Genomic DNA, 100,206 nt, shown 5'->3' with positions numbered 1-100,206 from the left:
CACCGACGACGCCGACAACGGAGCCTCGGGCGACTCACCCCAGTCGAGTTTGAGACCATCTACAAGGCCGCTCAGGCGGCTTGAGAACCATCAACCCCGAGTGTCAACCGAACCCGGGGCAGTCCCGTCGCTCACGCGCTAAACAACCGGCCACGAAAGGTCCTCGGGTGGAAGACACCTGCCGAAGTCTTCGAGGAGCAACTACGCTCGCTTCAACAAACCGGTGTTGCATCGACCAGTTGAACTCGCCCAATACACCTCAAGGCTGCTCCGCCCCGCGCTCGCCGGTCACCGCGTCCGACCGTCGGTGGGACGGACCGAGTCGTGCTTCGACAACGCGGTCGCGGAATCGTTCTTCGCCACCCTCAAAACCGAAATCGGCACCACCGTCTGGGACACCCACGACGACACCCGACGCGACGTCCTCGCATACCACGGCTACTACAACTACAACCGTCTATATTCGACACTCGACTACGCACCCCGCACGAAACCCGCATAGACCATCGTCAACGACTCACTCTCGTGGCACGAAATCCGGTGTCCGGTCATCGGGGACAACCTCAAACCGGGTCCACCCCATCGAGCCACAACGCGACCAAGCACCGGGCCGAGCCACGCACGCAGACGGACCGCAAACCAAACGCTAGCAACGCGACAAGGCATCGGTACCAGCAAGCGAGAAGGCCAGCCACGGCAAGCCCAGAACGCACCAGCGCGCCGGGGGCGCCGGTCGAGGACCGGCGCGCATCCCGGCGCGCTGTACGCCGCCAAGCTCGCGGCTCCAGCTGCTACCGCTACCGGCACGGAATGTGTCGGGGGACGTGTCGACGGGGAGTTCCTCGACCTGCGGTTGGTCGGCACCGGGAGGCGGTCGGTGCCGGGCAGGGGGTCGTCCCGGGGCGGGTTGTCGACTGCGGCCAGGCCGCATGTCCCTGGTTTCCGTGCGTGGTGCGGGAGACCGGAGCCTCCAGCGAACTCGGCTGGCTGCCTGTCCTCCGGGCGACACCTGGGGCGGGAGGTCGGTGTCGCTCGGTCGGACCGGCGGTGTGTGATCGGTCGAGCTCACCGGGCGGCGGTGGCTCGTCGACCACGGGTTGGTCGGTGGAGCTTGGTCAGTGGATCAGGTTGTACGTGGATCAGTTGGTGCGTGGATCAGTTGGTACCGCGTCAATCGGGGACTGCGTCGTGCGAGAACAGGGTCAAGCGGGCACTTCGTCAACTCCGAACCGCGGGGTACTACGCGCCGACGAGGTGGATCGGCGTGGTGGTCGTCGACTCGGCCATCGCGTCGAGCAGGGCGTCCTGGACGACCCGGGAGGACGGGATCTGCCACCCGCACACCTCGGGCTTGACTCGCCAGTGGACGACGCCGTGCTGGAACGGGCTGGGGGGCAAGGTGATCCAGTCGCCCGCGCCGTGCAGGGTGATGTCGGCGTCAGCGGCCAGAGCGGTGGCCAGCGGCTCGTCCGACCGGGTCAGGAAGAACCACCGGCTGTCCGGGGTCGCGATGATCGGCACCGGCAGCCCGATCGAGCGCAGCACCCGAGCCGCCGCGCGACCCAGGCCGTCGCCGACCTCGATCGCGTCGTACCCGAAACCGGTGGCCAGCAGGAGGCTGTACGGGTGGCCGGTCCACCAGGTGGCCACCTGCTCCGGCCGGGTGCCGACCCGCTCGCGCCAGTCGGCGTGCACGGGAACCGGGCCGGTGTCCTCGACGCCCTCGCGCCCGGCCCAGTGGCCCGCCACCGGGTAGGTGCCCGGGAGCACCGGCCAGCCGCGGAACGCCAGACCGATCGCCTCGGCCCGGAGCTCGACCCGGAACGCTCGGCGCCAGCTGTCCGACCTCTCGGTTTCCAACATCTCGGGCAAGGCCTCCTCAGTGTGGGCGTCGGGTTCGGCGCCCTGCACATGACTCAACGGCATGTGGTGTGTCGTGGGTAACCCGCTGTCGACCACTGGTCGGTCTGGCGAGGTAAATGACCGGTCATCCGAACGGCGGGGTGAACCGGTCACCGCTGTCGAATCGATCACCCCGTCGGGTAGCGCCGGGTAGCCGGTCACTGGCCGTCGCGAACCCCGTTCCGGGACCTCTACCAGCGTGAACACCGGATGACACCGTCCGTAACCCGCCATATGTCCGGTGTCGGACAGCCGGTCCACCCCTGCCGTTCACCGTATGGGGCCGACCGTTGAACCGCCGACAACCGGTCCGGCCCGAGCCTGGGACCACGCCCGCCCGGACAGCGGGACTGTCGCCGCCGGACGCACCGACACCCGGACCGTCGCCACCCAACCGTCCAGTCGGCACAGCGCGAGCTCGGCACCCATCCGCTGTGCCACCCACCGCGCCTTGGCACAGGCCCGTTCCTGTCCGGACACCGCGCTCGCCGCGGCGGCGAGCGCGCCGAGATCGGCCGCGGACTCCGCCCGGTGCCGAGCCACCGTCGCCGACCCGAGGGCCGCGACGAGCAGGACGACGCAGAGCAGTGCGGCCATGACTCCCGCCGTCCACACCGAGGCGAAACCTCCGTCCGCCCGGGTCTCAGCCATCGGCGCTCCCCGGCTCGACCACCGCGTGGGCGTCGCCGCGCGGGCGAACCCCGGGCAGCAGCCCACCGTCGGCGCTGACCACGACGGACACCGTGTCGCCGTCGGCGTGGATGTCGATCGCTGCTCCGCTCGGGGCGATCAACGCGGCCAGCGCCCGCCCGCGCTCGGTCTCGCCGCGCGCGACGAGCCGCGCGGCTTCGCGCGCTGCGTCGAGGCAGCGCACCTGGTCGGCCACGGCGGACAACCCGGCCACCGCGAGCCCGAAGACGAGCGTCAGCGCCCCGATGGCCGCGGCGGCCTCGACGGCGACCGCACCCCGGTCCCGCGCGGTCACGGGGACAGCGCTCGTTCGATGAGCGCGGACAGCGCGTCGCTGACCGCCGAGCTGTTCACGATCGCCAGCAAGATGCCGGTCAGGGCGGCGGCGACGATGAAGAGCAGTGCGTACTCGACGGTGCTCGTACCCGAGTCGTCGCCGAAGTCGAGTCGAGAGAACACGGTGACCTCCGATCTGCGAATCTGCATGACTGTCCAATGTGGAGTTTCTGGTGTGGATTGTTGTGGCGCCGGTCAAGGGTGGAACGACTGAGCGGCCGTGCCGATGAGGACAGGAACAACCCCAAGGCACAGGAACGCGGGCAGGAAGCACAGCCCCAGCGGCGCGGTGACCAGCACGGCCACGCGCTGCGCCCGCGCCTCGGCACGGTCGACCGCTTGGTCGCGCACCGTCGCCGCGAGCCCGTTGGCCACGGCCGCCAACGCCGCACCGGACCACGCCGACCGCCGCGCTCCCCTGGCCAACTCGGCGGTCTCCGGGCAGTCGAGGGCACCGGCCCAGGCCTGCACCGGGTCACCACCGAGCGCGAGTTGATCGGCGACATCCCGCAACACCGATCCCGCCCGACCGGGCAGGTCCGCGACCACCACCCGGATGGCGTCGGGCACCGGCATGCCAGACCGAAGGCAGGCCGCGAGCAGGTCCCAGGTCGCCGCGAGCACCGACTCGTCGACCACCGGCCGACGAGGCCGGACCCCCCGGTCGGCAGCCCACCAACAGCCGACACCGATCAAGACACCCGCGGTCACGCCGCCGACCATCCCGACGAACACCCCGACAGCAATGCCAACCACAGCGGGCAAGCCCCTACCAGGCCGCCACTCGGTGGGCGTCTTGACCGCCAAGCGCGGAAGACCGCGGGGATGCGGCACAGCGAGCAAGACAGCAAGTGCAGTCAGGAGGAGCGGCAAGGTCATGACGACACCTCCGGATGTGCGACTGCCACGGGTCCATCCCGACAACCACCCCACGGCGGCCAACCCCGCACGGCGAAACCACAGAGCCCACACACTCGACTCCGCCGAGGTGACACCGCCCGACGTCGAGTCCCACGCCGAGCCGTTGTCCACTGTGGACAAATTGGAACCTGCCGGCGACGCCGCGGCAGCAGTCGTGACCGCTGCCGCGGATTCCCCATCGACTCGATCACCGCCGATCGGCTGCTAGTCGAGGCCGTCATCTGCTCGCACTCCGGATCGAGAGTCACGGTGGAGGTGGCGGTCATCACGTCGGCAGCTGTCGCAGTCATGACCGCGACAACACCTTTTGCAAGGGTGGTAGCGGTAGCCGCCGTCGCGGTAGCGAGGGACATGGCCCGCGGTAGCGGCTTCCGATGGACCGGGGTTGCTGGTGGCCTTCTGGTCAGAACGCGGGGCACCGCTGACTCACGTGTCCACGACGGACATGCCGCAGTTCCGTGCCGCGTTGGCCAGTGAGTTGGTCGCACCCCATCGGCGATCGGCGGCCATTCCGAACGCACGGGGCGATCGGGCGTGCGAGCGATGCGGGCCAGGGTTGTCATCGCGGTACCGCCCGATCGGTGAGACGGGCTGTCCAGACGACTCCAGCGCAGATGAGCGTGACTCCCGCCGCCAGCAGGACTTGGCCCGCCGGTGTGCCCGCCAAGGTCGACAGCGGTCGGGCGCCCATGGCCTCGCCCAGCGCGACACCCAGCACCGGCATGGCTGCGAGTACGGCTCCGCTCGCCCTGGGCCCGGCCATCCGGGCCTGGACCTGCCTGCCGAAGCGCACTCGTTGGTCCAGGTCTCGACTGACCGCGTCGAGGACATCAGCGAGTGGCAGGCCGTGCCGGGTGGCCAACCGCCAGGCCTTCACCAGCTGTCGGCCGGCGGTGCCGGTGGAGGTGATCTCGGGCTCCCCACCCAGCCGGACGGCCGAGGCGATGGAGCGCAACAGCCGACCGCTGGTCGGGTCCGCGTCGGCGGCAACGCGCTCGGCGGCGTCGACCGGATGTGACCCTGCGGCCAGTTCTGCGACCAGGGAACGCAGTGCCTCGGCCAGGTTGGCCATCGAGGCGAGCGCGTCGCGCAGTCCGTACCGAGATCGATGGCGCAGGCACAACGTGGCTCCGGCCAGCGCACCCGCCACCGCTCCACCGGCGCCGATGGTCAACCAGCCTGCGACACCGGCGATCCCGGCGACCACGAGCACTGGCGGTGCCTGCGGCCGCCACCGGAGACGGGGGCGCGCTCGTGTCCGGAGCAGTCTCTTGGTGGTGACCGCGGGCGGCCAGATGATCAGTGCCGCCGCCACGGCCAGCGAGGTCAACACGGCTCGACTCCTCGGTCTGCCAACAGGTCGGACAGTTGATCTCGCGCGGGACCCCATTCGCCGTCGGCCCAGACCGGGCGAACGACCACGCCGTCCGCGGTGCGGGCCAGCAGGCCGATGTGGGTGAGCCTGCGCTCGGGGCGCCGCCGCATGTGCAGCACGACGTGGACCGCCGCCGCGAGTTGGCTGTGCAACGCCTCGCGGCCGAGCCCACCCACCGCCGCCAGGGCCTCGAGTCGGGCGGGGACCTCGGCGGGCGAGTTGGCGTGCACGGTGCCCGCGCCACCGTCGTGCCCGGTGTTCAAGGCCGCCAGCAGCTCGATCACCTCGGCACCCCGCACCTCACCGACGACGACGCGGTCGGGGCGCATGCGCAGTCCCTGGCGGACGAGGTCGCGCAAGGTCACCTCGCCCGCGCCCTCGATGTTCGGCGGCCGGGCGACGAGCCGGGCGAACTGCGGGTGGTGCGGCATGAGCTCGCCCGCGTCCTCCACGCAGACGATGCGCTCGCCAGGGGGAACCTGCCCGAGTAGGGCACTGAGGAGGGTCGTCTTCCCCGTTCCGGTACCGCCGGAGACGAGGAAGGCGAGTCGCGCGGTGACGATGGCGCAGAGCAGGTCGTGCACCTCGTCGCCGAACGTGCCGAGCGCACGCAGGTCTTGGAGACCGTGCGCCGCGGGCCGCAAGATCCGGAGCGACAAGCAGGTGTGCTCGGCGATGGGTGGGAGTACCGCATGCAGCCGCACGTGGGAGTCGGCGGCGGGTAGCCAACCATCCACATAGGGCTGTGCGTCGTCGAGACGTCGCCCGGCCGACATGGCCAGGCGTTGCGCGAGCCTGCGAACGGCGCCTTCATCGGGGAAGCGGACCTCGGTGCGCCGCAGACCCCCGGCGCCGTCGACCCAGACCTGGTGCGGGCCGGTGACCAGGACGTCAGTGGTCGCGGGATCGCGGAGCAGGGGGTCGAGCGGCCCCACACCGACGAACTCCTGACGGAGCAAGGTCAACGCGGACAACACATCCGCGTGCCCGACGACACCGCCCGCCTCCTCACGAACGGCGTTGGCGACGACAGCGGGACTGATGTCCACATCGCCACGCGCCAGGCGCTTGCGCACGCGTTCGACGAGATCGGTGGTCATGGCGGTTCCTGTGGGTGTGCGTACGAAGAGGAGTGAACTGGACACGGCATGCGCCTGCGGAGAGGTCGCGATCAGGGCGGCGGCGCCCGGGAGGGGCTCGGGCCAGAAGACAGCGACGACTCCGACGCGACCGGTGTACCGGGCCGGACGGGGGTTTCGGCGGCCCCCGGGCCGGGCGCGCCGGCCCGAGACGGGCTCTTCGGGCCACTCAGAACCGTTACGGGAGAACGGAATGGAACACCAGTGGCCGGGCCGGACGTGGGGGCATCGATGGGAATCGCAGCGACCCGCGGGAGGTGGGTGACACCTGAGCGGTTGGTGGTCTCGTCGTGGGTTGGAGTCGACGAATGGAGTGGAGCGGCGACAAGGGGTTGAGCCGAGTGGGCGGCCTCGGTAGCGGCGCGGATCTGGGTCGGGAAGCCGGATTGAGCTCCGACCTGGGCCGGGAAGCCGGTGAGGGCGGCATGGGTCGGGGTTGGGGCGTGCAAGACCTTGTGGGCCGCCCTGGCCAGTGGGGACCGGGGGCGCAGCTGGAAGGTGCCCTGGTCCAACGCGGTGGGGAGAGCGGGGTCGGGGCGGAAGGTGGCGAGCAGCGGGAGCTCCACGGCGGCGGCGATGTCGTGGGGGCGCAGGCGAGTGGGAGATCCAGTGCGAACGACCAGGGCGGGGCGGATCCCCCGGGTGGCCAGGTGGGCGGCGACCCGCTTGGTGGCGGCGGTGGCGCGGAGCTCGGCGGGGACGACGAGGACGGTCAGGTCGGCGCGGTCCAGGGCGGTGTTCGACGACGGGTCGGGACACCGGGGGATGTCGCAGATGACGGTCTCGCCCGCGCGGCGGCCCGCTTCCAGGATGGCGGCAACGGCGTCGGGGGCCGGGCCGTCGCCGTCGCGGGCACCGGAGAGCAGGGTCAGGTGCGCGCTTCCCTTGGTGCGGCCGGGGAGCGACGAGTGCAGGCTCGAGACCGGGACCCGGCCCGCCTTCAGGCGCAGGTCGGGCCAGCGCAGGCCGGGCTGGTCCTCGAAGCCCAGGACGAGGTCCAGGCCGCCGCCCATCGGGTCGCAGTCGATCAGCAGGGTGCTGGTGCCCTCGTCCAGGGCGGACAGCGCGAGCGCGGCGGCGAACACCGACGCACCCGCGCCACCGCGCCCGCCGAGGACGGCGATGACCCGGCCCGCGGTGCCGGCCGGGGCCTCGGTGGCGTCGGCCAGGGCGCCGACCAGCCAGGTCTCGTCGGCGGGCAGCGACAGCACCCGCTCGGCGCCCAGGGCGATCGCGGTCTCCCACAACGCGGTGGGCGGTGGGCCGGTGGACACCACGACCACCCCGGCACGCCGGGGGAGGGCCGCGGCCAGGCAGGCCAGCGCGGACTCGTGGTCCAGCAGGACCAGTGGTGCCGTGTGCCAGCGGGTGCGGACCTCGGTCACGTCGGCGGCGCGGTGCGGTTCGGTGCCCGCCGCCGCGGACAGCCGCAGGACGTCGTCGAGCAGTGCCTCGTCGCGCAGGCACACCGTCGGTCGGGTCATGGTCACCAGCTCCTGGGGGTCGAGAACGGGGTCTCGGTGGTTGCTGTGACCAGGATCTGGTGAAAGTGGGAACGGGTGGAAGAGGGCTGGTCAAACTGTGTACGGCTGGGACGACTGTGGACAGAACGGCGTTTTCGCGCGGCTGTCGAGCCGGAATTGTCGGTGCCGTAGGGCAAGCTGAAAGGGGCAGCCTTGTCCGGACATGGGACGACCCCCGCCAGGGGGGAGGGGCGGGGGTCGTCGAAGGGTTCAGCCCCGGGGGGTCGGACTGAACCGGCCCGGCTCGAGGCCGGGTAGCCATACTGTATCCCCTCCGCCCACTCCCTTGGCTACATACGGGAGAAGACACCCCCGCCGAGTTCACCCGTGCCGCGTACGCCGGCCCGCCTGGTGCGCCCGGCCGCGGACCCCCGCTCTTATGCTGACCGCGTGACCGACCCCGGCAGTACCGTCGAGCAGGCCGCGCCCGGACGGGTCGCCGCCTTCTTCGACCTGGACAAGACGGTCATCGCCAAGTCCAGCACGCTGGCCTTCAGCAGGCCGTTCTTCAACGGCGGCCTGATCAACCGCCGGGGCGTGCTCAAGAGCGCGTACGCGCAGTTCGTCTTCGCCTCCTCCGGCGCCGACGCCGACCAGGTCGAGCGGATGCGCGCGCACCTGACCTCGCTGTGCGAGGGCTGGGACGTCGAGCAGGTCCGCTCGATCGTCGAGGAGACGCTGCACGACATCGTCGACCCGCTGGTCTACGCCGAGGCCGCCGAGCTGGTCGCCGAGCACAAGGCCGACGGGCACGACGTGGTGGTGATCTCCGCCTCCGGCGAGGAGGTCGTCGCCCCGATCGCGGCGATGATCGGCGCGACGCACAGCGTGGGCACCCGGATGGTGTCGGTGGCGGGCCGCTACACCGGCGAGATCGACTTCTACTGCTACGGCCCGAACAAGGCGGTCGCGATCCGGGAGCTGGCCGAGCGGCACGGCTACGACCTCGCGGCCAGCCACGCCTACTCCGACTCGAGCACGGACCTGCCGATGCTGGAGGCCGTGGGGAAGCCGTCGGTGGTCAACCCGGACCGCGGCCTGCGCAAGCTCGCGGCGGAGCGGGAGTGGCCGGTGCTCACCTTCAGCAAGCCCGTGTCGCTGCGCTCCCGCTTCCACGCCCCCTCGGGCACCGCGGTCGCGGTGACCGCCATCGGGCTGGGGGCGGTCGCCACCGCGGGTGCGGCCTGGTACGGGCTGCACCGCCGCAGGCGTCGCTGACCGATTTCCCACCACCGCAAGGGGTTCCGGTGACCCGGGGTTGTCGAGCTTACGCGCGCGGGCTGTCCCGGTCGAGGCTTTCCACGGCCTTGACCGGTGCACTCGAAAGTGCCCTTGAAGTGACCTTGCTCACTCGGTAGAAAGGTGGTGCGGACCTCGAGTCGGCCAGGGACAGGGCGAAGAGAAGCCCCGATCCACCCCGAGCGGGCTCCGTGCGCGGACACCGAGCACCCACGCGCAGCGCGCCGCGGGAGGCATGTCGTCAAGGGACTGCGTACCGGGACGCCGGACGCCGAGTCCAGGTAGGTACGACTGAAGTTGCACGCTTGGTAACCCGAGTGATTCGCGCCGACGCGGTTTGGGCGGCTCCGCTTCTCGAAGCGGAGCCGCCCAATCGCGTTTCCGGCCCCGATGAGCGGTGAATCCGGCGCCTGGAGCGGGTAATAGGGGTGAAGAGGGATGGTGTGCACTCGTTGACCCACCGTCACAACAGTGGGTAACTTCCCCGTGTAATCCCCTTTCTGGTGAACAAATCACCGGACGACGAGGAGGCCTCGGTGCCACCGCCCCGCACGATCCCGCGGAAGCTGACCGCGACCGCGCTGGCCATCACCACCGTGGCCACCGCCGCGGTGGCCGCCCACGCCGTGCCAGAAGAGGACAACCGCACCCCCACCGGCTCGGAAATCGCGATGAACACCTGGACAGACGCCCTGCTGCGCCGGATGCCGCTGGAGCAGAAGGTGGGGCAGCTGTTCGTGGCCACCGTCTGGGGCAAGGCAGCTGACGAGGCGCACCCCGACAACCGCGCGCGTTATGGCGTCGACACGCCCGCCGAGGTCGTCCAGCGCTACCAGGTCGGCGGCGTCATCTACTTCAACAACGCGGGCACCGACAACGTCGACAACCCCGCCCAGCTGGCCAGGTTCTCCAACGGCCTGCAGCGCGCCGCGCTGGCCGCGGGGCCGCATCTGCCGCTGGTGGTCTCCATCGACCAGGAGGGCGGCAACGTCACCCGGATCGAGGCGCCCGCCACGGAGTTCCCCAGCAGCATGGCCATCGGCGCGGGCCGCAGTCCGGCGGACGCGCGGACCGTGGCCACCGTCAACGGGCACGAACTGCGCGCCATGGGGATCAACCAGGCTTTCGCGCCGGTGGCGGATGTGAACTCCAACCCGCTGAACCCGGTCATCGGGGCGCGGTCGTTCGCGGGCAGACCCGCGCTGGCCAGTGAGATGGTGGCCGCCGAGGTCCGCGGCTACCAGTCCAGCGGCAGGCCGACGGAGACCGTGTCGTCGTCGGCGAAGCACTTCCCCGGCCACGGCGACGCGGCCACCGACAGCCACACCGGTCTCCCCGCGATCACCAGGACGGCCGCCGAGTGGCGCGCGGTCGACCTGCCGCCGTTCCGGGCCGCCGTCGACGCGGGCATCGACTCGATCATGACCGCGCACATCCAGTTCCCCAGCCTGGACCCGTCCGGCGTGCCCGCCACGGTGTCCCGCCCGATCATCACCGGTCTGCTGCGCGGCGAGCTCGGCTACCGCGGCGTGGTCGTCACCGACTCGCTGGGCATGCAGGGCGTGCGGGAGATGTTCGGCGACGCCGAGATCCCGGTGCTGGCCCTCGAAGCCGGGGTCGACCAGTTGCTGATGCCGCCCGACCTGCGGCTGGCGGAGGACTCGGTGCTGGCCGCGGTCCGCAGCGGCCGGCTCACCGAGCAGCGCGTCGATGAGAGCGTCCGGCGGATCCTGGACCTCAAGTGGCGGCGCGGGATCCTGGCCCGCCCGATCGTCGACGAGTCCACCGTGGGCAGCCGGGTCGGTGGGCCCGCGCACAAGGCCGCGATCCAGCGGCTCACCGATCGCACGGTGACCGTTCTGCGCAACGCCACCAACACGTTGCCCCTGCGGCAGGCGCCGAAGAAGGTGCTGGTGGCAGGGGTCGGCGACACCGTCACACCCGCCAACTCGCCCAACACGCTGGCCGCGGCGATCGGCGCCAGGGGGTCGACGACCACCTCCCTGCCGACCGGGACCAAACCATCCGACACCGTAATCGGCGATGCGGTCCGCGCGGCCGAGGACGCCGATCTGGTGGTCTTGCTGACCAACAACCTCTCCGCCAACACAGCCCAACGATCACTTCTTACCGCGTTGCTGGGGACTGGCACCCCAGTAGTCGCGGTCGCGTCCCAGGTCCCTTACGACGCGGGCTTCGTGGACGCGCCCACTTGGGTGGCCACCTACTCGTGGCGGGGCGTTTCGCTGGAATCGCTGACCCGGGTGCTCTTCGGCGAAGTCGCACCGCGCGGCAAGCTCCCGGTCGACGTGCCGGTGGGCGCGAACCCCGCCGCGATCCGCTACCCCTTCGACCACGGCATCACCTGGTAGCGGGATGGACAGGCGACGGTTCCTCAGCGCGTCCGCGCTCGCCGCCCCTCTTATCACCGCGGCCGCCGCGCCGGCGTTGACGGAACCGGCTAAGAGGCTCTCGCCTGGAGCCGACGTCCTGGCCGCAGCAAACTGGCGCCGACTCATCGGCCGCAAGATCGGCGTGGTGTCGAACCCGACCGGGACAACCTGGGACGGGACGCACATCGTCGACGCCATGGTGTCCGCCGGGATCCGGCCACTGGCGGTGTTCGGCCCCGAGCACGGCTTCCGCGGCACCGCGCAGGCAGGCGGGTCCGAGGGCGACTACCTCGACCCGCGGACCGGCATCCCGGTCTACGACGCCTACGGCACCGCCGCGCCGAAGCTGGCGGCCCAGTTCACCAAGGCGGGTGTCGACACGGTGCTGTTCGACATCGCCGACGTCGGCGCCCGCTTCTACACCTACATCTGGACCCTCTACACCGCGATGCAGGCCGCCGTCCTCGCCGACGCCGCGTTCATCGTCTTGGACCGCCCGAACCCCGTCGGAGGTGACGCGCGTGGACCGCTCCTCGATCCCGCATACGCCTCGGCTGTAGGGCGCAAGCCGATAGCCCAGCAGCACGGGATGACCGTCGGCGAACTCGCCCGCCTCTTCGACGCCGAGTTCCTCCCCGCGGACACCGGCGGCAAGCGCTTGCGCAGCCTGGAGGTTGTCCAGGTCCAAGGTTGGTGGAGACACAGGGTCTACAGCGAGACCGGTCTTACCTTGATCCTCCCCAGCCCCAACATGCCGACAGCGTTAACAGCACTCTCTTACCCGGGAACTGGCCTCTTCGAGGGGACGGTGCTGTCCGAGGGACGCGGTACGACCCGCCCGTTCGAGATCGTCGGCGCCCCCGACATCGACTGGCACTGGGCTGAGGCTCTTAACAGCCTCTCGCTAAGAGGCGTCCGGTTCCGCGAGGTCTATTTCGCCCCCACCTTCGGCAAGTTCACCGGTCAGACCTGCGGCGGTGTGCAGGCACACCTCACCGACGAGCGCGCCTTCGACGCGATCGGCACTGCCGTGGCCATGATCGTCGCCGCCAAGCGGCTCTACCGGAGGGTCTTCGGCTGGCGGCCGGACAACTACGTCGACAACCTGTCCGGGTCCGACCGGCTGCGCCGCATGGTCGACGCGGGAGCGGACGCGGCCGAGGTCGTCGGCGCCTGGGACACCGAGTTGACCGACTTCCGCAGGCGGCGCGCGCCGTACCTGCTCTACCGGTGAGGCGGGGGCCATGGGGGCACGAGTCCGGTTGGCGGCCGTGCTGCTCGCGGTGGCGACGACAGTCGCGGGCAGTTCCCTGGCCTTGGCGCACGAGGTGAGGCCGCACGGTCGCTTCGACCTGCCGATGCCCGGATTCGCCCCACCGACCACGAGGTTGCACAACGGCTCGCCCGAGTCCGCGGGGCTCGACCCAGACCCGATCCGGGAGGCAGACGCCGCACTGGCCGAGTGGGCAAACCCGAGCACCGGTAGGCCCCTCTTCGCGGGAGCGGTCAGTCTGCTCGCGCACGACGGGGTGGTCGTGGATCGCCAGGCCGTTGGAGGCGCTCTGCGGTACGCCGACGGCGACGGCACCGAATTGCCCGCCGCCGAGCAGGTGCCCATGCGCGTGGACACCATCTTCGACGTGGCGTCGGTCAGCAAGCTGTTCACCTCGCTGGCGGTGATGTGCCTGGTCGAGGACGGCAAGATCGCCGTCGACGAGCGCGCGGTGCGCTACCTGCCGGAGTTCGGCGTCAACGGCAAGGAGTCGGTCACCGTCCGGCAGCTGCTGACGCACACCTCCGGACTCGAGCCCTTCATCCCCCTCTGGCGCGACTGGCCGGACAAGGCGGCGCGCGTCAAGGCGGTCATGGACCGCACCCCGGTCACCCGGCCGGGTACCGCCTACACCTACTCCGACCTCAACCTGATCACGCTCGGCGTGCTGGTCGAGCGGATCAGCGGTAAGCCGCTGGACCAGTTCGTGGCCGACCGGGTAACCGGCCCTCTTGGCCTCGTCGACACCGGCTACAACCCGCCAGCCGCCAAGCTGAGCCGGATAGCGGCTACCGAGTACCAGGTAGCGCCGCCGCGCGGGATGGTCCATGGACAGGTGCACGACGAAAACGCGTGGTCACTCGGCGGCGTCGCGGGTCACGCGGGCGTCTTCTCTACTGCGGCGGACCTAGCCGTGCTCGGACAGGCCATCCTCAACGGCGGCTCTTACGCGGGGAAACGTGTCTTACGCCCGGACACCGTGCAGAAGATGCTGACCAACTACAACGCCGCGTTCCCCGGCAACGCGCACGGCCTCGGCTTCGAACTGGACCAGCGCTGGTACATGGGCGGGCTCGGCGGTCCACGCACCGCGGGCCACACCGGATTCACAGGTACCTCTCTCGTGCTCGATCCGTCCTCTAGGTCTATCGCGATCCTCTTGACGAACCGCGTCCACCCGTCGCGCGGTTGGGGGTCGATCAACGCCGCCCGCGAGACGCTGGCCACCGCTCTCGCGAGAGCGCTGGCCGTCCCACCCAGGCACGGCCGGGCCCTCTGGTACGCGGCGCCGGGCAACGACACCACTGCGACCCTCACCACACCCCCTCTCCCCGGCACCCGTCCGCTCCGGATCAGCTTCGACGCCTTCGTCGACACCGACGGCGGTGACCAATTCGTGATGGAGGCCAGCGCCGACGGAGGCCCATGGCAGAGCGTGCCGGTCCGGGCGCGCGGCGTAGGTGCCCCCATGGGCGAAGTGACCGCTTTGTCGGGTTCGAGGCACCGTAGTTGGTGGACCGTCAACACGATTGCGCCGGTCGCGGACAAGATCACCCTGCGTTGGCGGTTCTCCACGGATAGTCGCTACACCGGGAGGGGGATCTCGATCGACGGGATCGTCGTAACCGATGGTAGTCGAACGCTGCTTAACGGTGAGAAAGAACCCCACTTGATACGTCCGCTCGGGTGGCGGCTCAGAACTCGTTGACGCTCAGACGCTAACAATCTGCGCCCGACCAGCGATTCGGTGGGCAAGCCCCCACCAGGGGCGACGGCGGTCGCGGACACATTTGGGTAGCGTTGCTGCCGGATGTCACGGATCACCTTGTACTACCACATGACTGTTAGTAAGTTTCCCACGTGAGTGCGAGTGACATGACAGCAGAACACAGCGAGTCAAGCCCGTTGGTCCGCATTCGCTCGCTCTTGCCCGGCCTGGCCCGTGCGGAGCAGCGGGTCGCCAAGGTCGTGCTCGAGAGCCCGTCCACGGTGGCGCGGCGCAGCATCACCGAGGTCGCCGAGGCCGCCGGTACCAGTGAGACGACCGTGACCCGGTTCTGCAAGGCGATCGGCGTCGGGGGCTACCCCGAGCTGCGGATCGCCCTTGCCGCCGACACGGCCCGCTCCGAGGCCCGGGCCGACCGGGACCTCGGCGGTGAGATCTCGCCGGACGACGACCTCAAGACCGTCGTCGGCAAGGTCACCTTCGCCGACGCGCGCGCCGTCGAGGAGACCGCCGACCAGCTCGACATCGACGTGCTGGCCAAGGTCGTCGCGGCCGTGGCCACCGCGGGCCGGGTCGACGTCTACGGCGTGGGCGCCAGCGCGTTCGTCGCCGCCGACCTGCAGCAGAAGCTGCACCGCATCGGCCGGGTCAGCTTCGCGTGGAACGACACGCACATCATGCTGACCTCCGCCGCGGTGCTCAGCCCCGGCGACGTCGCGGTCGGCATCTCGCACACCGGCGCCACGGCGGACACCGTCGAGGCGCTGCGCACCGCGCGCGAGCATGGCGCCGTCACGGTGGCGCTGACGAACTACCCCACCTCGCCGATCGCGGAGGTGGCCGACCTCGTGCTCACCACCGCGGCCAGGGAGACCACCTTCCGCTCGGGCGCCACGGCGAGCCGCATCGCCCAGCTCACGGTGGTGGACTGCCTGTTCATCGGGGTCGCCCAGCAGCACCTCGACCAGGCGATCCGGGCGCTGGACTCGACCCGCGACGCGGTCGGTCCGCACCGGCTGGAGACCAGGCACGACGGCAGGCGCAAGCCCCGGGAGACCGGGAAATGAACCGGGGTGCGCGGGTCCGCCACGCCGAGGAGGGGGTTCCCGGGATGACCGTGCCACGCCAGTCGGTGCACGTCGACTCCCCCACCGAGGGGCGAAACCCGCGCACCATGGACATCGACCAGATGTCCACCCTGGACATCCTGCGCACCATCAACACCGAGGACCAGCTCGTCCCCGGCGCGGTCGCCGCGGCCCTGCCGCAGCTCAGCCGCGCGGTGGACGCCGCGACGGAGGCGCTGCGCACCGGCCACCGCGTGCACTACGTCGGCGCGGGTACCTCGGGCAGGCTCGCCACGCTGGACGCGGCCGAGCTGGCTCCCACCTACAACGTCCCAGACGACTGGTTCCTGGTGCACCACGCGGGCGGGGCGGCGGCGTTGCGCGAGGCGGCAGAGGGGGCCGAGGACGACGAGCGGGCGGGTGCGGCGGAGATGACCCGCGACGCCCGCCCCGGTGACTTCGTGCTCGGGCTGACCGCCTCCGGCCGCACGCCCTACGTGCTCGGCGCGCTGGCCGCGGCGCACGACCTCGGCGCCACCACGGCCCTGGTCTCCAACAACCCCGACGCCGTCCGCGCCCCCGGGATCGACCTGGTGATCGCGGTCGACACCGGCCCGGAGGCCATCTCGGGCTCGACCAGGATGAAGGCGGGCACGGCGCAGAAGATCCTGCTGACCGGGTTCTCCACCGCGGTCATGGTGAAGATGGGCCGGACGTACTCCAACCTGATGGTCAGCATGCGCGCGACGAACGCGAAGCTGCGCGGCCGCAGTCTCCGGATACTGCGCGAGGCCACCGGGTCGGGCCAGCAGGAGTGCACGGCGGCGCTGATGGCCGCGCACGGCGACCTCAAGGTCGCACTCGTGCACCTCTTGTCCGGTGTGGACATCCGCGAGGCGGCCAAGGCACTGTCCGAGTCCAGCGGCCACGTGCGACGCGCGCTCGGCCTGCTCAACGCGCACGCGATCTCTTAGGCGCTGTCCGGTAAGGCTGCCACGTGGCTCCTGGCCGCGCGGGCGGGAAGCCGCTCGAACCTGGTTGTACTCGGGTTTCCGTCCGTGCGGTCAGGGGCCGCGCGGACGCGCACAGCGCGTGCCGGACCTACCGGACAGCGCTTACGCGGTGGCGGCGTCCGCGATGCTCTTGGCCTCACGGGCGCCCGCTTCCACTGCCTCGCAACAGAAGATGATCCACGCGCCCACGCCGTCGGGCTCGCCCGACGCGAACGCCTCCGCCGCGGCGCGGTAAGAGTCCTTGCGGCGCATGAACGACACCTCCGGCACGGCGAGCCCCTTGGGGTCGAGGCCCGTGCTGATCGAGGTGAGCCGGGCCGCGGCCCGGGCGACCACGCCGTCGGCCGTCCCGAAGGGAGCGAGGGCGAGGAGTTCACCGTGGACGATCGCGGCGAGCACCGGCCCCGGGGCCTTCGAGCCGCCCGCGACCAGTCCGGCCAGCAGGTCGAGCCTGCTGGTCACACCCAGCCCCGGACGCGGCCTGCCGAGCGTGTCGGTGAGGTCGGCGGCGGCCAGCAGGTGCAGCTTGGCCAACGCCTGCATCGGCGCGCGCTCCCAGGTCGGCAGCAGCGGGCCGAGCGCCTCGGCGACGCGCAGGGCGCCCGCCAGCACCGGGTCGCTGACCTCGCCCGCCGCGGGGATCTCCGGGTCGCCGCCGTCGAGCACGGCGGACGCCCGGGCCGCGCGCACGGACGCCTCGGCGGCGGTGGCGGGCCAGCCGCGGCGGTTGGTGGGGTGGCGGTGGACCTCGGCGACCGACTCGCGGGCGGCGGCCACGGCGGCGGTGACACCGGGCAGGTCGAGCAACGGGGCCAGGGCGTCGGTCACGGGCCGAGGCTACCGGTACCGGTCAGTAGCCACTTCGGACGGCCCAGGCGCCGGCTAGCTCGGGTCGAGCGTGCGCTCCCGCGCGGCCCGCGGGCCGGGCAGTGGCACCGACGGGCTCACCCGCACCTGGTTGCGGCCGCCGTCCTTGGCCTTGGCCAGCGCCTGGTCGGCGAACTCCTGCAGGGTGGCCAGGTCCGTGCCGTGCTCTGGGGACAGTGCGATGCCGCCGGAGATGGTGAAATCCCCCACCAGCTCGGTCCGGCCACCGGCCGCTTTGGTCAGTTCGACCGTCATCGACTCGACGGCGGCCCGGATCCGCTCGGCGATGGTCCAGGCGTCGGCCCTGGTGGTGCTCGGCAGCAGCACCGAGAACTCCTCGCCACCCCAGCGGCAGACCAGGTCGTCGCGCCGGACGCTGCCGCGCAGCACGACCGCGAGCGCCTTGAGCACCTCGTTGGCGCCCAGGTGCCCCAGCCGGGAGTTCACCTGCTTGAACCGGTCCAGGTCGAACATCATCACCGCCGTCGGCCGCCGCCGCGCCTGGTCGGCGACCAGGGCCAGCGCCGCGGCGGGGTTGAACCCGCGCTGGTTGGCCAGGCCGGTCAGCGGGTCGTGCAGGGCGTCGACCTCGAGCCGGTCGCGTTCCTGCTCCAGCTGCTCGATCCGCTGGGTGTGCCGGGTGTAGCCGACCACGACCACCGAGAGCGCCGCCAGCAGCAGTCCGTAGGCGACACCGGCGCCCCACGCCGCGATCAGGCCGAGGCAGAGCGTGATGGCCAGGTCGACGTTCTCCTTGCGGTTGCCCAGGATCGAGATCCACGACCAGTCGCCGCGCAGGCCGCGCGCGACGCCGATGACGACGGTCTGCGCGGCGTAGTAGATCGCGAAGGTGGCCGCCACGGCGAGCGCCGCGCTGAGCACCTGGTCGGACTGGACCGGGGTGCCGCGGATCCAGTTGTGCACCGGGGTCGCGGTGGCCAGGGCTTGCGCGGCCAGGGCCGACGACGTGATCGCGAATGTCGTGAAAACATACCGACCAGGCGGTTTGCGAGCGATGAAATACCTGCGGAGGCGGATGATGAGGACCAGCGCGACCACCAGCGGGATCGGCAGCACGAACGCCCCCGCGCAGGTCCACACACCAGTGTGGTCGATGTGCTCGCCGGAGAGGTGGGCCGCGCGGCGGCGTTCCTCGGCGGGCCGGGTCGCCTCCATGTGGAGGATCGCGAACCCGGTCAGCAGGGCGAACAGCCGCAGCGACAGCGAGTCCGGCCAGCCACCGGTGACGGTGCCCGCCACCGCCCAGACGAAGATCCCGACCTCGGATGCGACGATCCACAGGAAGCCGGACCGGGTCGTGTGCGCGAAAAGATCAAGATCCGCTATCCGGCGCGGTAGGGGTATACCGGCCAGGCGGAGATGTCGGGGACTTGTCAGACTGGGCATTGTCCCCCTTTGCGACAGACGGGACACTGAATGTGCCTCGCGGCGGGCGAGGCACGTCCGGTCCCCCCGGACCCGAGAGGGAGGTAATACCGTGCGGAACCGCGAGTACTGAGCCGAATGGCCGGGGCCATTGCGCCTGTTGTCGTTCCAGCAGTCCGCACCGTCGAGGAGGAAGCCACGATGCGCAACCGCGAGTACTGATCCTGAGTCATGCCACCGCCTCCCTCGGTACCGCCGACCTCCCCTGATGCCGGCGTGCGCCCGTTCTCGCGCAGCCTATGGTCCCGACCACACCGGTCGGTGCGATGGTCGGCGCGGCGGGACCCGATGGCGCGGCGCGCAGGGCGTCCACCAGCGCGAACACGCCCCGACCGGTTGCCGAACCGGCCCGGGACGAGCCCGTCACACGGCCGGTGGCCGCGGCGGGCGAGCACTCCACAGTGGTCGATCGAGCCGGGATCCGGTGGGCGGCACCGGATCCGGTGAGAACAGCCCGGAATGCCGCGCGCACGGGGTGTGAGCGAGCAGCCGAGGAGATCGACACACCCCGGCGGGTGGGCAGCGGCCGCCGCGCCGAATCGGTGCCGAAGAACTGACCGACGCCTGACACAAGATCGAACCGGACCGCGGACCGGTGGCCGATCGTCCAACGTGGAACGGCGGGCTCGCCCGCCGGGGCGGTGAAGCGCCCATCGAGCGCACCCGTTGAGCGGACGACCAACGGGAATGTGGCAACCGCACGACCTCGGCGGGCCGTAAGGAGTATTCCCGCAGCGGCAACGGAACCATTTCTTGCCGCCGGACGGGCGCTCGACGCGAATCCCGGCAATGCGGCGAGCGAACGGAATTCGACGGCTTCCAGGGCCCGTTCCGGCACCACGCCGACGCCGCGGCGGGCTACCCGCCGCCACTGGTCGGGAACGTGGTCAACGCCACCCTCGACCCCCGCGGCGGTCCACAGGGCACGCGCCCGCCGACCCGCCGTTGGTGAGTCCCCTCCCCCACGCCCCATCGTCCCCCCACGCGCTTTCGGCTGATCCCACCCGGTTCACCCGTCGACCACGGTACGTCTCCACCAGGCTACTTTCCGCAGATTCGGATGAGGACAGCCGAACGGAGCAGATGCCCCCCGATCGGACGAACCTCAAGACGGGCGCTACTGGTCTATACCTATGCGGTGTCGGACTGTCGGGTGGCGCGGGATCGCACTAGATTCCTCACCGACAGCCGGCCGCGCCCGCCGAGAAAGCCGGATATTCACCGAGGAGGTCAGGCCCATGGCCGAGCAGTCCGGTCAGAGCCCCACGCTGGACAACTTGTCGACGGAGAGTAGGGTTTTCGCGCCGTCCGACGAGTTCACCAGCGGGGCGAACGTGGGGGCGGGGGCGTACGAGAGCGGCAGCGCGGACCGGGAGGCGTTCTGGGCCGAGCAGGCGGAGCGGCTGAGCTGGGACACCCGCTGGGAGCGCGTGCTCGACTGGGACGACGCGCCGTTCGCGAAGTGGTTCGTCGGCGGCAAGCTCAACGTCGCGGTCAACTGTGTGGACCGTCACGTCGAGGCGGGACTGGGCGAGCGGGTCGCCATCCACTGGGTCGGTGAGCCCGGCGACTCCCGGACCATCACCTACGCCGACCTGCTCCGCGAGGTGAGCAAGACCGCCAACGCGCTCACCGAGCTGGGCCTGAACCCGGGCGACCGGGTGGCCATCCAGCTGCCGATGGTCCCCGAGGCCATCTACTCGATGCTCGCCTGCGCCCGGCTGGGCCTGGTGCACAGCGTGGTGTTCGGCGGGTTCTCCTCGACGGCGCTGCGCTCGCGCATCGACGACGCGCAGGCCCGCCTGCTGATCACCTCCGACGGCCAGTACCGCCGCGGCGCGCCCGCGCCGATGAAGGACAACACCGACGAGGCCACGGCGCACACGCCGTCCATCGAGCACGTGCTGGTCGTGCGCCGCACCGGCGGCGAGGTGGGCTGGACCGAGGGCCGCGACGTGTGGTGGCACGAGCTGGTCGACCGCCAGCCCGAGACGCACACCGCCGAGGCGTTCGACGCCGAGCACCCGCTGTTCATCCTTTACACGAGCGGCACCACGGGTAACCCGAAGGGCATCCTGCACACCTCCGGCGGGTACCTCACCCAGGCCTCCTACACCCACCACGCCGTCTTCGACCTCAAGCCGGAGACCGACGTCTACTGGTGCACCGCCGACATCGGCTGGATCACCGGGCACTCGTACATCGTCTACGGGCCGCTGTCCAACGGCGCCACCCAGGTCGTCTACGAGGGCACGCCGAACACCCCGCACGAGGGGCGGCACTGGGAGATCATCCAGCAGCACCGGGTGTCGATCTACTACACCGCGCCCACGCTGATCCGCACCTTCATGAAGTGGGGCGCGGACATCCCGGCCGGCTACGACCTGTCCAGCCTGCGGGTCCTGGGCAGCGTCGGCGAGCCGATCAACCCCGAGGCCTGGATCTGGTACCGGGAGCACATCGGCGCGAACAAGGCGCCGATCGTGGACACCTGGTGGCAGACCGAGACCGGCGCCATCATGATCAGCCCGCTGCCCGGCGTGACGCACACCAAGCCCGGCTCGGCGCAGCGCCCGCTGCCCGGTATCTCGGCCAAGGTGGTCGACGACCAGGGCGTCGAGGTGCCCGCCGGGGGCGGCGGCTACCTGGTGCTCGACCAGCCGTGGCCGTCGATGCTGCGCGGCATCTGGGGCGACGACGAGCGCTACCGCGACACGTACTGGTCCCGGTTCGCCGACCTGGGCTACTACTTCGCGGGCGACGGCGCCAAGTACGACGCCGACGGCGACATCTGGCTGCTCGGCCGGGTAGACGACGTCATGAACGTCTCCGGCCACCGGATCTCCACCACCGAGGTGGAGTCGGCGCTGGTGTCGCACCCGACGGTGGCCGAGGCCGCGGTCGTCGGCGCCACCGACGCGACCACCGGGCAGGGCATCGTGGCGTTCGTCATCCTGCGCGGGTCGGCGAAGGCCACCCCGGACACGGTGAAGACGCTGCGCGACCACGTCGCCGCGGAGATCGGCCCGATCGCCAAGCCGCGGCAGGTCCTCGTGGTGAACGAGCTGCCGAAGACCCGCAGCGGCAAGATCATGCGCAGGCTGCTGCGCGACGTCGCCGAGAACCGCGACGTGGGTGACACCACCACCCTCGCCGACTCGGCGGTGATGGACCTCATCAGCAGCGGTCTGAAGAGCAACACGACCAGCGAGGACTGAGCACGCGGAAGAGCCTCCCGCCCCTACCGGGCGGGGGGCTCTTCGCCGCGGAGGGTCGCCAACAGCTCGGTGACGGCGTGCATGATCCGTTTGGTCGCCTCTTCGATAGAGGCGCGGTCAGTGCCAGCGAGGTCGGATAGGTCTACCGGCTCTCCCGCGACGATGTCGACCGTCTTGCGCGGGAGTAGGCGGGGGAACTTCGCCGTAGCGGGCAGCAGCAGGTGCGTACCCCAGTTGACCACCGGGATCACCGGCGCACCGGTCTCTAGCGCTACCCGCGCCACACCGTTCTTGACCCGCCGCGACGGCCAGTGATCGCCGTCGTCGGAGAACCCGGCCTCCGGGAAGAACATCACGCACTCCCCCTTCTGGACCGCCCTGACCGCGCCCAGGTAGGCGTCACGCGCCTGCGCGGTGTTGCGCTCTACCGGGATGTGCCCACCGCCCTTGAGGACCTTGCCGACCACCGGCGTGCGCCAGAGCGACGCCTTGGCCAGGTAGCGCGGGATGCGACCGGCGGCCAGGGTGAACGCGGTCACCGTCACCGGGTCGGCGAAGGACAGGTGGTTGGACGCGAGCAGCACCCCCCGGTCCTTGGGGAGCGTGCCGCGGAACCGCAGCCGGGTGAAGACCGCCAGCAGCGGCCAGATCAGGTCGATGGCCAGGCTGAACCAGAAGCCCCGCCCGCGCCGGGGGACCCGGAACATCAGTGTGATGGCCCGCCACGTGCTCATCGGTCGTTCGTCCACACCACCATCTTCGGTCATCACGACCAGCGGTCTTGGTGCGACCACCCCGGTTGAGCGCAAAATGCGCGGGTGGACACCGAACGCGACATCCCGGGGACGCACTCAGGCGAGCCCCACCACGACGACCTGTCCGGCAAGCTCAACTGGCTGCGGGCCGGGGTGCTGGGCGCCAACGACGGCATCATCTCGACCGCGGGCCTGGTCGTCGGCGTCGCCGGTGCCACCGCCGAGCGCACCGCGATCCTCGCCGCCGGGGTGGCCGGGCTGGTCGCGGGCGCGCTGTCGATGGCCGGGGGCGAGTACGTCTCGGTGAGCACCCAGCGCGACACCGAGCGGGCCGCGCTGCGCAAGGAGGAGCGCGAGCTGCGGGAGATGCCCGAGGCCGAGGAGCGCGAGCTCGCGGGCATCTACCAGGACAAGGGCCTGTCCCCCGACCTGGCCGAACAGGTCGCGCACGAGCTGACCGAGAAGGACGCGCTGCACGCGCACGCCGACGCCGAGCTCGGGATCGACCCGGACAACCTGACCAGCCCGTGGCAGGCCGCGTGGGCGTCGTTCGTCTCGTTCGCCTTCGGCGCGCTGATCCCGCTGGTCGCCATCGCACTGCCGCCGGTGAACGCCCGGGTGTGGACGTGCGTGGTCGCCGTCCTGGCGGGCCTGGTGCTCACCGGCGCGGTCAGCGCACGGCTCGGCGGCGCCCCGGCCCGACGCGCGGTCGTGCGGAACGTGCTGGTCGGCGCCCTCGCGATGGTGGTCACGTACTTCGTCGGCGTGCTCTTCGGCGTCACGGTCGGGTGACCTCGGTGCGTTAGGGTTGCGCGGAGGTGCGCCGGGAAGTCTGGTCGGCAACGTTGTCGGCCTACCCAGGAGTAATCCTTGTCACACCGCCGTCGCCCCACCACCCCCCGGGCGCTCACCGAGTTCGCGCGGTTCCTGCGCACCGAGACCGTCGGCGGGATGGTGTTGCTCGCCGCGACCGCGCTCGCGCTGCTGGCGGCCAACTCGCCGCTGTCCGGCGTGTACGAATCAGTCCGCGACGCCCGGCTCGGGCCGCACTTGCTGCACCTCGACCTGACCGTCGGCGACTGGGCCAAGGACGGGTTGCTGGCGATCTTCTTCTTCGTCGCGGGCCTGGAGCTCAAGCGCGAACTGGTCTTGGGCGAGCTGGCGAGCTTCAAGGCCGCCCTGCTGCCGGTGATCGCCGCGCTCGGGGGGATGGTCGTCCCGGCGGTCATCGCCTTTTCAGTCGCGGCGGGTGATCCGCGCGCGGGGGACGTGTGGCCGATCCCAGTCGCTACCGACATCGCGTTCGCGTTGGGCGTGCTCGCGATAACCGGTTCCGGTATGCCCAGCAGCGCCAGGGTGTTCCTGCTCAGCCTCGCGGTGGTGGACGACCTCGGCGCCATCTTGCTCATCGCCATCCTCTTCACCAGCACGATCGATCTAGTCGCGTTCGGCGCTGCCCTGATCCTCTTGGCCCTCTACTGGTACCTGCAACGAAAGAGGATCACATCGCCGTGGATCTATGTCCCGTTGGCGATAGCGGTGTGGGTGGCGGTGCACTCCTCCGGCATCCACGCGACCATCGCGGGGGTGTCCCTCGCCCTGTTGACGCGGGTCAAGAAGGACCCGTACGAACGGGAGGCACCCGCACTGCGTCTTGAACACCGCCTCCAGCCTTGGTCCGCGGGCGTCGCCGTGCCGGTGTTCGCCTTCTTCGCCGCGGGCGTGCCGGTCAACGGCGAGGCGCTGGGCAAGCTGGTCGAGGACCGGATGGCGCTGGCGGTGATCATCGGCTTGGTGGTGGGCAAGCTCGTCGGCATCACCGGCGCCTCGCTCGCCGCGGTCAAGCTGAAGCTGGCAGTCCTACCGCCCGGGATGGGCAAACGGGACCTCTTCGCCGTCTCGATGCTCGGCGGCGTCGGCTTCACGGTCAGCCTCTTGATCGCTGATCTTGCCCTGGACGAGGCCGACGCCGAGCTGGCCAAGGCCGCGGTGCTGGTCGCCTCCGCGGTGGCCGCGCTGCTGGCCGCGGCGTTGCTGATCAAGCGGAGCCGGGCGCGCGCGGGCGACTGAGCCGCGACGAGCGCGAAACGCGGACTGTGCCGCCCGCACGGCCTCCGGCAGGCGAGCATGGCACGATGACGCAGGTGACCAGCGCGCACGGAAACGCAGACGGTTCGGGGCTGCCGCAAGTCCCCTCGATCCCCCTTGCTGACGACCGCGCCCTCGCGGCGGCGGGAGACCAGTCCATCGGAACCCTGGTCAAGGACGCCACGACCCACCTGTCCACGTTGGTCAGGGCCGAGGTCGAGCTGGCCAAGTCCGAGGTCACCGGGGAGATCAAGAAGGGCGTCAAGGGCAGCATCTTCTTCATCGTCGCCCTGGTCGTGCTGCTCTACAGCTCGTTCTTCCTGTTCTTCGCCCTCGCCGAGATGCTGGCCGACTTCGGCCTGTACCGGTCCATCGCCTTCGGCGCGGTGTTCGTCTTCATGCTGGTCGTGGCGGTGCTGTTCGCCCTGCTCGGCTACCGCAAGCTCAGGGCCATCCGCGCGCCGGAACGCACGATCAGCACCGTGAAGGACACCGCGGCCGCGCTGACCCACCGCGGCGAACACAAGTCCTGACGCCGGCCATGCCCCCGCCCGCGCCATCGAGCGTCCGCGTCGACGGTCCGTGGGCACACCGGGACGTGCACGCCAACGGCATCCGGCTGCACGTGGCCGAGACCGGCGAGGGTCCGCTGGTGCTGCTGCTGCACGGCTTCTCCGGGTTCTGGTGGACCTGGCGGCACCAGCTCACCGCGCTGGGCGACGCCGGGTTCCGCGCGGTGGCGGTCGACCTGCGCGGCTACGGCGACTCGGACAAGCCACCCCGCGGCTACGACGGCTGGACCCTCGCGGGCGACGTCGCCGGTTTGGTCAAGTCACTGGGCGAGCCCCGGGCGCACCTGGTCGGCCACGGCTGGGGCGGTTTGCTCGCGTGGACCGTGGCGGCGCTGCACCCGCGCGTCGTCCACTCGGTAAGCGCACTGTCGGCGCCGCACCCTCTCGCCCTGCGCGGACAGATCCGCCGCACGGCTCTTAGGCGCCCACCGCGCAATCAAGCGCGCGCTCTCGGCCACCTCTTCCACGCGCAGCTCCCGATGCTCCCCGAGCGGCAGCTCACCCGTGACAACGCCGCTGTCGTGGAGGCCAGGCTGCGCTCGTGGTCCGGTCAGTCTTGGCGCGAACTCGGTGACGCCGCCGAGCGCTACCGCGCCGCCCTGCTCGTCCCGGGTACCGCGCACAGCGCTCTTGAGTACTACCGCTGGGCCCTCCGCTCGCAGTTGCGCAGCGAAGGTAGGCGGTTCAGCGAGGCCCTCGCGCGGAAGGTGGACGTGCCGGTCTTGCAGCTCTACGGCGCTGACGACCCGTGCATGCTCCCCCGCACGCGCGAAGCGTCCGCGCCCTGGATCGGCGGCGTCAACGAGAAGCACGAACTAGCGCGGGTCGGGCACTTCCCACAGGAAGAGGCACCAGCGGCCACGAACGCGCTGATCACCGCGTTCATCAAGGGCTGACGCTCAGTTCGCGCAACGACCGGTGCCCACGGACTTGGTCAACGAGGGCGCGCGGCCGACCTCTTCGCGCACCTCCGCCGCCGTCAGCGCGAAGCCGGTCTCGGAGTTGTCCACGGCCGCGCCGAACACGACCCCGATGACCTCGCCCTCGGTGTTCACCAACGGCCCACCGGAGTTGCCGCTGAGCACCTCGGCGCGCAAGGTGAAGACGTCGCGGTTGACGGTGTTCGCGTCGTAGATGTCCGGACCGCGCAAGGGGATCCGGTCACGCACGCGCGCGGGGGAGGCGCGGAAAGGACCGTCGAGCGGGTAGCCCAACACGATCCCGTCCTGGCCGCTGACCGCGTCGCCCGGCGCGAACGGCAGCGGCTGGATCTTGAGGCCGGGCACGTCGAGGATCGCGATGTCGGTCTCCGGGTCGTAGAGCACGACCTGGGCCCGCAGCGTGCTGGTGCCGACCTCGACCGCGACCGTGTCGGTCCCGGCGACCACGTGCGCGTTGGTCATCACCCGCTGCGGCGCGATGACGAACCCGCTGCCCTCCAGCTCCCGACCGCACGAGCGCGCCTCGGCGTTGACCTTGAGCACGGCGGGCTCCACCCGCCGCACGACCGCGCTGCCCTGCAGGGCCGGGTCCGGCGGCGGGACCTCCTTGGTCGGGGTCCGGTTGAACGGGTCGACCGCGGCCGGGAAGCCGGAGACGTCCAGCAGCTCGCGCAGCTCGTTGGGGAGCCCCCGGGCGGCCTGCGGCATGACGTCGTTGACGCCGCCGAGCACCGCCGAGTTGTTGATCGCCGAGGCCAGCCCGGGCAGCCCGCCCACGCTGGTCAGCGGCAGCGCGATGAGCCAGGACACCACGAACACGACCGCGCCCTGCACGATCGCGCCCAGCGCGCTGTCCACCCCGGCCAGCTTCGGCGAGGAGATCTTCTGCCGGATGGTCCGGCCAATCCACACGCCGAGGGTCTCGCCCAGCGCGACCAGCAGCACGAAGATGGCCACCGCGAAGGCCACCCTGGTCGGCGTCGAGCTGATCTGCTCCACGACCAGCGGCGCGATCTTGATCCCGGCCACCGCGCCGAGCAGGACGCCGATGAACGCGGGTAGCGCCGTGATCACGCCCTGGCGCGCCCCCGAGACCGCCGCCAGCACCGCGAGCGCGACGACCAGCACGTCCACCCAGTTCACGCCCTAGACCTCCGCGCCTCGCGAGCCGATGGAGCGCCACGCTACGTCAAGGTCGCGCACATCGGCGGTGTCCCACGGCCGTTCCCAGCCGCCCACGGCGAGCACCATGGTCAGCAGCCCGGCCGTGAAGCCCCAGATGAGCATGCCCGGTGCCGCGAAGGCAGGCCCGACGTAACCACCGGGATGACTGACGCGGAACCGGTTGGCGGGATCGGCAAGGTGTGACAGGGGGATCCGTGCGACCGCCTGCGTCTCGGTAGCGCTAACGGCTCGGACAGGGCTAGGGGTGACCCAGTGCGCCAAGACGGGCGCGACATCGAAACCGGACACCGGGACGTGCAACCTCGGTAGCAACGCCACCGGGCGCACACCCGTCGGATCGACCCCGGTCTCCTCCACCGCTTCGCGAACCGCGGTGGCCACCGGGCCGTCGTCCTCCGGCTCGGTGCCCCCTCCGGGAAACGCCACCTGGCCGGAGTGGCTGCCGCCGGTGTCCGCCCGCAGCTGGAAGAGCAGGTCGGGGCCGTGGTCGGGATCCTCGCCAAGCAGGATCAGCACCGCTGCCTCGCGCGAACCCGGACCGGCCGCGGCGAACCGCCGCCACAGGCTCAGGTCGAGGTCCGCGGTGGCCGCGACCAGCGGCCGCAGCCACTCCGGCACCGTCTCCGGGTCCACCAGCGGTCCGTGCGTGCTCATCGGCCCCCTCCGAGGTAGCGGTCCACGGTCGATCGGATCTCCTCGACGCTGTGGAACAACCGCGGCTGCGCCACCATCGTCAGCACACCGTCCTTGACCAGGTACGACGCGGGCAGCGCGGGCGGCACCCGCAACCCCCGCTCCACCGACTCGTCCCGGTCGAGCAGGTTCGGGAACCGCACGCCCAGCGCGGTCAGCAGCTCCAGGGCGTCCTTCGTCGGGCTCTTGACCGCGACCCCGACGACCGGGACCGCCCCCGGCCCGGCCGCGTACTCCGCGAGCAGCGGGAGCTCGTCGCGGCACGGCAGGCACCACGTCGCCCACACGTTGACCAGGACGGCCTTGCCCCCCAGCGCGTTGCCCACCCCGACCACCGAACCGTCGGCCAGGCACTCCGCCCGCACGTCCGCCAGGGCCGCCACCGGACCGGTGCCCGCCGCGCACGGCTGCAACGCCGCAGCCGTCCGGGCGGCGGTCACGTCCGGCTCGGGCTGGACGGCCTGGGGTTGCGGGTCCGACCCGCGCGGCCACACCGCGACCACGCCCGCGACCAGCAGGATCACCGCGACGAGCGCCCAGCGCAGGCGTGGGTTCACGCGGTCGGCTTCCCCGGTCGGTAGCCCTCGCGGGTCTGCTCGGCGAGCGCGAGCAGGTGCGGCGCCTCCTCGCCCTTGACCAGCTTGGCCGCCTGTTCCGGCTCGGTCGGCCCGGCCCCGAAGGACGGGCAGTCGCGGTAGAGCAGGCAGGCGCCGCAGGCGGGCTTGCGGGCGTGGCAGACGCGGCGGCCGTGGAAGATCACCCAGTGCGAGAGCATCGTCCAGTCCTTGCGCGGGACCAGGGCGCCGATCGCGTGCTCGACCTTGACCGGGTCCTCCTCCGCGGTCCACCCCCAGCGCCGCACGAGCCTGCCGAAGTGGGTGTCCACGGTGATCCCGGGGACGCCGAAGGCGTTGCCGAGGATGACGTTGGCGGTCTTGCGCCCGATACCGGGCAGCTTCACCAGCTGGTCGAGCTTGCCGGGCAGCTCCCCGCCGAAGTCCTCGACCAGCGCGGACCCCAGGCCGATGAGCGAGGAGGTCTTGTTCCGGTAGAAGCCGGTCGGCCGGATCATCTCCTCCAGCTCGGCGCGGTCGGCACCGGCGTAGTCGGCGGCCGTGCGGTACTTCGCGAACAGCGCCGGGGTGGTCAGGTTGACCCGGACGTCGGTGCACTGGGCCGAGAGGATCGTGGCGACGGCCAGCTCGAGCGGGGTGGTGAAGTCCAGCTCGCAGTGCGCGTCCGGGTAGCCCTCGGCGAGCGCGCGCGTCATCCTGCGCACCCGCCGGGTCAGGGCGAGACTGGTCCCGCTGTCCGCGGCTGCCTGGGGCGGGCGTCGGGTGGTCGGAGGCACCTCGATAGCCTACGGGCCGTCGGACAACCCGAAATGTGCCCCAGACGTCAACCATGCTGACATCGACAACCGGGACCGGAGGCGGGTCCGGGTCGGCGAGGACGAGTAGCGAGGATCGGCGACACCATGGCTGTCTGGTTCGTGTTCGCGGTACCACTGGTCATCATGTTCTTCGCGCTGTTCATGGAGCGCGTGGAAGCCCGGCTCCGGCACGTCGCGGTCCAGGAGACCGACGTCGAGGAGTTCCTGGAGTCGGCGCGCCCGGACGAGGTCCGCGCGCTCTACGGCCACGGTATCGGCCGGGCGCTGGAGCTGTTCCGCCTGCGCAGGCTGGGCGGTCGCGCGGCCAAGCGCGGTCGCCGGGGCCGCGACTAGGCGATAGGGTCGTGCGGCTGGGGCGGCGGGAACCTACTCGCCGGTCATTCCACACCGGACTGACGGCGAGCCGCTGAGGCTTTTTCAGCTCACGCCCTACACTGTATGTAGTGATCGGCGGCGCGGCCAACGCGTCCGCCGGGTGGAAACAGGAGGACCGAGGTGGATGAGACCCTGGCCCGTGCGGGCATCTTCCAAGGGGTCGAGCCGGCCGCGGCGGAAGCGCTCGCTCAGACGCTCGAGGCCGTGGAGTTCCCGCGCGGGCACGTGATCTTCGCCGAGGGCGAGCCCGGTGACCGGCTGTACATCATCCAGTCCGGCAAGGTGAAACTCGGCCGCAAGTCCCCGGACGGGCGGGAGAACCTGCTCGGGATCTTCGGCCCCTCGGACATGTTCGGCGAGCTGTCGATCTTCGACCCGGGCCCGCGCACCTCGACCGCGACCACGGTCACCGAGGTCCGCGCGGTGACCATGGACCGGCCCGCGCTGCGGCAGTGGATCGCGACCCGCCCGGAGATCGCCGAGCAGTTGCTCCGCGTGATCGCGCGCCGGTTGCGGCGGACGAACGGCATGCTGGCGGACCTGATCTTCACCGATGTGCCCGGCCGGGTGGCCAAGGCGCTGCTGCAGCTCGCGCAGCGCTTCGGCAGCCAGGAGGCGGGCCTGCTGCGGGTCACGCACGACCTGACGCAGGAGGAGATCGCCCAGTACGTGGGTGCTTCCCGCGAGACCGTCAACAAGGCGCTCGCGGACTTCGCCCACCGCGGTTGGCTGCGGCTCGAGGGCAAGAGCGTGTTGATCCTCGACCCGGAGCGGCTCGCGCGGCGCGCCCGCTAGGAATCGAAAACGCCAAGAGGGCCCGGTCTATTCGACCGGGCCCTCTTGGCGTCGAACGCGACGGAAGGCCGGGCGCCACCCCCGACGTGGCGCACCGACCTCCCGCTTCGCGTGGACCATCCCCCGACGATCCACGCTCCCCGCCCTCCGGGCCAGGCCCCGACCTGTGTGCCGGAGGGAACTCGAAGTGCTGGGCCAACGATCGCACGGACCGCCGACCCCAGGTACTTCCACCCTCAAGGACTCATGGGCGACCGGGTTAGTTGCGCCCGCCAACCCGAAATCCGGATCACTGTTATCCAACCGAGACTTACCCCACACCAGGGTGGCCGAAACCACCACAAATTAGTGGTACGTCCGTACCAGAGTGCGGCATACTGGTACGCATGTCCCACTCTGCCGGTCTCGCCGACTACCGCGCCGCCCTCACCGCCCCGGGCGCGCGGGGGCCGGTGCTGGCCGCACTCCTGGGCAAGCTGCCGGTCGCCATGGTGGGCCTGTCCATGCTGCTCTACGTGCAGCGCAGCACCGGGTCCTTCGCCACCGCGGGCCTGGTGTCCGCCGGTGCGCTCATCGGTGTGGCGATCGGTTCGGTCAGCCAGGGTCGGTTGATGGACCGGATCGGCCCCTCTCGCCCGCTCTTGGCCACCTCGGTCCTCTTCGCGGTGATGGTCGTCTTGAGCGTCTTCGCCGTGGAGTCCGGCGCGGCCACCCCGGTGCTGATGGCGCTGGGGCTCGGCGTCGGCCTCTTCGAGCCGATGGTCGGCTCGGCCTCCCGGTCGATGTGGACCCGGCTCACCCCGCCCGGGCCCGCGCGCAACGCCGCGCTCGCCTACGAGGCGATCAGCATGGAGGTCTTCTTCATCCTCGGCCCGGCCATCTCCGGCCTGCTCGTCGCGGCCCCGTGGGCCGGGACCGGCGTCGTGGCGGGTGCGTCCTGCATGGTCGTCGGCGGCGTGTGGTTCGCGCTCACCCCGACGATCCGCCACCACCGGCCCGACGCGGTGGCGCGCACCGGCGGACTGCTCGGGCCGCTCGCCAGCCCTGGCATGCGCACGGTCGCGCTGGCCGCGATGGGGTTCGGCGTGACGATCGGGTTCGTCGAGGTCGCGGTCCCGGCGGCGGCAACGAACGCGGGCAACGCACCTGCGGGTGGCCTGCTGCTCGGGCTGTGGTCAATCAGCTCGGTGATCTTCGGCGTGCTCTACGGGGTGCGGCCGTGGCCGCGCCAGATGAACCTGCGGCTGCCGTTCCTGCTCGCCGGGTTCGCGCTGCTGGTGGCCCTGCTGGCGCTGCCGACCACGCTGCTGTGGCTGGCCCTGGCGCTGCTGCCCGCCGGGATGCTGGTGACGCCGCAGGCGACCACGCACTCGGCGGCGATCGAGCTGGTGGCACCGCAGAACACCGCCACCGAGGCGTTCGGCTGGGTGATCACCTCGGTCACGCTGGGGATCGCGCTCGGCCAGTCGGTCAGCGGACAGCTGGTGGAACGCGTGGGCGTGTGGTCGGCGTACCTGGTCGCCACGGTCGTCGGCGTCGGCTTCGCGCTGGTGGTCTACGCCCGCAGGCGCACCGTGCAGGGGGCGGACCAGCCTGCCGCCGACCTGCAGCCCGCGATGGCTGCCTGACCTGGTTGGTCGCCTGTCCTTGGCGCTGACTCGGTGCTGTCCTGGGTGCTTGTCAAGGGCCTGTGGACAACTTCCGCCGGCTGTCGGTCCACCGCGCTAGCTTTCGCGGCATGGACCTGACCGTCACCACGAACCACCTCGCCGCGGCGGCCGCCGACCTCGTGCGGCTGGTACCCGGCAAGCTCATCGACCCGGTGCTCGGCGGCGTGCTGATCACCGCCGACGCCGACGGGGTGGTGCTGGGCGCCAACGACCGCGAGCGAACAGCCCGCCGGTCGTGCGCGGCCCTGGTGCACGCCGACGGTCAGGTCCTGGTTCCCGGCAAGCCGCTGGCCGACACGCTCCGGGCGCTCACCCAGCCCCAGGTGCGGCTGGTGGTGGAGGGCAGCAGGCTCGCGATCCGAGCCGAGGGCGCCCGCTTCGCCCTGCCGCTGCTCGAGGTGTCCGCGCACCCCGGTGTGGGCGCCGCGGCAGGTGGCGGCGGCAGCGTTCCCGGTGCGCTGCTGGCCGCGGCCCTGGCCACCGTCGCCGCCTCGGCCTCTCGGGACGAGGCCCTGCCGATCTTCACCGGCGTCCGGGTCCGCTCGGAGGACTCGCGGCTGGTCCTGCGCGCCACCGACCGCTACCGGATGACGATCGCGAGCCTGCCGTGGGTGCCGGGCGAGCCCGTTGACGTGATGGTCCCCGCGACGCTGCTGGCGGAGGTGGGCAGGCAGGTGGCCGGCGTCGGCGACGTCCACCTGCTGGCGGCGGAGAACCAGCTCACCCTGTCCTGGCCGGACACCACCGTCACCACCGCGATCCTGGACGGCTCGTTCCTGAGCGAGACCAAGCTGGCGCTGTCCGCCGTCGACACCCACATCGAGCTCGACGCCGACACCCTGGCCGCCGCCACCCGCCGGGTGGCGCTCTACAGCGACTCCTGGGGCGTGATCCGCCTCGAGGTGGGCGACTCGGAGGTCCGCCTCCGCGCCGCCGACCAGCACTCCGGCGAGGCCGAGGAATCGCTCAAGGCCACGGTCACCGACGGCCGCACCAGCCCGTCGTACCGCGCCCGCTACCTGCTGGATGCCTTACGCCCCTTCGCGGGCACCCGGATCCGGCTGGCCATCCAACCCGGTATGCGGGCCACGGTGATCACCTCGGTCGAGCCCGGGGAGGTGGAGATCAGGTACATCCTCATGCCGATGCTCCCGCCTAAGTCCTAACGGGACACCGAGATCCTGTTGGGGCACAGTCAGTTCCGGCGTTGTGGCGTTCTGGACCGCTGTCCACTTTCTACTTTCCGCCGTCCGCTGACGCAGACGAGTTCGATCAACTCGGCCTGCCCTGCGGCCTGGGCTTTCGGGCGCCCGTGGTCGCCCGGCCATGAGCGTGGTCGACCTCCGTGTGGCTGACCAACTGTGGACGTGGGTCCGGGTTGTCAGGACCGCGCGCGCAGGTAGTCCAACTGGGCGCGGACCGACCACTCGGCGGGAGCCCAGAGGGACTGGTCGACGTCGGCGTAGACCACCTCGACGACCTGGCGCGCGGTGGCGTCCGGTCCGAGGTGGACGAGCGCCGCACGGATCTGGTCAAGGCGTTGCTCGCGGTGGGCGAGGTACTGCCGCGCGACCTCAGCGACGTCCGGCAGGTCCGGGCCGTGGCCGGGCAGGACCACCGCTCCGGCGGGTCGACCGGCCAGGGCGCGCAGGGAGTCGAGGTAGGCGCCCAGCGCTCCGTCGGGGGGTGCGATGACCGTCGTGCCGCGGCCGAGAACCGTGTCGCCGGTGAGGACCGCGTGTTGGCCCCCGTGGGCCAGGGCGAGGCAGATCGAGTCGGCCGTGTGGCCGGGGGTGTGCAGGACCTCGACGTCCAGCCCAGCGAGGGTGAGCACCGCGCCATCGGTCAGCGGTGCGCCATCGACGCAAAGCGCCGGGTCGAACGCGCGGACCGGCGCCCCGGTCCGCCGGGACAACCACGGCGCCCCCTGAACGTGGTCCGGGTGGTGGTGGGTGACCAAGATCGCCGCCACCCGCCCAGCCGCCGCGACGACCCGTTCGAGGTGCGGCTCGTCCTCGTAACCGGGGTCCACCACCACGCACGACGTCGCGCCCGGGGCGCGCAGCAGCCAGGTGTTGGTCCCGTCCAGGGTCATCGCCCCGGGGTTGTCCTCCAGCAGCACCCCCGCGAACGGGGTGACCGGACGAACGACGCCATAGGCCGGGTGAGTCATCGGCACTCCCGAAACAGGCCACGCCCGCGGCGCGCGGCAGCTGGATGGATCATCAGCGCTCCAAGCCCGAACACCGGAACCGCCCACCCAGGCCGCCGGACCTGCGGTCGCACCAGCGCGCGAGGCGCTTCCAGAAGCCACCGAATCGGCGGAACAGGCTGAGCAAGTTGGCCAAGCAGATGGCCAACTGGACTGGACGCGAGCGGGTCGTCAGAGCCGACCCGGTCCACCGGGCCCACCAAGTCGGCACGGCTCGACCGGAACAAGCCAAGCAGGTCGACGGGGCCCGACAGGTCAGCGGGGCCGAGCGGGTCAGCAGCAGCCCAGCGAGCGGGGCGGGCCGAGCCGCCGGTCATCGTGGGCCCAGGTCCAGGCTGTCGCCGGGGCGGGCGTCCAGGTGGTTGGCCGCGGTGGCGTAGGCCGGGTCGCCGGGTAGGACCACCCGCAGGTGGGGGCCGTCCCGGACGACCTTGGGGATGATCTTGTCCACGGTCCGGTCAACGGTCATCGCCGCCGTCGCGGTGCCGCACTCGTCGAGTTCGGCGAGGGCCATCCAGGTGGGTGGCAGGAGGCCGCGGCGGCCTTCGCGCCAGTCGGTGAGGGCCGCGGCGGGAGTTTGCCAGGCGACGTCCTGCGCCTCGGTCGTCGCGCCGTCAGCGCGTTGGCCGGTTGGCATGACCGCGAGGAAGAAACGCGTGTCGTAGCGCCGCGGCTCCTCCGCCGGGGTGACCCAGTTGGCCCACGGTCGCAACAGGTCGGCGCGCAACACCAACCCGTGGTCGGACAGGAACTGCGCGAAGGAGAACTCGCGGTCCACGAGCTGCTGCCGCGCCGCGTGGAACGGGCGGGTGTCGGAGACGACACTCGACCCGTCCGGCCCGGCCAACAAGACGCCCGACTCCTCGAACGTCTCGCGCACCGCCGCGCACACCAGGGCCCGCGCCAGTGGTTCCGCGCAGCCGAACCGCTCCGCCCACCACGCCGCAGGCGGACCGTGCCAGGCCACCGACGCGTCCGCGTCGCGGCGGTCCACGCCGCCGCCGGGGAACACCGTCATGCCACCCGCGAACGCCATCCCGACCACCCGGCGCAGCAGGAAGACCTCCAGGTCGTCCGCCCCGCCCCGGACCAGCACCACGGTCGCGGCATCCTTCGGCACGGCGGGGGGACTGGGCGCCACCGCGGGCACGAACCCCGCGGGCAACACCAGTTCCTCAGGCAGCTCCGGCACGCTCCGACCCTACGCGGCGGCCACCACCAGCAGCAGGTGCCACGCACCACACCGCCGACGACAAACACAGGCGGCAAGGCCGCGGCGGGTTACCGGCAGGATGTGCCCATGAGCGATGACGTGCTGCGGGTCGGGTTGGTCGGGGCTGGACCGTGGGCGCGCTCGGTGCACGCGCCTGGTCTCATCGCCCACCCGGGGACCGAGTTGACCGCTGTGTGGGCTCGGCGGCCGGAGGCGGCCGCCGAGTTGGGTGCGCCGGTCGTCGCGGACTTCGACGCGTTGTTGGCAGGCGTGGACGCGGTCGCGTTCGCTGTTCCGCCCGCCGTGCAGGCTGAGCTCGCGGTGCGGGCGGCCGCTGCGGGGAAGCACGTGCTGTTGGAGAAGCCGGTGGCGGCCACGTTGGCCGACGCCGAGCGGGTGGCCGACGCGGTGGAGCGGGCCGGGGTGGCCTCGATCGTGGTGTTCATCCGGCGGTTCGCCCCGGAGACCGTGGCCTGGCTCGACGGCGTCGCCGCGCACCCCGGCTGGGCCGGGGGCAGCGCCCGCTGGCTCTCAGGCGCGCTGCTGGGCGGCGCCTACTCCGGATCGGCCTGGCGGCACGAGGGCGGTGCGCTGGCCGACATCGGGCCGCACGTGCTCGACCTGCTCGACGCAGCCCTCGGCCCGATCACCGACGTGCTGTCCGCGCACAAGTCCGAACCGGACCTGTGGCACCTGGTGCTCGGCCACGACGGCGGCGCGACGAGCACGGCCACGCTGTCCATGCGCTTGCCGATGCGCCCGACCGTCACCGAGGTGTCCGTCTACGGCGACAGCGGCTACCGCGATCTCACCGGCCGCGCGACGCCCGCGGCCGACTCCTACGCGGTGCTGCTCGACGAGTTCACCGCGATGGTCCACTCCGGACAGACCGAGCACCGCGTCGACGTGCGGCGCGGGGTGCACGTCCAGCGGGTGCTGAACCAGGTGCTCAGGGCCGCTGTTCCGGTGGCGGCAGCGGGACGCCGTTGACCATGGTCGAGCTGTTCGCCTCCTGCCAGTCGAACGGCTGGCTGGTCAGGTCGCCCTGCCACCCCGGCTGAGCCGGGTCGGTGTGCTCACGGCGGGCGAGCTCCTCCTGGAGCTGGCGCAGCAGGCCGAGCTCGGAGTCGTTGAGCGACTCGTCGGTCGCCTTGTCCTCGGAGCGCCACGGCTCGACGACCTTGCTCACCACGACCGGTTCCCCTTTGGGCAGCTTGGGGGCGACCACGACCGGCGGCGTGCGCGGCACCTGGACCTCGGTGGCGTAGCGCATGGCGGTGTGGTGGTAGTCGGTCGGCTCGGTGCCGTCGCGCAGGACCTCGACCGAGGCGGTCAGGCCCGCGCGGCGCAGGGCGTGCTCGACGCGGTAGGCGGTGGCCGCCGCGGAGCCGGTGGGGCCGACCCCGATGAGGATCACCCGGTGCGGGACGGCGCCGGTGGCCGCGCCCGCGGGGGTGAGCCGCCAGACGGCCCAGACGGCGCGGATGTCGGGGAGGGCGTCGAGCACCCGGTTGGTGGCCTCGGCCACGCCCTGCTCGGCGCCGACGCCGTCGACCTTGCCGGAGGCGAACCGGTGCCGGGTGACCAGGTCGGGCTCGGCGGTGCGCACCCGCTCGACCACGGCCGGGTCGGCGTTGGCGGCGGTGAACAGCGCGAGCAGCTCCTCGCGCTCCTTCTTGCCGATGCCCACCGGGCCCGCGACCAGGCAGCCCGCGATGAGCTCGAGCGCCCGGTCGACCTCGGCGGAGGCCAGCAGCTCCCGCGCGTCGGCCAGGGCGTCGTCGTCCAGCCTGCCCGCGAGGGCGAGCAGGAGGTCGTGCACCCGGACCGGCACCGTCACCCCGGCCCACGACCCCTTGCCTGCGGCGACCTGCGTCACGATCTGTCCCCTCCCACTCGTCCTGCCTAGCTGGGAACCAGGTGCCCTTCGGCGACCAGTGGTTCCGAGGCCGCTAAGGCGGCCCGGTGGTACTGGGTGAGCTCCACGCCCCGCGGCAGCACCTCGACCGCGGGCTCGTAGGTGCCCAGGGCCCGCAGCACCCGCTGCAGCTCCCCGGTCAGCCTGGCCGCGCCGTCCCCGGTCGTGGTGACCAGGACGACCCGGGCGACCGCCCCGGCGGCCGTGCCGCCGCGCCGCCAGCTCGACCGCGCCTCGACGACCTCGGGGCGACCGCGCAGGATCGCGCCGAGCACCACCGCCACCGAGTCGCCCATGCTCACCCATTCGGGCGACTCTGCGGAGAAGGTGTAGTCCAATTCACCGATTTCGTCTACCCACGGCAGCGCGTTCAGCCGTTCGGCGTCGGCTCCGGCGCTCATCAGGGCGGTGACGGCGAGCCGGTACTCCTCGGGGGTGATGGCCACCCGCTCGCGGAGCAGGGTGAGCGGCAGCGACCGCGCGACGGCGTCGACCGCGTCGGCGGCCAGCCAGTCGCGGAACCGCCAGAGCTGCCGGTCGCTGAGCCTGCCCGCGAACCGGAGCAGCAGCTCGTGGGCGCTCACCCGACCTCCACGATGAGTTCCACCTCGACCGGGACGCCGAGCGGCAGCTCGGCCACGCCGACCGCGGATCGGGCGTGCTTGCCCTGCTCGCCGAACACCTCGGCGAACAGGTCGGAGGCGCCGTTGATCACCGCGGGCTGCCCGGTGAAGCCCTCGGCCGAGGCGACGAAGCCCACGACCTTGACCACCCGGACGACCGAGTCGATGCCCACGAGGCCGTCGACCGCGGCGAGCGCGTTGAGCGCGCACACCCGGGCCAGCCGCTGGCCCTCCTCGGGGCTGACCTCGGCGCCGACCTTGCCGGTGGCGGCGACGACGCCGTTGACGACCGGGACCTGGCCCGCGGTGTAGACCAGCGAGCCGGTGCGCACGGCCGGGACGTAGGAGCCCGCGGGGGTGGCCACGGGCGGCAGCTCGATGCCCAGCTCGGCGAGGCGGTCGCGCCAGCTCATGGTCAGGCTCCCTTGGGGCGCTTGAGGTAGGCGACCAGGTTCTCGCTGTTCGGGCCCGGCAGGACCGTCACCAGCTCCCAGCCGTCGTCGCCCCACTGGTCGAGGATCTGCTTGGTCGCATGGATGAGCAGCGGCACCGTGGCGTACTCCCACTTCGTCATGCGCGCAGCCTAGAACAGCCGCACCCGGCCGGTGGGTACGGTTTCGGATATGGAGACCTGGCGGGTGCTGGCCACCGCGCTGCTCGGCGCGGCGGGCCTGGTCCTGGTGCTGGTCACGATGGCCAAGGTCCGCGACCGGACCAGGTCCGGCGGCACGGTGGCCGTCTCCGGGGCCATCGCCCTCACCCTGCTGCTGTTGCTCTGCGTGCTCACGCTGACCGTCTTCCCACCCGCCCTCGCCTGGGGCGCGGTGGTGGTCACCGGGACGACCGTCACGGTGATGCTGGTCGCGGGCTAGTCCACTCGGGCGGCGGCGGGGGCAACCCGGCAATTACGCTGAAACGGTGACCACCCCCGTCGTCGGCTGGACCGAGCAGATCGCCCGGGCTCGGCTGCACGTGGTGACCGGCAAGGGCGGAACCGGCAAGTCCACGGTGGCGGGCGCGCTGGCGCTCGCGCTGGCCCACGGCGGCAGGCGCGTGCTGCTCATCGAGGTCGAGGGCAGGCAGGGCATCGCCCAGCTGTTCGACACCCCGCCGCTGCCCTACTCCGAGGAGAAGGTGGCCTCCGCGCCCGGTGGGGGCGAGGTGCGGGCGCTGCACGTCGACGTCGAGGCGGCGCTGCTGGAGTACCTGTCGATGTTCTACAACCTGGGCTTCGCGGGCCGCACGCTGCGCAAGATGGGGGCGATCGAGTTCGCCACCACGCTGGCGCCGGGCCTGCGCGACGTGCTGCTCACCGGCAAGATCAAGGAGTGCGTGACGCGCACCGACGACTCCGGGCGGCACGCCTACGACGCGGTGGTGGTCGACGCGCCGCCCACCGGGCGGATCGTGAAGTTCCTCGACGTCACCAAGGCGATGGCCGACCTGGCCAAGGTGGGCCCGATCAAGGGCCAGAGCGACGGCGTGGTGCGGCTGCTGCACTCCGGTGACACCGCGGTGCACCTGGTGACGCTGCTCGAGGAGATGCCGGTGCGCGAGACCGTGGAGGCCGTCGAGGAGCTCGACGGGGCCGACCTGCGCCCCGGGGCGATCCTGCTCAACCGGGTCCGCCCGCCGCGGCTGCCCGCGCGCTCGGTCACCGCCGCCGCCGACGGCCGGGTCGACGCCAGCCGGGTGCGCGCCGGGCTGGAGGCCGCGGGCCTCGCGCTGGCCGCCGACGACCTGGACGGGCTGGTCGAGGAGACCGTGGAGCACGCCATCCGGGTGCAGGCCGAGCAGCGCGCCCGGGTGCAGCTCGCCGAGGTCGACCTGCCCGCGGTGGAGCTGCCCGACCTGGTCGACGGGGTCGACACCGGCGCGCTCTACGAGTTGGCCGAGGTCCTGGTGGACCAGGGGGTCCGATGAGCACGCTCGACGTCGACGCGCTGATCGACGACCCGGCGACGCAGGTGATCGTCTGCTGCGGTTCCGGCGGCGTCGGCAAGACCACCACCGCGGCGGCGCTAGCGGTGCGCGCGGCCGAGCGCGGCCGCAAGACCGTGGTGCTGACCATCGACCCGGCGCGGCGGCTGGCCCAGGCGCTGGGGCTGGCCGAGCTGGGCAACGTGCCCAAGCAGGTCAGCGTCGAGGGCTTCGAGCCCAGCGGCGCGCTCAGCGCGATGATGCTGGACATGCGCCGCACCTTCGACGACATGGTGCTGGCGCACGCGGGCGAGAAGCGGGCCGCGGAGGTGCTGGCCAACCCGTTCTACCGGACGATCTCCTCCTCGTTCTCCGGCACCCAGGAGTACATGGCGATGGAGAAGCTGGGCCAGCTCGCCGCCGAGGGCAGCTGGGACCTGATCGTGGTGGACACCCCGCCCTCGCGCTCGGCGCTGGACTTCCTCGACGCCCCGCAGCGGCTCTCCACCGCGCTCGACGGCCGGATGATCAAGCTGCTGACCGGGCCCGCCCGGGCGGGCGGCTGGGGGCTGCGCAAGGTGGTCAGCGCCGGGTTCGGCCTGTTCGCCAAGGCCGTGTCGACGATCGTGGGCGGGCAGCTGCTGGCCGACGCCTCGGCGTTCGTGCAGGCCTTCGACGGGATGTTCGGCGGTTTCCGGGAGCGCGCGCGCAAGACCTACGAGCTGCTGCGCTCGGACGGCACGGCGTTCGTCGTGGTCGCCGCGCCGGAGCCGGACGCGCTGCGCGAGGCCAGCTACTTCGTCGAGCGGCTGGCCGCCGAGTCGATGCCGCTGTCCGGCCTGGTGGTCAACCGCACGCACCCGGTGCTGGCGAAGCTGCCCGCGGCCAAGGCGCTGGCGGCGGCCGACGCGCTCGAGACCGGGGGCGAGGCACCGCTGGCCGCGGCCGTGCTGCGGCTGCACGCCGACCGGGTGGCGCTGGCCCAGCGCGAGCGCAGGCTGGTCACCCGGTTCACCAAGGCGCACCCGGGCGTCGCGCTCGCGCACGTCCCGGCCATGGCCGCCGACGTGCACGACCTGGCCGGACTGCGCGAGATCGGCGACCGGCTCGCGGGCACATGACGGCCCACCCGCGCGTCGCAACGCCCACGCGGGTCGGCCGTGCGGTCGGTCAGCCGACGCGTTCTTCCACGTCGTCGTAGGTGTCGTAGGAGTGCCTGCGGCGGGCGTCGTCGAGCAGCTCGCGCCACGAGGCCACCTCGGGCCTGCGGCGCAGCAGCGCGCGGCGCTCCCGCTCGGTCATCCCGCCCCACACCCCGAACTCGATCCGGTTGTCCAAGGCCTCCGCGAGGCACTCGGTCCGGACCGGGCACGCGATGCAGACCATCTTGGCCTTGCGCTGCTCGGCACCCCGTACGAACAAGCCGTCCGGGTCCTCGTCCCGGCACGTCGCACGGACACGCCAGTCGGCCATCTGCGCTTCGAGTTGCATATCCCCCACCCCTGTCGTCGTCGCGACCCTGAACCCGGTACCCCCCGGTACCGGTTGCCTCTCAGCTCCACCCCGTGGACCGGTGTAGCTGTTCGGCGCTGTCGTGAGACGTTGACGAACGTTAGTAGGTCCAGGTTCCATCGAGTACCTCGGTGGACGCAGGTGTTACGGAAAGTCAATACGCCAGGTGGTGTCGTCGGAAAGGCACGAGGCGTGACGCTCTTGACAGTGGTCCGACCGGGTCGCGCGTAGGCTGGGCCCCGTGCGCGTGGGAGACAGCCTGCTGAAACTACTCGGACTGTGCCTGCTGGCCGGTGTTCTCGTGGCCGGGATGCTGTTCCCGATCGTGGGTGCGCTGGGGGTGGCGTCCAACCGGGCCAGTGACACGATCGACAGTGTCTCGGCCGACCTGGTGGCGACCCCGCCACCGCTGATCACCACGATCACCGACAGCGCGGGCGCCCCGATCGCCTCGCTGTTCGACCAGTACCGGCTCCCGGTGACCCCCGAGCAGATCTCGCCGACGATGAAGGCGGCGCTGATCTCGGTGGAGGACCGCCGGTTCTACGAGCACCACGGCGTGGACTGGAAGGGCACCATCCGCGCGGCGATCTCCAACCAGGGCGGCGGCGACACCCAGGGCGCCTCGACGCTCACCCAGCAGTACGTGAAGAACTACCTGATCAACGTGGTGAACCGGGGCAACAAGACCGAGCAGTCCAAGGCCCAGGAGCAGACCATCGCGCGCAAGCTGCGCGAGGCGCGGATCGCCATCCAGCTCGAGCAGAAGATGAGCAAGGAAGAGATCCTCACCGGCTACCTCAACGTGGTCGAGTTCGCCTACGAGGTCTACGGCATCGGGGCGGCGTCGAGCGCCTACTTCGGCACGACGCCGGACAAGCTGACCGTCGCCCAGGCGGCGCTGCTGGCGGGCGCGGTGAACAACCCCGTGCTCTACAACCCGTGGCGCAAGCCCACGGAGACGCTGGAGCGGCGCAACTTCGTGATCGAGAAGATGGTGGAGAACCAGAAGCTCTCCCGCGACGTCGCCGACGAGGCCAAGAAGGAACCGCTGGGCACCCTGCCCAAGCCGAGGAAGCCCGCCGCGAACTGCGTCGGCGCGGGCCCGCAGTCCGGCTTCTACTGCCAGTACGTGTTCGAGTACCTGGAGAAGCTGGGCTTCACCGAGGACCAGATCAAGACCGGCGGCTACACGATCAAGACCAGCTTCGACGCCCGGGCCACCGAGCTGGCCAAGCAGGCCGCCGAGGCCGAGGTGCCCAAGACCACCCCGGGCATCGCCAACACGATGGCCATCGTGACCCCGGGCAAGGAGCGCCACCAGGTGCTCGCCCTGGTCGCCAACCGCGACTACGGGCTGGACCCGGCGGCGGGCCAGACCACCTACGGCCTGCCCAGCCGGATCGCCAACAAGTTCGGCGCGGGCTCGATCTTCAAGATCTTCACCTCGGCCGCCTACCTGGAGAAGGGCGGCGGCATCAACAACATCATCGACACCCCGCCCACCTACAACTCCCAGGTGTTCGTCGGCGGCGGCAAGTCCTGCCAGCGCACGTCCAAGCCCAACGACGGCGACACCCGCTCGTACTGCGTGAGCAACGCGGGCACCTACCAGCCCAAGATGACGCTGCAGGACGCGCTGGCGCTCTCGCCGAACACCGGTTTCGTGGCGCTGGAGGAGCGCATCGGGATGGGCCCGGTGGTCGACATGGCCAGCAGGCTCGGCCTGCGCGAGACCATGGCCGCCAACAGCGTGGGCACCGACCCTGACCCTGCCGCGACCCGAGACGAGTACAAGCTCTCCCAGTCCGACTTCTTCAAGCCCACTGCCAACGGCCCGGGCAAGGCGTCGTTCACCCTGGGGCCGGGCCCGGTGAGCACCCTGGAGCTGGCCAACGTCGGCGCCACCCTGATGAGCGGCGGCGTGTGGTGCCCGCCGTCGCCGCTGCTGGAGGTGCTCGACCGCAACGGCAAGAAGGTCGACGTCAACGAGCAGCCGTGCGAGCAGGCCGTGGCCGAGCCGCTGGCCAACACGCTGGTCACCGGGCTGTCCAAGGACGACCAGATCTCGGGCGGCACGTCGCGGGCCGCGGCGACGTCGGTGGGCTGGACCCGGCCGCTGATGGGCAAGACCGGCACCACCCAGGAGCACAAGTCCGCGGGCTTCGTCGGCGCCACCCCGCAGTACTCCGCCGCGGTGCTGACCTTCAACGACAGCCCCAAGCCGCAGGGCATCTGCGTCCGGTCCGACCCGCCCCGGCTGTGCGCCAACGGCGACATCTACGGCGGCAAGGCCCCGGCCCAGACCTGGTTCTCGATGATGTCGAAGTACATGGCGGGCATGCCCGAGGTCCCGCTGCCACCGACCGACCCCCGCTACCTCGACGGCGGCGACGACGCCAAGGTGCCGGACGTGCTGTACCTGAGCCAGGAGGACGCGACCAACCGGTTGCAGCAGGCGGGCTACAAGGTGGTGGCCAAGGACCGCAGCGACGGGCACAAGCGGGGCACCGTGGTCGGCCAGTCCCCCCGTGGCTCCGCGCTGCAGGGCGAGACCGTGACGATCTTCGTGAGCACCGGGTACGTACCGCCGCCGCAGACCTCGAACGCGCCCACCACCGTGAACCCGGGGACCCCACCACCGGACGGTGGCGGCGGGGGAGGCAACGGCCCAGGCCCGGGAAACGGCGGCGGACCGGGCAGGCCCGGCGAGGAGCCGACGTTCACCATCGAACCGCCGATGCCGTAGCCGGCGGCTCCACCGAACGAGGAGAGGTCGCCGTCCCGTGGGACGGCGACCTCTCGTGGTCTTCGACCTAGTCGGCCAGTGCGGCCTTCACTGCGGCGGCGCCCCGGCCGCCCTCGGCGCGGCTCGCGACCTTGGCGCCCCTCATGACCTGCCCCAACTGCGCTGCCCAGGAAGCCGAGCCCAGCGCCGCAGTGACCTCCTCCACGGCCAGGGCGACCAAGCCGACGAGCTCGTCGTCGGCGAACTGCTTGGGCAGGTACTCGGTGAGCACCTCGTGGATTAACGGCCTGGGGGTTGGGCCGTACGGCGACGGCGATTTCCACGCCGGTGACCCCAGCTGCCGTTCTGCATCTGGCAGTCGGCGAGCGACGCCTGCCTGAGCCGGGAGACCTTGCAACCGAACCCGGTCGGGACGCCCGCCTGGGCGTCTTCAATCTCGACGGTGATCAGGTAGGTTCGACTGATATGGACGAGGTACCCGTGCGGTTCCGATCCCGTGGCCCGCACGGGTGCCTCATCCTGGTTGTGGTGGCTGTCGTGGTGGCAGGTGTGTTCATCGCCAAGGCGCGGGACTCGGACGCGGCGAGGGACAGCGCCGTGCAGAACCTGTGGCAGTCGGTCCACCGGGCCGAGGACCACCTCAGGACGGTGCCCCGACCCATCTCCGACACCGATCTGGCCCAAGCGGTCACCGAGCACGGTGGGCAGCGGGTCACGATCTCGCACCCGGCGGGGGCGACGGAGGCGCGCGCGTCCTACTGGGGTTCCGCGGGGTCGACCCTCGGCGGTGTCGACCTGTGGTTGTGCGTCGCCTTCACGCTAACTTCGGCGGGCGACAGGTGGACTGTGAGCAGCCGGGAAGTCCCCGACTGCTGAGGTCAGCCGACTAGTTTGGCCTTGACCGCGGCCGCGACCCGACCGCCGTCCGCGCGACCGGCGACCTTGGCGTTGGCGGCCTTCATGACCTGGCCCATCTGTCGCGGCCCGGGCGCCTCGCCCAGCGCCGCGGTGACCTCCTCGACGGCCTGGGTGACCAGGTCGGCGAGGGTGGCGTCGTCGAGCTGCTTGGGCAGGTACTCGTTGAGCACCTCCGCCTCGTCGAGCTCGAGCTGGGACTGCTCGGCGCGCCCCGCGTCGGCGAAGGCCTCGGCGGCCTCCTTGCGCTTCTTCACCTCGCGGGCGAGGACCTTGAGAACCTCGTCGTCGGCGAGCTCCCTGGCCTCGGTGCCAGCGACCTCGGCGTTGGTCAGCGCGGTGAGCGCCATCCGCAGGGTCGCCACCTTGGTCTTGTCCCGGGCCTTCATCGCGGTCGTGAGATCCGCCCGCAGCCGGTTCTTGAGCTCAGCCATGCGGAGAACCCTACTGACCGTTCAGTGGCCGCGCGCCGAACCCGTAGGCTCAGGGGCGTGAGTGACGCCGTGAGGACCCTCAGTCGCATCGCCATCGGCACGACCGCGCTCGGCGCGGCGACCATCGCCTACGCGGCGGGGTACGAACGAACGCGCTGGACTTTGCGGCAGGCAACGCTACCGGTACTGGCCGAGGGCGCCCGCCCCTTGCGCGTGCTGCACATCTCCGACCTGCACATGCTCCCCGGCCAGAAGTCCAAGCAGCGCTGGGTGGCCGCGCTCGACGAGCTGAACCCGGACCTGGTGGTCAACACCGGCGACAACCTCGCGCACAAGCAGGCTGTGCCCGCCGTGGTCCGCGCGCTCGGCCCGCTGCTCAACCGCCCGGGCGTGTTCGTCTTCGGCAGCAACGACTACTACGCCCCCAAGCCGAAAAACCCGATGCGGTACCTGTTCCCGTCGAACAAGCGCATCCACGGCATCCCGCTCCCCTGGCAGGACCTGCGCGCCGCCATGGTCGAACGCGGCTGGATCGACCTGACCCACAACCGCACCCTGTTCACCGTCGACGGCCGCACCATCGCCGCGGCGGGCGTCGACGACCCGCACCTCAAGCGGGACCGGTACGACGACGTGGCGGGCAAGCCGGACCGCCAGGCCACCCTGCGCCTGGGCGTGACGCACTCCCCCGAGCCCCGCGTCCTCGACCGCTTCGCCGAGGACGGTTACGACCTGGTGATGGCAGGCCACACCCACGGCGGCCAGCTCCGCATCCCCGGCTACGGCGCCCTGGTGACCAACTGCCAGCTGGACCGCGGCCGCGCCCGCGGCTCGTCCCGCTGGGGCGCCCACACCTGGCTGCACGTGTCCGCGGGCCTGGGCACCTCCCCCTACGCCCCGGTCCGCTTCGCCTGCCCCCCGGAGGCCAGCCTGCTGACCCTCGTACCCCGCACCACCAGCGGCGATCCCGTCCAGGAGGGCTCAAGGGGAGCCCGATTCGGTGCTGGGGCCCGCGTCCGATAGACTTCTCCCCGTTCCACCATCGGGGTGTGGCGCAGCTTGGTAGCGCGCTTCGTTCGGGACGAAGAGGTCGCAGGTTCAAATCCTGTCACCCCGACCAGGACCGCCTTACTTGAACCAACGTCCCCCAGGACGTCAGCAAGTGAGTCGGTCCAGGTCAGAACACTGGTAGCCCCGGTCTCCGCAAGGAGGCCGGGGCTACTTGCTGTCTGTGGCTCGTGCAGCCACGCGGGTAGGTCAGACTGCCGGGGGCTGCCCTCCAGTCCGGCAGCGGGACGGTGAGCCCCCTGCCGCCGGTAGATGGTGTAAGCCTCACAGATGATCTTGAACGGCCCGTTCAGGATGTGGTCTGTGACACGTTGCCCGTCCACGAACAGCCGCCCGAAGAAGGCGTTGTTCAGGACGGCTCGCACCGTCTCGTTTCCCCGGGCGTACAGCGCTGCTGGGGTGTCGAGCAGGTCAAGGGCCGTCAGGAATACCTGACGGCCGATCTCCAACTCGTTGGCTGCCTGGTCAAGCTGCCGGGAGATGTTGGCTCGTTCGTCGCGGATGGCATCGAGCCGGGCACGCAACTTGTCCTTGGGCCAACCCTCGTCAGCCGCCAAGTCCAGAAAGTAGTTCTCCTTGCTGTCGAGCTTGGCCAGCCGGTTGGTGAACTGTGCCCGCAGGTCGGTGCTTGGCTCGGTGCGGACAGCCACCGCTTTGTGGACTGCCGCGTGTACCCGCTGGCGCAACTCAGCGGGCAGCACCGGCAACGACTGGTAATGCTGTTCGACCAGCTCTTCCATGACGTCCACCGGCACGTAGGGGTGGTCACACCTTTTTTGCTGCCGTCCCCGACAGAGAAAGTAGAAATATTCTCCACCTCGACCGCGGCCTGGCATGAGGGTAAAGCGGTGACCACAGCGCCCACACCAGACCAACCCTTTGAGGTAGTGCTTGTGTTCGCGCTGCCGGGTGCCGCTACCGCTGTGCGCATTCATGATGCGCTGGACCCGCTCGAATAGCTCCACCGAGATGAGCGGCTCATGTCGCCCGGGGTATTCAAGGCCCTTGTAGGTAATAATCCCAATGTAGTACTTGTCCCGCAAAGCCTTGTGGAGTGTCTGCCGGACAATCGGACCACGCCGTCCAACGGCGGTCAGCCCCGCATCAATCACAATTTCTAGTACGGAGTCCAGCGTGTGCTGCCCCGTGCCGTACAGCTCAAACGCCTGGCGTATTAATGGACCACGCTTCGGGTCAATGACAATAGAGTTGACCTTGCGGTCGTCCTCGATAATGATTTGTCGGTTGAGGTAGCCGATTTTGGCAAGGGTGACCGTCCCGCCATTTTTCACTTTATTGTGCATCTTGACGGACACGTCTTGGCCCTGCATTTTGACCTGTACGTCATTCATGATGTCGGTGACGGCTTTCATGGCCCGTGCCATGTAGCCCTCACCAAAATCCTCACGAGCAGAGATGAGCTGTACGCCCATCTCGTTAAGCTGTCGTTCGGTCACGCCCGCATCCACGTAGTCACGGAAGGCCCGTGAGCGCATATAGATGAACACATATTTTACGTCGGGGTGCGCTTTGAGGTAGGCCAGCATCTCCTTGAATACCTTGCGCTTAGCGATGCCCTGCGCACTGGTACCCGGCTCGACAAACTCTTTTTGCAGTACCACGCGCATAGCGCGGGCTTTGTCCTGCGTGCTGCCCCGTTGGGTGTTGATCGAGTTACCCTCGGGATCAACGTCAGCGGCAGTGTTTAGTTGCTTTTTGGACGACACCCGTAGGTACGAGATGCCAATACCAATGTCAGTCTTAGTCGGTTCCATGGTAGTAGTCTCCTTACGCGGCTGTGCAATAGGTGACAGATTCAGGAGCGGCACGGAAGTAACGGACGACCGAACGATCGGGGAAGTGTCGCGGATGTGGACCAACAAGTCCTAAGTCACTCAAGCGGCGGGACATGGCCGCAGGCGAAACACGAAATCGTCGGGCTAGGTTGTCCACATCCTGTGTGCCGGTCGACCAGGCTTCTTTGACCCATGCACGCGGCATGAGCAGGCAGGCCGCGAAGTAGTCGCAGATATTTTCGACGTACGTCGGGTCAGTCCGGCCGTCACGGTCGGTGTAGAGTACGCGCATAAACGGATGGTCCAGTACATGCTTCAACTCGTGGGCCAGTGTGAATCGTCGCCGTGTGGCGCTGTCGTCCCTGTTAATAGCTATCCGCCATGCCCCTTTGTGCCATTCAGATAGTCCCGACAGTCCACCCATTTGTTTAGACGAACACACCATGACGTTGAGCCGGGGCAGCTCAATAATGCGGCCTATATCAACTGGCGCGACAGTGATGTCTAATAGTTCTAGTAGTTTCGCCGCCTGCCGTTCGGCGATACCCCGTGCTTGGTAATCAGCCAACGGATAGGCTGGCGTCAGACTCCGTACCTCGCGTACGACATTGCTTAGTGGACTACTCATGTTTCCTCCCTTCGCTTATCATTCTTTCTCTCGTTGGTCCAATATCTTCTGTATCGCGGCTTCCGCCGCCGCTTGTTCCTTATCGGTCATGTTGTAGGCTCGCCTAAAGTAGACTTTTGCCGGTGGCAATGGTGCGTCCACACCCACAAACCGCAGTAGGTCGGTCACGTCCAACTCCAACGCACGAGCGATATTTTGCAGCATCACACCGGTAGGCCGGGTCACGTCGCCAGCCTCAATCTTGGCCAGCACCGAATGGTGAGCGCCAACCATGGGCGCCAGTTGTCGTATTGACAAGCCCGCTTCTTGTCGCGCTTGGCGGATGGTACTGCCCAGTGTTGGCAAAGAGTTGTCTACCGAGTTTCGATCCATAACTTATCCTCCTAACACCATTTTACCACGATCGTCTCAATGATGAGACGTAGTTTTTGCAACGCTTTATGACGTCAGCTCCATGAATAAGGACCTCGCTGCGGTCGCCTCTGTCTCTACGATGAAGAGATCGAGATGTCCAGGGTTTGACTCGATCATTCGCTTCAGCGCATCGCGGCGACTGCCGTCGGGTGCCACAAAAAGTACTCGGGGCATTATGCCATGGGGACCGAGCTGCCCACGTCGATAGAAGTCGAGATAGACAGTCACCTTACGACTAATAGTTGATATATGCTCAGTGGCTCGATCGATCTCTACAAAGTAGTTGTCTTCTACGCCGCCGCCTACCAGTCGAATATAGGCATCGGGCTTGAGCCAGCCGCCTAGGCCGTCCGGCTGCCATGACCGAGGTTCAGCACGGTAGTCAGCTAGCTTTCCCGCACCTGTACGCGCCTGTTCCACTAGTCGCACGAACAGCTCGCTACCGGCCAGAATATGCCCCAAAAAGCGTTCACCTGGCAGCGCTGACCGACGCACCTGTTGGTGTGCTCCGATGCCATCCTGAAGCTGGATGAGCCGTAGTCCAACGCTATCGAGGGTGTAGGCCGCACCGGCTGAGCCTCGCTTGCTACCCCCAACGCGGCGGGATAGAGGTGAGATGACCCGCCAGTCGGTCAAACGCTTGAGTACCCGCCAACGCACCACCGAGCGCGAACGGTCGTGGAGGTCAGGGAAGTGGAGCCGTTCGAGCTGTGAGCCTGTCAGTAGGCGTAACCGATCAAGATCAGTCAGGATGGACCAGTCCCGCGGAGTGAGCCGTTCGACTACCCAGTCGACATGAGCTTGTCGCACGCGGCTGACGTCATGCCCGCCCGTCATGAGGATGCTCCTGGTGGAGGACAGACTTTCCATGTCGTTACTGCCGCTCGTAGTGCGATTACCAGCGAAAACGGCCAGTGCAGGTCGCTCCCGACCCCCACACCGATACCAACACCGAACCCAACACCGTTCACGCTGCACCCCCGGGCCAAGTGCGCCGTCCAGGCCGCACCGGGCCGGGTAGATCCAATCGAGCTTCTAAGCCTGCTTCGACCGTGTCCCGAGTTCTACCGTGACGCTGCTGACTGGCAGTGGCCAGCTCGTGCGCACCCCCGGTTGCCTCGCTCAGCGGCAGTGTCACGCCGGTTACCGGCATACCGGTCGCGCCGTTGGTGCTCAGCCGGGCGACGATTTCATAGGCAGATAGCCCTTGAAGGTCAGCGGCCACCAAGGGAGCAAACCGCCGCGCAAGGGCCACGGCGTCATTGTGGTCAGTCTGAAAGGCCACCGTGGAGCGCACCGTGCCAAGCACCGCTTGTTGCATGGTCGCTGAGAGCTGGTTGAGGTATTGATGCGCCAGTCCCAATCCCAGCCCGAGGCCGCGCGCTTGGGCGAGCATGTCAGCCAAATCTGAGGAAGTACCGAACCGCACAATATCCTGGAACTCGTCCAAATACGCGAACACTGGTGCGCGGCGCTCGGGGGGAAATTGTGTCCGTGACAACGTTGCCTGCCACAGTGCTCCAACAAATAGGGAGCCAAGCAGGTGTGCGGATTCGGAACCGAGCGCTCCTTTAGCGAGGGACACCAGCAAGACTGACTTGCGACGGAATTGCGCGTCAAGGCGGATACCATCACTCTGTCCGAGCATGAGCCGGATTGGTGTCCGCATAGTGAACGCCCGCAGCTTGTTGAGCACCGGAGCAATGGCGTTCAACCGTGCCTCTGTACTTTGCGCGTCAAACTGCTGCCAATAGGTCCGCAAGTGTGGCGGTAGAGAAGGCTGCCGCATAACGTATTGCCGCAGCCCGGGGTTAGTAAATAGGTCAGGGATCTCGATCAATGTAAAATCTGAGCCGTCCGGCGCCCGGGTATGGGTCAGCGAAAATAGCGCTGCCCGTAACAGGTCATCGGTCCGCGGTCCCCAAAACTCGCGGTAAATTGAGTGCAGGATAGTCAACACTCGATCGGCCACGAGTTCAGCATTACTACCCCGAGGAACTTGCAGTGGATTGAACCCGACTATACGCCCACTAACGTTACTGGGATCAATGATGACAACGTCATCATGGCGACCGTCCGGGATGCGCTCGGCAATGGAAGCGATCAGATCACCTTTGGGGTCTACCACGATTGTAGCGCGCCCTGCTGCGATATCCTGCAAAGCAAGGCTGGCAATAAGGGTGGATTTTCCGGTACCAGTTTGCCCGATAAGGTGAAGGTGCTGAAGCCGGTCGGTCGCACTAACCCGCAGTGGCATTTTCGTCAGTCCCGGGTAATTACTGTGCCCAATTGTCGCACCATGCAGTGGAGAAGAGGCAAGCGGCGGGAGCTGGCGCGCGGCCCCGGTCTGCACACCGGGCAATCGTGCTCCGTTTAATGGCAATGCCAGTAGTCCGGCGGCCTCGCTGACCGACAGCGTGAGTGGCCAGCGGGTCACCGGCATTGACCGCTCAGCCACTCGCCGTGTCACTATTCGTGAAGGCAGGAGCCGGCGCCGTAGCCTTACTCCAATGGCGTTCAAACCGTGCCAGTGATGCCAAGTCCGTCGCAGCAAGGCATACGCCTGTGCTGATTCCTTGGCCTCAATACCCATACGGGCTACTGCCATGAGCTGTGCACCCTGATGCTTGAGCCGGGCCGCACGCACCGCTTCAGCATCTGCGGGCGGGGTGTCTTCCCAGAACCATGAACCGTTCGGGTGGATATCACTGGGGACCGTGCGCATTGGCTCCGGTGTGCCTGCGCTGGTGAATATCCATTGCACCCGCACGGAGCTACCCGGCGGAACCGGTTGCAAGCTTGCTAGCAAAGCCGTGCTGACCTGGTCAGCTCGATCACTGGCTAGGGGCCGGACGTGACTGGTCATGGTCAGTTCTGCTGCTACCAAAAATCGTTTGCCACTATGTAGGTAATCAGAGGCTTCGGTCAACCGACTACCCGGCATGGCAGCTTGTATCCCTGATAGCAGGGAAGCCCGGTCGCTTCCAGCGACGAGAATGAAATACCGAATACCGTAGGCATCGCTGATAACCTCAAACACCACGGGTGAAACCGGCAGTAGTGTAAACCAACTGGGATGGGTGGCCGCAGCCACCGTAGACAGCCAGGAGGTCACAGCCTCATGAGTCAGCGAGCCTGGCGGAATGAGTTGATAGGCAACAAGCTTCCGTCGCCAACTGTCCGCTTCGAGTACACGAGCCCCCATCACCAACAACGGCATAGCCAGCCCCATACCAAGACACAACAACAGGAAAAGGGTTCCACTCATTTCTGAGCCTCCCTATGCGTACTGCCTTGCGTTGTAGTTGCAGTCTGCTGTTCAGCGGCAAACTGATCGCCAAGGGCAAGTAGTGCCGCGACTAGGAGGTCAAGTTGAGGGAAGTGGCGTCCCGCTTTTGTCACCCGAAAGATCCATTGTTGTCGTGCCATACTTCGTCCAAATGCCTCCCTGGGTAGTTAAGTGTCTCAACTGTGAGACGTACACTATTAGTTATACGTCTCACAGTTGAGACAATCAAGCGCTACAACTATTTCACAACACTACGCCGCAGGTGGACGGATGTGCTCGTTGTGGCAAGTACCGACACTTCTACGCGTTGACCGTTCTGTTCGTAGTGTTTCAGCCAGTTGGCCTAGCAACTTCTCCCGCTCCCGGCGTTCGTGATCTTCGACTTTCCCAACCAGTTGCTTCCGTGACTTTCGTGGCACATGGCGCCTCCTTATATAAGGCAATGAATCGAGAATTAGAACCGCCGTCCGAATACCGCTACCCACAGCCAAGCCACTAGCCCGATCCCAGCCAGGTAGGGCAGGACAGCAATGACAACATCAGCTACGGCGTCTTGCACTTGTCCGGCTGCCCGTGCTCCCGCCGCCAGCACTACTGGTGCGGCCACTAGAGCAGTGACCAGTAGTAGAGTGCGTGCCCGTCGGTTGCCTCGATAAGGGTTCACGGCCCAGCGTCCTGAACCTCGTCACGCTGGGCCTCAGCCTGCATAGCCCGCCGCGCGTGCAGGAACACTGAGCGCACCTGTCCGAGCCGCTCCAATTGCTTCCATTCCACATCGATGGCTTGGCGCTGGAATGCCAGCCGCTCACGCTCCGCAGACAACCGTACGTCCGCCAACATGAATCCCAACCTGAGCAGCGTCCAGACCATGAACACCGCCAGAGAGGCCACCCAACTGAACAGCAACCCGATGGCAAGCCAGCCCGCCAGTCCGAGCAGCACCATCCGCACCCGAGTCTCAATCACGACCGGCCTCCGATACAATATCCGCCAAGGCCATAGCGGCAAGGTCAGCAATGGCTTGGAAGCGGCCCGCTCCCTGCGGCGCGTGTCGCATCCAAAACGCCTCCGACTGGCTCAACCGTCCAGCCGCTTGCATGGCCTCTTCGGCGACATGCTCCACTGCCCGTGCACGAGCTGCCTGCACAATGGCACGGCCGTGCTCCACGGCAACGCCGTAGTTCACGGCTCGCACGACACGAGCTGGCACCGGGCGATATCCGAGTTCGTCTTGGTAGCCGTACTTGCTTAAAGCGCCGGAGAGGCGCTCGGGGAGAGAAGACATAACGATCCCCTTCTACGAATGGTATTGCGATATGAGAGGAGTGTGGTGGCCCTCCGAACCAACTTACCCAGAGAACATGTTCACGCGTCGTTGTCCTGCTGACCGCGGAGCTTGAACCGCAGGTTATCGACCTGTCGCTCTTGTTCGTTTAGGTCCCGCTGCTTTTTGTCCTGCCGCCGCCCACGCTTGTACTGAGCGTGAGTTGTCAGGCCATGGCCCAGGAGAACGCCAAGGGCCATGAAAAATGCAGAGGTAGAGAGGATGGTCTGGAGCATAGGTGCATCACCAATCCTGACCTGCGCCGGGAGGTGCGTAAATCGCAACGCGCCTTCTGCCGTTGTTGCTATGACAGAAATAGCACAACAGATGTGTCGGGAATTACCCAACTAGTGGCTAGTGGCCACGTTGTGGCCATGCCATATGCACAGGTCAGAAGGGCTATGTCCACCAACGTTTGTCCGCCTCTGTGCGCGGATCGGGGCGGCCAAGTAGCTCTTCAAGTGTGTAGTCGGTACCGTGGTGCGCGTTGAATTCCACTAAGGATTCATCGTGATATCGAGTAATGAGTTCCGGCTCATCAGGGTTTTCAAACCTATCACCCCAATACAGCATATAATTTCCCGGATCCTCATCAGAGAACTTAAGATCCGCCCATAATGAGAATTGCTCTCTTCTCATTTCTATGGGAACACTATCATCATGCGTCTGCTCAGGCGTTTCATCGCGTTCAGGTGGGATAGGAAAACCTTCTTGCATAAGAACCTATTAATGACACAAATATTGTGGCTAGTCAAGTCTAATTTCAGGTAAGATACATCAGAGACACAGAAGGGTAGGAAGCAATTGACTACGGAGATACGCGCACGACTACGCGAAGCACTGCATCTGCTTGCTCGTAATGAAGGCATTATGCGTACAGACTCAGACTTTAGGCAACTGCTTGATAATGAACTGGGGGAACTTTGCGCGCTTTTAGCAGTAGACCCCTCTGGTGATCTGCGCGACGTACGAAGGGCGCTGAGAAACATCATCAATGGGCATATCGCTCAATTGGCACCGCGGCCTGCACGGCAGGCGCTTACGGTCGCGCAACGCAAAATACAGTATGTACACATTGCGATGGTTGCTTTCAATTTTCATACTCCCACAGGAGTGCATATGAAACTTGGAGCGCGACGCAAATGGTTCAGCCAACGCTCGGAATACCCTTGCCCGATAAAGACGCAACAGCGCGACTTTGATCACGCAGTTGACCAATTATCCACAGCATTACTAGCCAACCGCAAAACAATTGCTACATCCGGCCAAGCTATAGAACCCGAAAACTCAAACAACTTAGTTGCGCGCGAGGAATACTTTCGCAAAATTACCGACTTTGTAAATCAAGGTGCAAGAATAATCTGGATATGGGGAGAGCCTGGAACAGGGAAATCAACACTGGCTGATCTCATGGCTGCTAAGATTAGCAACGGGAGACCGACCGCAAAGCTAAGACCCGCCAGCAGGAAAGCGCTCGAATCAGATACCATTGGTGCGTTAATTGCTGATGGTGTAGATCCGGCCTTATGGGAGTGCCATACACGTACCGCCATCCTTCGCAAACGGCTTGAAGCACCCAGTATGTTGAGCGCGGTAGTAGTCGACGATATTTTCAATGAAGATCAGCTCTCGACACTTCTTCCTGAGAATCCGGGAATTCCCATCCTCATCACGAGCCGAACGCGTCCCCAAGGAAACTTCGATGCACTTGAACTGATGGAGTTTACGCAGTCAGAGGCTGAGAAACTTATCGGGCGCATGTTGCCCGCTATAACTAAGGCAGACGTGCAGGCTCTTATATCTACCCTCGGGCGCCGCCCGCTCGCACTTGAGCTTGCGGCAAGATTCCTAAAGAAGTCATGGATTACTAGTGTCGCACAATTTGTAGAAAAACTTGTTGAAAATGCACCCGAAACAATCAGCTTCATAGAAACCCTGGCCGCACAAAAAGCTAGAATAGTGCAATTGTATGAGCTAATCCTGGAAGACATTCTACTCAACGAGATTGTCACTGCTGCCCTTGACAGTGTGCTGTCCTCTATGGGAATGGGTGCAATTTCAACAGTAGATACGGCAATCTTTGTCTTTTGGCAGATACTGCCGCAGGAAAAGAATCAAATGAGAATTGAGCTTGCGTACAATAAGCTCGAAGAATATGGATTGATCCGAAGAAACACTAGTAACACGTCGCCGTTTGCAAATATCACTATGCATCCACTCACGTGGCGGATAATGAGAGACTTGCGAAGTGAGGAGCGCCGTAAAACCGACATGAACTTCCTATTGGCGCTCCAAAACGAGGCAAAATATTTCGAGGTAGAGAGAGAACTAGGCCCCAGGAACACCATTAGGTATCTCCAGATCGAGGCCCTTTTGACATACGGGCATATTCCCGGTTGGGAGTGTATAGTCCTTGTGGATCAATCCATGTTCTTGGCCCTACGACGTAGCGTAAGTGTTGATGGTGTTTTGATTGATGACCTCCATGCTGTCTCATACGAAGTCTATCCAAGTAGGACATTTCGCAGAGACATCTTGTCCGGTAGTGTCAACGTTATACAGTTAGCAGAGGCGAAAGAGCTTTACCTATTAGTAAAGCTCTATGGTGTCTTGGTTGAAATGGCACTAAGTCTCGACATACGGCTCGTCCTACACGAAGACTACCGGGTCACTTTCCTAAAGGCACTGCTAGAGCAAGCGCAAGCGAGCGCGGGACGGGAGGACTGGCTTGCTTCTCCTATTCGATTCGCAGAGAACTGGCTCAATTCGGACATTGAAAGCCGGACTAGAGATGAGATATCATACCTGCTTGCCCGGGTCAAAAACCTACTTCCTGGTCCATAAGAATATCAAGCAGCTTCAGCCTCAAGGCGGGGCTGCGCCACTCATCGGGTCACGTGCAGGTTGATCTGCTCCCGGGTATATGACTTGCTTTCCAGCATCCCGATTTTGAGGAACACTGCAACATCGCCTACCCCAGTCTATTTCTCATTCCTCGGTGGCACGTCGAGGGCAGACCGTGCCTCCTCAATGAGGCGTGCCAGTGCCTCCAGTGCTCCCAGTGTACACGTAACATGCAGCGTCTCCCACGGTGCTCCAAAAACCAGGCGGGCCACCGTGAAGTCCAGCTCAAAGGACATCGGGGCGTCATCTGTAAGGTAGACCCAGGATTCCAGTCGAATCGAGCGGTCGTCTTGTTCCGCCTCGGGATTCACCGATAACCTGCCTTGCGTTCGGTGCTGCCAGCCCCCGGTGGCAGGTCACCATCTCGGACCCGCACAGCTACCCCCGCACGGCGCAGTTGCCGCACAAGCTCAGTCGCTACCTCTATACGTGAAGACAGGTGCCCGCTGTCCAGCATTACTACGGCTGTAGTCCGCGGCAGGATCACCGCGTCCAGTAGCCCACGGAAGCCAATGCGATTGTCCACGTCTAGCGGCGAACCAATGTCGGTGAAGACTGCCCCTAGATGCCAGCCCTCGCGGGCACACCAGGCTGCCAGTGCTTCACGGCAGGATCGCACAAACAGTGGGTCGTCCGTAACAACCCGGACGTAGCCGTAGACCAAGGGCGCGGGCACGATAGGACCTCCGATCATATTGAGGGGAAGGGGATTCAACGCACGACCGGTGGCAACTGGGGATGATGCAAGGCCGCTGCCCGGATCTTGCGAAGCGCTCGATCGGCGTTATTGATCACGACCTGTTCGGCGGTCGAAGTCACGACCACGGTGGTGCTGCTGAGCGCCGCGAGCTCTGGAATGGTGAGGGTGACTGTCAATGTCACCTGTTTAGCTCGCTTCTGTTTGCCGTCGGTCATGCCTGGCCTGCTCCACGGTCGCCGGAGAGTGGCGACACCCGGCACCGGGGCCGTCCCTGCACGCGGCGGGGGTGGACGCGGCTCTGGCGTCCCCACGTGTAGGTAGTGGTCTGCCCGGTGCCGGGTGTCTTAACTTTGACTGTCCTGTCCATGGAGCGCCCAGAACACGGCAGTTCCTGGTGGCAACCCGGCAGGAACTTGGCACTTAGCCTGTTGACCTGCGGCAACCGCCCGAACACAAGCCGTGAGCTGTCATGCAAGACTGTCCACATGACGGGCAGACGTACGGAGCTGGCGCGCAGGCGAAAGTCCCAGGGCCTCACCCAGGAACGACTGGCTGAGGCCCTGCACGTGGACCCCACCACGGTCAGCCGGTGGGAGACGGGCAAGTCGCAGCCCCAGCCCTACCTATGGCCAAAGCTGGGGCGGTTGCTGGGAATCGACCAGGCGGAACTGCGGGAACTGCTGGCTCCGTTAGAGCGCTCGCCTGATGCAGCGGGGGGCTGTCAGCATCGTCCGGCATCCGTACCCGTGTGGAGGTCACCGCTTGGTCAGTCCACCGGCCGTACAGTCGATGCGGTAAGCAGTCCACGGTCAGGAGGTCTGCCGATGCACGCTGAACTTCTGAGTCAGTACGAGGCTCTGACGAGCCACTATCGACAGATCGACTACCAGGCCGGGGCCCAGGCTGTCTACGGCGACACCGTCTCCCATCTCAACCGCCTGTGGACTGCGGCTGACCAGGTGCCCTCGACCCTCTACCAGCGCTACGTCAATCTGCTTGGCGACACTGCGCAGCTCGCTGCCTGGCTCGCCATTGACGGCCAGGACTACGCCACTGCAAGGCAGTTTTGCTCCGTTGCCCTGTCCAGTGCCCAGGAGGGCGAAAATCCTGGCGCCCATGCCTACGTGCTGGGCGTCATGAGCTATATCCACCTCCATGCCCAGCGCGGTCACGAAGCGCTCCGCTTGCTGGAGGCCGCGCTCCGGATCGCCAACACCCCACGGTTAGGCGTTAATCCGGCCGTGCGTTCCTGGCTCTACGAAGCGATGGGTGAGGCGTATGCCTTCGCCGGTGACCGTCCGGCCGGTGCCCGTGCCTTGGCGCAAGCCGAACAGCTCTTCGACCAAGTCGAGTCTGACACCGTTCCGGCATGGCTCGGATTCTTTAACGCCCCGGAACATGCGGCTCGCCTGAAAGGTCGCTGCCTGGTACGTCTCGGAGACGGACCGGGTGCTATTGCCGCGTTGCAGAGCGCCTGCGAACTGCTCCCTGAGCACTACGTTCGGGAACGTTCCGGCACCCTCATTGATTTGGCTCAAGCACACCTCATGGAAGCAAACCGGGTAACGAAAACGCCGGAACCAGAAACGGCGGCCTCCATCGCTGGAGACGCGTGGAAGCTGGCAGTACTTACCCAGTCTGGTCGCAACCAACGGCGCATTACCGAGCTACTTCCCAGTTTCGCTCCGTACGCCCACCTTGGGCAGGTCCAGGCATTGACGGCCTCCATTGGCTAAGACCTTCCACCTGCACCGCGGCGTCATTCCCGGCATAGTGCTCCTGTCCTTGTTGTGGGGTGGGGCTTATCTCGTCATCGATGTGGCGCTCCGAGGTTTTCCGCCTGTAGTGGTGGTTCTGGGCCGCGCCACCTTGGCATTTCTCTTCCTGTTGCCGTTCGCGCTACGGCGAAAGGTACTTTCCGGCCTCCGGCAGCAACCCGGTTGGTTGCTATTGACAGTATTCCTGCAAGCCACCGCGCCACTCTTATTGTTGACCCTGGGGCAAGAACTTTCATCTCCGGCGATGGCGGGCATCCTGATTGGGGCACAGCCCTTGTTTGTGGCCGTCTTAGCGCTCAAGTTCGATCCCGCTGAACGGCCGCAAGGAATCCGCGGGTTGTTAGGGCTGTTTCTCGGACTTGCGGGCCTCCTGTTACTGTTTGGCCTTGACCTCAGCGGCGGCAGCCGCGCACTACTTGGTGGTCTGTTCCTTGTAGCTGCGGCTTTCTGCTACGCCTGTGGCGCCCTCCTGATTCACAAGCGCCTGACGTTTGCTGAACCCTTGGGTATTGCCACCGTGGCCATGGGGGTATCCACAGCTGTGCTCCTGGCTCCCGGACTCCTAGCCCTCCCCGAAGCCCGACCCACCACTACTAGCACTGCCGCACTTCTGACCTTGGGCATTATATTTACCGGCGTTACCCTGAACCTGAATTACTGGCTCATCCAGAACGCTGGACCAGCCAGAGCCACCCTGGCGTTTTATTTGTCTCCAGGGGTGGCAGTCCTACTTAGTTGGCTACTCCTAGATGAATACATCTCCTGGAGTACCGTATTAGGTCTCCTGGCCATCGTCGCGGGTTCTGGGTTGGCGGCTCGCAGGGGTCAGCAGTAACCGATAGTCATTCGCGGAAAAGAAGCACTAAAACACTGGTCAAGCGGGAACTACTTTCTACGACTTTCCCGCAAAATCTTAGCCACGCTGCTACGCCCGATGCCGTAGCGCTCCGCAAGCTGCAACCGTGTGGCTTCGCCACCCTCGAACGCGGCCACCAACTCTCCGATCTGCTCAGCCGTAAGGCGCAGCCGCACCGAGCGGCGTTGAGGCTTGCGCGGTGTGGCCTTGACGCTGATGCGCGGGTCGTCTCGCTCCAGTGCTAGGTGCAACTGTCGCACCGCTTCCCGCAGGTCAACCAGCCAATCCGGCTTGTTCAAGTAGTCGGACAAGAGGTCGACGCAGGTCAGGCCCTGTCCACTTAGGTGTGGACAGGGCCTGACTTCGTCTCTGGAGTGACTACGGCGCTCAGAGCCTCCACAGGCCGCCCAGTGAGCGCACCAGGATAGGTTCGCGAGTCACTGGCCAGCCCCAGCAGGGCTGGCATCTCGCGGGCGACGTTCCAGACGCTGCTGCGATCGTGCCTCCAGACCGTGCCGGATAGTCGCTCGCGCGAGCGGGCGACCTACTACTTTTCCAGCCGGTACCGCACCCATTGACAAGCGGCGATGGTGGGTGCGGTCCCCGCGAACTTGCGTTCCCACAGACGGAGTACGGATGCCGAAAAGGCGGTAACACCTTCGGCGTCTGCTTGTCTGAAGCTCGGGATCTCGCCGGCCAACTCTTCCGCTTGTGATGGCGAGTGGCCAGCCGCGATGAATCGGATGATGGCGAAGGCGGGATCTATCCACGCAGCTCCGGTGCGCCACCATGCCCAGTCGATCACTCGCACCGAATCCGACACTAGAACGTTCGCTGGGTTCATGTCGGTGTGGATCAAGGCTGATCCGTCTATGTACTCCGGCGCCCGTGAGGCCCATCGGGTGAGGGTGGCCGCATTCTCGATGGACCACCCGGTTGAGCCATCAGAGGGGGCACTTTCGATCTCGGCACTCAGCGCGCGAGACCACTGAGTGGACATAGCGCGGCGCCCGGCCGAACTGGGCGGCGCTGGCAGCGAAGTCACGGTTCTAATCGCTGCCGTCACCGAGGGAATGTCAGGTGAGTTTGGCGAGAAGTCGGCATGCTGCCCGGGCACATACTCGAACCCGAGCAGCAGCCACCCCCCTTCTTCGACATGCCACAAGAGGCGGGGTGCGAGATCACTAGGCAAGAAGGGGCTCACACCAATCTCGTTGTGATGCATGACGGAAAGAGGCGATGCCGTTGTGACACCCTTGCAGAAGAGCGGTCCCTCTGCCGTCCACAAGGTGCTGGCCAGTTCCGAGTTTCGGCCAGATGTCGCGGATTCCGCCTTGAGGATGGGGCCGGTCCGATCTTCAACCGCACGCCTCACCTGTTCAGGCAGATCGCCCCACTCACGACGGGTCGTCATGCACATCCCTCGATCTAGCGGCAGAAGCTGCCGTCACCGTCGCCTTGGCCGCAGTTGGTGCATCCGGAGTGGCACTGCGAGCAGCTGCCCGCGTCCGTTGCCCATAGGTCGGCGTCCACCTCGAAGCCAGCGGCCGTCAATGTCTCCACCGTAGAGGCCAGCGCGGCGCGCATCGCGGTCCGGGTGGTGGACGGGCGGGTGAACTCGTCGGGAACGTGGTGGAGGAACCCGGCCCCCAGGTGTTCGCAGAACTCGGCGTAGTCGCGGGTGTTGAGGATGAACGTGTGCCAGCCGAGGTCCACCCGCTGGCTCGGGCGGAGGTTTCTCCCGGGGTTCTCCGCGCATACCGCGAGGAACGCGAGGGTGGCGTTGACGATCCGCACTGGCTCGTCCCCTGTCATTCCAGCGTGCTCGCGGATCAGTTGCCCAACCAGGCGGCCGTGCAGGCTCTGTGAGATCGAGTCAGCCGGATTCCGCACGATAGCGAGCGTCATGACTTCCCCTTTGCTTCCACTGTGCACTGGGATCTTCAGCTATACCGGGAGCCTTGCGCCCCAGGAGTAGCGTGACTGTCGCGGAATGTCATCGGTAGGGCTCGGGCGTCCACAACCAGGGGGAGCGGTCCGCGTGCACGAGACTGGGCGAGTGCTTCGAGCAGCGCGACTGAGTGCGGGGCTGAGCCTGGCAGCGCTCGCCGGCCGCGTTCACTACAGCAAGTCAACGCTCGGCATGGTCGAGACTGGGGAGCGCACAGCTACGCCGGACCTGATAGCCGCTTACGAACGAACGCTTGGCGTTCAGGGGTTGGGTGAAGACGTGAATCGACGGGAACTTCTTGCAGCAGCAGCGGCAGTCCTCGCGGGCACCCCAGGCTCGGACCCACTCGCTCGACTCTTGGATGGCTTGACGACAGCCGACCAACCCGGCCAGGTGGGCCGGTCGGAGGTTGCGGCCGTTCAGCAAGCCACAGCGGTCTACACGACGATGGACTTCCGCTTCGGTGGCGCCGTGGCCGCGGACTTGGCCGCAGGTGCCCTCAAATGGGCTGTGGGCCTTCTAGACGGCGACACGCGAGTGGCGCTCTGCGGGGCCGTGGGGGCGCTTGCGGACCGCACGGCGTGGACGCACTTGACGCAGATCGGACCTACTCCGCTCGCCAACTGTCGACCCTGGCACTCCGGACTGCTGACGCAGGTGCCGATGCCGATGCCGATGCCGATCTACGCGCTCATGTCCTGCTGAACATAGCGGCGCAGATCGGGGACGCATTGCCTGCCGCAGCCGTGAAGCTGGTCGAGGGGGAGCCCTCGATGACCGCCGTGTCTGTTCCCTTGAGCGTGCGAACCTGCACGCGGGCCTGGCGGGACACCTCGCTCGGTCTGGCGACCCAAGGCAGGCTTTACGGCACATAAGTGAGGCGGAAACGCTGGCAGCTCGTGGCGGCGACGTACCTGTTTGGGCGGGTTTCCTGACTCAAGACCACCTCAACTCGATCATCACTCAAGCGCTGGCGGCTGCCGGTGAACACGACGAGGCGATCAGGCGGTTCGAGGACTTATTGCCGCGCATAGGCGCCGACCGCCTTAGAGGCCGCGCCGGTCGGATGATCGACCTTGCCGAGGTGTACGCGGCAACCGGGGAACGAGAGCGAGCCAGCGATCTCGCAATGCAAGCAGGTCAGGCACTGCGAGATGTTCGCTCAACGCGGGTGACGGCTAGATTGACCCTGTTGCAGGAACGCGTAGGCGGATCTACCGCGTAGGTAGCCAGCCCTAGCTGGTACAGCTGTTGACGATCAGCGAGCTGCAACAGTGGGGGCGGCGCTGCCAGCGAGGTCCCTAGAACGAGCCGAGGTCAGCGTTCTACAAGGACTCTGACTAACAAGAGCGATAGGTTCCGCCCACTGGTTGCGAGCAGGACCTATCCTCCGGATTAGCTTGCTATACTCGGGAAGTTTCGGTCCATTGCTGTCGCTCCGTCTTCTACCACTGGATCAAGTGGCGCATCCGCCAACTAGCCGAGACCATCCGGTGCAAGATCTCGAGCGGCGTCACACTCGGTTCGTCGAGCAAATGACTGAAATGCACGATGACACCCCGTTCCAACTTGCGGCTTCCGAGCGAAGAGGTCGCAGGTAGGTGCCGCTGGCCACCTTTGCCTGTCCCTGCCCACGACTGCGGTGACATCCTGTTGACGTCGGGTCAGGTCAGCAGACTCGTGTTCTGTGACACTGAGCGGACGTATGGGACACGCGTTGCCCGCCCATCGGCACGCGTAGAGGTGGGAGGTTGTCAGTGGTTGAACAGCCAGACGTGGATCAGAAGCTTGTTGCGCGAGAACATCTGCGGGAGTTCACCAAGCTCGCCTGGCCGGGCGACTGGCCGGAGAACCTGACACCGGAGGAAGCGGAGTACTACGCGGGGATCGTGGTGAATCTGTGCACGATAGGTCGTGAAGTAGCGTCGACTCTCCGCGCTCGCCTGACGGTGCACTCCACTCTAGAAGGAGCTCACCGTGATTCTGAGGGACTCAATGTGCTTGCAGGCTGCGAAAGTGCGCTCGCAGAAGCTCTAACCAGGTCTGTACAGTTCAGGAACTCTCTCACGTAGGCAGGCTGCTCATGCCGTAACACCAGGCTCCCGAATGGCGTTGGCAAGCGGGAGTGGTGTGTCGTCGGCGAGAGGACGCTCGGCCCTAGCCGAGTTGACGGTGTCGGCATGACTCAAGTGGACACTCGACCAGAGAACGACGTCCTGGATGGCTTGTCGCGCCGCATCTTGGTGAGCCATGGGACCCGAGAAGGCAGGTGTGGCAAGGAAGTGCTCGATGGGGTGGAGTGGCTTTGTCTGGGGAGAAAAGAGGCGCTAGCCTGGTTGAGGCGTGGGTGATCCCTTTCCCACCCGCTTCACCCCGGCGCCTCTTTTCTTAGGGGCCCCAGGCAAAGCCGCTCCACCCCATCGAGCATCACCACGGCGCGGGCACCCTGCGGGTGCCGAAACTGCTCTCCCCGAGCAAGGCCCCACCGCAGGACCGAGCACTCGGCGATGGCCGGAGCGAGCGAAGGGTTAGCGGGAGCGGAACAGGTCGGCGGGGGCGGGGGCGGTCAGTACCAAGGCGGCGGCCAAGGCGCCTGCGGCTTCGGACAGGGCCTCTCGGAATCGGGTCCCCACTCCCACGAAGTTCACGTAGCCGTGGATCAGGTCGGACTGGCGGCTCAAGACCACCGGCACTCCTGCGGCGCGGAGTGCGTGGGCGTAGGCCTCGCCTTCGTCCCGCAAGGGATCGAACCCAGCCGTGGCAACGTAAGCGGGGGGAAGGCCGGATAGGTCCGTTGCGCGGAGTACCGAGAAGCGGGGGTCGGCGCGTTGGGTGAAGTCTGGGCAGTAGTGGTCGCAGAACCAGTCGATGTCCGCACTGGTTAGGAAGAAGCCGTCGGCGAATAGGTCGCGGGAGCGGCGGCGGACGGTGGCGTCGGTGCCGGGGTAGAACAGCAGTTGGAAGGCCGGGCGTGGGCCGCCCGCGCGGGTGGCCTGGTACGCCGTGACCGCCGCCAGGTTGCCGCCCGCGGAGTCGCCGCCGACGGCGATCAGGTCCGGGTTCACACCCAGGGACGCAGCGTGGGACGAGGCGTAGTTGAACGCCGTCAGAGCATCGTCGGCCGCTGCTGGGAAGGGGTGTTCGGGGGCCAGTCGGTAGTCGACGGAGAGGACCTTGACTCGGGCGTGGACGGCGAGGAAGCGGCAGGTCTGGTCGTGGCTGTCGAGTGTGCCCAGGACCCAGCCGCCGCCGTGGTAGAAGACCAGGAGTGGGGCTCGGTCGCCCGCGCCCTCCGGGGTGTAGAGGCGGGCCGGGACTCCGTTGGCGTCGATGGCGCGGACCGCGACGGGTTCGATGCGGGGGCCGTTCACCAGGTGGGTGGAACGCTCCAGGTTGAGCCGGGACCGTTCGGGGGTGCGGTCGACGAACGAGTGCCCGGCCATCCGGTCGAGGGCGAGCAGCAGTTGGGCGTCCAGCGCGAGCTCCTGGCCGTCGATGCGGATCGGTTTGCCCGCGATGAGCCGCTTGACCTGCCTCGGCAGGGCGAACACCGCCTGCGCCGCCGCGGCCTGCACGCGGATCGGGACCCGGTTCACCAGCGCTGACATGCGGCCTCCTGAGCTCGTCCTGAGCTGAGGTTACCCGCTAGTAGGCTCGGCGGTCACCTCGGACTGGACCTCCACCGCGATGGAGGTCGTACCGTCGGCGAACCGGTGGAAGGATAGGTCTGGTGACAGTTTCTGTGGTGGGTATCGGCGGGTCGCTGCGCGCGGACTCGCAGTCCGAGCGCGCGTTGCGGATCGCCCTGGCGGGCGCGGCCGAGGCCGGTGCCAAGACGACGGCGCTCACCGGCGCCGACATCGTGCTCCCGTTCTACGACCCGGCCGTGCCCGACCGCACGGACGCCGCGCGCAGGCTGGTGGACGAGCTGCGCGAGGCCGACGGGGTGATCCTGGTCTCCCCCGGCTACCACGGCACGATCTCCGGCCTGGTCAAGAACGCCCTGGACTACGTCGAGGACCTGCGCACCGACGAGCGCGTCTACCTCGAGGGCCGGGCCGTCGGCTGCGTCTCGACGGCCGCGGGCTGGCAGGCCGCAGTCGGAACGTTGACCGCGTTGCGCTCCGTCGTGCACGCCCTGCGCGGGTGGCCGACGCCGCTGGGTGCGGCGGTGAACTCGATCGGGACCACCTTCGACGAGGCGGGCGAGTGCTCGGACCCGGGCGTCTCGACGACGCTGCGGACCATCGGCCTGCAGGTCGTCGAGTTCGCCCTGGCCCGGGCGCGCTAGCTCGGGTCGAGCGCGCCGGCTCGGTCGAGCGCGCGCAGCGCGAAGCTGACCTCGATCAGCGACTGCTTGATCGTCTCGGCCACCACCAGCGAGCCGTGCCCCGCGTCGTAGCGGTACACCTCGTAGGGCAGGCCGCGGGTGGCGAGCCGGTCGAGGTAGTTGTCGATCTGGCGGATCGGGCAGCGCGGGTCGTTCTCGCCCGCGATCACCAGCACCGGCGCGCGCACCTGGTCGACATAGGTGATTGGTGAGCACTCGGTGTACAGGTCGGGCAGGTCGGCCGGGGAGCCGCCGAACAGCGCCCGGTCGAACGCGCGCAGCGGTTCCATCTCGTCCTCGTAGGCGGCGTGGTAGTCCGCGACCGGGACACCCGCGACGCCCGCGGCCCACAGGTCGGGCTGGGTGCCCAGGGCGAGCAGGGCGAGGTAGCCGCCCCAGGACGCGCCGTTGACCACGCAGCGGGCCGGGTCGGCGAGGCCGGACTCGACGGCCCAGGCGTGCACCGCCCGCACGTCGGCGAGTTCGGTGAGCCCCGGCCTGCCCTCGATCGCGTCGCGCCAGGCCGAGCCGTAGCCGGTGGAGCCGCGGTAGTTGACGTGCACCACGGCGAACCCGGCGTCGACCCACAGCGCGCGGTAGGCGGAGAAGCGGTCCTCGTCGGCGGCGTGCGGGCCGCCGTGCAGGCTGAACACCGTGGGCAGCGGGCCGTCCGGGGCGTCCACCGGACGGGCGACGAGCGCGTGCACCCGACCGTGCTCGGTGTCGACGAACGCGTCGGTGAGCGGCGCGCTGGTCGGGGCCCGCTCGCCCGGCGGGGTGAGCAGGACCCGCTCGGTGCCGTCGGCGAAGCGGGCCCGCACGGCCGAGGGCTCGGCGGCGCTGGACCAGGAGTACTCGACGGTGTCGTCCGGGCGCGCGTGCGCGGAGCCGATGGAGCCCGCCGGTGTGTCCAAAGTGGTCAGTTCACCGGTGGCGATGTCGTAGCGGTGCAGGGTGTCGCGGGCCTCGTGGGTGTGCGCGACCAGCAGCGCGCTGCCGTCGGTGTACCAGTCGGCGGCCACCTCGCCGGGCAGGTCGAGCGCGATCTCCCGCTCGGTGTCGGCGGCGACATCCCAGATCAGCAGCTCCTCGCGGCCGCGGCGCTCGTGCAGGACCAGCAACCGCTGGTCGCCCTCGACCGGGCTGAACGAGATCCCGGTGAGCCCCTTGCCCTTGCCGTCCCACTTCTCCGCCACGGCGGACCCGTCGGCGACCGAGAGGACGCGCAGCGCGGGGTGGCGGTTGTCGCCGTGCTCGGAGTGCGCGATGGCCAGCAGCGTCTCGTCGTAGGAGAGCGCGGCGACACCGCCGTCGTGCTCATCCCGGTAGACGACCTCGGCCTCGGCGTCGCCGCGGGCGAGGAAGATCGTGGTGCCGTCGTCGTCGGCCACGCCGACCACCCGCACCTCGTCGCCGATCTCCAGCCCAGCCGGGTAGCCGGCGGGGGTACCGGGGACGGCGGGCGGCGCGTCGGCACCCGCCGGGCGCCCCCCGAACGGCTCCCTGACCCAGGTCCCGAACTCGTCGCCGTCCGTGTCGGCGAACCACCAGATGTGCTCGCCGTCGGGGGACACGGTGGCGTGCAGGGTGCCGTTGGGCCGGTCGGTGACCTGGCGGTGGGTGTCGGTGGCCCGGTCCCAGGCGTAGACCTCCCAGACGCCGCTGGCGTTGGAGACGTAGACGGTCCGGTCGGGCGCGTGCAGGGCCCAGTCGGGCAACGAGACCCGCGCGGCGTGGAAGCGCGCCCGCCAGCGGGTCTCGGCCTCGTCGTCGGCGAACAGGCGGTCCGGTACCTGGGCGACGGGATGTGTGCTCACGCCGCCGATCCTGCCAGGCCGCCGGATCCCGCGTCGCCCGCTGTTCGAGCGGGGCGGGGGCGGCCGCGCGACCTGGTCGCCGGGCATCAGACCACGTCCGACGCACTGCGCGAGGGCGCTTGACCTGGGGTTATCGCGGGTACCCGGGCGCCATGCACAAATACCGCAAGGGCACCGGGGTCAAGTGGAAGTGGGGCACGGGCTGGGCGTCGGCGAAGGTCGTCTCGGCGCACGAGGAGACCGTGACGCGCACGCTCAAGGGTTCGGAGGTGACCCGGCACGGCAGCGCGGACGACCCCGCCTACGTCCTCGAGCAAGACGACGGCGGGCACGTGCTCAAGCTGCACAGCGAGCTGTCCACCGACTGAACAACCCCTGCTCTACCTGGACTAATGTCGTCTGATTCGAACATGTGTGTCATACCCCCGGGCTACGATGGTGATCGACAACGACCGAGGGAGCCGCCCATGGGGAACGTCGTGATCACTGCTTCGTCCTTCGCCGAGTACGTCGCCGGGGACCGCAGGAGGCGGACCGAGATCGTCACCTCGGCGCACGAGCGCGAGGCCGTGCCGGAGCACTACGGGCGGGTGTTCTACCGGCCGATCCTGACCGCGATCGCCGCGGCCGCGCGGTCGCAGGACCCGGCGGCGGGGCTGGCCGAGGTGGTGGCGGCCGCCGAGCTGACCGGGCAGCCGCGCGCGTTCGAGGAGGTGGCCGCGGGGTTCCTCGCCTGGTGGCGCGGTTCTCGGCTGAGCGCGGTGCCGCACTGGGCGACCACGCTGCGGGTGCGCGAATTGGACCTGTCGGTCACCCCGCACCTGGCGGTCCGCGACCGCAAAGGAAACCGGCAGGTGGTGCTGTTCCACCTGAAGGAGGCCCCGCTGACCCGCGACGGCGCGAATGCGGCGCTGCGGTTGCTCGAGGTGTGCGTGGACGACTTGTTGCCCGGTGCGACGCCGTTGGTCGTCGACCTCCGGCGGTCCCGGGAATACCGGCTGCCGCGGAACACGAACATCACCACTCTGGACGCCTGGCTCACCGCGGAGGCGTCGGCCTATACGACGCACTGGCACACGACCGCGCCCTGATTCCGCCGCGATAAACCACCCGGGTCGACGACCCGGCGAAAGGCCGGTAATCCGATCCGGGGCAAGGATCGGATTACCGGCCCGCGCTATATCAGCACACGGGAGAAATACGGGGTAAATCAGCCACCCAGGCCGCCGAGGCCACCCAGGATCCCGGTCAGGCCACCCAGCCCACCGGTCAGCCCGCCGACCACCGGCAGACCACCGGTCAGGCCGCCCAGGCCACCCAGGCCGCCGGTCAGCCCACCGAGGCCGCCGGTCAGGCCGCCCAGCCCACCGGTCAGGCCACCGAGACCGCCGAGGCCACCGGTCAGCCCACCGAGACCACCGGTCAGGCCACCGACGACCGGCAGCCCGCCCAGCAGGCCGGTCAGGGTGCTCAGACCCGGGAGCCCGCCGCCGCCGAGGCCGCCGAGCAGGTTGTTCAGGGTCGACTGCAGGGTGTTGAGCAGGCCGGACAGCACGCCGCCGCCGGGCAGGCTGTTCAGCACGTTCAGCACGGCCAGCAGGCTGCCGAGGTCAGGGATGGGCAGACCGCCGGGGATCGGCAACCCACCGGGGATCGGCAGGCCCCCCGGGATCGGGAGGGCCTTGAGCAGGTCGGCCGCCGCGGTCTCGGCCTTGGCGGCGTCCGCCGAGCGGTCCGTGGACTTGAGCTGGGCGGCCGCCGTACGCAACTGGTCGATCGCGTTGCGCGCACCCAGGTAGTCGTTGGCGTCCACTGCCTTCTTCAGGGCGGCGTCGGCGCTCACGATCTGCTGGGTCTGCGCGGCCGTCACGGAGGCGGTTTCCGCCTGCGCCATTCCGGCACTACCGAGGGCAAGAACTGTACCCGTAGCAGCCGCGGCGACGAATCGTGCGATCTTGTTCATCGGGTTTTCTCCTTGTCGGTTGTCCAGGTGCGGACAACTCAGTGAATACCCAAGAAAGCGGATCCGAAATGCGGGCTGATCACCATTCACGATGCACCATTCGCAGCGTCAAGCACGGTGAGGCTTGATGGTTACCTTCGGGTGAATGCCGCTCGGGAGGAAATCACCGGGTGTCGCCACCGGCCCGCGTCCCACCCGACCGTGCCCTGCCTTACGGGCGGGTGTAGCACGATCGGTGCCTATTCAGACGGAACTGGCCCGGTCCACCACGACGGGTGAACCGGGCCAGGACAGCGCAGCGGGCTACTTCGGGAAACCGTCGGCGACCTTGTCGCCGAGGTCCTTGTCGACGTTGCGCCAGTACTCGAAGACGCGCTCGAGCACCGGCTGGGACACGTCGTTGGACGCGTGCCCGATGATGTTCTCCGCCAGCCGCTGGCGCTGGGCGTCGTCGAGCACCTCGCGGACCAGGGTGCCCGGCTGGCCGAAGTCGTCGTCCTCGGCGTGCAGCCGGTAGGCCGAGCGGATGACCTCGTCCTCGATGCCGTAGGTCGACACGGTCTCGGCCGCGTAGGCGGCGTCGGCGTGCGGGCCGCCGTAGGAGTTGGGCGCGTAGACCGGGTCGCCCGGGTTGTTGTAGCGCATCGCGCCGTCCTTGGAGTACGAGTTGACCTCGGACTTGGCGGCGTTGACCGGCAGCTGCGCGTAGTTCGCGCCGATCCGGTAGCGGTGCGCGTCGGGGTAGGCGAACAGCCTGCCCTGGAGCATCTTGTCCGGCGACGGGCCGATGCCCGCGACCAGGTTCGACGGCTCGAACGCCGCCTGCTCGATCTGGGCGAAGTAGTTCTCCGGGTTGCGGTCCAGCACGTAGCGGCCGACCTTGATCAGCGGGTAGTCGCCGTGCGGCCACACCTTGGTCAGGTCGAACGGGTTGAACCGGTAGTCCGCGGCGTCGGTGTAGGGCATGACCTGGACGTGCAGGGTCCAGCTCGGGTGCTCGCCCGCCTTGATGGAGTTGAACAGGTCGCGGATGTAGTGGTCGGCGTCCTCGCCCGCGATCCGGTCGGCCTCGGCCTGGGTGAGGTAGCCGATGCCCTGGTCGGTCTTGAAGTGGTACTTGACCCAGAACTTCTCGCCGCCGGCGTTCTCCCACAGGTAGGTGTGCGAGCCGTAGCCGTTCTGGTGGCGCCAGTTCGACGGGATGCCGCGGTCGCCCATCAGCCAGGTGACCTGGTGCGCGCTCTCCGGGCGCAGGGTCCAGAAGTCCCACTGCATGTTCGCGTCGCGCAGGTGGTTGTCGGCGCGGCGCTTCTGCGAGCGGATGAAGTCCGGGAACTTGATCGGGTCGCGGATGAAGAACACCGGCGTGTTGTTGCCGACCAGGTCGTAGTTGCCCTGCTCGGTGTAGAACTTCACCGCGAAACCGCGCGGGTCGCGCCAGGTGTCGGGTGAACCGCTCTCCCCGGCGACCGAGGAGAACCGGATCAGGCTCTCGGTGCGGGTGCCCGGCTGGAAGAGCCCGGCCTTGGTGAACTGGCTGACGTCCTCAGTGACCTCGAGGAAGCCGAACGCGCCGCCGCCCTTGGCGTGCACGACCCGCTCCGGGACCCGCTCGCGGTTGAACTGCGCGTTCTTCTCGATCAGGTAGTGGTCCTGAAGCAGGATCGGACCGTTGGCCCCGACGGTCAGCGACTCGTTGTCGCTGCCGACGGGGATGCCGACGTTGTTCGTGGTGGGCCGGGCAGTGGTCATGCTCGTCCTCCCGTGCTCTCGGTGGTGGGTTCGGGTTCGGTGGTGGCGCCGCGGTCCGGGCGGGGGTGGGCACCGGTCCGGCCGCGGGCACCCGCTCCCACGGTCGCGCGCGGGTCGACCGGCTGCCAGTCGAGCGCGGCGGTGCGGGTGTTCGGCGGGTGCATCGCCACCACCGAACCATCTTTTCTGGAACGAGTCAAGAAAACACTCGGAGATAACCGGTTGACCCGGAGGGCCCCGGTCGAGTCCCATCGGGGTCATGCAGCAGTACCGCCGAATGCTCGGCCTACCCGGTGTGCGGACGCTGATGCTGCTGATGCTCTTCGCCCGGATCCCGGTCTCGGCGGCCGGGATGGTGATCACCCTGCGGGTCGCGGTCGGGCTCGGCCGCGGCTACGGCGAGGCCGGGCTGGTCGGCGGCATGGCCACCATCGGCATCGCGGTCGGCGCGCCGCTGATGGGGATGGTGGTCGACCGGTACGGGCTGCGGCCGATGGTGCTGCTGGCCACGGTGTGCGAGGCGGCGTTCTGGGTCTGCGTCCGGTTCATGTCCTACCCGGTGCTGCTCGGCGCGGCGTTCCTCGGCGGGCTGATGGCGCTGCCCGCGATGTCGATCGGCAGGCAGGCCATCGCCGCGCTGGTGCCCGAGGGGTTGCGGCGCACGGCGTACTCGGTCGACTCGGTCTCGGTGGAGCTGACCTACATGGTCGGTCCGGCGGTAGCGGTGCTGCTGGCGACCTCGCTGTCCACCGGCGCGGCGGCGACCGCGCTGGGTCTGGCCGTGCTCGTGGTGGGCACCGCGCTGGCGGTGGTGAACCCGCCGGTGCGCGGGGCGCACGAGGAGGCCAAGGGGGCCGCCCGCCTGCCGCGTCGGGAGTGGCTCACGCCGCGGTTGATCGGCGTGTTCGCCATCGGCGGCGGTGCGGTGTTCGTGCTCGCGGGCATCGATGTCTCGGTCGTGGCGGCCCTGCGCGGGTCGGGGCAGCTGGACTGGACCGGCCTGCTGATCGTGATCACCTGCGCCGCCTCGGCGGTCGGCGGGCTGGTGCACGGCGCGGTCCGGCGGTCGCTGCCGCAGGTGGCGCTGATGGGCCTGCTCGGGCTGCTGACCGTCCCAGTTGGACTGTTCGCGGGCCCCTGGTGGCTGCTGGCGCTCGCGCTGGTGCCGTGCGCCGCGCTGTGCGCGCCGACGATCGCCGCCACCGGCGAGCAGGTCGCCCGGCTCGCGCCCTCGGTGATGCGCGGTCAGGCGACCGGGTTGCAGAGTTCGGCGTTCACCCTGGGCGCCTCACTCGGCGCGCCGGTGGTCGGGTTCGTGGTGGACCACACCGCCCCGGCGTGGGGTTTCGCCGTGGCCGGGCTCGGCGGCCTGGCCATCGCGGGGCTGGCCCGGCTGCTCGGCGCGGGCCGGGCCCAGCCGGTGGAGCGCACCGACAGCGCCAGCCTGACGTCGTCGAACCCCGTGTCGTAGTCGCCGCGCGTCGGTGGGCCTCGCCGGTGGCGGTCAGGCAGTCGGGCCCGTCGTACTCCTGCCGGGCGCAGTCGCCCCACACCGGAATCGTCCGAGTCGGGTCCCCGCGCGGCACAGCGGTGAACGCCGTCGCCGGGCAGGTGCCGTGCACCCACCCGGCGACGGTCGATCAGGGCGTCACAGCCGGGCGGCCAGCGACTCCGCGATCTCGTAGGTGTTCAGCGCGGCGCCCTTGCGCAGGTTGTCGCCGCAGACGAAGAAGTCGAGCGTGTTCGGGAAGTCCAGCGCCTGGCGGACCCGGCCGACGTAGGTGGGGTCGCCGCCGACGACGTCGGCCGGGGTCGGGAAGACCCCGTTGGCCGGGTCGTCGACCAGCACCACCGAGGGCTGGGCGCCCAGGATCTCGTGCGCCTGGGCCACGGTGACCGGCTCGGCGAAGGTGGCGTGCACGGCCAGCGAGTGCGTGGTGACCACCGGGACGCGCACGCAGGTTGCCGAGACCTTCAGGTCCGGGATGCCGAGGATCTTGCGGGCCTCGTTGCGGACCTTGAGCTCCTCGCTGTTCCAGCCGTCGGCCTTGACCGAGCCGGCCCACGGGACCACGTTGAGCGCCAGCGGCGCCGGGAACGGCGAGTCCTCTTGGGACAGTCCGGCGGCGGCCAGCGCCTCGCGGACGTCGCCCGCGCGGACGCCGACCTGCTTGCCCGCGACCGCGGCGTACTCGGCGTGCAGCCGGTCGACGCCGTCCTGGCCCGCGCCGGAGGCGGCCTGGTAGGAGGCCACCACCAGCTCGCGCAGGCCGAACTCCCGGTGCAGGGCACCGATCGCGGCCATCATGGACAGCGTGGTGCAGTTCGGGTTGGCGATGATGCCGCGCGGGCGCGAGTCGATCTGGTCGTTGTTGACCTCGGGCACCACCAGCGGGACGTCGGTGTCCATCCGGAACGCGCCCGAGTTGTCCACCGCGACCGCGCCGCGCTCGGCGGCGATCGGCGCCCAGTGCGCGGAGACCTCGTCGGGCACGTCGAACATGGCCACGTCGACGCCGTCGAAGACCTCCGGCGCGAGCGCCAGCACGGTCAGCTCCGCGCCGCGCACGGTGATCTTCTTGCCCGCCGAGCGCGGCGAGGCGATCAGCCGCACCTCGCCCCACGGCCAGTCCGACCGGCCGTTCAGGATGTCGATCATCACGGTGCCCACGGCGCCGGTGGCACCGACCAGGGCGAGTACCGGTGCCATCAGCGACCACTCCCCGCGTACACCACGGCGGCCTCGTCGCCGCCGAGTTCGAAGGCCTGGTGGATGGCCAGGACCGCCTCGTCGAGCTGGGTGTCTCGGATGAGCACCGAGATCCGGATCTCCGAGGTGTTGATGATCTCGATGTTGACCCCGGCCTTGGCCAGCGCCTCGCAGAAGGTCGCGGTCACCCCCGGGTGCGAGCGCATGCCCGCGCCGACCAGCGACACCTTGCCCACGTGGTCGTCGTAGAGGACCTGGGTGAAGCCGAGCTCCTCGCGGATCTTCTCCAGCGCCTCGACCGCGGTGGGGCCGTTGCTCTTGGACAGGGTGAAGGTGATGTCGGTCTTGCCGGACACGGTGCTGGAGACGTTCTGCAGCACCATGTCGATGTCGATCTCGGTGTCGGCCACCGTGCGGAAGATCCGCGCGGCCACCCCGGCGTGGTCGGGCACGCCGACCACGGTCACCTTGGCCTCGGACCGGTCGTGCGCGACGCCGGTGATCATCGCCTGTTCCACGGTCAAGTCCTCCATTGAGCCGGAGACGATGGTCCCGGGCTTGGTGCTGTACGACGAACGGACATGGATGGGCACGCCGTAGCGGCGCGCGTACTCGACGCAGCGGAGCATGAGCACCTTGGCCCCGCTCGCGGCCATCTCGAGCATCTCCTCGTAGGTGACCCGGTCGAGCTTCTTGGCGTCCGGGACGATCCGCGGGTCGGCGCTGTAGATGCCCTCGACGTCGGTGTAGATCTCGCACACGTCGGCGTTGAGCGCGGCGGCCAGCGCCACCGCGGTCGTGTCGGAACCACCGCGGCCCAGCGTGGTGATGTCCTTGGTGTCCTGGCTGACGCCCTGGAACCCGGCCACCAGCACGATGTGGCCCTGGTCCAGGGCGGCCTGCACCCGGCTCGGGGTCACGTCGATGATGCGCGCCTTGCCGTGCGCGGAGGTGGTGATCACGCCCGCCTGCGAACCGGAGAACGAGCGCGCCTCGGCACCCAGGGCGCTGATCGCCATCGCCACCAGCGAGTTGGAGATGCGCTCGCCGGAGGTGAGCAGCATGTCCATCTCCCGGCCAGGCGGCACGGGGTTGACCTGTTTGGCGAGGTCGAGCAGCTCGTCTGTGGTGTCGCCCATCGCGGAGCAGACGACCACCACGTCATTGCCGGCTTTGCGGGTGGCCACGATCCGCTCGGCCACGCGTTTGATCCGGTCGGCGTTCTCGAGCGAGGATCCGCCGTACTTCTGGACGACGAGCGCCACTGCGTGCAACCTCCTCCGGGCGAGTGCGCGCCGAAGGCTCCGAACGGCCCGACGCCGCACATCGCGATGAGCCTACCTGCGCCGTCACCGGAGTCTCGCGGCTCTTGTGGCACCCGCCACTGCGGCGGCCCGGCGGCTACTGTGACCCTGCCAACTGAGGTGTCGGGGGAAGGATCGGCGGTGTCCGCGACGGACGTGACGCGCTCCGCGGCCGAGGTGACGGTCGAGGAGCCCCAGGTTGAGCGACCGGAGGCACTGCCGGTCCGGCGGTGGAGCTCGGGCCGGGTGCTGCGGTTGTTCGCGCCCGCGCTGGTCTTCCTCGGCGTCCGGGAGATCGGCCTGCTCGGTCTGAGCTGGATGGCCGGGCGCAACGGTGTCTCGGCGAGCGAGGCACTGCGCTCCTGGGACGGTCAGTGGTTCCTGTCCATCGCGGCCAACGGCTACGCCGGGGTCCCGACGAACCTGGTCGACGCGTTCGGCAGGCGCAGCGCGGAGACGCCGCTGGCGTTCTTCCCCGGCTACCCGACGGTCGTCGGCTGGGTCAGCGACCTGGGGTTCAAGCTGGTGCCCTCGGCGCTGGCGGTGACCATCGCCTTCGGCGTGGTCTGCGCCTACGGGCTCACCCGGCTGGGCACCCTGGTGCGCGGCGGTTCCTGGCGCGCCGGGCTGGTGCTGGTGGCCCTGTTCGCCGCCTCGCCGATGTCGATCGTGCTGTCCATGGCGTACTCGGAGGCCATGTTCTGCGCGTTCGCGGTGTGGGCGCTGGTGTTCGTGCTCGAACGACAGTGGATCGCGGCCGGGCTGTGCTGCGCGGCCGCCGGACTGGTCCGGCCGACGGCGGCGGCGCTCGTGCTGGCGGTAGGGCTCGCGGTCGTGGTCGCCGTCGTCAAGCGGCGCGACGGCTGGCGGCCGTGGGTGGGCGGGGCGATCGCGCCCGTCGGCCTCGTCGGGTACCTGGCCTGGGTCGGCGCGCGGACCGGCGAGTGGGACGGCTGGTTCACCCTGCAGGAGCGCGGCTGGGACTCCGGTTTCGACGGTGGCGCGGCGACGGTGAAGTTCAGCCTGGACGTGCTCGGCAACGCCCGGTCGGTGCTGGAGGTGGCCACCGTCGGGATGATCGTGGTGGCGCTGGTGCTGCTGGCGGTCGCGGTCCGGCAGCGGGTCCAGTGGCCGATCGTGGTCTACACCGCGGGCGTGCTGGTGATGGACCTGTGCTCGAACGGGCTGATGAACTCCAAGGTGCGGCTGATGGTGCCCGCGATCGCGCTGCTGGTGCCGGTCGCGGTGGCGCTGGCCAAGCGCAAGACCTCGACCATGGTGCTGGCGCTGGCCGGGGTCGCGGTCGCGGGCTCGTGGTTCGGCGCGTACTCGGTGACGGCGTGGGGCTATGCCATCTGAGCCGCACGAGTTGATCGGGGCCCGCTGGAGTCCGCGCGCGCTCGACCCGGCGGGTGTGGTGAGCCGGGAATCGTTGCTGCGCATGCTCGAGGCCGCGCGGTGGGCACCGTCCTATGGGAACACCCAGCCGTGGCGCTACCTGGTGGGGCCGCGCGGGAGCGACACCTTCGACCGGGTCTTGGCGTTGCTCAACATGGGCAACCAGGCGTGGGCGCACCGAGCGGGCGCGTTGCTCGTCGCGTGCGCGGATACCGCCAACGCCAAGGGAGCCGTGCCGTACGCGGAATACGGGGTCGGGCTGGCGACGGAGAACCTCGTGCTGCAAGCCGTCGCCGAGGGCTTGGTGGCCCACCAGATGGCCGGGTTCGACGCGCCGGGCGTCGCGCGGGAGTTCGGTCTACCCGAGACGGTGCGACCGCTGGCCGCGATCGCCGTCGGGGTGCTGGGACCGCCGAGCCTGTTGCCGGAAGACCGCCGGGCCAGGGAAACCGCGCCCCGCAAGCGGTTGCCGCTGACCGAGACGGCGTTCACCGGTCAGTGGGGCACGGCGTTCAGCCCAGACGGCGGATGAGCTTGACGACCACAGAGGACACCACGAGCCAGAAGATCGCCGCGAGCCCGTAGTTGATCAGCAGCCCGAGCTTGGCGTCCTCGGGGGTGAACAGGTTCTTGAAGGCGAGCGAGAGCGGCTCGGCGAACCTGCGCACCAGGGTGGAGATCGGGTTGTCCGGATTGGCGTTGCCCATCACCAGCACCACGTGCACGACCAGGACGAGCGCGACGAGCAACCCGGCCCAGCGCACCACGGTGGCCACGACACCCACCACCGCGGCCCGCGTTGCGGCGGGGGCGCGGCGGTGGGTGTCGCGATCGGACTCGTTCGCGGCCATAGGGGGATTCTGGCACGCCGACTGGTCCGCGGCCACGGCGCTCAGCGCAGCAGCCGGGCGATGAGACCGGTGATGACCAGCCAGAACACGGCTGCGAGGCCGTAGTTGACGATCGTGGCCACGGTCGGGTCGGCGATCGGGAACAGGCCCGGGAAGAACAGGGCGAGGGGGTCGGCGAGGGACTGGATGAATTTGTAGAACGCATTGCCCGCGTTCGCGCCGAGGACGGCGAGCAGGATGAAGACGACCTCGATGAGCGCGAACAGCGCACCTATGCCGGTGACGATCCGGGCAGCGGACCCGCGGGTGCTGGTGCCGTGCCATCTACGAGTAGCCATGTCAGGAAAGTGCCCCTGACCAGCCACACCGTAACTACTCCGAACGGCCCAACAGCGGTCCGGGTCCACGATGTGGACCGATGATTCCGCGCGGGCCCGGGCTTGTGGATACGCTCTTCCCGTGGCGCGCGCTCTCCTCCTGCTTCTCCGCCGCGACGGGGTCTGACCAGACCGGCTCCCCGTCGCGGAGTTCGGTGTTGCCGCCGGTCGTCGTTGTCTCAGCAACCACGCACCCCGGAGATGCAGCCCCGATGACTTCCCAGCCCGACACCTTCAGCACCGCGCCGAGCCGTCTGCGCACCCCGGCCCGGGCCATCCCGGCCGACCAGCCCGCCTGGAACCCGCAGCGCGGCAGCTCGCTGCCGGTGCACCGCTACCGCCCGTTCCACGAGCTGGTCGAGCCGATCGACCTGCCCGACCGCACCTGGCCGACCAAGCGGATCACCGCGGCGCCGCTGTGGTGCGCGGTCGACCTGCGCGACGGCAACCAGGCGCTGATCGACCCGATGTCCCCGGCCCGCAAGCGCCGGATGTTCGACCTGCTGGTCCGGATGGGCTACAAGGAGATCGAGGTCGGCTTCCCGGCGGCGAGCCAGACCGACTTCGACTTCGTCCGCGAGATCGTCACCGAGGGCGCGATCCCCGAGGACGTGCGGATCCAGGTGCTGACCCAGGCCCGGCCGGAGCTGATCGAGCGGACCTACGAGTCGCTCGAGGGCGTGCACAGCGCGATCGTGCACCTGTACAACTCGACCTCGATCCTGCAGCGGCGCGTGGTGTTCCGGCAGGACCGCGCGGGCATCAAGAAGATCGCCACCGACGGCGCCGAGGTCGTGCTGGCCTTCGCCGAGAAGTACGGCGACACCGACTTCCGGTTCGAGTACTCCCCGGAGTCCTACACCGGCACCGAGCTGTCCTACGCGGTCGAGGTGTGCGACGCGGTGGCCCAGGTGTGGCAGCCGACGCCGGACCGGCCGATGATCGTCAACCTGCCCGCCACGGTCGAGATGGCGACCCCGAACGTCTACGCCGACTCGATCGAGTGGATGCACCGCAACCTGCCCAACCGCGAGTCGCTGATCCTGAGCCTGCACCCGCACAACGACCGCGGCACCGGGGTGGCCGCGGCCGAGCTGGGCTACCTCGCGGGCGCCGACCGGATCGAGGGCTGCCTGTTCGGCAACGGCGAGCGGACCGGCAACGTCGACCTGGTGACGCTGGGGATGAACCTGTTCAGCCAGGGCATCGATCCGCAGGTGGACTTCTCCGACATCGACGAGATCCGCCGCACGGTGGAGTACTGCAACCAGCTGCCGGTCGCCGAGCGGCACCCGTGGGGCGGCGACCTGGTGTTCACCGCGTTCTCCGGCAGCCACCAGGACGCGATCAACAAGGGCCTGGACGCGCTGGCCGCCGACGCGGCCGAGGCCGGGGTGCCGATCGAGCAGCACCAGTGGGAGGTGCCGTACCTGCCGATCGACCCGAAGGACGTCGGCCGGTCCTACGAGGCGGTCATCCGGGTCAACTCGCAGTCCGGCAAGGGCGGCGTCGCGTACGTGATGAAGACCGAGCACCAGCTCAAGCTGCCCCGCAGGCTGCAGATCGAGTTCTCCCAGGTGGTCCAGGCGGTCACCGACAGCGAGGGCGGCGAGGTCTCCCCGAAGGAGATGTGGGACGTCTTCGCCACGGAGTTCCTGGACCGCGTCTCCCCACTGCGCCTGCGCCGCAACCGGATCTCCGACGACGGCGACGGCCGCGACGAGATCAGCGCGACGGTCGAGGTGGAGGGCGAGGAGCACGAGGTGAGCGGAACGGGCAACGGCCCGATCGCCGCTTTCGTCGACGCCCTGGCCACGGTGGGCTACGACGTGCGGGTGCTGGACTACTCGGAGCACGCCCTGACCTCCGGCGACGACGCCCGTGCGGCGGCCTACGTCGAGTGCGCCATCGGCGAGAAGGTCCTGTGGGGCGTCGCCGTGGACAGCTCCATCGTCACCGCGTCACTGCGAGCTGTGGTGTCGGCGGTCAACCGGGCACACAAGTAGCAGCGCGGGGTCGGTCCGGGTCCAGCGGCACTGACCCTGACCGGCCCCGCGAGTACCGGCGCGCCACGACACCTGACTCCACTGTGGATCCTGCTCGCGCCCGTCCCCGAAGGAAGTTGCCACCACTGCATCAGGTGATCACGCCGAGGCAAGCTCCAACTCCGCCAACGGCCAGACGTATCCTCGGCGATACCCACCGCCCGGCAGGAGAAGCAGGCGCACCGCCTTGGCAACAGCGAAGAGTCAATCCATAGTCCGCTTCCTGGCGTACCGAAGGCACGAGGAGGCGCGCACCGAATCCAGCAACGCGATGATGGCCCTGCTGGCGGGCGCGAACATGGCGGCCCATATGCATGGCCGTGCCCGACAGGTTGCAACAGGAACACAAGCTGCGCGCCATCGCCCGGCGCGACTACGACGTGCTCAAGATGTCGAAGGCGAAGTTCGCACTAGCGCTGAGCAGGCTGGGAAGTTGAAAACAGGGGGCTCTGCCCTTGAGCTACGGCTGCGCGACAGCGCATGGCCTCAAGGCCACCGCCAGGACCCGAACCTGGATCTCCCTGCTCTGCGGAACTCGTGGTTGTGAACCACCAGGGCCGAACCCAGCTCCCGTGACTCGAGTCTAGCAGTCTCGAGACGAATCGCCCCTGGTCACCAACCGTGCACGCCCGGGCCAGCCTCCCCTCCCTCGGCCCTGCTTGACCCTGTCCTGCCTGACCCCGCCCTGCCTGACCCCACTCTGCCCGGCCTGGCTCAACCCGGCCCTGCCCTGCCCTGTTCGGCTCGGCTCGGCTCGGCTCGGCAACACCTACTCCCAGCCCCCGGCATTCCTCGCCCGGCCCCGGAAACCCAGCCCCGGCAACCACTCCCGCCCCTGCATCCCATACGCAGCGCAAAAACACGGACTGGGTTGGCGTGTCAAGGCATCTTTCCCGCCTTGACACGCCAACCCAGTCCGTAGTCACAATTGAGCGTAGGGAAGCCGGGACCCGGCCAAACGACGTGCCACCTCGTGTGGTCGCCGGGGGTGGCGACCCGCGGACGTGTGTTCCCTGCTTCCCCTACGCACAAGTATGACTACGGACTGGTCTTGTCTGTCAAGGCGGGAAAGATGCCTTGACAGACAAGACCAGTCCGTGTTTTGGCTGCGTATGGGATGCAGGGGCGGGAGTGGTTGCCGGGGCTGGGTTCCAGGGGCCGAGTGCGGTTTCCGGGTGGGGTGTAGAGCGGGTCATTGCCGGGCTGGGTTCCGGGCGCCGGGTGCGGTTCCGGGTGGGGGTGTAGAGCCGGGTCATAGCCGGGGCCGGGTTTGCAGGGCCGAGCGCGGTTCCGAGGAAGGGTAGGGGCCGAGTCGTTGCCAGGGCTGGGTTTCTGGGGTCAGGGTGACACTCAGAGTCCATTTGGGATTGACCGTGTTCGGCGTTCTGGCGGGTCGGGCACAGCTGGCTTCTCCGTCTGGATGACCGACTCCAGCGCGATTCCCCGCAAACAAAAAGGGGCGGCGGACCGAAGTCCGCCGCCCCCCTCAAGAAAAACTCAGACCGCCGCGCCAGTCGGATCGATCGTGAGGCTGTCCTTGTTCTCCGGGAAGTGGCAGGCGACAGCGTGGCCCGGGGCCAGTTGGGCCAGGGGTGGTTCGGTCGTCTTGCAGACGTCCTGGGCCTTCCAGCAGCGGGTGTGGAAGCGGCAGCCCTTGGGCGGGTTGATCGGGCTCGGGACGTCGCCCTGGAGACGGATGCGCTCGCGGTTCTCCCGGCGGTTGGTGTCCGGGATCGGGACCGCCGAGAGCAGGGCCACCGTGTACGGGTGCATCGGTCGTTCGTAGAGCGAGGTCCGGTCGGCGATCTCCATGATCTTGCCCAGGTACATGACCGCGACCCGGTCGGAGACGTGCCGGACCACCGACAGGTCGTGGGCGATCATGACGTAGGTCAGGTCGAACTCGCTCTGCAGGTCCTCCAGCAGGTTGACCACCTGGGCCTGGATGGACACGTCGAGCGCGGAGACGGGTTCGTCGGCGACGATCAGCTTCGGCTTGAGCGCCAGTGTCCTGGCGATGCCGATGCGCTGGCGCTGGCCGCCGGAGAACTCGTGCGGGTAGCGGTTGTAGTGCTCGGGGTTGAGGCCCACGAGCTCGAGGAGGTCCTGGACCTCCTTCTTGATCCCGTTCGGGGTCTTGACCTTCTGCAGCCGGAACGGCGCGCCGACGATCGTGCCGACGGTGTGCCTCGGGTTCAGCGAGCCGTACGGGTCCTGGAAGATCATCTGGATGTCGCGGCGCAGCGGGCGCATGGCGCTGTTGGACAGGTGCGAGATGTCGCGCCCCTCCAGCGTGATCGTCCCGTCGGTCGGCTCGACCAGCCTGGTGAGCAGGCGGCCGGTGGTGGTCTTGCCGCATCCGGACTCGCCGACCAGCGACAGGGTCTCACCGCGCTTGACGGTGAAGGTCAGCCCGTCGACCGCTTGGACGTTGGCGACCGTCTTCTGCAACAGGCCCTTGCGGATCGGGAAGTACTTCTGCAGGCCCTCGACGACCAGCAGGTCCTCGCCGAGGCGGCGGTCGGCCGTCGGGTTCTCTGTCTGCGTGCTCACGGCGTCCTCGCTCACAGCTTCGGCTTGATCTCGGTGTCCCAGATGCGCGTGCGCTCCTCCGCGCTGAGGTGGCAGGCGATGTGGTGACCGCCGCCGACGTCGCGGAACTCCGGGCGCACGGTGAAGCTGAGATCACTGTTGAGCCCGGCGTAGGCGCACCGCGGGTTGAACGGGCAACCCGTCGGGACGTTGATCAGGCTGGGCGGGGTGCCCTTGATCGGCTGCAGCCGCTCCGTGCGCTCCCGGTCCAGCCGCGGCATCGAGCCGAGCAGGCCCCAGGTGTAGGGGTGCTGCGGGGAGTTGAAGATGTCGGCCGCGGTGCTGTACTCCACCGCGCGGCCCGCGTACATGACCATGATGTCGTCGGCCAGCTCGGCGACCACGCCCAGGTCGTGGGTGATGATCACGACCGCGGAGTTGAACTCCTGCTGCAGGTCGCGGATCAGGTCCAGGATCTGCGCCTGCACGGTCACGTCGAGCGCGGTGGTCGGCTCGTCGGCGATCAGCAGCTCCGGGTCGCAGGACAGCGCCATCGCGATCATCGCGCGCTGCCGCATGCCGCCGGAGAACTGGTGCGGGTAGTCGTCCACCCGCGACTTCGGGCTGGGGATGCCGACCCGGTCGAGCAGGTCGATGGCGTGCTTGCGGGCCACCGCCTTGGTGACCTTGTTGTGGATCCGGTACGCCTCGATGATCTGGGTGCCCACCGTGTAGAACGGGTGCATCGCCGAGAGCGGGTCCTGGAAGATCATCGCCATCCGCTTGCCGCGCAGCAGGCGGACCTTCTCCCGGTTCATGCCGACCAGGTTCTGGCCGTCGAGCAGGATCTCGCCGGTGATGTCGGCGGTACCCGGCTTGTGCAGGCCCATGATCGACAGGCTGGTCACGCTCTTGCCGGAGCCGGACTCGCCCACGATGCCCAGGGTCTTGCCGCGCTCGACGCTGAAGGACAGGTCGTCGACGGACTTGACCACGCCGTCGTCGGTCGGGAAGTGCACCCGCAGCCCGCGCACCTGCAGGAACGGGCCACCGCTCGCGGCGGGCCGGGTCTCGGCGCGGCCGTCGAGGCTGTCTTCGGAACTCTGGCTCACTTTGCGCGCACCCTCGGGTCGACGACGGCGTACAGGAGGTCGACGACCAGGTTGGCGATCACGATGAAGAACGCCGCCAGGATCGTCACCCCCATGACCTTGGGCAGGTCGTAGTTGGTGATCCCGTCGATGGCGTACTTGCCCAGGCCCTGCAACGAGAACGCGCTCTCGGTGAGCACCGCGCCACCGAGCAGCAGGCCGACGTCCAGGCCGAAGATCGTCAGGATCGGGGTCAGCGCGCCGCGCAGGCCGTGGCGGACCACGACGGTCCGCTCGGGCAGGCCCTTGGCGCGCGCGGTCCGGATGAAGTCCTCGTTCATCGTCTCCAGCATCCCGGCCCGGGTGAGCCGCGCGTACTGCGCGGAGAAGAGCAGGGCCAGGGTGATCCAGGGCAGCAGCAGGTTGTAGGCCCACTGCCCCGGGTCGTCCAGGAAGGGCGTGTACGCGCCGCCGACGGCGGTCCAGCCCAGGTTGTAGCTGAAGATCGACAGGGACAGCAGCCCGGTGAAGAAGATGGGCAGGGACACACCCGCCAGCGACACGCTCATGGCGGCGCGGTCGAAGATGGTTCCCTTGCGCAGCGCGGAGAGCGTGCCGACGGCGACGCCGCCGAGCAGCCACAGCACCGCCGCGCCCGAGGCCAGCGACAGGGTGACCGGCAGCCGGTCGATCAGGTCGGGCCACACGGGCTGGTTGTTGCGGAAGGAGTAGCCCAGGCACGGCGCGGGGCAGTGTTCGACACCGCTGCCGTAGCTGTAGTCGGCACCGGCGAAGATGCCGCCCACCCAGTCGGCGTACTGCTTGTAGATGGGGTCGTAGAAGCCGAGCCGCTCAGCGGTCTCGCGGACGGTGTCGGCGGTGGCGGCGCGGCCGACGTAGCGGGTCGCCAACGTCTCCGGCGTCGCGCCCAGCAGCTTGGGCATGAGGAAGAAGATCGAGAACGTCACCGCGCTGACGATGAACAGCAGCACGATCGCCGCGACGAGCCGCCTGATGATGTATGTGATCACAGTGGCCGGCACCGGCGGCAGGCCCGGGAGGTCGTCCCGGGCCTGCCGCCTGTCGCCTTCACCTACCTAACGTCAGTCCACAAACCGGGAGGTGTTTACGCGATGCCGAGCGACAGGTAGTCGTACATGCCGTAGGCCTCGGAGATGAAGACGTTCGACAGGCGCTTGCTGCGCACGAGCAGGCTCTTGGCGTGCACACCCGGGAGGATGACCGCCTCCTCCATGACGCGCTTGTCGATCGCGCCCCAGTCGCCCTCGCGCTTGCCCTTGTCGGTCTCGCCGATCGCGGCGTCGAGCATGGAGTCGACCTCCGGGATCCGGACGGAGGTGTTCGAGGAGCCACCGGTCTCGCGGATCACGCGGCTGTCGACGATCTGGGACAGGAAGCCGAAGCCGTCGTTCCAGTCCGCACCCCAGCCGTTGATGGCCAGGCCCAGGTTGTTCGCCTTGACGTAGGGCGGGTTGCCCGCGAACTGGGAGAAGTAGTCGCCCTGCGGGAAGGCCTTCAGGGTCAGCTTGATGCCCACGCGCTGCAGCGACTGCTGCAGGGCCTCGGCGGTGGCCTTCTCCTTCGGGCGCTCGGCGCGGTAGGAGATGTTGGTCTCGAAGCCGTCCGGCTTGCCGCACTCGGTGAGCTTGGCCTTGGCCTTGGTGACGTCACCCTTGCTGTCCGCGCCCGCGGGGTACAGGTCGAACTTCTGGGCGCCCGGGATCTGCGGCGGGAGCAGGGTCGTGGCGATGTCGCCACCGGAGAACGTGCCGCCGTAGGCGGTCTGGTAGGCGGTGCGGTCGGCGGCGTACTCGATCGCCTCGCGGCAGGCCTTGTTGTCGAACGGCGCGACGGTCGGGTTGATCGAGGTGTACCACAGGCGCGCGATCGTCGGGTTGTCCGCGTTCGCCTTGAGCGCCGGGTCGCCGAGCACGCGGCTCAGCGAGGCGGGCTGCACGCCGGTGCCCGCGATGTCGATGTCGAGGTCACCGGAGATCAGCCGGTTGTCGATGTCGTCGGCGTTGACGTTCATCGAGACCTGGTAGCCGTCCGGCAGCGCCTTGCGGTTCGGGTCGGTCGAGGCGTCCCACTGGTCGTTGCGGACCAGGTTGAAGCCCTTGTCGATCTCGTTCTTGTCGAACTTGTACGGGCCCGTGGAGATCACGTGCTCGCGGTACTTGGCGCCGGTGTCCTTGGCCTCGGGCACCGGGGCGGTCTGCGGCAGCTGGGCGAAGTAGTCGAAGCCGCCGAAGGCCTGCTTGAGGTGGAAGACGATGGTGCTGTCGTCCGGGGTCTCGATCGCCGAGTCGGTGTTGACGCCCTTGGACTTGTACGGGCCCTTGTAGCCCTCGGGCAGGCTGAGGTAGCCCTCGAAGTACGCCGGACCGTTGGGGAAGGTCTCCTTGTCGGTCGAGCGCAGGACGGCGTACTTCACGTCCTTCGAGGTGACCGCGGTGCCGTCCTCGAACTTGATGCCCTTGCGGAGCTTGTAGGTCCAGGTCTTGCCGCCGTCGCTGGGCTCGCCCAGCTTCTCGGCGAGGTCCGGGACCAGCTCGTTGCTGCCGCCGCCGGGGGCGGGCTTGAACATCACCAGCGAACGGCCGTAGAGGCGCAGGAAGTTCCAGGAGTAGCCGTAGTAGGTCTCACCCGGGTCCAGCGAGTCCCAGGTACCCGCGTTGGCGATCTTGACGATTCCCCCCTTCTTGTCCGAAGGGTTGAACGTGCTTTTCAGTGCCGCGTTGAAGGCCGGGGTGTTGCCCCCGCCGTTCCCGTTCGTGGCGCCGCCGTTGGAGCTCGTGCCGCCACCACAGGCGGAAAGCCCCATCACGACAGCTGCGCCCGCGGCGACCGCGGTAACCATGCGCTTGCTGTTCATAGTGCTGTTGCACCCTTTCTTCCAGGAGCAATTTGCCGACATTGGTTACTTACAGATCACCTATCGGGCACGGGGGTCGAGCGCGTCGCGCAGGCCATCGCCGAACAGGTTGAACGCGAGCACGGTCACGAAGATCGCGAGACCGGGCCAGAGCATGAAGTGCGGCATCGTGTAGAAGCGCGACGCGTCCGAGAGCATGCCGCCCCAGGTCGCGGTGGGCGCGTTGATGCCGACTCCGAGGAACGACAGCGCCGACTCGAACAGGATGTTCGTCGGGATCAGCAGCGTCGCGTAGACCAGGATCGGGGCCACCAGGTTGGGCAGCAGCTCCCGGAAGAGGATGTAGGGGCCGCGCGCGCCCAGGCTGCGGGCGGCGTCGACGAACTCGCGCTCCCGCAGGGAAAGGGTCTGGCCGCGCACGATCCGGCCGATGTAGGGCCAGTTGAAGAAGCCGATGATGAAGGTCAGCATGCCGATCCGCACGGTCTCCGACGGCAGGCCGAAGACGCTGTCCGGCAGCACGCCCACCAGGGCCATGGCGAAGACCAGCAGCGGGAACGCCAGGAACACGTCCATCGCCCGGCTGATCAGGGTGTCCACCCAGCCGCCGAAGTAGCCCGCGATGATGCCCATGGTGGTGCCGATGAGCACCGAGAGCACCGTGGCCAGGCTGGCGATCAGCAGCGAGATCCAGGACCCGGCGAAGATCCGGGCGAGGATGTCGCGGCCGTTGACCGGCTCGACCCCGAGCGGGTGGGCACTGCTCATGCCACCCAGGCTGCCCAGCGGGGCGAGCGTGCCGTTCTGGGTGTCGATGAGGTCCTGGTGGAACTCGTTCGGGTGAACCACGTCGAACACGCGGTCCAGCAGCAGCGCCGCGATCGCGGCGAGGATCAGCAGCGTGATCACCACGGCACCGGCCATGGCGACCTTGTCGCGCTTGAGGCGCATCCAGGCGATCTGACCGAGCGAACGGCCCTGGATCGCCTTCTTGCTCATGCCCTGGAGCGACGCCTCCGGCGACGCCTCAGCGGCGGATCCGGTGACCTCGGGAGGAGCCGTCATGCCGCCGACCGTCCCCGTCCACCGGGCGTCTGCGCGACAAGTCGTCGGCGGCCGCGAAGGGCCGCCTGTCGACCAAGTCGCGCGGATCGCTGGTAAGCCATCACGCACTCCTCGTGTCCGGTCTCACTGTCTCCGGGATCTCACCGTGTGGTGGCCGACCATAGCCGCTCAGATGCGCGTCCCTCAGCTACGGGAGGTCACGATCCGGCCAACTGCCATACAGAGAATCACCACTCCGCAACAGGATTGACACGCAGAGTGATATTCGCTGAATATTTGTCCGCACAGCGGACAGCCGGTGTCGTTGACCGGTCACACAGAATGGATCACAGACGCACGGTCACGAGTGCCGTCCACGGCGTACCAACCGGCCTCGAAAGCCTGCCACCGCTGGAGTTCCGCTCGACTGCCCACACCGTCCCTGGCGACCGCGCGGGCGAGCCGCACCTCCGGATCCGGTAGCTCGCACCAGACGAGCACGGAGAGCAGCGACCCGACGGACCGACGGCCTGCCGAGACGCCCTCGAGCACGAGAACGGCGGGGACATCGACCCGACGGAGATCACCTGGACGGGGAACACCGTTGACCCACCGTGTTCGCCGGTAGCACCCCGAACCCCCACGGCCCAGCGGTTCGAGGACCCCCTCGACCAACCGCGGCCACCAGGAGACGGGATCGTCCCAAGTGGCGAAGTCATCAGTGGACACCAGCGCGGCACCCGGAAGCCGCCGGACGAGTTCACCCGCGAAGGTACTTTTCCCGGACCCCGACGGCCCGTCCACGGCGACGACCTTGGTGTCACCGAGCCGAGCAGGGGTTTCTCGGAGTGCCCGCTGTATGGCCCACCAGGTGTCTTCGTCCACAGTCCCCCCATCCATCCACAGAATCCCACGGCCCATGGATCTCGCCCCGATCCTGGATAGGCTGGAGCTGGGATGGTCCCCCTAGGGATGGGTGGGCCGTTGTCGGGGTGGGGGGATCTGGCGCGAAGCGCTGTGGGAAGCGGACCTGGGGGTGGGGCTCTCGGGGGTGAGGCTCTCGGGGGTGAGGCTCTCGGGGGTGAGGCTCTTGAGGTGGCGTCTGCGGCGGAGCGCTGTGGGAGGAGCGGGCAGGGGCGAGACGCTTGGGGTGGGGCCTGGTGCGAAGAGCCGTTGGGAACGGCAGGATGTATGGCGCTCCGGGCGTCGACACCGGTCGACACCGGTGTGCGGGCGACGTAGGCCGGTAGTGGCGACACGAGTCAGCGGGCACGTGGCGAGCGGGAGGGCGAGGCTCATGGCCTCACACGTCGAGCCACACCAACCAGCCAAGCCGTATCGACAGCCAGGCCCTATCAAGGCAGCCGGGCCACACCAAGTAGCCAGGCCATATCAACAGCCGGGCTGTATCTACAGCCAGGCCATACCCGACTAGCCGGGCCCGTCGATCAGCCAACCAATGGCAACCAGGCAGCGGCGCTGAAACCCGGCAGTGGGGGCCGGGCCGTGGCGACGCGGGAGAGCACTAGAGCAACCGGTTCGGACCGCGCCCTGCCGGAGCAACCCACCGGAAACCGCACCGCCAGGGTGAAGCAGGCTGGCTAGAACCGCACCGGCGTGAAGCGGGTCAGTCGGAACCGCGTCATGCCCGGAGGTGGCGGGGTCAGACTGTGCGCCTGCCGGACAGGGCGCGGCCCAGGGTCAGTTCGTCCGCGAACTCCAGGTCGCCGCCCATCGGCAGGCCGGAGGCGAGCCGGGTGACGGTCAGGCCGGGGAAGTCGCGGAGCATGCGGACCAGGTAGGTGGCCGTGGCCTCGCCCTCGGTGTTGGGGTCCATGGCGAGGATGACCTCGGTGACCTCCTGCGCCGAGATCCGCGACAGCAGCTGCCGGATCCGCAGCTGCTCCGGCCCGATGCCGGACAACGGGTCCAGCGCGCCGCCCAGCACGTGGTAGCGGCCCTTGAACTCGCGGGTCCGCTCGATCGCCAGCACGTCCTTGGGCTCCTCCACCACGCACACCGCTGAGAGGTCTCGGCGGGTGTCGCGGCAGATGCGGCACTGCGGCTGCTCGGAGACATTGCCGCAGATGTCGCAGAAGACCACGCCCTCCTTGACCTTCTGCAGCGCGTCCTGGAGCCTGCCGACATCGGCCGGTTCGGCGCTGAGCAGGTGGAAGGCGATCCGCTGGGCGCTCTTGGGGCCGACGCCGGGCAGCCGCCCGAGCTCGTCGATCAGGTCTTGGACCGGGCCCTCGTACAACGCGTCCTCACAGCCCCGGCAGGCCGAGGCCGCCGCCGCCGAGACCGCCCGCGAGCGGGCCCATCTTCTCCTCGGCGAGCTTCTGGGCGTTGTTGCTCGCGTCGCGCACCGCGGCCACGACCAGGTCGGCCAGGGTCTCGGTGTCGTCGGGGTCGACCACCTTCGGGTCGATGACCAGGGCCTTCAGCTCGCCCGCGCCGGAGACCGTCGCGGTGACCAGGCCGCCGCCCGCCGTGCCGGTGACCTCCGCGTCGGCCAGTTCCTGCTGCGCGGAGAGCAGTTGCTCCTGCATCTTCTGCGCCTGCGCCAGGATCGCCTGCATGTCGGGTGCGCCGCCTCCGGGAAACACCGCGGCCCCTCTCGTCTTGGGTTGGTGCCGCCACCAGCTTAGAGGGCGGTGGACTGTGGCATCGTGAGTGCCGTGCTGACACGACGCGCGGCGGGCCTCAGCCTGGCCTGCGCCCTAGCGGCCATCCTGTCCTCGTGCGGCGGCCCGACGGCCACCCCGGCGGCCCCGCCGAGCTCCACGACCACCACACAGACCAGCTCGTCGACCACCAGCGCGGCGCCGACGACCAGCCCGACGACCACCATCGCGCCGACCACGACGCCCCCGCCCACGACAACCACCACGGTTCCGGCCGCCCCCGCCGCGAGCGGCAAGGTCGTCGTCCTGGACCCCGGGCACAACGGCGGCAACGCCGCCCACCCCGGCGTGATCAACCAGCTGGTCCCGGCCGGCCGCGGCCGGATGAAGCCCTGCAACACCACCGGCACCGCGACCGGGTCGGGCTACCCCGAGCACGAGTTCACCTGGGACTTGGCGCTGCGCGTGCGCGAGGCGCTGGCCGCGCGCGGGGTCACGGTCGTGCTCACCCGGCCGGACGACAAGGGTGTCGGCCCGTGCGTGGACAAGCGCGCGGACACCGGCAACAACTCGGGCGCCGCGGCCGTCGTGTCGCTGCACGCGGACGGCTCGACCGCGGCGGGCGCGCACGGCTTCCACATCGCGTACTCCGCGCCGCCGCTCAACGCCGCGCAGGGTGAGCCGTCGTTGCGGCTGGCCCGCACGGTGCGCGACACGCTGGTCTCGGCCGGGTTCGCCACCTCCACCTACATCGGCGCGCAGGGGCTCTCCGCGCGCGACGACCTGGGTGGGCTGAACCTGTCGACCCGGCCCACGGTGCTGGTGGAGTGCGGGAACATGCGGGAGGCGGCCGAGGCCGCGGTGCTGTCCAGCCCGGCGGGCAGGCAGCGGTACGCGGAGGCGATCGCGAACGGCATCCTCGGCTATCTCGGCTGAGACCGCTGTGACAGGCTGGAGATCATGTCCGGACTGCGGGTACTCGACATCGACGAGCGCGGCAGGCTGCTGATCGCGGCCGCCGAGGACGACCAGGTGCGCCTGGTCGAGACCGATGCCAAGGGCGCGCGGAAAGAACTGGCCGTCGCGACCGGGGTGACCACGGCGAAGTACCTGCCGGGTGAGCGCAAGGTGGTCGTCCAGCACGGGACCCCCGCGCAGCTGTCCCTCCTGCCGGTGGGCGGCAAGATCACGCCGCTGGTCGGCGGCCCCGACCACGCGACCGAGCTGCTGGGCGTGCTGCCCGGCCGGATCGTGTACCGGGCCAACCGCAGGCACCGGCTGCTGTTCTCCGTCGTGATCCGCAACGTGCTGGTCGGCGAGGAGCAGGCCGTCTACGACCGCGGCGGCGCGGTGGTCGAGGCGGCGGTGTCCCCGAACAGCCGGTACATCGCGATCCGCTTGCCGCGCAAGCTGGTCCTGGTCGACACCATGCCGCTGACCGAGGACGACCACGTCCGGCTGATCTCGGCCGAGCCCGCCGAGCGCGGCAGGCGCAACCTGCGCTGGCTGCCCGACTCCACCCGGCTGGTGGCCACCGAGTACGAACCGGACACCGCCCGCGTCGTGCGCTTCGAGGTGACCAGCGAGAGCTGGCACCCGCTGGTCGTCTCCCTCTCGCCCACCGCGATCGGCTGGGTCGCCCCGGACGGGCGCCGGGTGGCCGTGGTCGAGGGTGACCGGATCTCCTTCCACCAGACCGAGAACGGCCGCTTCCTGCGCGCGGCCACCCTGTCCGGCGCGGTCGCCGAGGACGGTTTCCTGTGGTCGCCGGACTCCCGCTCGGTCGCGGTGACCACTGTGGACGGTTCGCTGTCGGTGGTCGAGGCCGAGTCCGCCGCGATCCGCGACATCACGGTCGACTAGCGGCCGCTGCTTGGCGCCTGCTTGGCGGCGCCTCGGTGGTGCATGCTTGGCGGTGGTGCTCGATGGGGTGGAGTGGCTTTGCTTGGGGCCCCTAAGAAAAGAGGCGCCGGGGTGAAGCGGGTGGGGAAGGGATCACCCACGCCGGAGCCAGGCTAGCGCCTCTTTTCTCCCCAACCAAAGCCACTCCACCCCATCGAGCAGTTGGTCGAGGCCGGCGACTTCCGGGGTACTTGCGGCGCCTCGGCGGCGGCTGGCCAGGGTGCCTGGCAAACTACTTCACCTCATCGAGCATCTGCTTGCCGCCCTTGACTTCTCGGACACAGGCGGGCACCTCGACGGCGGCCGGCCAAGAGGCAAGCACGCCACTCCGCATCATCAAGACTTGCTTGCCGCCCATGACTTCTCGGGCGCATTCGGGCGCCTCGGCGGCCGGCCACGGACCCCATGCAAAGCCCCTCGACCTCATCGAGCATCGCTTGTCGCGCGCGACTTCTCGGGCACAGGCGGGCACCTCGGCAGCGGCCGGCCAAGGGGCCAGCAAGCCACTTCACATCATCAAGACTTGCTTGCCGCCCATGACTTCTCGGGCGCATTCAGGCGCCTCGGCGGCAGCCGGCCACGGACCCCAAGCAAAGCCATCGACCTCATCGAGCATTGCTTGTCGCGCGCGACTTCTCGGGCACAGGCGGGCGCCTCGGCTGCGGCTGACCAGGGGCCTAGCAAAGCCACTCCACATCATCGAACATTTGCTTGTCGCCGCGCCTTCTCGGGCACTTGCGGGCATCTCGGCAGCGGCCGGCCAAGGGCCCCAACCAAAACCATTCCACATCACCGAGCACCACCACCAAAGCGGCCCAGCACCCGGCCTACCCGGCTACTCGACCGGGCGGGCGCCCAGCTTCTCGGCCAGCAGTTTGAGCATGGCCTCCTCCGGGTCCTGCTGGCGCGTGGCCGGTTCGCCCGGGTCGGGCTTGCGGGCGGCCTGCGCCAGCATCTCCTCCTCGTCCTCCGGCTCCGGCGGGATGTCCGGCTCCGGGGGCTCCGGCGGCGGGACGTCCTCGACCGGTGGCCGGGCGGGCACCGCCGCCGCCGTCGCGGCGGCTCGGCTGGGGGCCTCGTAGGTGCGGGCGGGCTCGGCCGCGCGGGTCGCGGCGCGGGCCGGGGCGGCGCCGGGTTCGGCGTGCACGCAGCGGACCTGCCAGTGGCCGCCCAATACCGCCACCAGCGCCTGGGCGATCGCCTCGGCGTTGCGCGGCTCGCCGAGCCTGCGGGCGAGGGGGGCGGCGGGGTGGGCGATGACCACCACGTCCCCCTCGACCGACTGCACGGTGGCGTTGGTGAGCATCGCCTCGGTGCTGCGGCTGGTCTTGCGGACCGCGCCGAGCAGCTCCGGCCACACGCGGCGGACACCGGTGGCGTCGATGGCGCCGGGGGCGGCCGTCGACGCGGCGGGCGCCTGCTCGACCACGGGCTCAACCCGCGAATCGACCGCGGCACCCGACTCGGCCTGCACCGGAGTAGCTCGCTCAGGCGGCGCGGGCTCAGCGGCGCGCGGCTGGGTCTGGCGAGAATCGCCACCCGCGGGCGGTGCGGCCGCTCGCGAACGCGCCTCGGCCGGAGTGGACTCCGGGGGACGCGACGCAGTCGCACCCTGCGGATCGGCCGAAGCCGTCGGCCGGGACTCCGCTGGCGCGGCGCGCTGGGACGGACGGGTGATCACCGGACGGTTCGGCGGCGGCGCGTCCGCACCCGCGTCCGGCCGTTGCGCCGCAACGCGAGCGGTCTCCAGCGGGCGGCCCTCAGCGGCGACGCCGCCGACGGCGATCCGCCGTTCGACCTGCTCGAGCCGTTGCAGCACAGCCGAATCCGCCGCCGCGTCGGTGGGGACCGCGCCGGGCAGCAGCATCCGCGCGCACAGCAGTTCGAGCAGCAGCCTGGGCGCCGTGGCGCCGCGCATGTCGATCAAGCCGGTGTGCACGATCTCCGCGTAGCGGGCCAGCGTCGCCGCGCCCAGGCGCTCCGCCTGGCCGACCATCCGGGTCAGCTCGTCGTCGGGGGCGCTCACCAGGCCGCGGGTGGCCGCGTCCGGCACCGCGCGCAGCAGCACCAGGTCGCGCAGCCGGTCGAGCAGGTCGGAGGCGAACCGGCGCGGGTCGTGGCCTGCCTCGACCAGGCGGTCGACGGTGCTGTAGACCGCCGACGCGTCGCCCGCGCCCAGGCCGTCGACCATGTCGTCGATCAGCGCCACATCGGTGACCCCGAGCAGCGAGACCGCGCGCTCGTAGGTGACGCCCTCGGGGCCCGCGCCCGCGAGCAGCTGGTCGAGCACCGACTGGGTGTCGCGCGCCGAACCGCCGCCCGCGCGGATGACCAGCGGGAACACCGCGGGTTCGACCTTGGCGTCCTCGGCGGCGCAGTTGCGCTCCAGCAGGTCGCGCATCGCACTCGGCGGGATCAGCCGGAACGGGTAGTGGTGGGTACGGGAGCGGATCGTGGCCAGCACCTTGTCGGGCTCGGTGGTGGCGAAGATGAAGACCAGGTGCTCCGGCGGCTCTTCGACGATCTTGAGCAGGGCGTTGAAGCCCTGCGTGGTGACCATGTGCGCCTCGTCGACGATGAAGACGCGGTAGCGCGAGGAGGCGGGCGCGTAGAACGCGCGGTCGCGCAGCTCGCGGGCGTCGTCGACACCACCGTGGCTGGCCGCGTCGAGCTCGACCACGTCGACGGTGCCCGGCCCGTTGGGCGCCAAGCCGACGCAGGAGTCGCAGACGCCGCACGGCTCGTCGGTCGGCCCGCGCTCGCAGTTGAGCGAGCGGGCCAGGATGCGCGCGCTGGAGGTCTTGCCGCAGCCGCGCGGCCCGGAGAAGAGGTAGGCGTGGTTGACCCGGCCCGCCGCCAGCGCGGTGCGCAGCGGGACCGTGACGTGTTCCTGCCCGACGACCTCGGCGAAGGTCGCCGGCCGGTACTTGCGGTAAAGGGCGAGCGCCACGACGCGACACTACCGCCCACCCACGACAGCCCCGACACGGCCGGGAATCCGACCGGCCGCGCCCGCGTTGGCACCGGTGTGCCTATCCCGTACTCAGTGCTCGACCTCGCGCCGGTGGCCAGCGGTTCCACCGAGACCACCGCGCTGCGCAACAGCCTCGACCTCGCCCGGGCGGTCGAGCGGCTGGGCTACCACCGGTACTGGGTGGCCGAGCACCACAACATGCCGGGCATCGCCAGCTCGGCGCCCGCGGTGCTGCTCGCGCACATCGCGATGGTCACCGAGCGGCTGCGGGTGGGCAGCGGCGGGGTGATGCTCCCCAACCACGCGCCGCTGATCGTGGCCGAGCAGTTCGGGATGCTCGAGGCGCTGCACCCGGGGCGGGTCGACCTGGGCATCGGCCGCGCGCCGGGCACCGACCAGGTGACCGCGCGGGCGCTGCGGCGCACCGAGGGCCCGCTGTCGGCCGACGACTTCCCGCAGCAGCTCACCGAGCTCGCCAACTACTTCACCGGCCGCGACGCGCGCGGGGTCACCGCGGTGCCCGCGCTGGGCAACCAGCCCGCGCTGTGGCTGCTGGGCTCCAGCGGCTACAGCGCGCAGGTGGCCGGGTACCTGGGCCTGCCGTTCGCCTTCGCGCACCACTTCAGCTCCGAGAACACGCTGCCCGCGCTCGCGCTTTACCGCGAGCGGTTCCAGCCGTCGGCGGTGCTGTCCGAGCCGTACGCGATGATCGCGGCGAGTGTGCTGTGCGCCGAGGACGACGCGACCGCCTGGGAGCTGGCGCAGCCCGCGGCGCTGCAGTTCCTGCAGCTGCGCAAGGGCAACCCGGGTCGGATCCCGACGCCCGCCGAGACCGCCGCGTTCGCCTACACCGACCTCGACCGGCTCTTCATCGAGGAGCGGTTGGCCAACCAGGTGATCGGCGGGCCGGAGACGGTGCGCAAGGGGCTGGCCGAATTGGTGTCGGCCACCGGGGTGCAGGAGTTGATGATCACCACGAACGTGTTCCACCACGCCGACCGGCTGCGCAGCTACGAGCACGTCGCCGAGATCGCGGGCCTGCGCGCGGGCGCGGCGGCCTGAGCAGGGGCCCCCGGAAAAGAAAGGGGACCCCGCGCACCTGTCAGAGCCCGCTTATCCTTGCTGCCTTCCGGCCCTGGGGAGGTTCGCGAGGTGAACACCGCACGGGGTCCGCTGTCGAGTGTAGCGGGTGCCGCTCAGTAGGTCCGCCGCACCCACGCCGCGGTCGCCGAGCCCGCCGTCTGGATGAGGCTGATCACCGGCATCGCGGTGAGGAACAGGATGCCCGCGACGGCCACGGCCTTGGCGTTCTGCACGATGTCGATGTCGTAGCTGGGGACCAGCAGCACCAGGGCCAGGTAGACCAGGCCGATCACGACCTCGAGCACGTTGCCGCCGAGCAGCACGCCGCGACCGCTGCCCTTGATCACCTGGGTGCCGCCCGCGATCAGCAGCGCGGCGCCGACCAGCTGGACCAGGACGATGACCAGACCGACCCCGGTGCCCTCGCCGCTGACCGAGCGGTTGCCCGAGTCGAGCACGCTGACCAGCATCAGCAGGCTGATGATCCCGGTGATACCGGCCTGGACGAAGGCCAGCACGGCCGCCGAGGTGGCCGTCCCGGGGCGCACCGGCGGGCCGCTCACCCCCGCGTACGGCGCGGCGGGGAAGCCGCCGGACTGCGGGTACGGGTTCTGCCCGTAGCCGGGCGGCGGCTGCTGGGGCTGCTGGTAGCCCGGTTGCTGCTGGTAGCCGGGCTGCTGCTGGTAGCCCTGTTGCTCCGGGTACTGAGGGAAACCCTCACCGTAGCCCTGCGTCATGGCTCGTCCTCCTGGGTCTGCACCCGAGTCCCCCGGCGGAAGCCTGACTCGGCTGGTCACCTGGTCCATCGCGGGTGCGCGGCTTTTGTGACACGCGCGCGCGGGTCATCTCACGTCGGGGCGACGGTAGCGGGTGACCCAGGGGTCAGCGGTGGATTTCCCGAGCGATGAGAGCGGTGATCTCGGGGCCGCTCTCCGTCGCGGTCGGGCGTCGATCCGCTCGGACGTGGACGTGCTGGACCCGCGCGCCGGTGCGCTGCCGACCGCGCGACCTGGACGGATCCACGGGTGGACGCCCCGGAAGACGCCCACCCGCGGTCGGTCGGCGTCGATCAGCAGACGACCACCGTCGCGTACTGGGTGCCCGGGTCGATGACGTCGCGCGGCTCGTCCCAGCGGGGACCGGTCTGGCGGAAGTTCAGTTCGATGTCGTACTGGCCGCAGTCCGGGGTGGGCAGCGACCCGGTGCTGTCGGCTTGGCCGTCCGGACTGGTCTGCCGCTGCTCGTCGATCGACCAGCCGAAGACGGCGTCGCCGTTGGCCACGGTGCCGTAGGCGGACCAGGTGGCCGGGTAGCTCGGGTCTGCGTCGTGCCAGATGCCGTGCCCCTCGCCCTTGTAGCTGCTGTCTGCGGTCTCCACCCGGACCCGCCCGTCCCCGGCGTCGTCCATGGTGAGGCAGACCCGCACCTTGACGTAGGTCCAATACCCCGGGCTGTACCACTTGTACTGCTCGGTGCAGGGGGCTTGATCACCGACCACCGCCCCCCGCGCCGCCGCGGTGGCGCCCGCGGGGACACCGCCCACCAGGGCGACCATGGCCGTGACCAGGACGGCCACCGACCCGAGAATCCTGCGCATGTGCTCTCCTCCGACAAGTGCTGGGACAAGAATCCGAAATACCCGAACCACTCCGCGACGGGCACCGGAACCTTTTCAGAGCACGCACACCCGAGGCTATTCCCTGTCCGAAGGAATCCAGCCACGGCCGAGTGGCAGGCAATGACACAACGTCATGAACAATTGCCACCGGAATCACCGAACAATTGATGGATGAAACCATCGCGGGCGCATGATTGATGCAACAGGCTGGCGACACCTCCACGAGCGGGCAGCCGCCCGATCCAAGCCACTACAGGAAACCAGGGCGCTGCGACCACTCTCGCCAGTACCACGACTACCTCAAACCCGAAAGCGCACCGAACCCGGCCGGCACGGCGTTCGGCCACCCGAACAATGCGGTCTCATCCGCATGGAGGTTCATTCGCAGGTCGGCGGGATGTTGGGGCTTGCATCAGGAAACACGCCGTGGTCGTCTCGGTGGTGGTAGAGGCGCAGGGGAATTTCAAAGTTTGTGATCTTCGTGTGAAGTCGGTTGCCGACCCCGGCCGGTCCTGGTGTTCGGACGTAGAGGGTGGCCTCTGGCCTGCGATGATGTTGGTTCTCACGCCACGATCATCACTGGACAAGAGGCCACCGTTGTCAGTGTCGCATGCCCCGGATTCGTGTTCGCTGATCACCGGTCGGCCCGATGTGGGTGTCGCCGGAGTTCGTTCGCTGGTGGGCATGCTCGGTGGGGTGGCCGACCCGCGTAAGGCCAGGGGGGTGCGGCATCGGATCGGCGCGGTGTTGGCGGTGATGATGCTCGCGGTGTTGGCCGGTGCTCGGAACTTCCGGGAGATCGCGGACCGGGCAGCCGATCTCCCGCCGGAGATGTTGGTGTTGGCGGGATGTCGTGTTCACCCCTCGACCGGTGAACATGTGGTGCCCAGTGCGGCCACGATGCGTCGGATCGCGCACGAGGTTGATGCCGACGACGCCGATGAGCGGGTGTGTGCGTGGTTTCGCGCCGAAGCGATGACCAGGGCGGTCGCCGGTCGCGTCGGCAGGCGGGTGCCGGGGACGATGGTCGCGGTGGCGATGGACGGCAAGACCATCCGCAACAGCGCCCGGCCGGGTATCGAGGGCGGCGAGA

At 68.8% G+C, this 100,206-nt stretch carries 95 protein-coding genes, 1 tRNA gene, 1 other RNA gene and 1 pseudogene; 41 read left to right on the top strand and 57 right to left on the bottom strand.

Annotated elements, in window-relative coordinates:
• The first annotated feature begins 223 nt into the window (after nucleotides 1-223).
• Entirely contained in the window at nucleotides 224-502 is a 279-nt protein-coding gene (locus tag QSK30_RS22660; RefSeq protein WP_502871867.1) for an integrase core domain-containing protein, read from the top strand.
• Nucleotides 503-1,239: 737 nt separating this feature from the next.
• Here the strand turns inward: QSK30_RS22660 and QSK30_RS22655 are convergent.
• From QSK30_RS22655 to ssd, 8 genes are all read right to left on the bottom strand, one after another.
• The gene (locus QSK30_RS22655) at nucleotides 1,240-1,863 is read right to left on the bottom strand and encodes a bifunctional DNA primase/polymerase (protein ID WP_285505601.1); all 624 of its coding nucleotides are present in this window, start codon (nucleotides 1,861-1,863) and stop codon (nucleotides 1,240-1,242) included.
• A gap of 309 nt (nucleotides 1,864-2,172) precedes the next feature.
• Entirely contained in the window at nucleotides 2,173-2,553 is a 381-nt protein-coding gene (locus tag QSK30_RS22650) for an Rv3654c family TadE-like protein (RefSeq protein WP_285505600.1), read from the bottom strand.
• Complete coding sequence (locus QSK30_RS22645; protein ID WP_285505599.1) at nucleotides 2,546-2,887, bottom strand: TadE family type IV pilus minor pilin; 342 nt, start codon at nucleotides 2,885-2,887, stop codon at nucleotides 2,546-2,548. The genes QSK30_RS22650 and QSK30_RS22645 overlap by 8 nt, the downstream gene beginning before the upstream one ends.
• Nucleotides 2,884-3,078, bottom strand: coding sequence for a DUF4244 domain-containing protein (locus QSK30_RS22640; RefSeq protein WP_285505598.1), 195 nt, complete (start codon nucleotides 3,076-3,078; stop codon nucleotides 2,884-2,886). The genes QSK30_RS22645 and QSK30_RS22640 overlap by 4 nt, the downstream gene beginning before the upstream one ends.
• Nucleotides 3,079-3,123: 45 nt before the next feature.
• On the bottom strand, nucleotides 3,124-3,684 hold the full coding sequence (locus QSK30_RS22635; RefSeq protein ID WP_285505608.1) for a type II secretion system F family protein: 561 nt from the start codon (nucleotides 3,682-3,684) through the stop codon (nucleotides 3,124-3,126).
• A 724-nt stretch (nucleotides 3,685-4,408) separates the two neighbouring features.
• Nucleotides 4,409-5,182: a type II secretion system F family protein gene (locus QSK30_RS22630; RefSeq protein ID WP_285505596.1), complete on the bottom strand. Its 774-nt coding sequence runs from the start codon at nucleotides 5,180-5,182 to the stop codon at nucleotides 4,409-4,411.
• Nucleotides 5,176-6,324, bottom strand: coding sequence for a TadA family conjugal transfer-associated ATPase (locus QSK30_RS22625; RefSeq protein ID WP_285505594.1), 1,149 nt, complete (start codon nucleotides 6,322-6,324; stop codon nucleotides 5,176-5,178). Before QSK30_RS22625 ends, QSK30_RS22630 begins: the two co-directional genes overlap by 7 nt.
• A 71-nt stretch (nucleotides 6,325-6,395) precedes the next feature.
• On the bottom strand, nucleotides 6,396-7,847 hold the full coding sequence (ssd, locus tag QSK30_RS22620; protein WP_285505593.1) for a septum site-determining protein Ssd: 1,452 nt from the start codon (nucleotides 7,845-7,847) through the stop codon (nucleotides 6,396-6,398).
• Nucleotides 7,848-8,276: 429 nt separating this feature from the next.
• Between ssd and QSK30_RS22615 the strand changes: the two genes are divergently transcribed.
• The 6 genes from QSK30_RS22615 to QSK30_RS22590 all read left to right on the top strand — a co-directional run bounded on the left by QSK30_RS22615 (nucleotide 8,277) and on the right by QSK30_RS22590 (nucleotide 16,558).
• Nucleotides 8,277-9,104 (top strand): HAD family hydrolase, encoded by an 828-nt coding sequence (locus QSK30_RS22615; RefSeq protein WP_285505592.1) that lies wholly within the window; start codon nucleotides 8,277-8,279, stop codon nucleotides 9,102-9,104.
• 557 nt (nucleotides 9,105-9,661) lie between these two features.
• Nucleotides 9,662-11,497 (top strand): glycoside hydrolase family 3 protein, encoded by a 1,836-nt coding sequence (locus tag QSK30_RS22610; protein WP_502871870.1) that lies wholly within the window; start codon nucleotides 9,662-9,664, stop codon nucleotides 11,495-11,497.
• 4 nt (nucleotides 11,498-11,501) lie between these two features.
• Nucleotides 11,502-12,752, top strand: a complete 1,251-nt coding sequence (locus QSK30_RS22605; RefSeq protein ID WP_285505590.1) for an exo-beta-N-acetylmuramidase NamZ family protein — start codon at nucleotides 11,502-11,504, stop codon at nucleotides 12,750-12,752.
• Nucleotides 12,753-12,762: 10 nt separating this feature from the next.
• Entirely contained in the window at nucleotides 12,763-14,499 is a 1,737-nt protein-coding gene (locus QSK30_RS22600; RefSeq protein ID WP_285505589.1) for a serine hydrolase domain-containing protein, read from the top strand.
• Nucleotides 14,500-14,666: 167 nt separating this feature from the next.
• A complete protein-coding gene (locus QSK30_RS22595) occupies nucleotides 14,667-15,584 on the top strand; it encodes a MurR/RpiR family transcriptional regulator (protein WP_285505606.1) in 918 nt (305 codons plus the stop codon).
• Between the two features lie 44 nt (nucleotides 15,585-15,628).
• Nucleotides 15,629-16,558, top strand: coding sequence for an N-acetylmuramic acid 6-phosphate etherase (locus tag QSK30_RS22590; protein WP_285505588.1), 930 nt, complete (start codon nucleotides 15,629-15,631; stop codon nucleotides 16,556-16,558).
• A gap of 141 nt (nucleotides 16,559-16,699) precedes the next feature.
• Here QSK30_RS22590 and QSK30_RS22585 read toward each other — a convergent pair whose 3' ends face one another.
• Together QSK30_RS22585 and QSK30_RS22580 are read right to left on the bottom strand one after the other, a co-directional pair.
• Nucleotides 16,700-17,425 carry a Fic family protein gene (locus QSK30_RS22585; RefSeq protein WP_285505587.1) on the bottom strand — a complete coding sequence of 242 codons (726 nt, stop codon included), beginning with the start codon at nucleotides 17,423-17,425 and terminating at the stop codon, nucleotides 16,700-16,702.
• Between the two features lie 54 nt (nucleotides 17,426-17,479).
• Nucleotides 17,480-18,871 (bottom strand): GGDEF domain-containing protein, encoded by a 1,392-nt coding sequence (locus tag QSK30_RS22580; RefSeq protein WP_285505586.1) that lies wholly within the window; start codon nucleotides 18,869-18,871, stop codon nucleotides 17,480-17,482.
• Between the two features lie 1,277 nt (nucleotides 18,872-20,148).
• Here QSK30_RS22580 and acs point away from each other — a divergent pair.
• Complete coding sequence (acs, locus tag QSK30_RS22575; RefSeq protein WP_285505585.1) at nucleotides 20,149-22,128, top strand: acetate--CoA ligase; 1,980 nt, start codon at nucleotides 20,149-20,151, stop codon at nucleotides 22,126-22,128.
• 23 nt (nucleotides 22,129-22,151) lie between these two features.
• Here the strand turns inward: acs and QSK30_RS22570 are convergent, their stop codons facing one another.
• Entirely contained in the window at nucleotides 22,152-22,862 is a 711-nt protein-coding gene (locus tag QSK30_RS22570) for a lysophospholipid acyltransferase family protein (RefSeq protein ID WP_285505605.1), read from the bottom strand.
• Between the two features lie 84 nt (nucleotides 22,863-22,946).
• Between QSK30_RS22570 and QSK30_RS22565 the strand changes: the two genes are divergently transcribed.
• The 4 genes from QSK30_RS22565 (at nucleotide 22,947) to QSK30_RS22550 (ending at nucleotide 26,439) form a co-directional block, all read left to right on the top strand.
• Nucleotides 22,947-23,675 (top strand): VIT1/CCC1 transporter family protein, encoded by a 729-nt coding sequence (locus QSK30_RS22565; protein WP_285505584.1) that lies wholly within the window; start codon nucleotides 22,947-22,949, stop codon nucleotides 23,673-23,675.
• 78 nt (nucleotides 23,676-23,753) lie between these two features.
• On the top strand, nucleotides 23,754-24,953 hold the full coding sequence (gene nhaA / locus QSK30_RS22560) for a Na+/H+ antiporter NhaA (protein WP_285505582.1): 1,200 nt from the start codon (nucleotides 23,754-23,756) through the stop codon (nucleotides 24,951-24,953).
• A 65-nt stretch (nucleotides 24,954-25,018) separates the two neighbouring features.
• Nucleotides 25,019-25,504, top strand: coding sequence for a phage holin family protein (locus QSK30_RS22555; protein WP_285505580.1), 486 nt, complete (start codon nucleotides 25,019-25,021; stop codon nucleotides 25,502-25,504).
• A gap of 8 nt (nucleotides 25,505-25,512) precedes the next feature.
• Complete coding sequence (locus tag QSK30_RS22550; protein WP_285505578.1) at nucleotides 25,513-26,439, top strand: alpha/beta fold hydrolase; 927 nt, start codon at nucleotides 25,513-25,515, stop codon at nucleotides 26,437-26,439.
• 3 nt (nucleotides 26,440-26,442) lie between these two features.
• On the opposite strand, the gene QSK30_RS22545 is transcribed toward QSK30_RS22550, so the two are convergent.
• From QSK30_RS22545 to nth, 4 genes are read right to left on the bottom strand one after another with little or no spacing between them, the layout of a single operon-like run.
• Complete coding sequence (locus QSK30_RS22545) at nucleotides 26,443-27,627, bottom strand: MarP family serine protease (RefSeq protein WP_285505576.1); 1,185 nt, start codon at nucleotides 27,625-27,627, stop codon at nucleotides 26,443-26,445.
• Between the two features lie 3 nt (nucleotides 27,628-27,630).
• Nucleotides 27,631-28,323, bottom strand: coding sequence for an NUDIX hydrolase (locus tag QSK30_RS22540; RefSeq protein WP_285505574.1), 693 nt, complete (start codon nucleotides 28,321-28,323; stop codon nucleotides 27,631-27,633).
• Complete coding sequence (locus tag QSK30_RS22535; protein ID WP_285505572.1) at nucleotides 28,320-28,919, bottom strand: TlpA disulfide reductase family protein; 600 nt, start codon at nucleotides 28,917-28,919, stop codon at nucleotides 28,320-28,322. Before QSK30_RS22535 ends, QSK30_RS22540 begins: the two co-directional genes overlap by 4 nt.
• On the bottom strand, nucleotides 28,916-29,632 hold the full coding sequence (gene nth, locus QSK30_RS22530) for an endonuclease III (RefSeq protein WP_285505604.1): 717 nt from the start codon (nucleotides 29,630-29,632) through the stop codon (nucleotides 28,916-28,918). The genes QSK30_RS22535 and nth overlap by 4 nt, the downstream gene beginning before the upstream one ends.
• A 207-nt stretch (nucleotides 29,633-29,839) precedes the next feature.
• Here nth and QSK30_RS22525 point away from each other — a divergent pair, with 207 nt between their 5' ends.
• The 4 genes from QSK30_RS22525 to dnaN all read left to right on the top strand — a co-directional run bounded on the left by QSK30_RS22525 (nucleotide 29,840) and on the right by dnaN (nucleotide 33,761).
• Entirely contained in the window at nucleotides 29,840-30,088 is a 249-nt protein-coding gene (locus QSK30_RS22525; protein WP_285505570.1) for a hypothetical protein, read from the top strand.
• Nucleotides 30,089-30,250: 162 nt separating this feature from the next.
• Nucleotides 30,251-30,925: a Crp/Fnr family transcriptional regulator gene (locus tag QSK30_RS22520; protein WP_018683904.1), complete on the top strand. Its 675-nt coding sequence runs from the start codon at nucleotides 30,251-30,253 to the stop codon at nucleotides 30,923-30,925.
• 386 nt (nucleotides 30,926-31,311) lie between these two features.
• Nucleotides 31,312-32,553: an MFS transporter gene (locus QSK30_RS22515; protein ID WP_285505563.1), complete on the top strand. Its 1,242-nt coding sequence runs from the start codon at nucleotides 31,312-31,314 to the stop codon at nucleotides 32,551-32,553.
• 110 nt (nucleotides 32,554-32,663) lie between these two features.
• Nucleotides 32,664-33,761 carry a DNA polymerase III subunit beta gene (gene dnaN / locus QSK30_RS22510; protein ID WP_285505562.1) on the top strand — a complete coding sequence of 366 codons (1,098 nt, stop codon included), beginning with the start codon at nucleotides 32,664-32,666 and terminating at the stop codon, nucleotides 33,759-33,761.
• A gap of 215 nt (nucleotides 33,762-33,976) precedes the next feature.
• Here dnaN and QSK30_RS22505 read toward each other — a convergent pair whose 3' ends face one another.
• Both QSK30_RS22505 and QSK30_RS22500 read right to left on the bottom strand, forming a co-directional pair.
• A complete protein-coding gene (locus QSK30_RS22505; RefSeq protein WP_285505561.1) occupies nucleotides 33,977-34,768 on the bottom strand; it encodes an MBL fold metallo-hydrolase in 792 nt (263 codons plus the stop codon).
• Nucleotides 34,769-35,120: 352 nt separating this feature from the next.
• On the bottom strand, nucleotides 35,121-35,990 hold the full coding sequence (locus QSK30_RS22500) for an NUDIX hydrolase (RefSeq protein WP_502871869.1): 870 nt from the start codon (nucleotides 35,988-35,990) through the stop codon (nucleotides 35,121-35,123).
• Between the two features lie 117 nt (nucleotides 35,991-36,107).
• On the opposite strand from QSK30_RS22500, the gene QSK30_RS22495 reads away from it, so the two are divergent.
• On the top strand, nucleotides 36,108-37,010 hold the full coding sequence (locus tag QSK30_RS22495; protein ID WP_285505559.1) for a Gfo/Idh/MocA family protein: 903 nt from the start codon (nucleotides 36,108-36,110) through the stop codon (nucleotides 37,008-37,010).
• Here the strand turns inward: QSK30_RS22495 and QSK30_RS22490 are convergent.
• The 4 genes from QSK30_RS22490 to sp36 are packed head-to-tail and all read right to left on the bottom strand — an operon-like array spanning nucleotide 36,970 to nucleotide 39,135.
• A complete protein-coding gene (locus tag QSK30_RS22490) occupies nucleotides 36,970-37,899 on the bottom strand; it encodes a hypothetical protein (RefSeq protein ID WP_285505557.1) in 930 nt (309 codons plus the stop codon). The genes QSK30_RS22495 and QSK30_RS22490 overlap by 41 nt on opposite strands.
• Nucleotides 37,900-37,925: 26 nt before the next feature.
• On the bottom strand, nucleotides 37,926-38,522 hold the full coding sequence (locus QSK30_RS22485) for a hypothetical protein (RefSeq protein WP_285505555.1): 597 nt from the start codon (nucleotides 38,520-38,522) through the stop codon (nucleotides 37,926-37,928).
• Nucleotides 38,519-38,974, bottom strand: coding sequence for a RidA family protein (locus QSK30_RS22480; protein WP_285505553.1), 456 nt, complete (start codon nucleotides 38,972-38,974; stop codon nucleotides 38,519-38,521). The genes QSK30_RS22485 and QSK30_RS22480 overlap by 4 nt, the downstream gene beginning before the upstream one ends.
• A gap of 2 nt (nucleotides 38,975-38,976) precedes the next feature.
• Nucleotides 38,977-39,135 carry a Sp36 family protein gene (gene sp36 / locus QSK30_RS22475; RefSeq protein WP_285505552.1) on the bottom strand — a complete coding sequence of 53 codons (159 nt, stop codon included), beginning with the start codon at nucleotides 39,133-39,135 and terminating at the stop codon, nucleotides 38,977-38,979.
• A gap of 49 nt (nucleotides 39,136-39,184) precedes the next feature.
• Here sp36 and QSK30_RS22470 point away from each other — a divergent pair, with 49 nt between their 5' ends.
• Genes QSK30_RS22470 through bagB form a run of 3 tightly spaced genes read left to right on the top strand, consistent with a single transcriptional unit; the run spans nucleotide 39,185 to nucleotide 41,602 of the window.
• Entirely contained in the window at nucleotides 39,185-39,433 is a 249-nt protein-coding gene (locus tag QSK30_RS22470) for a hypothetical protein (RefSeq protein WP_285505550.1), read from the top strand.
• A gap of 46 nt (nucleotides 39,434-39,479) precedes the next feature.
• A complete protein-coding gene (bagA, locus tag QSK30_RS22465; RefSeq protein WP_285505549.1) occupies nucleotides 39,480-40,484 on the top strand; it encodes an ATPase BagA in 1,005 nt (334 codons plus the stop codon).
• A complete protein-coding gene (gene bagB, locus QSK30_RS22460) occupies nucleotides 40,481-41,602 on the top strand; it encodes an ATPase BagB (protein WP_285505547.1) in 1,122 nt (373 codons plus the stop codon). Before bagA ends, bagB begins: the two co-directional genes overlap by 4 nt.
• Nucleotides 41,603-41,651: 49 nt before the next feature.
• Here the strand turns inward: bagB and QSK30_RS22455 are convergent, their stop codons facing one another.
• Nucleotides 41,652-41,972, bottom strand: a complete 321-nt coding sequence (locus QSK30_RS22455) for a WhiB family transcriptional regulator (RefSeq protein WP_285505545.1) — start codon at nucleotides 41,970-41,972, stop codon at nucleotides 41,652-41,654.
• Between the two features lie 262 nt (nucleotides 41,973-42,234).
• On the opposite strand from QSK30_RS22455, the gene QSK30_RS22450 reads away from it, so the two are divergent.
• Entirely contained in the window at nucleotides 42,235-44,742 is a 2,508-nt protein-coding gene (locus QSK30_RS22450) for a penicillin-binding protein (protein WP_285505543.1), read from the top strand.
• 67 nt (nucleotides 44,743-44,809) lie between these two features.
• Here QSK30_RS22450 and QSK30_RS22445 read toward each other — a convergent pair whose 3' ends face one another.
• On the bottom strand, nucleotides 44,810-45,013 hold the full coding sequence (locus tag QSK30_RS22445; RefSeq protein WP_285505542.1) for a GatB/YqeY domain-containing protein: 204 nt from the start codon (nucleotides 45,011-45,013) through the stop codon (nucleotides 44,810-44,812).
• Nucleotides 45,014-45,270: 257 nt separating this feature from the next.
• Here QSK30_RS22445 and QSK30_RS22440 point away from each other — a divergent pair, with 257 nt between their 5' ends.
• On the top strand, nucleotides 45,271-45,618 hold the full coding sequence (locus QSK30_RS22440) for a hypothetical protein (RefSeq protein WP_285505540.1): 348 nt from the start codon (nucleotides 45,271-45,273) through the stop codon (nucleotides 45,616-45,618).
• A gap of 2 nt (nucleotides 45,619-45,620) precedes the next feature.
• Here the strand turns inward: QSK30_RS22440 and QSK30_RS22435 are convergent, their stop codons facing one another.
• A complete protein-coding gene (locus tag QSK30_RS22435) occupies nucleotides 45,621-46,091 on the bottom strand; it encodes a GatB/YqeY domain-containing protein (RefSeq protein ID WP_285505539.1) in 471 nt (156 codons plus the stop codon).
• A 57-nt stretch (nucleotides 46,092-46,148) separates the two neighbouring features.
• Between QSK30_RS22435 and QSK30_RS22430 the strand changes: the two genes are divergently transcribed.
• Both QSK30_RS22430 and QSK30_RS22425 read left to right on the top strand, forming a co-directional pair.
• On the top strand, nucleotides 46,149-47,114 hold the full coding sequence (locus QSK30_RS22430; protein WP_285505537.1) for a metallophosphoesterase: 966 nt from the start codon (nucleotides 46,149-46,151) through the stop codon (nucleotides 47,112-47,114).
• Between the two features lie 20 nt (nucleotides 47,115-47,134).
• A tRNA-Pro gene (locus QSK30_RS22425) sits at nucleotides 47,135-47,211 on the top strand.
• Between the two features lie 721 nt (nucleotides 47,212-47,932).
• On the opposite strand, the pseudogene QSK30_RS36975 reads toward QSK30_RS22425, so the two are convergent.
• From QSK30_RS36975 to QSK30_RS22385, 8 genes and pseudogenes are all read right to left on the bottom strand, one after another.
• Nucleotides 47,933-48,934, bottom strand: a pseudogene (locus tag QSK30_RS36975) (recombinase family protein); the annotation flags it as partial.
• 13 nt (nucleotides 48,935-48,947) lie between these two features.
• Nucleotides 48,948-49,583 (bottom strand): ImmA/IrrE family metallo-endopeptidase, encoded by a 636-nt coding sequence (locus tag QSK30_RS22415; RefSeq protein WP_285505533.1) that lies wholly within the window; start codon nucleotides 49,581-49,583, stop codon nucleotides 48,948-48,950.
• Between the two features lie 18 nt (nucleotides 49,584-49,601).
• Complete coding sequence (locus QSK30_RS22410; RefSeq protein WP_285505532.1) at nucleotides 49,602-49,955, bottom strand: helix-turn-helix domain-containing protein; 354 nt, start codon at nucleotides 49,953-49,955, stop codon at nucleotides 49,602-49,604.
• Between the two features lie 66 nt (nucleotides 49,956-50,021).
• Nucleotides 50,022-50,834 carry a replication-relaxation family protein gene (locus QSK30_RS22405; RefSeq protein WP_285505531.1) on the bottom strand — a complete coding sequence of 271 codons (813 nt, stop codon included), beginning with the start codon at nucleotides 50,832-50,834 and terminating at the stop codon, nucleotides 50,022-50,024.
• A 130-nt stretch (nucleotides 50,835-50,964) separates the two neighbouring features.
• The gene (locus QSK30_RS22400; RefSeq protein WP_285505529.1) at nucleotides 50,965-53,265 is read right to left on the bottom strand and encodes a type IV secretory system conjugative DNA transfer family protein; all 2,301 of its coding nucleotides are present in this window, start codon (nucleotides 53,263-53,265) and stop codon (nucleotides 50,965-50,967) included.
• A 681-nt stretch (nucleotides 53,266-53,946) separates the two neighbouring features.
• A complete protein-coding gene (locus QSK30_RS22395; protein ID WP_285505527.1) occupies nucleotides 53,947-54,237 on the bottom strand; it encodes an FtsB/FtsL family cell division protein in 291 nt (96 codons plus the stop codon).
• A 7-nt stretch (nucleotides 54,238-54,244) separates the two neighbouring features.
• Nucleotides 54,245-54,571, bottom strand: coding sequence for a hypothetical protein (locus QSK30_RS22390; RefSeq protein ID WP_285505526.1), 327 nt, complete (start codon nucleotides 54,569-54,571; stop codon nucleotides 54,245-54,247).
• 438 nt (nucleotides 54,572-55,009) lie between these two features.
• Entirely contained in the window at nucleotides 55,010-55,327 is a 318-nt protein-coding gene (locus QSK30_RS22385) for a hypothetical protein (protein ID WP_285505524.1), read from the bottom strand.
• An 87-nt stretch (nucleotides 55,328-55,414) separates the two neighbouring features.
• On the opposite strand from QSK30_RS22385, the gene QSK30_RS22380 reads away from it, so the two are divergent.
• Entirely contained in the window at nucleotides 55,415-57,454 is a 2,040-nt protein-coding gene (locus QSK30_RS22380) for a P-loop NTPase family protein (RefSeq protein ID WP_285505522.1), read from the top strand.
• A gap of 367 nt (nucleotides 57,455-57,821) precedes the next feature.
• Here QSK30_RS22380 and QSK30_RS36970 read toward each other — a convergent pair whose 3' ends face one another.
• Both QSK30_RS36970 and QSK30_RS22375 read right to left on the bottom strand, forming a co-directional pair.
• Complete coding sequence (locus tag QSK30_RS36970) at nucleotides 57,822-58,208, bottom strand: recombinase family protein (RefSeq protein ID WP_352231606.1); 387 nt, start codon at nucleotides 58,206-58,208, stop codon at nucleotides 57,822-57,824.
• A gap of 17 nt (nucleotides 58,209-58,225) precedes the next feature.
• Nucleotides 58,226-58,429: a hypothetical protein gene (locus QSK30_RS22375; protein WP_285505520.1), complete on the bottom strand. Its 204-nt coding sequence runs from the start codon at nucleotides 58,427-58,429 to the stop codon at nucleotides 58,226-58,228.
• 150 nt (nucleotides 58,430-58,579) lie between these two features.
• On the opposite strand from QSK30_RS22375, the gene QSK30_RS22370 reads away from it, so the two are divergent.
• Nucleotides 58,580-59,950 carry an NsdA family TPR-like regulatory protein gene (locus QSK30_RS22370; protein WP_502871866.1) on the top strand — a complete coding sequence of 457 codons (1,371 nt, stop codon included), beginning with the start codon at nucleotides 58,580-58,582 and terminating at the stop codon, nucleotides 59,948-59,950.
• Entirely contained in the window at nucleotides 59,943-60,827 is an 885-nt protein-coding gene (locus QSK30_RS22365; protein ID WP_285505517.1) for a DMT family transporter, read from the top strand. Before QSK30_RS22370 ends, QSK30_RS22365 begins: the two co-directional genes overlap by 8 nt.
• A 50-nt stretch (nucleotides 60,828-60,877) precedes the next feature.
• Here the strand turns inward: QSK30_RS22365 and QSK30_RS22360 are convergent, their stop codons facing one another.
• From QSK30_RS22360 to QSK30_RS22350, 3 genes are all read right to left on the bottom strand, one after another.
• A complete protein-coding gene (locus QSK30_RS22360) occupies nucleotides 60,878-61,159 on the bottom strand; it encodes a hypothetical protein (protein WP_285505515.1) in 282 nt (93 codons plus the stop codon).
• 236 nt (nucleotides 61,160-61,395) lie between these two features.
• Nucleotides 61,396-62,262: a phosphotransferase gene (locus tag QSK30_RS22355; RefSeq protein ID WP_285505513.1), complete on the bottom strand. Its 867-nt coding sequence runs from the start codon at nucleotides 62,260-62,262 to the stop codon at nucleotides 61,396-61,398.
• Nucleotides 62,263-62,276: 14 nt separating this feature from the next.
• Nucleotides 62,277-62,756 (bottom strand): glycine-rich domain-containing protein, encoded by a 480-nt coding sequence (locus QSK30_RS22350; RefSeq protein WP_502871865.1) that lies wholly within the window; start codon nucleotides 62,754-62,756, stop codon nucleotides 62,277-62,279.
• Between the two features lie 133 nt (nucleotides 62,757-62,889).
• On the opposite strand from QSK30_RS22350, the gene QSK30_RS22345 reads away from it, so the two are divergent.
• Both QSK30_RS22345 and QSK30_RS37180 read left to right on the top strand, forming a co-directional pair.
• Nucleotides 62,890-63,504 (top strand): helix-turn-helix domain-containing protein, encoded by a 615-nt coding sequence (locus QSK30_RS22345; RefSeq protein ID WP_285505510.1) that lies wholly within the window; start codon nucleotides 62,890-62,892, stop codon nucleotides 63,502-63,504.
• A gap of 25 nt (nucleotides 63,505-63,529) precedes the next feature.
• Nucleotides 63,530-64,024 carry an NsdA family TPR-like regulatory protein gene (locus QSK30_RS37180; RefSeq protein WP_502871868.1) on the top strand — a complete coding sequence of 165 codons (495 nt, stop codon included), beginning with the start codon at nucleotides 63,530-63,532 and terminating at the stop codon, nucleotides 64,022-64,024.
• A gap of 1,303 nt (nucleotides 64,025-65,327) precedes the next feature.
• On the opposite strand, the gene QSK30_RS22340 is transcribed toward QSK30_RS37180, so the two are convergent.
• Nucleotides 65,328-66,407: an alpha/beta hydrolase gene (locus QSK30_RS22340; protein WP_285505509.1), complete on the bottom strand. Its 1,080-nt coding sequence runs from the start codon at nucleotides 66,405-66,407 to the stop codon at nucleotides 65,328-65,330.
• A 122-nt stretch (nucleotides 66,408-66,529) separates the two neighbouring features.
• Between QSK30_RS22340 and QSK30_RS22335 the strand changes: the two genes are divergently transcribed.
• A complete protein-coding gene (locus tag QSK30_RS22335; protein WP_285505508.1) occupies nucleotides 66,530-67,090 on the top strand; it encodes an NADPH-dependent FMN reductase in 561 nt (186 codons plus the stop codon).
• Here QSK30_RS22335 and QSK30_RS22330 read toward each other — a convergent pair.
• Complete coding sequence (locus QSK30_RS22330; protein ID WP_285505507.1) at nucleotides 67,087-68,946, bottom strand: S9 family peptidase; 1,860 nt, start codon at nucleotides 68,944-68,946, stop codon at nucleotides 67,087-67,089. The genes QSK30_RS22335 and QSK30_RS22330 overlap by 4 nt on opposite strands.
• Nucleotides 68,947-69,098: 152 nt before the next feature.
• Between QSK30_RS22330 and QSK30_RS22325 the strand changes: the two genes are divergently transcribed.
• Both QSK30_RS22325 and QSK30_RS22320 read left to right on the top strand, forming a co-directional pair.
• A complete protein-coding gene (locus QSK30_RS22325; protein ID WP_285505506.1) occupies nucleotides 69,099-69,314 on the top strand; it encodes a hypervirulence associated TUDOR domain-containing protein in 216 nt (71 codons plus the stop codon).
• A 99-nt stretch (nucleotides 69,315-69,413) separates the two neighbouring features.
• Entirely contained in the window at nucleotides 69,414-70,037 is a 624-nt protein-coding gene (locus QSK30_RS22320; protein ID WP_285505505.1) for a hypothetical protein, read from the top strand.
• Nucleotides 70,038-70,156: 119 nt separating this feature from the next.
• Here QSK30_RS22320 and QSK30_RS22315 read toward each other — a convergent pair whose 3' ends face one another.
• The 3 genes from QSK30_RS22315 to QSK30_RS22305 form a co-directional block, all read right to left on the bottom strand.
• Nucleotides 70,157-70,909 carry a hypothetical protein gene (locus QSK30_RS22315; RefSeq protein WP_285505503.1) on the bottom strand — a complete coding sequence of 251 codons (753 nt, stop codon included), beginning with the start codon at nucleotides 70,907-70,909 and terminating at the stop codon, nucleotides 70,157-70,159.
• Nucleotides 70,910-71,212: 303 nt separating this feature from the next.
• Nucleotides 71,213-72,661 (bottom strand): catalase, encoded by a 1,449-nt coding sequence (locus QSK30_RS22310; RefSeq protein ID WP_285505501.1) that lies wholly within the window; start codon nucleotides 72,659-72,661, stop codon nucleotides 71,213-71,215.
• Nucleotides 72,658-72,831, bottom strand: a complete 174-nt coding sequence (locus QSK30_RS22305) for a hypothetical protein (protein ID WP_285505500.1) — start codon at nucleotides 72,829-72,831, stop codon at nucleotides 72,658-72,660. The genes QSK30_RS22310 and QSK30_RS22305 overlap by 4 nt, the downstream gene beginning before the upstream one ends.
• 89 nt (nucleotides 72,832-72,920) lie before the next feature.
• On the opposite strand from QSK30_RS22305, the gene QSK30_RS22300 reads away from it, so the two are divergent.
• Nucleotides 72,921-74,132, top strand: coding sequence for an MFS transporter (locus QSK30_RS22300; RefSeq protein ID WP_285505499.1), 1,212 nt, complete (start codon nucleotides 72,921-72,923; stop codon nucleotides 74,130-74,132).
• Between the two features lie 177 nt (nucleotides 74,133-74,309).
• On the opposite strand, the gene QSK30_RS22295 is transcribed toward QSK30_RS22300, so the two are convergent.
• Both QSK30_RS22295 and QSK30_RS22290 read right to left on the bottom strand, forming a co-directional pair.
• A complete protein-coding gene (locus QSK30_RS22295; RefSeq protein ID WP_285505497.1) occupies nucleotides 74,310-75,371 on the bottom strand; it encodes an aspartate-semialdehyde dehydrogenase in 1,062 nt (353 codons plus the stop codon).
• Entirely contained in the window at nucleotides 75,371-76,636 is a 1,266-nt protein-coding gene (locus QSK30_RS22290) for an aspartate kinase (RefSeq protein WP_285505495.1), read from the bottom strand. The genes QSK30_RS22295 and QSK30_RS22290 overlap by 1 nt, the downstream gene beginning before the upstream one ends.
• A 180-nt stretch (nucleotides 76,637-76,816) precedes the next feature.
• Between QSK30_RS22290 and QSK30_RS22285 the strand changes: the two genes are divergently transcribed.
• Both QSK30_RS22285 and QSK30_RS22280 read left to right on the top strand, forming a co-directional pair.
• Nucleotides 76,817-78,034: a putative hexosyltransferase gene (locus QSK30_RS22285; RefSeq protein WP_285505493.1), complete on the top strand. Its 1,218-nt coding sequence runs from the start codon at nucleotides 76,817-76,819 to the stop codon at nucleotides 78,032-78,034.
• Nucleotides 78,024-78,605 (top strand): nitroreductase family protein, encoded by a 582-nt coding sequence (locus tag QSK30_RS22280; RefSeq protein ID WP_285505491.1) that lies wholly within the window; start codon nucleotides 78,024-78,026, stop codon nucleotides 78,603-78,605. Before QSK30_RS22285 ends, QSK30_RS22280 begins: the two co-directional genes overlap by 11 nt.
• On the opposite strand, the gene QSK30_RS22275 is transcribed toward QSK30_RS22280, so the two are convergent.
• Together QSK30_RS22275 and QSK30_RS22270 are read right to left on the bottom strand one after the other, a co-directional pair.
• Nucleotides 78,586-78,924, bottom strand: a complete 339-nt coding sequence (locus tag QSK30_RS22275; protein ID WP_285505490.1) for a hypothetical protein — start codon at nucleotides 78,922-78,924, stop codon at nucleotides 78,586-78,588. The two genes, QSK30_RS22280 and QSK30_RS22275, sit on opposite strands and share 20 nt — an antisense overlap.
• 41 nt (nucleotides 78,925-78,965) lie before the next feature.
• The gene (locus QSK30_RS22270) at nucleotides 78,966-79,262 is read right to left on the bottom strand and encodes a hypothetical protein (protein ID WP_285505488.1); all 297 of its coding nucleotides are present in this window, start codon (nucleotides 79,260-79,262) and stop codon (nucleotides 78,966-78,968) included.
• Between the two features lie 251 nt (nucleotides 79,263-79,513).
• Between QSK30_RS22270 and leuA the strand changes: the two genes are divergently transcribed.
• Both leuA and QSK30_RS22260 read left to right on the top strand, forming a co-directional pair.
• On the top strand, nucleotides 79,514-81,307 hold the full coding sequence (gene leuA / locus QSK30_RS22265; protein WP_285505487.1) for a 2-isopropylmalate synthase: 1,794 nt from the start codon (nucleotides 79,514-79,516) through the stop codon (nucleotides 81,305-81,307).
• A gap of 353 nt (nucleotides 81,308-81,660) precedes the next feature.
• Entirely contained in the window at nucleotides 81,661-81,783 is a 123-nt protein-coding gene (locus QSK30_RS22260) for a hypothetical protein (protein ID WP_285505485.1), read from the top strand.
• A gap of 1,060 nt (nucleotides 81,784-82,843) precedes the next feature.
• Here QSK30_RS22260 and QSK30_RS22255 read toward each other — a convergent pair.
• The 7 genes from QSK30_RS22255 to QSK30_RS22220 form a co-directional block, all read right to left on the bottom strand.
• Entirely contained in the window at nucleotides 82,844-83,899 is a 1,056-nt protein-coding gene (locus QSK30_RS22255; RefSeq protein ID WP_285505483.1) for an ABC transporter ATP-binding protein, read from the bottom strand.
• An 11-nt stretch (nucleotides 83,900-83,910) separates the two neighbouring features.
• A complete protein-coding gene (locus tag QSK30_RS22250) occupies nucleotides 83,911-84,990 on the bottom strand; it encodes an ABC transporter ATP-binding protein (protein WP_285505482.1) in 1,080 nt (359 codons plus the stop codon).
• Nucleotides 84,987-86,000 carry an ABC transporter permease gene (locus tag QSK30_RS22245; protein WP_285505480.1) on the bottom strand — a complete coding sequence of 338 codons (1,014 nt, stop codon included), beginning with the start codon at nucleotides 85,998-86,000 and terminating at the stop codon, nucleotides 84,987-84,989. The genes QSK30_RS22250 and QSK30_RS22245 overlap by 4 nt, the downstream gene beginning before the upstream one ends.
• 95 nt (nucleotides 86,001-86,095) lie before the next feature.
• Nucleotides 86,096-87,865, bottom strand: coding sequence for an ABC transporter substrate-binding protein (locus QSK30_RS22240; RefSeq protein ID WP_285505478.1), 1,770 nt, complete (start codon nucleotides 87,863-87,865; stop codon nucleotides 86,096-86,098).
• Nucleotides 87,866-87,925: 60 nt separating this feature from the next.
• Entirely contained in the window at nucleotides 87,926-88,930 is a 1,005-nt protein-coding gene (locus tag QSK30_RS22235) for an ABC transporter permease (RefSeq protein WP_285505476.1), read from the bottom strand.
• Nucleotides 88,931-90,572: 1,642 nt separating this feature from the next.
• Nucleotides 90,573-91,169, bottom strand: coding sequence for a recombination mediator RecR (gene recR, locus QSK30_RS22225; RefSeq protein WP_285505472.1), 597 nt, complete (start codon nucleotides 91,167-91,169; stop codon nucleotides 90,573-90,575).
• Nucleotides 91,170-91,176: 7 nt separating this feature from the next.
• Nucleotides 91,177-91,491, bottom strand: a complete 315-nt coding sequence (locus tag QSK30_RS22220) for a YbaB/EbfC family nucleoid-associated protein (protein WP_285505470.1) — start codon at nucleotides 91,489-91,491, stop codon at nucleotides 91,177-91,179.
• A 99-nt stretch (nucleotides 91,492-91,590) separates the two neighbouring features.
• Here QSK30_RS22220 and QSK30_RS22215 point away from each other — a divergent pair, with 99 nt between their 5' ends.
• Nucleotides 91,591-92,472: an N-acetylmuramoyl-L-alanine amidase gene (locus QSK30_RS22215; protein ID WP_285505468.1), complete on the top strand. Its 882-nt coding sequence runs from the start codon at nucleotides 91,591-91,593 to the stop codon at nucleotides 92,470-92,472.
• Nucleotides 92,473-92,496: 24 nt separating this feature from the next.
• A complete protein-coding gene (locus QSK30_RS22210) occupies nucleotides 92,497-93,399 on the top strand; it encodes a WD40 repeat domain-containing protein (protein WP_285505467.1) in 903 nt (300 codons plus the stop codon).
• An 874-nt stretch (nucleotides 93,400-94,273) separates the two neighbouring features.
• Here the strand turns inward: QSK30_RS22210 and QSK30_RS22205 are convergent.
• Entirely contained in the window at nucleotides 94,274-96,388 is a 2,115-nt protein-coding gene (locus QSK30_RS22205) for a DNA polymerase III subunit gamma and tau (RefSeq protein WP_285505465.1), read from the bottom strand.
• Between the two features lie 84 nt (nucleotides 96,389-96,472).
• Here QSK30_RS22205 and QSK30_RS22200 point away from each other — a divergent pair, with 84 nt between their 5' ends.
• Nucleotides 96,473-97,474: an LLM class flavin-dependent oxidoreductase gene (locus QSK30_RS22200; protein WP_285505602.1), complete on the top strand. Its 1,002-nt coding sequence runs from the start codon at nucleotides 96,473-96,475 to the stop codon at nucleotides 97,472-97,474.
• Between the two features lie 18 nt (nucleotides 97,475-97,492).
• On the opposite strand, the gene ffs is transcribed toward QSK30_RS22200, so the two are convergent.
• The 3 genes from ffs to QSK30_RS22185 form a co-directional block, all read right to left on the bottom strand.
• Nucleotides 97,493-97,587: signal recognition particle sRNA small type (gene ffs, locus QSK30_RS22195), an RNA gene on the bottom strand.
• Between the two features lie 21 nt (nucleotides 97,588-97,608).
• Complete coding sequence (locus QSK30_RS22190; protein WP_285505463.1) at nucleotides 97,609-98,232, bottom strand: hypothetical protein; 624 nt, start codon at nucleotides 98,230-98,232, stop codon at nucleotides 97,609-97,611.
• A gap of 332 nt (nucleotides 98,233-98,564) precedes the next feature.
• Entirely contained in the window at nucleotides 98,565-99,092 is a 528-nt protein-coding gene (locus QSK30_RS22185; RefSeq protein ID WP_285505461.1) for a hypothetical protein, read from the bottom strand.
• A gap of 447 nt (nucleotides 99,093-99,539) precedes the next feature.
• Between QSK30_RS22185 and QSK30_RS22180 the strand changes: the two genes are divergently transcribed.
• Nucleotides 99,540-100,206, top strand: a 667-nt coding sequence (locus QSK30_RS22180; protein WP_285505459.1) for a transposase family protein, incomplete at its 3' end; no start/stop codon positions are given.

Origin of the sequence: Actinokineospora sp. NBRC 105648, from assembly GCF_030269645.1 — a bacterium.
GTDB lineage: Bacteria > Actinomycetota > Actinomycetes > Mycobacteriales > Pseudonocardiaceae > Actinokineospora.
The sequence above is the reverse complement of the archived record's forward strand: the minus strand, read 5'-3'. Positions and strand labels throughout refer to the sequence as shown.

Excerpts from the sequence above, each read along its gene's own strand:
- QSK30_RS22655 (WP_285505601.1), bottom strand. The coding sequence starts at position 1,863 with ATGTTGGAAACCGAGAGGTCGGACAGCTGGCGCCGAGCGTTCCGGGTC.
- QSK30_RS22650 (WP_285505600.1), bottom strand. The coding sequence starts at position 2,553 with ATGGCTGAGACCCGGGCGGACGGAGGTTTCGCCTCGGTGTGGACGGCG.
- QSK30_RS22640 (WP_285505598.1), bottom strand. The coding sequence starts at position 3,078 with ATGCAGATTCGCAGATCGGAGGTCACCGTGTTCTCTCGACTCGACTTC.
- QSK30_RS22625 (WP_285505594.1), bottom strand. The coding sequence starts at position 6,324 with ATGACCACCGATCTCGTCGAACGCGTGCGCAAGCGCCTGGCGCGTGGC.
- ssd (WP_285505593.1), bottom strand. The coding sequence starts at position 7,847 with ATGACCCGACCGACGGTGTGCCTGCGCGACGAGGCACTGCTCGACGAC.
- QSK30_RS22605 (WP_285505590.1), top strand. The coding sequence starts at position 11,502 with ATGGACAGGCGACGGTTCCTCAGCGCGTCCGCGCTCGCCGCCCCTCTT.
- QSK30_RS22600 (WP_285505589.1), top strand. The coding sequence starts at position 12,763 with ATGGGGGCACGAGTCCGGTTGGCGGCCGTGCTGCTCGCGGTGGCGACG.
- QSK30_RS22595 (WP_285505606.1), top strand. The coding sequence starts at position 14,667 with ATGACAGCAGAACACAGCGAGTCAAGCCCGTTGGTCCGCATTCGCTCG.
- QSK30_RS22590 (WP_285505588.1), top strand. The coding sequence starts at position 15,629 with ATGACCGTGCCACGCCAGTCGGTGCACGTCGACTCCCCCACCGAGGGG.
- QSK30_RS22580 (WP_285505586.1), bottom strand. The coding sequence starts at position 18,871 with ATGCCCAGTCTGACAAGTCCCCGACATCTCCGCCTGGCCGGTATACCC.
- acs (WP_285505585.1), top strand. The coding sequence starts at position 20,149 with ATGGCCGAGCAGTCCGGTCAGAGCCCCACGCTGGACAACTTGTCGACG.
- QSK30_RS22570 (WP_285505605.1), bottom strand. The coding sequence starts at position 22,862 with ATGAGCACGTGGCGGGCCATCACACTGATGTTCCGGGTCCCCCGGCGC.
- QSK30_RS22555 (WP_285505580.1), top strand. The coding sequence starts at position 25,019 with ATGACGCAGGTGACCAGCGCGCACGGAAACGCAGACGGTTCGGGGCTG.
- QSK30_RS22550 (WP_285505578.1), top strand. The coding sequence starts at position 25,513 with ATGCCCCCGCCCGCGCCATCGAGCGTCCGCGTCGACGGTCCGTGGGCA.
- QSK30_RS22540 (WP_285505574.1), bottom strand. The coding sequence starts at position 28,323 with ATGAGCACGCACGGACCGCTGGTGGACCCGGAGACGGTGCCGGAGTGG.
- nth (WP_285505604.1), bottom strand. The coding sequence starts at position 29,632 with ATGACGCGCGCGCTCGCCGAGGGCTACCCGGACGCGCACTGCGAGCTG.
- QSK30_RS22525 (WP_285505570.1), top strand. The coding sequence starts at position 29,840 with ATGGCTGTCTGGTTCGTGTTCGCGGTACCACTGGTCATCATGTTCTTC.
- QSK30_RS22515 (WP_285505563.1), top strand. The coding sequence starts at position 31,312 with ATGTCCCACTCTGCCGGTCTCGCCGACTACCGCGCCGCCCTCACCGCC.
- dnaN (WP_285505562.1), top strand. The coding sequence starts at position 32,664 with ATGGACCTGACCGTCACCACGAACCACCTCGCCGCGGCGGCCGCCGAC.
- QSK30_RS22505 (WP_285505561.1), bottom strand. The coding sequence starts at position 34,768 with ATGACTCACCCGGCCTATGGCGTCGTTCGTCCGGTCACCCCGTTCGCG.
- QSK30_RS22495 (WP_285505559.1), top strand. The coding sequence starts at position 36,108 with ATGAGCGATGACGTGCTGCGGGTCGGGTTGGTCGGGGCTGGACCGTGG.
- QSK30_RS22480 (WP_285505553.1), bottom strand. The coding sequence starts at position 38,974 with ATGAGCTGGCGCGACCGCCTCGCCGAGCTGGGCATCGAGCTGCCGCCC.
- sp36 (WP_285505552.1), bottom strand. The coding sequence starts at position 39,135 with ATGACGAAGTGGGAGTACGCCACGGTGCCGCTGCTCATCCATGCGACC.
- QSK30_RS22470 (WP_285505550.1), top strand. The coding sequence starts at position 39,185 with ATGGAGACCTGGCGGGTGCTGGCCACCGCGCTGCTCGGCGCGGCGGGC.
- bagB (WP_285505547.1), top strand. The coding sequence starts at position 40,481 with ATGAGCACGCTCGACGTCGACGCGCTGATCGACGACCCGGCGACGCAG.
- QSK30_RS22455 (WP_285505545.1), bottom strand. The coding sequence starts at position 41,972 with ATGCAACTCGAAGCGCAGATGGCCGACTGGCGTGTCCGTGCGACGTGC.
- QSK30_RS22435 (WP_285505539.1), bottom strand. The coding sequence starts at position 46,091 with ATGGCTGAGCTCAAGAACCGGCTGCGGGCGGATCTCACGACCGCGATG.
- QSK30_RS22415 (WP_285505533.1), bottom strand. The coding sequence starts at position 49,583 with ATGAGTAGTCCACTAAGCAATGTCGTACGCGAGGTACGGAGTCTGACG.
- QSK30_RS22410 (WP_285505532.1), bottom strand. The coding sequence starts at position 49,955 with ATGGATCGAAACTCGGTAGACAACTCTTTGCCAACACTGGGCAGTACC.
- QSK30_RS22405 (WP_285505531.1), bottom strand. The coding sequence starts at position 50,834 with ATGACGGGCGGGCATGACGTCAGCCGCGTGCGACAAGCTCATGTCGAC.
- QSK30_RS22400 (WP_285505529.1), bottom strand. The coding sequence starts at position 53,265 with ATGAGTGGAACCCTTTTCCTGTTGTTGTGTCTTGGTATGGGGCTGGCT.
- QSK30_RS22390 (WP_285505526.1), bottom strand. The coding sequence starts at position 54,571 with ATGTCTTCTCTCCCCGAGCGCCTCTCCGGCGCTTTAAGCAAGTACGGC.
- QSK30_RS22385 (WP_285505524.1), bottom strand. The coding sequence starts at position 55,327 with ATGCAAGAAGGTTTTCCTATCCCACCTGAACGCGATGAAACGCCTGAG.
- QSK30_RS36970 (WP_352231606.1), bottom strand. The coding sequence starts at position 58,208 with ATGATCGGAGGTCCTATCGTGCCCGCGCCCTTGGTCTACGGCTACGTC.
- QSK30_RS22375 (WP_285505520.1), bottom strand. The coding sequence starts at position 58,429 with ATGACCGACGGCAAACAGAAGCGAGCTAAACAGGTGACATTGACAGTC.
- QSK30_RS22370 (WP_502871866.1), top strand. The coding sequence starts at position 58,580 with ATGGAGCGCCCAGAACACGGCAGTTCCTGGTGGCAACCCGGCAGGAAC.
- QSK30_RS22355 (WP_285505513.1), bottom strand. The coding sequence starts at position 62,262 with ATGACGACCCGTCGTGAGTGGGGCGATCTGCCTGAACAGGTGAGGCGT.
- QSK30_RS22350 (WP_502871865.1), bottom strand. The coding sequence starts at position 62,756 with ATGACGCTCGCTATCGTGCGGAATCCGGCTGACTCGATCTCACAGAGC.
- QSK30_RS22340 (WP_285505509.1), bottom strand. The coding sequence starts at position 66,407 with ATGTCAGCGCTGGTGAACCGGGTCCCGATCCGCGTGCAGGCCGCGGCG.
- QSK30_RS22325 (WP_285505506.1), top strand. The coding sequence starts at position 69,099 with ATGCACAAATACCGCAAGGGCACCGGGGTCAAGTGGAAGTGGGGCACG.
- QSK30_RS22320 (WP_285505505.1), top strand. The coding sequence starts at position 69,414 with ATGGGGAACGTCGTGATCACTGCTTCGTCCTTCGCCGAGTACGTCGCC.
- QSK30_RS22315 (WP_285505503.1), bottom strand. The coding sequence starts at position 70,909 with ATGAACAAGATCGCACGATTCGTCGCCGCGGCTGCTACGGGTACAGTT.
- QSK30_RS22310 (WP_285505501.1), bottom strand. The coding sequence starts at position 72,661 with ATGACCACTGCCCGGCCCACCACGAACAACGTCGGCATCCCCGTCGGC.
- QSK30_RS22300 (WP_285505499.1), top strand. The coding sequence starts at position 72,921 with ATGCAGCAGTACCGCCGAATGCTCGGCCTACCCGGTGTGCGGACGCTG.
- QSK30_RS22295 (WP_285505497.1), bottom strand. The coding sequence starts at position 75,371 with ATGGCACCGGTACTCGCCCTGGTCGGTGCCACCGGCGCCGTGGGCACC.
- QSK30_RS22280 (WP_285505491.1), top strand. The coding sequence starts at position 78,024 with ATGCCATCTGAGCCGCACGAGTTGATCGGGGCCCGCTGGAGTCCGCGC.
- QSK30_RS22275 (WP_285505490.1), bottom strand. The coding sequence starts at position 78,924 with ATGGCCGCGAACGAGTCCGATCGCGACACCCACCGCCGCGCCCCCGCC.
- QSK30_RS22270 (WP_285505488.1), bottom strand. The coding sequence starts at position 79,262 with ATGGCTACTCGTAGATGGCACGGCACCAGCACCCGCGGGTCCGCTGCC.
- leuA (WP_285505487.1), top strand. The coding sequence starts at position 79,514 with ATGACTTCCCAGCCCGACACCTTCAGCACCGCGCCGAGCCGTCTGCGC.
- QSK30_RS22260 (WP_285505485.1), top strand. The coding sequence starts at position 81,661 with ATGGCCGTGCCCGACAGGTTGCAACAGGAACACAAGCTGCGCGCCATC.
- QSK30_RS22240 (WP_285505478.1), bottom strand. The coding sequence starts at position 87,865 with ATGAACAGCAAGCGCATGGTTACCGCGGTCGCCGCGGGCGCAGCTGTC.
- QSK30_RS22235 (WP_285505476.1), bottom strand. The coding sequence starts at position 88,930 with ATGACGGCTCCTCCCGAGGTCACCGGATCCGCCGCTGAGGCGTCGCCG.
- QSK30_RS22220 (WP_285505470.1), bottom strand. The coding sequence starts at position 91,491 with ATGCAGGCGATCCTGGCGCAGGCGCAGAAGATGCAGGAGCAACTGCTC.
- QSK30_RS22210 (WP_285505467.1), top strand. The coding sequence starts at position 92,497 with ATGTCCGGACTGCGGGTACTCGACATCGACGAGCGCGGCAGGCTGCTG.
- QSK30_RS22190 (WP_285505463.1), bottom strand. The coding sequence starts at position 98,232 with ATGACGCAGGGCTACGGTGAGGGTTTCCCTCAGTACCCGGAGCAACAG.
- QSK30_RS22185 (WP_285505461.1), bottom strand. The coding sequence starts at position 99,092 with ATGCGCAGGATTCTCGGGTCGGTGGCCGTCCTGGTCACGGCCATGGTC.